The following is a 109664-nucleotide window of genomic DNA, read 5'->3' as shown; positions in this document are numbered from 1 at the left end:
TCGGACCCCAGTGAGATGCTTGATCTTCCTGCGCCGAATGACGGAGAAGAGGGAACCCTTGAAACCCCCACAATCCGCACGGGCGTTGCCCGCTGGTATGCGGTTCAGGTGGCATCAAGTTGCGAGAAAAAGGTGAAGGCTACGCTCGAGCAGCGGGCTGTGACGCTCGGTGTGAGTAATCGCATTCTTGAGATCGAAATTCCCGAAACGCCTGCGGTCAAAATCAAAAAAGACGGCAGCCGCCAGTCCACTGAGGAGAAAGTGTTCCCCGGTTATGTGCTTGTGCGCATGGTGCTGGATGAAGACACGATGATGGCCGTTCGCAGCACCCCAAACGTCATCAACTTTGTCGGGGCGGAAGATCGTCGTGCCACCGGTAAAGCACGTGGTCATATCAAGCCACGCCCCTTAAGTCGTCAGGAAGTCGACCGTATCTTCAAGCGTGCTGCCGAGAAGAAGACGGTTGTCAAAGTCGATCTCATTGAAGGTGATCAGATTTTGGTCACTGCCGGTCCGTTTAAGGATTTCCAGGGTGAGGTCATTGAGGTGTCGGGTGAGCGCAGCAAGCTCAAGGCACTCCTCTCCATCTTTGGCCGTGAGACACCAGTCGAACTTGAGTTTTCCCAGGTGAGCAAGCAGAACTGATATTGGCGGCGGCCGTCTCCCTGCGGAGGGCGGCCTGAGGGGTGGTTCTTCACCCCGCCGCACCTGCCCCGAGGGCCAGGTGATCCGCAGATGTTCAACTCCGTCCGCCGATGGCCAAGAAAGTCGTAGCTGTGATCAAGCTGGCCCTTCAGGCCGGCAAAGCCAACCCTGCACCGCCCGTGGGTCCTGCCCTCGGTCAGCACGGGGTCAATATCATGGCGTTCTGCAAGGAGTACAACGCCCGAACCCAGGACAAAGCCGGGTTCGTGATTCCGGTGGAAATTTCGGTCTTTGAAGACCGCAGTTTCACCTTCATCACCAAGACGCCCCCAGCGTCCGTGTTGATCACAAAGGCTGCTGGAATCGCTAAAGGTTCCGGAGAGTCCGCCAAGGGAAGCGTTGGCTCCATCAAGCGATCCCAGCTTGAGGAAATCGCCAAGACCAAGCTGCCCGACCTCAACTGCACCAGCGTTGAGTCGGCCATGCGCATCATCGAAGGCACTGCCCGCAACATGGGCGTCGCCATCAGCGACTGACGCTCCAGCGCCAGTCATTGCTCATTTCCAATTTCTTCAGGGGGAGACCTTGCGGTCGTCTGAACCCCATCTAAGCCATGCCAAAACTTTCAAAACGCCTGGCCAGCCTCGTCACCAAGGTTGAAGAGCGTGCTTACGAGCCGCTTGAAGCCATTCAGCTGGTCAAGGACAACGCCAACGCCAAGTTCGACGAGACCATGGAGGCGCATGTGCGTCTCGGGATCGATCCCAAATACACCGATCAGCAGCTGCGCACCACCGTGGCACTGCCTCACGGCACCGGTCAGACCGTCCGTATTGCTGTGGTCACCAGTGGTGAGAAGGTTGCAGCCGCCAAAGCAGCCGGCGCCGAGCTCGCAGGCGATGAGGATCTGGTCAACACCATCAGCAAGGGGGAAATGAACTTCGACCTGCTGATCGCCACCCCGGACATGATGCCCAAAGTGGCCAAGCTGGGTCGTGTGCTCGGCCCACGTGGTCTGATGCCCAACCCCAAAGCCGGTACCGTCACGACCGATTTGGCGGCTGCCATCAAGGAGTTCAAGGCTGGCAAGCTCGAATTCCGTGCTGACCGCACCGGCATTGTGCACGTGCGTTTTGGTAAGGCCAGTTTTGATGCTGCCAACCTGCTCGACAACCTGAAAATGCTTCAGGAGACCATTGATCGCAATAAGCCCAGCGGCGCCAAGGGTCGTTATTGGAAGAGCCTGTATGTGACCTCCACCATGGGTCCTTCAGTGGAAGTGGATATCTCAGCCCTTCAGGACATCAACAAAGAGGGTTGATCCAGCTCATCCAAGCCTGATGCCAGCCAGCCTCCACTTCGGTGGGGGCTTTGCTGTAAGTTTGACTGCTGGCGAAAGCCAGACAACGGGCACGCGCCCGGCCAAAGACAGCAGGTTGCTTCAAGCGGTTGTTATTAACCGTTCAAGATGCATTAAGTCCTGCCGAGGCAGACGCGACGATTTTTCTCCCTCATGGGATTGGATCGATACGCGGCCTCGTCTCCTTCGGGAGCACTGAACGGCCGTGTGTCCAGCTTGTTCCCCCGATCCGATCCAAATCCTATGGGCCGCACTCTGGAGAGCAAGCAACAGATCGTCGAAGAGCTCAAGCAGCTCCTCGGTGAGGCCGAAATGGCATTGGTCCTGGATTACCAGGGTCTCTCCATCAAGGAAATGTCTGATCTGAGGACTCGTCTTCGGGCCAGCAACGGCGTTTGCAAGGTGACCAAAAACACCTTGATGCGTCTCGCCATTGATGGTGATAGTGCCTGGTCCAACCTCGATCCCCTTCTGAGCGGTACCAACGCTTTCGTCCTGGTTAAGGGCGATGTCGGCGGTGCAGTCAAGGCCCTTCAGGCTTTTCAGAAGGACACCAAGAAGTCCGAAACCAAGGGCGGCCTTTTCGAAGGCAAGCTCCTGTCTCAGGACGAGATCAAGGCCATCGGTGACCTTCCCACCAAGGAAGTGCTCATGGCTCAGATCGCTGGTTCCATCAATGCCGTTGCCACCAAGGTGGCTGTGGGCATCAACGAGGTTCCCTCCGGTCTTGCTCGGGCGCTCAAGCAGCACGCCGATTCCGGCGAAAGCTGAACGTCTTCGACCCGACTGTTTTTTTGATCTGTTGCTGAATCCCAACCATGTCTGCAAAAACCGACGAAATCCTCGAATCGTTGAAGTCCCTTTCGCTGCTTGAAGCTTCCGAGCTTGTTAAGCAGATCGAAGAGGCCTTCGGTGTCTCCGCAGCCGCATCCGCGGGTGTGGTGATGGCTGCCCCCGGCGCTTCCGCTGGTGGTGGTGGCGAGGCCGCTGAAGAAAAGACCGAATTTGATGTTGTGCTGGAAAGCTTCGATGCTTCCGCCAAGATCAAGGTCCTCAAGGCTGTGCGCGAAGCCACAGGCCTTGGCCTGGGCGATGCCAAGGCCATGGTCGAGGCTGCTCCGAAGACCATCAAAGAGGGTGTCTCTAAGGACGACGCCGAAGCCCTCAAGAAAGCCATTGAAGAGGTGGGCGGCAAGGTCACTCTCAAGTGATTTTGTTGGATCGGCGGCTTCCGGTTGACGATCCTTTCCCTTCAATCGATACCGACCTTCGGGTCGGTTTTTTCTTGTCTAGACGATTGCAGCCAACTGGGTTTGGCTGTGCAAAAAAAAAGCTCTGCCTTAAGCAGAGCTCAGAAGTGAAACGCATGACCGGAGTCTGTCCTTGTTTCGACCCGGAAGAAGCGTTTTCCACTCCTCACACTGTGACAAAGTAAAAAATTGCTTTGGACATTGCGCGTTGTGCTGGGGCGCTCTGTCAACTGTCCTTCCGTGACGCCGCGGCTCAGGGTCGAAAGGGAATCACTGTCAGACGGACCGGTCCACTTGGCTGTGAAGGCGGCTTGGGCAGGCCGGCGGTGAAGGTCAGGCTTCGATCAAACGTTCTCGCTTTGCTAACGGCCATCAGCGTGTTCATCGGCTTCGTATTGGCGAAATACACGTGGCTCAGCGTGCGCCCCTTGTAGCTGCGGCGTTCGAGCGACCAGCCTGGCTCCAGCGTCAGTTTCACAAAGGCGTTTTTATCCCTGCGTACTTTGCTGGCTCTGGCCACTGTGATGCCTCCACCGCGCAGAGAGTCCATCGCCTGCAATGCAAGACCGTTTCTGTTCTGTTTTAGACGCAGGCGATAGCGCTTGTCGGCATCGTTGCCGGACGTGCGCAGCGAGTAGCCGTTGCTGTCCAGGTAGCGGCTGCAGATTCCCGTGAAATCGAAGTTGTTCAGAGAAGGGTTCATCAGTCCGTCCTGACGTTCCTCCCAGCAGAGCGGTCTGGCTTTGATCTGTTCCAGCACCAGAAGCTTCCAGCGATCTCGTCCCACTGCCTGGGCCAGGATTGCGAAACGTTCTTCTTGCAGTGGATTGCTGTCGAAAAGGGCCCGGGCCCATCCAGGCAGGCTCCCGGCCATCGCCGCCAGTCCCACGGCAGCAGCACTCAGCGCAGCTTTGCGGAAGTAGGTTCGGCCCATGGCCCAGTCCTCCTGGGTGTTCAAGAACCGTGTTGTACCGAAGAAGGCGTGGGGTGACCAATGGCTGAGGCTGATCACAGAGGTCGAGTTGTGGCCGCTGCCACCGACGGAGCCTGCAGTGGTAATCCTGGCCCTGGAGGCTGGGGGGCTTTGATCCGCTTTGAGGACGGCAGTGTGGAGGAGTTCGGGGGTGCCGACCCGGCCACCACTAACAACCGCATGGAGCTGCAGGCAGCTCTGTCCATGTTGGAGAGGCTGGCCGAGCTGCCTCGTCATCCCGATCTCACCCTGCGGACCGACAGCAAGTACCTGATCGATGGCCTTGGCTCGTGGATGGCGGGTTGGAAACGCAAGGGCTGGAAAACCGCAGCGGGCAAACCCGTGCTCAATCAGGACCTCTGGCAGTCCCTCGACGCTGCCCGCCTCTCCGATGTGCCGCTGACCTATGTGAAAGGTCACAGCGGTGACCCGGATAACGATCGGGTTGATCAGATCGCTGTGGCTTTCTCCAAGGGGACATCGCCAAGGCTTGGTCGTGCGTCTCAATCGGCCCCCTCCAAACTCGACAGAACAGCGGATGGGCCACAAACGCGGGAAGATGACTTGGCACCTGAATCCCTGCAACAGCTGCTCACCAGGCTGGAATTGGCCGATCGTTTGGCTGCTGGCGGATATGCCCTGTCCCTGGTGGAACTGGCCCAGCTGGTGGAGCAACCGCTGACGCGCCTGGCAGAACGACAACAGACCTGGAGCTGGCGTGATTGGTTGGTGGAACCGGCCGAGGGCGATTGCTGGCGGCTGCGCCGCGCCGAGGCAGGATCGAGATAGATCGAGGAACCCAGATGACCCAGCCGTCATCGTCCGGGGTGATGTCTACCGCAGGTTTCTATCGGCGCTGGTTGGGACCTGTGCTGGCCAAAGACGAAGGCGTGGATGCTGAACAGCTCAGCCGTGCTGCCCTTCAGGCGTTGGGTCAGTGCAGTCTTCGCCGCCAGTGGCCGGGTTTTTCTGGTGTTCTTGATGGTGTGGCGACTGAACTGACACGCCGTGACCTGCGCTTGGAGCAGGTGTTATTTGGATGCCGTTTCAGCAATCCCGTGGGGCTGGCGGCTGGTTTTGATAAAAACGGTGTTGCTGCTGGGGTCTGGGATCGTTTTGGGTTTGGGTTTGCCGAAGTCGGCACCGTCACCTGGCATGGCCAGCCCGGTAATCCGAGGCCTCGGCTGTTTCGTTTGGCCCAGGAGCGCGCGGCATTGAACCGCATGGGTTTCAACAACAAAGGTGCAGAGGAGCTGCGTCGCACCCTCGAGCGACAGGCTCTCCCACCGCGCGGTCAGAGACCTGCCGTGCTCGGGATCAATTTCGGTAAATCGAAGGTTACGCCGCTGGAGCTGGCGGCTGATGACTATGCATCGTCGCTGGAAATGTTGGCGCCACTGGCCGACTATGCAGTGATTAATGTCAGTTCGCCTAATACCCCTGGTCTTCGCGACCTGCAGGATGCCACTCAGTTGCGACGACTGGTGGAACGTTTGCGCAGGCTGCCGGGTTGTCCGCCACTGTTGGTGAAGATCGCACCAGATCTCGAAGATGACGCCATCGATGGCATCGCCCGCCTGGCCTATGAGGAGGGGCTCGCCGGTGTGATTGCCGTAAACACGAGTCTCGATCGGCTTGGGTTGGGGCAGCGGGTGCTCAGTCAAACCGGCCGCAGCCTGGCTGAGGAGGCGGGTGGCCTCAGCGGTGATCCGTTGCGCCAGAGGGCTTTGGAGGTGCTGCGGCGGCTGCGTGCCACCGCAGGTCCGGCACTACCGCTGGTGGGGGTCGGCGGGATCAGCACGCCCGAGGCCGCCTGGGAGCGGATCGCTGCTGGAGCGTCTCTGGTTCAGCTGTACACCGGTTGGATCTTTGAAGGTCCGGACCTGGTGCCTCGCGTGCTGGAGGGGCTTATGGAGCAGCTGGATCGTCACGGCATTCGTCACATCAGTGAAGCGGTGGGTAGCGGCGCCCCCTGGCACTAGCCGATAGCCTTCCAGCAGGGTCGCAGCACCCAACGGCTTGGAGTTGCATCGTGGTGCTTGCAGAACTGCGTGATCGCTTTCCGGCTCTGGACAGCTGGGTGATTCAGGTGCAGGGTCTGCTGGATCCACGAGGGTGCTGCTGGCACCGGAGGATGAAGCGCTCAATCTGGCCTGCTGGTCGCAGGATGACTGGGCCTTGTCAGGGATTTTGCAGTTCTTTAAAGGCATGGAACAGCTCGAGCTGTTGGTGCAACCGAGTGATTTCGAGCTCACTTCCATAGAGGCCCCCTCCAATGCATCGAATCAGCCTGAGGTCATCGGGCCGATCCTCACACGATTGAAGTTGAGGATTACCTTCTTTGATCAGGATTCAAAGGACGGCAAAGGTTTCGGAAGTGATTCGGAGGCCTCTGAATTGGGAAAAAAGGGAGAGCCACCGCCTGCCTAAGTTTTCTTCTGGACCGGGTCATTGCTGCAGTTGCTGAGGGCTGGCCCTCGCTGAATCCTGTCGATACCATCCGCCCATGTTCATGGGGTTCTGGCCCGGGTATGCCGTTCACCCCTTCCCGACTTACAGCACTGTTACTCGTCGCTGGACTCACCACTGCGGAGGCGGGATTGCTCGATTTCGCCGTCAGATCAGTCTCTCGAGCGGCTCATGCTCAGGGCGATATATCTCTTCGTATCCGGCGCAGCCAGAACGGTGTGGAGGTGGTGGTTGATGGTGTGGGCGAGCAACCGGTGTTGCAGCAACGGCTCAATGGGCAGGTATGGGAAGGGCGGTTGCAGACCCAGGGAGTTCGAGGTCTGCATGATGGCCTTCAGCAATTGTCCGATTCCACCGCAGGTTTGCGGCGTGTTGCTATTAGCGGGTCTGGTAATGATTTCGTCCTTCGAGTAATCCCTGAAGAAGGTCAGATTCTCCAAGAGCCTTTAGTGAGTGCAGATGGACGAAGTCTGATCTTGAGGTTCTCTGGTCTGGTTTCAGCACCAAGTGTTCAGACGGGCGAGTTGGACCTCACGATGCCTGGAGCAGTTTCTCAGACCCGTTATGCGCCTCCTCTGCGCCCCAGGGCTGTGGCGCCACCGCTCGGTGATATGGCTGTGGGCACGATGGTGTTGCAGAACCGCAGTTACGTAAATGTGAGCGGCCCTGCGGTCACGCTTTCCCTCAAAAACGCTTCGGCAAAGGACGCGATTCTTTCCATTGCAAAACTAGGTGGCTATGGGTTTGTTTATCTGAATGATTCCAATAGTAATGGGGGTGAATCAGGCGATGATCCACGATTGGTGACGATGACGTTTAGTGAGGAAACTTATCAACGAGCCCTGAATTCTTTGTTAATGGCTTCAGGCCTTCAAGCTAAACTTGAAGGCCGTACCCTGATGGTTGGCTTATCAGTTTCAGATAAAACTTTTGGACCTCAGATGTCAAAGGTTTATCGCTTAAATCAGGCCAGTGCTGCTTCTGCAGCAGACTATTTGGCAAGCCTTGGCGCCAGAATAAGTAAGATTAACCTGATTAGTATTACTAGTGGCGAGCCCACGCAGTCAGGAGGAACCGCTATTAATAATAAATTGACTCAAGAACAATCATCTCTTACGCAAGTGGAATCCTATGGAGCTTCTTCTGGCCCGCTTCGAGGGCTTAACGGAACCACGGATTCTCGCCTTCAGACCATCACTCTTGTGGGTGACTCTCGACTGGTCAATGTTGCAGAAGGTTATCTGAAGCAAATTGATCTGCGTCAAAGGCAGGTCGCCGTGAAGGTGCAGATTCTGAATATTGATCTGCTCAACGATAAGACAATCGATTCGAGCTTTTCTGCGAAAATTGGTAATACTTTCCTTGTCAGTGAAAGTGGAAAAGCATTTATTAATTTTGGTCAGTATCGGCCTGGAAATAGTCAAGGAACTGGGACGTTGGGGAATGGAACCCCTTACGCCGAGCCAGGTAATTATAATGCTGGTGTCCCCGCATTTGCATCACAGCGAGTTGTGGATCCTGTCGTAGCAGGGAATGATGTTGTAGGCGCTGTTGTGGCAAAAAATAAAGTCTTTAGTCCGCCATTTGTGGAAGCTCAAGAACAGGTGGCAGGTATAGATGGTTCGCAGCAATTAATTCCAAAAGTTGACTCAGAAGGGCGACCCGTTTATGTGGCTTCCACTGATCCAGCTGCAGCCCCTGCTTTAGTTCCGTCCTACGATAGCAATGGTCAGCCTGTTTATATACCTACAACTGATCCAACTGTGGCCTCAAAATTGGTGCCACGTTATGACAGTAATGGTCAGCCTATTTACGTTCCCTCTACCGATCCGGCTGCCTCTCAAACATTAGTTCCTCGATATGACAAGAATGGGCAGGTTGTGTATGTACCTGGTAAAGATCCGAAGCAATTCTCTTATCCAAATAATTCATTCTTTGGTTATTTAGAAGCTGTTATCCAAAGCTCGAGTACAAAGACCTTGGCTCAGCCCACACTTTTGGTTCAGGAGGGTCAAGAGGCAAAAGTTGAAACTGGTACAAGTGTGATTACTTCGGTGTCGACGACTGATACCAGTAACGGTTCGACGCAGTTTGAATACACGCGTCAAAATGCAGGGCTTAATTTGAAGATTAAAGTCAATAAAATCGATGATAATGGATTCGTTTCATTGAATCTTGATCCTGAGATTTCTGTTCCAATTCCTGCTGGACAAAGCAACGGTGTCGATATTTATAATATTTCTGGTCGCTCTCTTTCTTCAGGTTCAATACGGTTGCGTGATCGGCAAACGCTTGTGCTGACGGGTGTTATTCAGGATCAAGATAAAGAGCAGGTGACAAAGTGGCCAATTCTTGGTGATTTGCCTTTTATTGGTCAGTTATTCCGTCGCAGCGGGTCGAGTCGAACAAAAAATGAACTTGTGATATTGGTGACACCTATGATCATTGATGATGAAGATGGCGGTTCTTACGGATATGGTTACAGGCCATCTACTCGAGAAACGCGTCAGTTAATGCGTGGAAGTTAATTTAAAAACTCAGGCCTAAGGCTGGCATAAACAATTTCATCGCTATTGGGATAAGTGCTTTTGATGTTGAAATTAGTCCGCTAAGTAAAGCTGATCCTGCACCATTACCAGTTTCATTCTTATTTTCTTTGTCTTGTAGGGCGATCGCTGCTGCCTCTAGCTGTTGGGCGGGTAAAATCATTCCTTGAGCTTCAAAAAGTTCGCTGGCATAGTTGAAATCTTTGATGGCTAGTTTCCGTTTCCCCAACTTTTCTCTGGTGATTGCCCTAGCAACCCAGCTCTCAGCAATGTCTGGCTTTTTTTTAATCGCTTTGCTGAACAAATCTTCCGCTTGTCTCCAGCTTTCTCCTTTTGCTGCGCTGACTCCTGCGTTGTGTAATGCCGCATGGCTTTGCACTTGGGAAGTAATGCCCTTAGCACCTCTCCAGTGAGCTTCCTCCAGGGCATTGATATCAAGTTGTGCACCTGTGAGATCACTTTCGCGAAAATCTGTTCCGTAAAGTTTCGCTCCCTTTAGATTGGCGCCACGCAGAGATGCTCCTTTAAGGCTGGTGAAGCTCAGATCCGCTCCACTTAGATTTGCTCCGTCCATGTTGGCCCGACTGAGGTTTGCTCTCTGCAGCTGAGCCTTGTTCAGGTCTGCATCACGAAGATCGGCATGAACAAGATCTGTGTCTGCAAGTTTGCAGCCGTTGCAACTGCGCTCCTGAAGTAAGCGAAAGAGTGCTTCGTTCGCTTGTAGAGGCGTGGCGATGAGATTGCCGCTGATCAGCAGCAGCAAGATGGCCAATTTGCTTTTAGTCATGTCCAAGCCCATGGTGTCTGATTTGTATCGATCTTCCGGGTTGCTGTCGATGCCTGTCTAACCAGATCAGGCGACATCTCATTCACTATGCAGAGCGTCTGTCATCAGAGTCTGCTCTAGTAGTTCTTCGGCCACTGAATGCATCAGCTCCTTGCGGGCCTGTGCCCGTTGCTAGGTGATGCGCAGTGGAATGGTGCGCATTCGTAGTCTCAAGCCCTTCCATGTCAGACCAGCTTTTCAATCTTGTTGTAGTTGAAAGACATCCACAACTACAACCCAGGTCAATGTCTCATCAGTTGCGCGATGAAGCTTGGCCGGAACATGTGGGGCTCCCCGCCATGGTTTCTCACTGCTGAGAATTCGTCATCGCGCTGTCGGCGAAACCGCACGACTGCTGATGGATGCTTCTCAAACTAGAGACGGTCATTCAGCAGGATGTCTTTGCTCATTGTGTTTGTTTGTCTGGATGTTGAGCAACTCAGAATCAATGATGCGACAGAATTGTGGCCAAGGTAAACCGCCTTCCAAAAGAAATCCTCGATGTCGGTTCACTGCGACGGTTGGTCCGATCACAACGGTTGGTGTGGCTGTGATGTTCTCTAAGCCAGGTTCTGATTTGTTGGTTCGAATCAGTTCGGGAATTTTGGGGTAACGGAGGCAGCGGTCAAGCTCTCGGTCATTTAGGCCTGCAGAGATGGCGATTGCTCGTGGGCCTTTGCATTTCAGGCAATTCTGGTAGTCATACAGGGCCTGATGAACCACCCAGAAGGTATTTTGTCGTTTCGCACAGCGAGCGACAATTGCGCTCATTTCCGCCTGCTTATGGAAGGGTAAGGGGAGGTCTTTATGAGCTAATCGTATCAAAACTTTGTCGATAAAGACTTTTTTAGATTAGGAAAATTGTGTTCTGGAAGATCCTGCAATAGGGGCATTGGTAATCACTGAATTCTACGATCGTGAGAGGAGCAGTCTCCGATCCAAGAATGGGCTCTTGTTTAAGTAGAAGATCAAATGCAATCTCTTTTGGTATTTTCAGTCGATTCCGGGGCGGCGGCTCTTGCTGCGGATGTTGTCGGACAGTCATTGTCATTCCTGCTCCCAGGGCTGATCCCGGTGCAATTAAGCCCAAATGTCGCAGCCATTGAGCTTTAAAGATTGCTTTGATCGGCACTGGGACTTTCAAGGCTTTTTCTCCTACTGTTCGCCATGGTCAGATGGCGCTTAAATAGTGGCGATTGCCAGTTAAATCTGTGAGAGAGGGGGCAGGTGCTTGGCTAGAGCTCGATCTGCTGCGTCAGCGTCGTAAGGATTATGGGCAGGTTCGGCAGCAAGTTGTTCCCACTGGCAGCCTTCTCCGACGTGGAGCTGTGCTGGGCGCGGTTTTGCCCTTGCTGCTGTTGCTGATTGCTACTTGGTTGCTAATTCGAGATCGTTTACTCGCGAGCAATATCAAGGAACTTCAACCCGTAGCAGAGCAGCATCGCTTGCTCACCAGTTCTCTCGAGGCTGTTCAGGCTCAAATCCAAGAGGTGTCGACACAAAACACCGATGTTGCTAAGGCGCTTGCTGACGTTCGCTCGAGTTCTGCGGTTCTGACGGAGCTGCGCCGCGTGATTCCCAGGCAGCTGAAACTGGATTCGGTAGTTGTGAATGGTGCCTCCCTGACTCTGCGTGGAGAGGCAGTGGCGGCGTCTGGTTTCAAGGCCCTGAATGCCTTTTTACTCAAGCTTCAGGAATCTTCCTTCTTAGATGCAGGTTCTGTGAGGTTGGTGCAGGGCCTTCTCGATCAGAACGATGAGAACACGTCAGTTACCTACGAGATCACAGCGCGTTTTGCCGATGATGCCGCGCAGGCCACTGAACCACGACTTGCCGGTTTGGGGGCTCAGGGTATGGCGTTGCGTTTAGATGCAATGCGTGAACTCGGGGTGATGCCTTGACCAACTTTCAGGCCAACCCTGATTCGAGCCGATTGCGCTGGCTGACTCCTGAACGAGCGGTGTTGGTGTTGCCTGTTGTTGCTGGCCTTGTGGCCTCTGTAGCACTTGCCTCGCTGGTGCTGACGCCGCTGTCCTTGAGCGTTAAAGAAAAGCGGCAGCAAGTCGACGATCTGAGTCTTCTTCGTGATGCACTGCCTCTTGTGCAATCTCAGTTCAATGCGTCCAACCTTCAGCTGAAGCAACGACGTGCTCAGCAGCGTGATCTGCTGAATCTTGTGGCAGGTGTGAGTGAGTTGGACACCTTTCTTGCTGAGCTCAATGATCTGGCTGATCAGATTGGCGTCCAAATCACGAGGGCGGAGCCAGGCGACATTGAGCTCTATCAACCTCCAGCTCTGCCAGTGAGTGATGGGGCAGCTGCTCCTCCTGCGGCCGGTGGAGAAGGAACGGCATCATCGGATCCATTGTTGCGTGAGGGGCTTGAGCGCCGTTCAGCACAGCTTGGAGTTTCAGGCTCATTCAAACAGCTTCTCGCTTTCATGCGTGCTTTAGAACAACTTCAGGTGTTTGTTGAGATCAGTGATCTTTCTCTCGTCCAGACTTCCAGTTCTAGCGAGGATGGTCAATTGCCTAAGTTTTCACTGGAACTCGCACTCACACTTGGCGCCTATGGCCGCCAGGCAGATATCGCGAAGAACGGAGTTAACATTCAATGATGTGATGGGGCCCTTGCCTTGGCTTACATCTACGCAGGATTGGGCATCGCCATGATGGCGGGCATCATGGCGATCTTTGAGTTTGGTCTCTCGATCACTGGTCAGGAAGGTCAATTACTGCCACCGGTCGACTCTTACTTTGAGGTGGAAGGCTTGCCCCAGAGAAATGCTGATCGTGAATTTCTGGTGCTTCTCAATTCCCCTGATGTTTTGCTGGCAATGGGTGAGCAATCGTCCCAGCGCTTGTGCAATTGTCTAAAATGCCGTGTGAAACAATTGGGCCAAGACAACTCCGATACTAATCTCTGTGAAAGATCTGTTTTGACGAGTCCTCATTGTGAGGCCAATGAAGATATCGCTCAGGGATATTTATTTTTGGACGGGTATAAAGATTTGCCTATTTTAGGGGCTGCATCTGAGAGCAGTTTTTTTGCTGCAGCGTGTGCTTTGACCAGTATTTCATCTGATCACAGAGTTCTTGTAAGGCCAAATTATATTGACACCGTAGCTCCGTATGAGATTTATTCTTGCAGCGGTTCACGCTGTTCGTTTGAGTAATGCTAATGGGTTGGAATAATGATTGATGCTTTGCTCGGTGCGTTAATTGCAGTGACCGCAACCACTGCTTTGCTCGCTGCAATTCAGCTGTCTGAATCAGCGTTTGAAAAAGCGGGTGGCTCCTATTTTATTGAAGGCAATCAGCAGTCTGTTATTGATGATTTTGAAATCTTGAATGATGCTGGGTACGACTCAAGCCTCGGCTCAGCGGACCGAGAAACTCTTGAAAATGATTTATCGCTGTTACCTTCCCAATTGCCGCAATGATGCGAATTAGGCCGAGCTCGAAGTCATCCAGTGGAATGTCATTGTTGGAAATGGTCATTGCGATGCTGATGTTGATACTTTTTACCAGCGTGGTTGTGTCTGTTCTTGAGCTAACAGCCCGATTCCTTGGCGAGGTGGAGTCAGGAAATGATGTTGGACAACCAGTTCAAGATCAATCAGCTAATGGTGCCTTAATTGAGCTACAGGAAATTCAGGTTGTGTTCGATCAGATTGTAGAAGTTTTGGCTCAACCTGGAATCAGTAAAGGCAGGCTTCTAGGCGCAAGTAATCAACGGCGTATTGCCTACCCTCTTGGTGAAAATCCTTCAGTCGCTTGCACATCGCCGTTAGATCGAAAGGGTCTTCTTGACCTCAACACAGCTTGGAATTTGTCAGGTCCATCATTGCGATTTTCGGATTTTCCGGCTGGATATAGTATTTGTCTATGGCAGACTAGCCTTGCTGAAGCTTCCATCAAGGAATTGGCAACAAATGCTTGGCCAGCTAACAAGAAAAAAGCAGGACTTTATGTCTTGCAAGCCTTGCCTCAAAAGCTCGATGCTGCCACGCTTCCAACACGACGGTTGTTTTGTCGGCCCCGGCCCTACTGTGCTGGTTGAGCAATGACCTCCTCTAGTTCACTTGTTGGTACGTCTTTTTTTGGAATCGACCTTCGCAAGCTTTCTGAGCGTTTGCAAGGAATGCGCCGACAGGTGTCAAAACGAGTGTTGTTGTTGGAGTTTGATTCAGTTTCCTTGCGTCTGGCAGAAGCACGCTTTTCAGGCGGTGGTCTCCAGGTTGACCATCTAACCAAGTTTGATCTTCCTGAGGATGCACTGGAAAGGGGCGTTCCCAGTGATCCTGCGAAGATGGGTGGATTGATTAAGCAGCTATGCCGTGAAAAACAGATTTCTGTGCATCGTTGTGCGGTGGTCTTGCCAACTGAGACTGCATTTCAGCGCTTGATTCACTTGCCTCTTGGATTAGCTGTGGATGAAGCTCGTGATTATTTACTTGATCCTGGTAATCGTCTTCAGATTCCGATCGCTTTAAGTCAGGCTGATTTTGATCTGCAATCAACATCACTTCCTGTTCTTCATTCCGATGATCAGGAATTGCAAACATATTTGTTGACGGCAATTCCCAGTAATCTCGTTGATCGATTAGTCGAAACACTGCAGTTTGCTGAGCTTGAACTACAGTCTTTGGAAGTTGGAGCTAACAGTCAATTGAGGCTGATAGCAATGGATCTCTTTTCTCTGCAGCAGCAGGATGTGAGATTGGTTTTGGAGCTCAAAACACAATGCACTCATTTCTCTTTAGTTACTGCATCTGGCCCAATATGTTTTGAGCGACTTGCAGCGATTCGTGAGTTTCCTGATCCATTTCTGACTGATGAGCAGACTCTATCTGCTCTTGAGGAAGGTGTTCTGGCTGAGCAGATCAGCATCAATCAGGAAAATTATATTGCCATCGGCGAACTGGATCTCCGTTTACTACTTTCTGAGATCAGGGATGCTTTGAACCGCTTTTCTTCTGATTGGTCTGGTTTCCGTCTTGTGGATATTGTGCTAATGGGTCGCAATAGTGCTCACCCCTTTTTACCTGCCTTATTAAAGGAAGAGTTTGATTGTTCTGTTCATGCTGTGGAACCGATGCTTGTTCCAGGCATCGAAGGATTACAGTTCGACTCTATTCTGGTTCAGAAGAGTCTTAATCGTTTGTTAGGTTTAGGTCTGGGTCTACTTTCTTCAGATTATTTGCTCTCCAGCGATCTGCCAGGACAATCTAATCAGGATTTATCTACTCGATCGGTTCCTCTTATTGATGTTGTTTCAATCTCTGATACTGAGTCTGTAGAGCATGAAGTCATCGCTAACAGCAATACGGTAGATGAACAATCAGGATTGGGCTCTCTGAGTGCTCAGTTGATGCCTGATCAACAGAACTCAGCGGATCAGTTGTCCGATGAAAGTGGCCGTATTGATGCGCATAGTAAAGTGCAGCTATCCGGCCTCTTGAATGAGGCTGAATCGCCTTCCTTAGGAGCAACTGTATCCACCCTTCCGCAGGAGCATACTTTGGCAAGTCATGCTCATGATTCTGCCTCTGAAGTCTTGGAGGATTTCACAAGGGTCGATTCGGAGGAGGATCCGACAACCAGCTGGCCCTCGATCAATAGCACCACCGGCTTGAGTCAAGATGATCGTGATGGGGCCCAAGATCTCTCGGAACAGACACCATTGCCTAGCGAATCCGATACCAAGATCCGCTTGAATACATCCAGCGATCGCATTGATCTTGATGATGTCGAGTCGGCATCTCTGGATTTGATCGATACTCCCAGTGCTGTGCAACCCGAAGATCGCCAATTCTCTGATAATGCCGTTGATTCTCAATGGCCTTCGATTGCAGTGGCCGGAAGTAGTCAGAACCATATAGACGATGATTCGTTGCTTGCTATTTCTGCAGATTCATCGATTACTGAAGCTAAGGAAGCGGAGCAAGTTAAAGAATCAATTGAAAGTACAGACGACTCATTGCTTGGCGATCTGAAATTTAGCAGCGATGATTAATTCTTTAATTTATTTGCCAAAATTCTGAATCAAGCCAAACATTGGAAGATAGAGTGATATCACAATTGTTCCGACAATTGCTGCAACAACAAAGACAACTGCGGGCTCCATGGCTTTTGTTAGTGAGCTGACTGTTGATTCCACTTCCCGTTTGTAAAAAATGGCTAGTTTGTCCAGCATGAAACTCAGCTGGCCTGTTTCTTCTCCAATTTTGATCATAGAAATCACAAGTTTTGGAAAGACTTGGCTCTGGTCAAGAGAGTAATTCAGTTCCTGGCCTTGAATGACTAAATTAATACCTCGTCGAATTGTGGTTCTGATTCGTTCGTTGGAACTGGCTGAGACACATCTTTCCAATCCGTCTACTACCGGAATGCCTGAATTCACTAGTGTTGCAAGCGTATCGCACATCGCTGCCATTTCTGAGCGCAGGATCAGATCACCGAATAGGGGCACTTTGAAAATCAACGTGTCTAAACGTAATCGCCCCACTTTGCTCGAATAGATACTCCTAAATCCGTAAAGCAGTGCGATGATGAAGAGTGGTCCCCCGATCGCAAATTGCATCGATGTCACAAACCGGGACAGGGTGAGCATGAATGAGGTTAGTGCTGGTAAATCCGCACCCAAGCCCTCAAACATGCTTTCAAATCTTGGAACAATAAAAATTAGTAGAGCTAGGCTTACAGATATCGCTAGAAGAAAGACCAAGCCAGGATATACTAATGCTCCAATGATTTGGCCGCGTATTTTGGCTTGTTCTTCCATCAGTAGTGCAATTCTTTCAAGAACTTCATCCAGAATCCCACCTGCTTCGCCGGCCTCGATCAATCCAACTGTGATCGGTGCAAAGACTTTTGGATATTGTCGAAGGGATAAGGATAGTTCTTCACCAGCACTGAGTCTTGCTGCAATACGCATAACGCAATTGGCAAGCTTTTTGTTGGTCATATTCTCAGCAATCAGGATCAGCCCTTGTGCGAGTGACACACCACTTTGAAGAATGACGGCTAATTGTCTGAAGAAGACCAGTAGATCTTTTTGAGGAACCTTGAGATTTTTTGGTGCTGGTTGTCCGCCAAGTAGTTCTGACAGAAACCCTCCAGCTTCATTCTGACGTGCTTGTCTTGGTGTTGATTGCTCAGTATTTGTTGCTGTTGGCGTATTTCCGTATGAAGCCATCGATCAGTTCTCTGATGTCAATAGTGCCTTAGGGTTCGACGCCTTACTGAGTGCTTCTTGTTGTGTGATGGTTTCACTGTCGACTAGTTTTTGTAAGCATTGCTCCAAAGTGTTCATGCCTTCTCGGCTTCCTGTTTGGAGCTGAGAGTAAATCTGACTGACCTTGCGCTCTCGAATGAGATTGGCGATGGCAGGGGTGTTGATCAGCAATTCATAAGCTAGCGAACGCTTCCCTGATGTATTTTTACAGAGAGTCTGAGACATGATTCCAAGCAGTGAAGTCGATACCTGAAGTCTTGCTTGTTCTTGTTGTTCTCCAGGAAAGACATCGACAATTCGTTCGACAGTCTTGGCCGCTGATGCGGTGTGAAGCGTGCCAAGCACCAGATGACCTGTCTCAGCAGCCGTAATAGCAAGTTGGATGGTCTCCAGATCTCTCATTTCGCCGATGTAGATGACATCGGGGTCTTCTCGCAACGCCGCACGTAAAGCTGAGGCAAATGATTGTGTATCTCTTTTGACCTCACGTTGATGAATGATTGAATGCTTGGAATGAGTGAATTCAAATTCAATTGGGTCTTCAATTGTTAGAATATGACGTTTTTGTGTTTCAAGAATGCAGTTGATAAATGCCGCTAATGTCGTCGATTTTCCAGATCCCGTTGGACCGGTACAGAGCACTAAGCCTCTGTTTTTACCTGTTAAATTGATCAGTGGTTGAGGAAGGCCAAGAACTTCCCATTTCGGTAGATTGTCGGGAAGGATTCGTAGTGTCAGACAACGTTTGTTATTGGCAACGTAAGCATTGATGCGAATTCTTGAGAGTCCTTCAAGGCCGATTGAGGTGTCAAGGTCACCTGACTGTTTGTAGGCGTTTAGTTTTTCGTCTCCGAGTAGCTCGAGCAGAAGCTCATCCATTGCCTCTTTGCTCAGCACATTGTCGAGGATGCGAATATCTGAATTAACTCGGATTGCAATGGGGGATCCTTCTTCCAGGTGAATATCAGAGGAGTCTGCCTTGATGGCAAACTGAACAATTTTGCGAGCGAGTTGCATGGTGTGCCCTTCAGTCTCGATCAAAACTCAGTATTACAGATCTTTTTCAATTCGGAAATGGTGGTCAGTTGCTTTTTAATCAGGTCAACGCCGTAGTTCTTCAGTGTCATCATGCCATTCTCGGTGGCAATGCCCTCGATTTCGTGAGTTGATTTCTGCTGTTTAATGGCTTCTCGAATGTCTCGATTGATTTTCATCAGCTCGTAGGTTCCAATGCGTCCTTGATAGCCGCTCCCACTACATCGTGTGCAGAGAGTTCCCTCTTTTTTACGTTCTTCTTTGTCTTCGGCTTTCAGCGTTGTTGCTACGCGTATGGGCGTGCCTATAGGTATGCCTGTGAAGTCAGACTCCCTTTCATTGACGGGTCGTTCTGTGCTGCATTCAGGGCATACTTTTCGCAACAAGCGTTGTGCGAGTACACCGCGTAGTGAGGCGTTGAGCTTGTAACTGGGAACCTCCATATCCATCAGGCGTGTCAGAGAACTTGACGCGCTATTGGCGTGGAGAGTTGTAAAAACAAGGTGTCCCGTTTCTGCAGCATCCATAGATGATTCTGCTGTTTCTGGATCTCGGGTTTCGCCAATCAGGATTACATCGGGATCCTGACGTAGGAACGTGCGCAACAGGTTGGCAAATGTTTGGCCTTTTGCCCTAATTACCGGGAACTGTTGAATATTACCGCTCAGGTCATATTCAATTGGATCCTCCGCGGTCATGATGTTGAGTTCTCCGCTGTCTTTCTCTCTTAGCGCAGACGCAAGAGTAGTGGATTTTCCCGAGCCTGTTGGCCCCGAGACAATGATGATTCCGTTGGGTTCGTTGATGATGGAGCGGAATTGTTCACGTACTTGTTCGTTGGAAATTAGAATATCAAGGCTCAACATATCGCTGTTGCTGTTGAGGATTCTCATCACCATCTTTTCTCCATACTTGCCTGGCGCTGTGGCACAGCGGAATTCCATGACTTGGCCTTCAAAACGACGTTTGATTTTTCCGTCCTGAGATTGACGTCGTTCGGCAATGTCCATCTTTGCCATGTTTTTGAAGCATGCTGTGAGCTTCCTGCCCGCAGATCTAGGGATCTTCACGTAGGGCTGCATCACACCGTCGCGTCTGACACGAATGTTGTAATCGTCCTGCCGTGGTTCAACGTGTATATCTGAGACTCCCGAACGGCATGAATGGATGAGGATTTTGGCTGCTGCTCGTTGAATTTTGCTCCCGAGCATTTCCACTGACAGATCTTCTGCTTGCTCTTCAATGATTTCTTCTTCGCTGTCATCAAAGTCAAAGTCAAAGTTATTACGATTTTCTTCATCGGCTTCTTTGAGTGCGTCTAGAATCTCGTCATCACTGAAATCAGTGACCCCAATGCTTTCACCGCTGATTAAGCGTTCTTTGGCTGCTTCGTCGAGAATTGCCTGGATTTCATCTGCTGGTTTTTCAACAAACTGACATTCGAAACCATTTTCTGAAACACGGTTTTTGATGAATTCGCCTATTGTTACTAAATAGCTGAAGTTGCCAATGGCAACCGTCAGCCTGGTTCGATTTGGCGGCAGGCTTGGAAGCGTTTCTAGCGGTACAACCAAGTTTTCCCGGCACCATTGCAGAGAGAAGATCTGATCAACTAGTTTTCTTCTTTGTCCCGCTAACATATTTTTTTCTTATTCATACGCATTCGCACCAATAGCCCTCATAATTATTTTGTGCGCAGTATGTAGGACTTCTTTGTGCACACTGTCCGCAGCTTGTTGTTTTATAGTTTTCTTCACTGGTTAATATTTTTTGATTGCACATCCATACTGTTTCTCCGCACCGTCCAGGCCCTGCCACTCCATCGCGTTTGCCTTCAAAGTTATTTTGTCTTGCTTTCTCTCTGTCTGCCAAGCATTTTGCTTCTGCATTGTTTGCAACGCAGTTGTCCCACTTATCCTGTGAGAGTTGATCCTTGCTATTGCAGAAATAGTAGTTTTTACTCCCGCAGTAAGGCAGCGTGGTGATGAGCACTTTGTTGATATTTTTATTGATCTCGTCAGTGCACATTAGGCCACGCCATTCGGTCAGGTCTGCGGTTTGTGTTCCTTTGTGGAACCAGAATTCTTGTGGTCCGCATTCTGTGAACGTGACTGGTTCTTCCTGCGGATTCGTGAATGGTGGTGTTTGGTCCCTGAGTTTTTGAACATTCTCGCGGCAAATTCTTCCGTATTTCGCTTCTAGTGCTTTGTCGTAATCTTCTTTAGTGGTGCCTACGACGGTGCCGTCAAGTGCAAAGACTCTGCTGTTGCAGCCATTCGGCGTGCAGGTTGGGCTTTTGACGATTGGTGGTCTTGAGGCGCAGTCTTTTGTAGCGGCTGAGTTCCAGCGATTCACCGCTCCATTACCGTCTGATTTCAGCCAATCGCTGTAGTTCGTATCGCATGTCAGCTTTGCGGCTTGAATTTCTTTGTTGTAAGCGACGAGGGCCTTGAGCTGCTCATCTTGCTTACAATTTTCGCCAGCCCAGTTTTCGCAAGAGTTGATGCTGGCCTGATCGCTTGAAGTCGGGCTTCCTATTTTTGTGAGCTTCCCATCAACGATGGCGAATCCAATTGGGTAGCGGATTTCATCATTGCTGTTTGTCGGTGTTAATTCAAAGTAAGAGCATTTGTTGGCGTCTGGATTTATTATGTAGTTAAGTGATTTGAGTCTTTTATCGGAAATGATATCTGGATTAATTGTGTCTTTTGCTGTTTGATCGTTTAGTCGTATCTTCTGGAGGCAATCAGATGCAGTGGAATTCAGTAATGCTTTTGCTTCGTCGACATTGTTGAAGTCTAAAAGTCTTCCGACATTGTTAATTGTTAGGCTTGACAGAATGCCAAGCCCTGCTAACACAACAATGAGCTCAATGAGGGTGAAACCTTTATTATTGAACTCAAAATTGTTTTTCATTGCCTAAATATTGCCTATTGCTTATTGCCAATTGTTATTAGCATCGCACCCAATGTCGTAAGTGTTTGCATTTCCTGCTCCAAGCGTTCCGCGAGCGCAAGTCCTAATTCCATCTATTGAAACTTTGAAAACTGGAAATTTATTTCCATCAGTTGGAGCAGCAAATATTTCCCTAATCGCACCAGCTGCTGTGAAACATGCAAGGCTAGCTGCTGCTTGGCCGCCAGTTCCGATTGCTGCTCCAGCTCCAAGGCCAACCGAAGCATCGTTAGCTCCTATTGTGAAGTCGTTGATCGAAGGCAATTGAAATGTAGAGGCCACTACATTTTGACCACGAGCTTTAAATACTTGGCACTCCTTGAATGCAGTAATGGCACCTTGTTGCGCGGCTCTGGCAGCAGCGTCATCGCTCACTCCTAGAAAGTTGGGCAGTGCGATCGCGGTTAGTACCGCCAGCACGGCGATGACAACTACTAGCTCGATCAAGGAGAAGCCCTTCTCGCCGGGTCTGCGGTTCAGTGCGCGTTGAGTGCGGGGATTGAGCAGGTAGGCCTGGAGGAGGCTCATGATGGATTTGGTGTTTTCATCATCATTCTGAGCTCATGCCCCGATGTCAAGCAGTCAACCTGGCTTTTCTCCTGATGCTGCTTGACTAATGCAATCAGTGCATGGTGGCGAGGTTTGTCGAATCGCTGAGCGGTTAGGCGTTCCTCCATCTCAACTTTTAGATGTCAGTGCGTCGCTGGTGCCGTTCAAGCCACCACTTTTGTGGCGCAGTCTTCAACGGTGTGCGCGTGATTATCCTGATCGATCTCACTGCAGCCTTCGACAGGCTCTTGGCGCGATCCATCAGGTGGGTGCACAGTTTGTTTTGCCGGGTAACGGCGCAGCGGAGCTTTTTACGTGGGCTGCTCGTGATGCTTCCACTCTCGGCTTCAGCGTTGCTGCAATGCCTTGTTTTGCCGACTACCAGCGAGCGCTGGCCTGTTGGCTGTCTTCGCTGAATCTTTTCCCTTTGAGTCTCGATTGGGATGGTGTGTTTCCACAGCCTTTTCCAGTCCCACCAAACAGTTCTGTCCTCTGGATCTGTAACCCCCATAACCCCACAGGGCAGCTTTGGAGTCGCGAGTCGCTTGAACCTTTCCTGGACCGATTTGAGCTGGTGATCTGTGATGAGGCTTTCCTTTCGCTCGTGCCTGGTGGAGAGGTGCAGTCGTTAATTCCGCTCGTGGAGGCACACCCCAATTTGGTTGTCGTGCGCAGTCTTACCAAGCTTTATGCGATCGCAGGTCTTCGTCTGGGGTATGCAATCGCCCATCCCGACCGGCTGGCTCGCTGGTCTGCTTGGCGGGATCCCTGGCCTGTGAATGGTCTGGCGTTGGCGGCTGCTGATCAGCTTCTCAGCAGCCCAGAGCGTTACCAGCGCTGGTGCAGCCGTGTGCACCGTTGGGTTGATCGCGAAGGCACCTGGTTGCGGCAGCGCTTGTTGGCGCTGCCAGGGATCACGCCGATGCCATCGGCGGTCAATTTCTGTTTGATCAAAGGAGATCAGAGCCTGGTGGATCTGCGCGAGCGGCTGGAGCGTGCTCACGGCGTGCTTTTGCGTGACTGCCGTTCGTTTGAGGGTCTTGGCGAGAAATGGCTCCGCATTGGTTTGCAGGATCGCCGCGGCAACCGGCGCATTCTCAGAGCGCTGAAGCAGGAACTGCGCTGACACCTGGATCAAGGCATCAAGTCCTGCAGCAGCTTGGCGAGTTTGTGGTCGGCGTTGCGGGCTGCCAGCTGTTGCATGGCCTGCTTCATCGCCGGCAGTGGGTTTCTATCGGCTTCTTTGCCGCCAAGCCTGGGGCCGAGCAGACGCCAGAGCGTGTCCCGCAGGGTGGGATGGTTTGGTTCGTGCTGGTGCACGATCACAGCGGCACCCAGTGCTGCGGCACAGGCGGCATTGGCATCCTGATGCTGATCCGCGGCCTGCGGGAACGGCACGAGCACCGCAGGTGTGGCACTCACCGCCAGTTCGCTGAGGCTGCCTGCCCCCGCTCTGCTGATCGCCAGATCCGCGTGTTGCAGAAATCCGGGAATGTCGTCGCTGAAGGGCCGCTCCACAAGGGCGGCGTGCTCGATGCTGTTCACATCAGGGTCGTTGCTGCCGGTCAGGTGCACCACCCGGCAGCCTTTACTAAGCAGCTCCGGCAGCAGCACCCGCACCATGCGGTTGAGGCCAAGAGCTCCCTGGCTGCCGCCCATCACCACAAGCAAGGGTCCCTCACCTTTCGGGACCCAGTTCGGCAGCGGCTGAGGTTTCAGAAACGCATCCCTCACCGGTGTGCCGGTGACCACCGCTGTGCAACCCGGAATGCGGCTGACCGCTGCATCCAGGCCCACGGCCACGCGGGTGCAGAAGCGGCCCAGCAGCCGGGTGACCCGACCGGGGATGGCATTGGATTCGTGCAGCACAACAGGAACTCCGCACCAGCGAGCTCCGAGAATGGCCGGTGCGGCGATGTATCCCCCGGTGGTGAACACCGCATCGACCCTCTCCCGGCGGATCAGCCGGCGCACATCACGGCTGGCGGCCAGCAGACGCAGCAGCTGGATGAGCTTGCGCAGCCCTCGGCCCTGAAGGCCACCTGCTTTCACGGTCACCAGACCGTATTGCTCAGGAACCAGCTCGGTTTCCAGGCGGTCCGGAACGCCCAGCCAGCGCACGCTCCAGCCGACCGGCAGCGCCTCCGCCACCGACAGCGCTGGGAACAGATGGCCACCGGTGCCACTAGCGGCGATGAGAAGCCGGGGCATGGGAGCGGACTACGAAAACGCGGCCTAACTTAGATCGACTGCTGAGGCTGATTCATGGTTTCGCTCTTGCGAGCCTCTCTGGCGACTGTGCTTTCGAGCGCGGCGGTGATCAGCACGATGCCGGCACTGGCGGCCAGCGGCGATGCTGTTGATCTGAGCGCCCGTTTGCAACTGGCCCTCAATGCAGAGGATCGCGTGCAGGCCCTGTCCGCGTTGATGGCACCGGATCAGGCATCGACCCTGATCGAGCGCTTTCGTCGCTTCAGCATGCGTTTTCCTGAAACCCGCTGGGCCGTGAGGCCAGGTCAGGCTCTCGATGATGGTCGCCCGACGGTGCAGCTGGCTGTGAGCGGCACCCGCCAGCAGGATGGGCTCAGCTATTCCTTTAAAGCCAATCAGCGCCTGGCTTTTTCCACAGAAGCAGGCCTGATTACTGCTCAAGAGGTGCTCAGTGATCAGTCGGTGCTCACCAGTTCCAAAAAGCCCCTGCCGATCTCATTGCTGATTCCCGACACGGTGCTCACCGGCAGTCGTTACGACGTGGATGTGGTGGTGGATCACCCCCTGGGCAAGGCCATGCTGGCCGGAGGTCTCACCCCGGTGACTGCCCAGCAGGTTCTTGTGCAGGAGAGCCCCGATGTTCAGCTCGAACCGCTCGGTGGTGGCGGCTTGTTCAAGTCGGTTCAGGCTCCCTTTCAGCCTGGTATTCAGACCTGGGCAGCCCTGCTGGTGCACCCCGACGGGGTGATCACGGTGAGCAAACGTGTGCAGGTCGTCGACGACAAGAGCAAGCTCAATCCTTGAGCTGCTGAACTCGGTAGGGGTTCGCAGGAAGACTTCGGCGCAGTGCTGACACATCCGCATTCCCGAGTCCTGCGTCCATCAGGGCCTGCTCCTGATCATGCACAGCCTCGGTGATCGGCAGCTTCAGGCCCGTTTGAAGCGCTGCGTCGAGTGCAATGCCGAGATCCTTGTGATGCAGTGCCAGCTTGAAGCCGAGCGGGTAGTCGTCGTTGAGCATTGCCTGGGAGCGATGCTCCAGTGCCCAGGATCCAGCAGCACCCTGCCGCAGTGCATTCACCACTTGCTGCATCGGCAGCTGCAAGTGCTGTCCGAGGGTGATGGCTTCCGCTACTGCGGCGTAACTGCCAGCCACCAGCACTTGGTTGATCGCTTTGACCTGCTGTCCGCTGCCCACGTCGCCGAAATGGTGGATTGAGCTTCCGATCACCTCCAGCAGCTTTCGCGCCTTGTTCACTGCGGCAGTCTCTCCACCACAGAGCACGGTCAGTGTGCCGGCCTTTGCGCCTTCCGTGCCGCCGGTGACGGGAGCATCGATGTAGGCAATGTCTCGTTTGGCGAGACGTTCAGCCATGTCTTTGGCGGTGGATGGGCTGACGGTGGAGCAGTCGATCACGAAGCTGCCCTGTTCAAGGGCGGGCCCTGCACCATGTTCACCCCAGAGCACTGACTCCACAGCAGCATCGTCGCTGACGCAGAGCAGCAATGCAGAACAGCCACTCACTGCTGCTGCTGGGCTTGCTGCGGGCAAGGCTCCGGACAAGCCGGGATCAGTTTCCGCCACACGACTGCGGGTGTGAACCTGCAGTGGATAACCGGCGGCTTGAAGGTTCACCGCCATCGGTAATCCCAGGGCTCCCAGGCCGATGAAGGCCAGTCGGCTCTTGGGCGTGAGATCACATCCGGTCATGGTTGCAGGCCATTTGAGTCAGATCCTGGCCCAGCACTCGCAGCAACCTGAGTCCGTTCACTGTTGACGGTCTTCATGGCGTTCACCAACCGCTGGCGACAAGCACTCCTGATTCCCTGCTTTGCCCTCACAGCTGCTGCTCTGCAGCAGTCAGGCGGAATCGCGGAAGCGGCTCCAGGCCGGCGGATGCCGGAATCACAGCTCAAACAAAGTCAGAGGCAGCAACTGTTCCAGGTCCGCCGCAACTGGGGGCTTCGCAGCTACGACCAACAGCTTGCGCTGCTCAAGTCTGGCCAGAGCTGCCTTGAAAGGGCTCAGACTTCACAGGCCGGTCAGGACTGCATGAAGCAACAAAGGCAAGCTCGCCGGCGTCTGATGAAGCAGGGGCGTGAGGTCGTGAATGCCGAGCGTCGCCGCTTGGGGCTTACGCTTATGCCCGATTTTCGCTGGCAAGGCCGAGGGAGGAGGGGCTGAGGCTCCTCCCTTGGTCTGGCACTTGTGAATCAGGCGGCGTCGAGGGCGGAAACGCCCGGCAGCACCTTGCCTTCCAGCAGTTCCAGGCTGGCGCCTCCGCCGGTGGAGATGTGCGACATCTTCTCGGCCAGACCCGCCTTCTCCACTGCTGCAACCGAATCACCGCCGCCGATGATCGTGCAGCAGCCTTTGCCGCTGAGTTCAGCCAGCGTGGTGGCGATGGCGTTGGTGCCGGCTGCGAACTTGTCGAACTCGAACACGCCCATGGGGCCATTCCAGATCACTGTCTTGCAGTCTGCGAGTGCGTCTTGGAACACCTTGATGGAGTCAGGGCCGATATCCAGCCCCATCCAGCCATCGGGGATGGCGTTGATGTCAGCGATCTGACTGTTGGCGTCGGGAGCGAAGTTGTCGGCCAGCACAACATCGGTGGGCAGAAGCAGCTGCACACCCTTGGCCTTTGCTTTGGCCTCGAGCTCCTTGGCGAGTTCGAGCTTGTCTTCTTCCACCAGGCTCTTGCCCACTGACAGACCGCGCGCCTTGTAGAAGGTGAAGATCATGCCTCCGCCGATCAGCACCTTGTCGCACTTGTCGATCAGGGCTTCGAGCACGCCGATCTTGGAGCTCACCTTGGAGCCACCCACGATGGCGGCGAGAGGGCGCTTGGGGTCGTCAACAGCACCCTGCAAGTACTGAAGTTCCTTCTCCATCAGGAAGCCCGCCACGGAGGGCTTCAGGAACTTGGTCACGCCTTCGGTGGAAGCATGTGCACGGTGGGCGGCGCCGAAGGCGTCGTTCACGTACACCTCGGCCAGTCCGGCCAGCTTTTCGGCGAAATTAGCTTCGTTCTTCTCTTCTTCCGCGAAGAAACGCACGTTCTCCAGCAGAACCACGTCGCCGTCAGCCATGGCGTTCACCTTGGCTTCGGCGTCCGGTCCGATGCAGCTGTCGGTCTTGGAGACAGGCTTGCCGAGAAGTTCGCTCAGACGGGCAGCAACGGGTGTGAGACGCATGGCGTCATTCACCTGACCCTTGGGCCGTCCGAAGTGGGCGGACAGGATCACCTTGGCGCCCTTGTCGATAAGGTCCTTAATGGTGGGCAGTGCGGCACGGATGCGTGTGTCATCGGTGATCACACCGGCATCGTTCAGGGGTACGTTGAAATCGACCCGCACGAGAACACGTTTTCCGCTGAGGTCGGCGCCGGAGAGGCTGGCCAGGGAACGCTTCGCCATGAGGGTTGTGTGGTGCGGTAAGAAAACGGGGTGAGATTAACCCGAGTTCTGCAGGCCCAGCGCTAGGACTGGCTTAATGGGGGGGGAGGTCGTTTGAATGTTCGAGACCGTGCTGTTGCCGATCGATCCGAGCCGTGAGGCCCTGGAGCCTGAGGGCAAGGCTCTGGAGCTCGCGCGCCGTGATGGCAGTCGTCTGGTGCTGCTGTCGGTTCTGACGCCTGTGACTGGGAAGAAGCATGATCACGAAGTAGTTGAAGGGGTGCTCAGCCAGACCCGTAAACGCTGTGAACAGGCCGGCGTCATCTGTCAGGAGGTCGAGCGCAGTGGCAAGCCGGCTTCGGTGATCTGTGATGTGGTTGATGAGTTGAATGTGGATGTGATCGTGATGGGAACCAGGGGTGTGAATTTGGAATCCGACAGTGGCAGCACCGCCGCACAGGTGCTCCAGCTGGCTCCCTGCCCTGTGTTGGTGGTGCCGTGAGCTCACCACCGATTCAGTGGTATCCCGGCCACATCGCCAAGGCAGAGCAGCAGCTCCGTCGCAATCTCGACAAGGTTGATCTGGTGATTGAGGTGCGCGATGCACGCATCCCCTTGGCCACAGGTCATCCCCACCTCAGCCGTTGGATCAAGGGCAAGCAGCATCTGCTGGTGATCAACCGTCGAGACATGGTCACTGCTGAGGCACGAACCGCCTGGGAGGCATGGTTCAAGGGCCAGGGCCAGCGCACAGTTTGGTGTGATGCCAAGGCAGGCACCGGGGTCAAGCAGGTGCAGCAGGCGGCGATTCGTGCCGGCGATCAGCTGAACGAACGGCGGCGGAACAGGGGCATGCGCCCCAGGCCGGTACGGGCACTCACCTTGGGTTTTCCCAATGTGGGGAAGTCAGCGCTGATCAACAGGCTGGTGAAGCAGAAGGTGGTGGCCAGTGCCCGCCGGGCTGGCGTTACCCGCACCCTGCGTTGGGTGCGCCTTGGCCAGGACATCGACCTGCTGGATGCGCCGGGAGTATTGCCGCCCAGGCTTGATGATCAGCAGGCCGCGTTGCATCTGGCCCTCTGTGATGACATCGGCCAGGCTGCCTATGACGGCGAGCTGGTTGCTCAGGCGTTTTTGCGGTTGTTGATGGGTCTGCAGCAGCAGCCGTCTTCCGGTGTGGCGCTTGCTGTGTTGCAAGGGCGTTATGGCACGCCTTTGTCCGGTGAAACCGTAGACCCGGCCCTTTGGCTTCAGGCCGTGGCCCAGCGCCATACCTCTTCAGACACCGCGCGCATGGCCCAGCGCTTGCTGGACGATTTCCGTAAGTCGGCGTTGGGCAGCATCGCTTTGGAGTTGCCGGCATGAGCCCTGCCTGGAGCCGCCCTCCGCTGCCGGAAGAAACGTTCACCGATGGGTTCGGTGAGGGCGAAGGGGAGTTGCTGTCGCTCACCTATCCCAAGCCGCTGCCGATGCGGCTGGACCGTTGGCTGGTGAGTCAGCGCACCGAGCAGAGCCGCGCCCGCATTCAGAAGTTCATTGATGCTGGTTATGTGCGTGTGAACGGTAAGACCGGAAAGGCCAAGACGCCCTTGCGGCCTGGTGATGAGGTACAGCTTTGGATGCCGCCTCCTGAACCGCTCCCATATCTGAAGCCGCAGCCGATGGATCTTGATGTGCTCTTTGAGGATGAGCACCTGATCGTGATTAACAAACCGGCTGGTCTCACCGTGCATCCGGCGCCTGGCAACAAAGACGGCACGCTCGTGAATGGTTTGCTGCATCACTGCCCTGATTTGCCGGGCATCAGCGGCAAGCTGCGTCCAGGAATCGTGCACCGTCTCGACAAGGACACCACCGGTTGCATCGTGATTGCCAAGAGCCAGGAGGCTCTGGTTCGCCTCCAGAGCCAGATTCAGCAACGCATCGCTTCAAGGGAGTATCTGGCAGTGGTGCATGGTGTGCCCACAGGAGACAGTGGCACGATTGTGGGAGCGATCGGTCGTCATCCGGTCGACCGCAAGAAATATGCGGTTGTCAGTGGAGACAATGGCCGTCATGCCTGCACGCACTGGAACCTGGAGGAGCGCCTCGGTGATTATTCGCTGCTGCGTTTCAAACTTGATACTGGCCGCACCCACCAGATTCGGGTGCATTGCGCGCACATCAATCACCCAGTGGTGGGCGATCCCACCTACAGCCGCTGCCGCAAATTGCCGATTGAATTGCCGGGCCAGGCTCTGCATGCCTTCCAACTCGGCCTCGACCACCCGATTAGCAGTGAGCGGATGCTGTTTGAATCTCCACTTCCGCCGGTGATGGAGAAATTACTGATGGTGCTTAGACGGCGTTCATCGTTTCAGTCTTGACTTTCGAGTAGCTGCGAAAAACCTGAATCATCCGTAAAGCATTGCTTGGATGATTCAGGTTGATGTGTTGAGGCTTTTGGCCTGAGGTCGTTTGCTGCTGCTGACAAGTTGTTGATGCACATGTTGTTAAAGCGGTGTGGTTTCGCTACCCGCTGCCAACAGCATGGCTTCGCTCAGCGCTCCGCTAAGGCCCAGATCCGTCCCTGCGAGCACATTGAAGCCCACCGTCATGGATTGGCCAGCACCGGATCGATGAGCCCCAATCCGCGCCGGAGAGCTCGTAGCGATAGAGCTCTCCATCAAGTTGTTCAGTTGCTACGTCGACGCCCCAGGGTTCGCCATAAAACCTGTGGTTGTTGTTGAAGCTCACCGACCAGTTGTCAAGTTGCTGTTCGCTCTGATTCGTCACCGTTAGAGAGGAAGTGAATCCGCCCCACCAAATTTCCCTACCGATAGAGACCTGTAGTGACTCAGATGGCGTCATGGAATGAATGAGAGGTGCAGATCCTGTGCAGCGACGAGATGTGATTCAGATAGAACTCATGCTTTTCAGAGTGTGTCTGAATCTGACTTGGTTCGACTTCTTTTGATCCGTCGTTTTTCTATTCAGCCTTCAATGCTTGTTTCCTTCCATCCTTCAAATGAAGGCTTTGAGGCTCTTGAATCCAGGTCGAAATACTATTTATTGCCTTGCTGTTGCTTGTTTCGGCTTGTTCGGATGAGTTTTGGTTGGTTGCTGTGTGGTTTATCAGTCTTTGCATTGACGCACCATGTTCGAGCGATTGAGATTTATTTTATTTTCTGCAAATGCTGATTAGGGGTTTTGGTTGATGCCTAAAACTCTTGATTGAAAGGCTGGCGTAATTATCTGGCTGGTTTCACTGTGGCCAGGCGACTGTCAGTTGGGAAGGCGCGGACAGGCTTCGACGAGTGTTCGCGTGATCTCAGCTTGTGGTTGATGAAGCAGGCGGTCGCCAGGTCCCTCCTCCACGACATGCCCTTTGTTGAGCACGATCAGTCGATGGCAGAAGCCACTGGCCACTGAAAGGTCATGGGTGATGAAAATCATGGCCAGCCCGAGCTCCTGCTGCAGCTGGCGAAGCAGTGCCAGAACTTCAGCCTGGATTTCGGCATCCAGCATGCTCACGCTTTCATCACAGATCAACACCTTGGGTTTCAGGGCCAGGGCTCGGGCGATGGCCACCCGTTGCTGCTGGCCCCCGGAAAGCTGGCGGGGAAGGCGGTTCTGATAACGGTCTGCGGGTACAAGCCCCACGCGTTCCATCAGCTGACGGCCTTGTTCTCGAGCTTCCGCTGGTGAGGCCAGTTTGTGGATGCGCAGAGGATCGACGATGGCATCCAACACCGACATAGCTGGATTGAGGCAGGCCAGTGGGTCCTGGAACACCATCTGAAGGGTCCGCCGCGCCTGGCGGGCTTTACGTCCCCGCAGCCTCAGCAGATCCTTGCCAAGCAGCTGCACCCTGCCGCCACGAATCGGCGTGAGTCCCATCAGGGCGCGGCAGAGGGTGCTTTTGCCACAGCCAGAACCTCCCACTACTCCGAGGGTTTCGCCAGCTCGCAACTGGAAGCTGATGCCGTCTACCGCTTTCAGCCAGGTTGGATTCCAGGGTGGACCACCCAGGTTGTGCCAGCAGCGCAATTCCTGCACGGCCAGCACCGTGTCGGTGTCGGGTACTTCAGGGGTGCTGCCACCTTCTCGAGCGCGGGCAGCGGCCAGCAGCCGTTGTCCCACTCTGGAGCTGGGATAAGTCAGGACCACATCGCTGCGGTTGATCTCCACGACGCGACCACCGTCCAGCACTGCCATGCGTTCGCACCAGCGATTGGCCATGGCCAGATCGTGGGTGATTAGCAACAGAGCACTACCAAGTTCCTCGCACAGCGCTCTCAGGGCAGCCATCACCTGCCCTGCCACGGCCACATCCAGGCTTGTGGTGGGTTCGTCCGCAATCACTAGGGGTGGGCTCAGGGCGATGGCCAGGGCGATGGCCAGCCGCTGGCGCATGCCGCCGCTGAACTCATGCGGGTAAGCGCGGAAGCGAGTGGCGCCGATGCCTACTTGCTCCAGCAGCTCCTCGGCCCGCTGGAGACGTTCTGCATCGTTCATGCCTGGCCGATGCGCACCCAGGGTGTCCAGTAGGTGGCCACCCACAGTCATGAGTGGATTCAGGCGTGTCATCGGATCCTGAAACACCAGTCCCACCGACTCACCACGCAATCTCCTCAGATCAGTAAGGCTGAGATTGCGGGGATCGTGACCGTTCAGGCTCAGTTCTCCTTCGCAATTGCTGCCTGGTGGCAGCAATTGCAGTGCTGCCCTGGCCACCGTGCTCTTGCCGCAGCCGGAGGGACCGACGAGGGCAAGGCGTTCGCCGGGGTGGAGACGCAGGTCAAGCCCATAGAGTGTCCACGCCTGGCTTCCTGGGTAACGGAGCCGAAATTGTTCGAGCTCCAGGACAGTCCCTGGCGCGGTTGTCATGGCAATCGAAGCGCAGGTGCTCATGGCTACATACCATGGATTCACCTGTCGGGTCGGATGCTCAACGCCACCTCCGAGACGGTTGATGTGCAGATCCGAAACGGATCCGCTGCACCGGCTTGTGGTCTGGTGGCTCTGCGAGATCGGCCCATCCGTTCAGCCGACGATTACGGCATTGATCTGCCTGCCTGGTTACGTGAGTGCATCGATCACGTGCCGCCAGGGATTGGTCATAGCTGTCCCACCGATTCAGAGGCTCTGCTCGCAGCGGCCTTCGATTTTGCGTTTCAGCTGCATGAGGGCCAGTTCCGAGCCAGTGGAGACCCTTACATCGTTCATCCGGTCGCGGTGGCTGATCTGCTCAGGGATATCGGTGCCAGCGCCAGTGTGATTGCTGCAGGATTCCTCCACGATGTGGTGGAGGACACGGACGTCACCCCTGAGCAGTTAGAGAGTCACTTCGGACCGGAGGTCCGGGAATTGGTGGAAGGAGTCACCAAGCTTGGAGGTCTTCACTTCACCAATCGCACTGAGGCTCAAGCTGAAAATCTGCGCAAGATGTTTCTGGCCATGGCCAGCGATATCCGAGTTGTGCTGGTCAAGCTCGCAGACCGGTTACACAACATGCGCACGCTTGGGGCGTTGCGCGAGGAAAAGCGCCAGCGCATCGCCCGTGAAACGCGGGAGATTTATGCACCTCTGGCCAATCGGCTTGGCATCGGCCGATTCAAATGGGAGCTGGAGGATCTGTCCTTCAAGTTGCTCGAGCCGGATGCCTTCAGGGAGATTCAGCAGGAAGTTGCGACCAAGCGCAGCGAGCGCGAGGAACGTTTAGGAGTCACCGTTAAGTTGCTGAGTGATCGACTGGCAGCTGTCGGGCTGGAGAACTGTGAGGTGAGCGGCCGGCCCAAGCACCTCTTCGGCATCTGGACCAAGATGCAGCGGCAGCAAAAAGCCTTCCACGAGATCTACGACGTGGCGGCCCTGAGGATCCTCACCCCCAGTGTTGAGGCTTGTTATCGGGCTCTGGCGGTTGTTCACGACACCTTCCGTCCCATTCCCGGGCGCTTCAAGGACTACATCGGCTTGCCCAAGCCCAATGGCTATCAGTCGTTGCATACGGCTGTGATCGGACGTCACCGTCCCATCGAAGTGCAGATCCGAACATTGGACATGCACCGGGTGGCGGAGTTCGGCATCGCCGCGCACTGGAAATACAAAGAGGGTGGTTCACCAGCCGCTGGTGGAGACACGGAACGCTTCAACTGGTTGCGGCAGCTTGTTGACTGGCAGCAGGAGGGGGGAGCTGACGACCACAACGACTACCTCGCCTCGATTAAGGAAGATCTCTTCGATGAAGAGGTGTTCGTCTTTACTCCCAAAGGCGACGTGCTGGGTTTGCGCAAGGGATCGACGGCCGTGGATTTTGCCTATCGCATTCACTCGGAAGTGGGTAATCACTGCCATGGCGTGCGCATTAACGATCGACTCTCTCCACTGTCGACGCCGCTTCAGAACGGTGATTTTGTGAATGTGCTCACGAGCAAGACGGCCCATCCCAGCCTCGACTGGCTCAACTTCGTGGCGACGCCTACGGCGCGTAATCGCATCCGTCAGTGGTACAAGCGCAGCCATCGCGATGAAACGATCGAGCGCGGTAAGGATCTGCTCGAGCGGGAGCTTGGTCGCAGCGGATTTGACTCCCTGCTCAGCAGTGATGCGATGACGCGTGTGGCGGAGCGATGCAACCTTCTCAGTACTGAAGACCTGCTTGCTGCCCTCGGATTCGGAGCCGTCACCCTGCATCAGGTGCTCAATCGGCTGCGAGAGGAGATCCGCCTGCAGGCCACGATCGAGGAGCCTCCGCTCAGCAATGAGGATGTAGCTCGCCAGCTGGTGCAGCAGGCCGAAACTGCCACTCCCCGCTCGACTCATGAGCAACAGGACCCGATCCTCGGTGTCGAGGGGCTCGACTACCGTCTAGGTGGTTGTTGCAGTCCCCTTCCTGGCGAGCCGATTCTGGGCACGGTTGCTCTCGGCAACCATGGCATCACCGTGCATCGTCAGGACTGCTCCAATGTGGGGGCGATTCCGAGCGAACGGCGACTGCCTGTGCGCTGGAATCCTACTTTGGCGAGCAGAAGTCAGCGGTTTCCGGCCCAGTTGCGCATTGAGGTGATCGATCGTGTGGGCATCCTCAAGGACATCCTGATGCGCCTCTCCGATGGTCGTATCAACGTCAGTGATGCCCGCGTGAAGACCAGCTATGGAAAGCCCGCACGGATTGATCTGCGGTTGGAGCTGGCCAGTGCTGAGCAGCTGCAGCGCACCATGCATCAGATTCGTTCCATGGCGGATGTGATTGATATCGCCCGTAGCAGCGGCACCTGAAGTCGATCGCCCGTGACCTCAGTGTTTGTGTTGTTGCTGTAAGAGCCAACGCAGGCTGAGCCACCAGCCCAGCGCTGCGCAGACGGACCCTGTGATGCTGGAGCCCAGCAGCAAACGGCTGATCACACTCCAACCCAACTGGCTGAAGCCATCCTGCTGAAGGGCGTCGAAGCCTGGCCATGCGCGACCCGGGCCGAGCACCAGAGCCCCGATCTGGTAGTTGAACCAGTAGAGCGGCAGATAAGTGAAGGGATTGCTGATCCAGGTGCCAGCGGCTGCCAGCAGATGGTTCCCGCGCACCACACTGGCCAGGGCGACCCCCACCAGTGTTTGCAAGCCAAAAATTGGAAAGCAGCCGCAGAAGATGCCTGCAGCGAGTCCTCGGGCGCGCTGCCCTGGAGTGCCTTCCTGTTGCCAGATCCATTGCAGACTGCGCTGCAGGCGTCGATGTGCCTTTCTCAGCATCCGGCCCATGGGAGTGTCGGCGGTTCTCGCATGGCATTGAAGATGTGATCGTAGGGAGTGGGGTAGGGGCTGTTGCAGCACTGCGATGCAGGAGATCAACCTGGAGAGGCAAACGATTGCTGCCGTGGCCACAGCAGTGGCGCCCGGTCAGGGCGGCATCGCGGTGATTCGCCTGTCAGGCCCTGATGCTCAACGGGCGGTGAGCGAGATCACTCGCTTCCCCGGTGCACAGCTGTGGGAGAGCCATCGGGTGCTTTACGGCCACGTGATGGCAGCTGATCGAGTGGAGCGACTCGATGAGGTGCTGGTGCTGTTGATGCTGGCCCCGCGCAGTTTTACTGCTGAAGACGTGGTGGAAATCCATTGCCATGGCGGCGTGATGGCAGTTCAGCGGGTGATGGCCCGAGTGCTCGAGCAGTCTGGGATTCGTCGTGCATTGCCCGGTGAATTCAGTCAGAGAGCTGTCCTGAACGGGCGCCTCGATCTCACGCGTGCTGAGGCGATCGGTGATCTGGTGGCCGCCCGCAGTCAGCGTGCTGCGCAGTTGGCCATGGCAGGGGTGGATGGCGGCATTCATCGCAGGATCCAGCTGTTGCGCGAACGACTGCTGGATCAGCTCAGTGAGCTCGAGGCCCGCGTTGATTTTGAAGAGGATCTGCCAGCTCTCGATGGCCCGGCCTTGCTGAAGGCTCTGCAGTCGGTGCGCGACGAGCTGCTGCAACTTGTGGCGGATGGGGAGCGCAGTGTCGCCTTTCGTCAGGGGCTGCGGGTGGCGCTCGTCGGCAGGCCCAACGTCGGCAAGAGCTCACTGCTGAATCTGCTGAGTCGGCGGGAGCGAGCCATCGTGACCGATCTGCCTGGAACCACAAGGGACCTGCTGGAAAGCGAAATCGTGCTGGAGGGCGTTCCGATCACGCTGCTCGATACTGCCGGCATCCGCAGCACCAACGATGCGGTTGAGCAGCTGGGCATTGCCCGCAGCCACGACGCTTTGGCCAGTGCCGACCTTGTCGTGCTTCTGTTTGATCTCGTTGATGGCTGGACCGCTGAGGATCAGCTGTTGCGTGAGCAGATCCCAGCTGATGTGCCCCATCTGCTGGTGGGAAACAAGGCTGATCTCAGTGATCTTGCGACTCCGGCCGATGTGCATCTTTCTGCGGTGACAGGTGTTGGCGAAGCGCAGCTGGTGCAGGCTCTTCTGGAGCGTTGCGGTGCACTCAGCGACGGCTCTCTGCTGCTGGCGCTCAACCAACGACAGGCTGACCTGGCACGGGTGGCGGCCACTGCCCTTGATCGCAGTGAGCAGGTTGCCGCCGATGGACTGCCCTGGGATTTCTGGACCATTGACCTGCGTGAGGCCATTCACAGCCTTGGCGAGATCACAGGAGAAGAGCTCACGGAATCAGTGCTGGATCGTATTTTTTCCCGCTTTTGCATCGGCAAATGAAGTTGGCAAATAAAGCGCTGCAGGTCTGGCCCGAACCGTCGTGCCCGCATGATGGATCCAGGCCTGTAAGCGGGTGGTTCCGCAGTGATGAACGTTGAGCAGCCTTTAACGACACCCCGGCTTCAGGCGCAACTTCAGCACTGGCTGGCAGAAGATCTTGGCCGCGGCGATCTCACCGCGCCGGCCCTGAGCGGACGGCGGGCTCAGGCGAGCTGGATCGCGAAGCAGGAGGGTGTGTTCTGCGGTGGCAGCCTTGCTCTGCAGCTGTTTCGTCTGTTGGATCCCAAGCTCGAGGCTGAGTGCCTGGTGCCCGATGGTGCAGCGGTGCAGTCCGGCGACACGCTGCTCCGACTCGACGGTCAGGCCACTGCCTTGGTTGGGGCTGAACGGACGGCGCTGAATCTGGCGATGCGTCTTTCCGGCATTGCCACGGCTACAGCGGCCCTGGTGAGAGAACTGCAGGGAAGCGGTGTGCGCCTTGCCGACACGCGCAAGACGACACCGGGCCTGCGCGAACTTGAGAAGTACGCCGTGCGCATGGGTGGGGGTGTCAATCATCGACTGGGCCTGGATGACGCCGCCATGCTCAAGGAAAACCATCTGGCCTGGGCGGGCGGCGTTGAAGCGGCGATTGCCGCTGTGCGGGCATCAGCGCCATGGCCGGCGCGGGTGATTGTGGAAGCGGAAACCGAGCAGGAAGCTTCGAAGGCCGTGACTGCCGGAGCCGATGCTGTGCTGCTGGATGAGTTCACGCCTGAGCAGCTGATCAGCTTGGTGCCCAGGTTGCGCCAGCTGGCGGTGGAGCGGGCTGGCTCCGGGGCTGTGGTCCTCGAAGCCTCCGGGATTCAACCCGGTGATCTGCGTGCCTTTGCCGCCACAGGCATCGATCTGATTTCCACCAGTGCTCCGGTCACGCGCAGCCGCTGGCTTGATCTAAGTATGCGTTTCGCACCTGCCGGGAGATGATCAGGGCTTGCCAAGCCCGTTGATCCGTCCATGCTCCGCATCGCCAACGCCCTTGAAACACAGTTGCGCTGTGCGATGCAACGGGCGTTTCCCGAGGCCTGGGCTGAGGCGGGGGAAGCTGGCTTGGACCCTCAGCTGGCGCCAGCGAGCAAGCCCGAATTCGGGGATTTCCAGTCCAACTGTGCTCTGCCACTGGCCAAGCCGTTGAAGCAGGCACCTCGTCAGATCGCCACGGCCATGGTCGAGCAGCTGCAAGCGGATACGGCGTTCTCCGAGCTGTGCCTGGAGCCGCAGATCGCAGGCCCTGGGTTCATCAACCTCACGATCCGACCCGAGCGCCTGGCTGCGGAAGTGGCCTCCCGCCTGGGAGATGAGCGGCTTGGCGTTCCGCCCGTCCAGGGTGCTGCGCCGGTGGTTGTGGACTTCTCCAGTCCCAACATCGCCAAGGAGATGCATGTGGGGCATCTGCGTTCCACGATCATCGGCGACTCCTTGGCTCGGGTGCTGGAGTTTCGTGGGCACCCGGTGTTGCGGCTGAACCATGTGGGCGACTGGGGCACCCAGTTCGGGATGCTGATCACCCATCTCAAGCAGGTGGCTCCCGACGCTCTCGAGACCGCCGATGCCATCGACCTCGGTGACCTCGTGGCCTTCTACAGGGAGGCCAAAAAACGCTTTGATGACGACGAGGCGTTTCAGACCACATCCCGCGAGGAAGTGGTGAAGCTGCAGGGAGGGGATCCTCTGTCGCTCAAAGCCTGGGGTCTCCTGTGTGACCAGTCGCGGCGCGAGTTCCAGAAGATCTACGACCGGCTCGACATCCGCCTCAGCGAACGGGGTGAGTCGTTTTATAACCCCTTCCTGCCTGCGGTGATCGATGGGCTGAAGCAGGTCCATCTGCTGGTCACCGACGACGGGGCAGAGTGCGTCTTCCTGGAAGGGGTCAGCGGCAAGGACGGCAAGCCGCTGCCGGTGATCGTCCAAAAGAGTGATGGGGGCTTCAATTACGCCACAACCGATCTGGCGGCGATTCGTTACCGGTTCGCTGCAGCTCCCGATGGTGATGCAGCCCGCCGGGTGATCTACGTGACCGATTCCGGTCAGGCCAATCACTTTGCGGGAGTGTTCCAGGTGGCCGAACGGGCTGGCTGGATTCCCGATGGCTCTCGCCTGGAGCATGTGCCCTTCGGGTTGGTGCAGGGAGAAGACGGCAAGAAGCTCAAGACCCGGGCCGGTGACACCGTGCGTCTGCGCGATCTGCTCGATGAGGCGGTGGAGCGCGCTGAAGCTGACCTGCGTTCGCGCCTCCAGGACGAAGAGCGCAGTGAGCCTGAAGACTTCATCAATCATGTGGCCAGCACTGTTGGCCTGGCGGCGGTGAAATATGCCGACCTCAGTCAGAACCGGATCACCAACTACCAGTTTTCGTTTGATCGGATGCTGGCCCTCCAGGGCAATACGGCTCCCTACCTGCTCTATGCACTGGTGCGGATCGCCGGCATCGCTCGCAAGGGTGGTGATCTGGATGTCTCAACGGCTCAGCTGCAGTTCAGTGAGCCTCAGGAATGGGCTCTGGTGCGTGAACTCCTCAAGTTCGATGCCGTGATTGCCGAGGTGGAGGAGGAGCTGCTTCCCAATCGACTTTGCAGCTATCTGTTCGAGCTCAGCCAGGTGTTCAATCGCTTTTATGACCAGGTGCCGGTGCTCAAGGCTGACGCTGATGCACTGCCCTCGCGTCTTGCCCTCTGCCGTTTGACAGCCGACACGCTTAAGACCGGCCTCGGCCTGCTCGGGATTGCCACTCTGGAGCGGATGTGAGTGTTGACTCGGTGAGTGGTTCCTCTCTACCTCGGCTCCTCTTGTTGGCCACCGGTGGCACCATCGCCGGCCGAGCGAGCGACGTGACCTCCTTGAATCACTACTCAGCAGGCGTCATCACTGCTGAGGAGTTGCTGCAGTCCGTTCCGCAGCTGCGGGAGCTTGCGGAGATTGAGGTGGAGCAGATCGCCAATGTTGATAGTGCGGATCTGACCTTCGATCACTGGCGCCGATTGGTGGCGCGTATCCGCGAGGCATTGGCCGTCGATCCTGATCTGGCGGGGGTGGTGATCACCCATGGCACCAACACGCTGGAGGAAACCGCCTGGTTGCTGCAGTTGCTGATCGATGACCCGCGTCCGGTGGTGCTGGTGGGGGCGATGCGGCCGGCAACGGCACTGAGTGCTGATGGTCCGCTCAATCTGTTTCAGACCATGCAGGTGGCCATAGCGCCGGAGTCCCGTGGGCAGGGGGTGCTTGTGGTGATGGATGGCTGGATCCATGCAGCTCGCGAGGTCACCAAGGTCGCCACTCAGGGGGTTGGTGCCTTTGAAAGCCCTGGTGTCGGCCCCTTGGGTTGGGTGGATGATGCGGGGGTGCACCTGCCTCCAGCGCAGCCAGCACGTCCTGTTCCTTTCTCAGGCCTTCAGTTTGCCGAGCCCTGGCCCCAGGTGGCGATCCTGCATGGTTGCGTCGAGCCTCCATCGGCCCTGATTTCTGCCCTGCTTTCGGCCGGCGTCCGGGGTCTGGTGTTCACGGGCACTGGGGCTGGCCAGCTGTCGGCGCTTGAACGCTGCGCTCTTGAAGACTGGCCAGGGCCGCTGCCGCTCATGCTCAGGGCGAATCGCTGTGGTTCCGGGCCCGTGCATCGTGATGAGCAATTTGCCCGCCTTGGCCTTTTGCCCGCCGGGCGGCTCAGTCCCCAGAAAGCGCGAGTGCTGTTGCTGCTGGCTCTGATGGCAGGATTGGACAGGGCCCAACTCTCCGACTTGATCTGAACTCTGTATGCCTGGCTTGACCGTGGCTCATGAGGAACAGCTGTAGTGCGAGATGCCTCCGGCGTTGAAGAATTCCTCAGGTTTCATTTGGTCGTAGCGGGCTGCTAATTCCATAGGCAAGGATTCATAGGGCTTGGCGAAGACGTTCTGCAGCTCATGCACAAGGCTGTAGTCACCATGGGCTGCTTGTTCATAAGCCGGTGCAATCAGCCATTCACGCCATGTGATGGCGGGATTGGTGAGCTGCATAGATCTGGATGTCTCGCTCAGGTCGCTGTTGCGTTCCAGTTGATGTCGCCACCGTTGCAACCAATTCATCCAGCGTTGATCAATCTGGTGATCGCTGGGTCGATAAAAGCTCCGCTTCAGGGTTGCCACCTGTTCAGGGATGGCTGAGAGCTCTCGGAACACCATCGTGTAGTCCGCGGCTGAGTCGACGCATAACCGCAGGAGCTCTCCCACCAGTTCTGGGGAGTGCTCGGCAAGGCCAAGCTTGCGTTGCCACATGCTGTCGAGAGCCTCCTGCATCGCGGCTTTAAAACCCTCCTCAAGGCTCTCGAGGCGAGTCATGGCTTCCGGGTGATCCTGTAGTAATGGTTTCAGGGCTGACACAAACGTCTGATAGTTCTTGCCTGCCGCCGCCGGCTGATTGAAGAAGCTGAAATGCATGCCGCCACCGGTCCAGGGCTGAAAGCGTGGGTCGAACAGTTCGCAGAATCCGAAGGGTCCGTAATCAAGGGTGAACCCTCCGGCAGCGCAGTTGTCACTGTTGAAGTTGCCCTGGCAGTACCCCACACGGATCCAGTCAGCAACTAATGCCGTTAGGCGTCCGCGGAACAGCCTGGCCAACTCCACCACCTGCTCGTTGAATGGCAACGATGGCTCGATCTCCGCGTGGTAGTTCCGATCGATGAGGTGCTCCACGATCATCTGCAGCTCACTCAATGCTTTGGGGTGGCTGTTGTTGCGGGTGCGCCTGGCAAACAGCTCGAGTTGCCCCACGCGCAGAAATGATGGAGCCACGCGTGTGGTGATCGCTGCAGGGTTCTCCACCAGCACATCAGGATCCATGGATCGCGACTGATCCGAATACCAGGGCCGACGTACGGTCTCGGCATGGGAGACGTAGAGGGTCAGGGAGCGTGAGCTTGGAACCCCCAGTGCATGCATGAACTCCTGGGCCAGAAATTCGCGCACGCTGGAGCGCAGCACGGCACGACCGTCAGCGCCACGGCAATAGGGCGTTGGTCCACCGCCCTTCAGCTGCATTTCCCAGCGACGTTCCTGGAAGAGACCCTCGAAGATGGAAATGGCACGACCGTCGCCGTATCCGTTGCCATTGCCGAATGGACATTGCTGATCGTATTCAGTGCCGTAGATCGACAAGGCATAACCGGTGGCCCATCCATAGGGGAGCATCGGCTCGCGACTCACGCTGATGTCGCCGGAGAACAATCGCCGGAAGCCGTCATCTTCTGCTAACTGATCACTGAGTCCCAGTTCTTTGAACAGCTCGTTGCTGTGTGCCACGTACTGCGGTGCTGGCAGAGGTGTTGGTGTGACCGGTACGTAGTGCCCAGATCGCACCTGACGCACCTGGTGATCGTGTCCGTTGACGGTGGCTTCGGGATCCGGCGTGAGTTGGCTCAGCAAGGAGTAATCGACGTGTTCCGCGAACGCGGCGAAGCTGTCGGTTGAGGAGGATGCGCTCGAGCTGGCTGGCATCAGGCCGGTGACTGCAGTGTTCCCATCATCGGCATGATTGCCACGACTGTTGGGATGAGATGGAGGTCGATAGCTTGTTGGTTGACCTTCGTTGGCAAGGTTGATGGGTATGACCGCACCGATTCCTTCGCCTTCAGCACGCCCTGAGGTTGAGCGCCTCAAGGGTTACAGCGCTCCGCTGGAAGGGCGCCGTGGTTTGCTTCGGCTTGATTTCAACGAGAACACGATTGGCCCCAGCCCGGCGGTTGCTGAGGCGCTGCGGGCCTTTCCGGCTGATCAGATTGCGGTCTATCCGGAATACGACGGGTTGCGTGAGGCCGTGATCGCCAACCTGCAGGCGTCGTCGGCCGGGCTGGCCTATCCCCTGTCCATCGAACAGGTGGGGCTCTTCAACGGGGTGGATGCAGCGATTCATGCGGTGATTCACGCCTATGGGGCCCCTGGAGACACCCTGCTCACCACAAGTCCCACTTTTGGTTATTACGCCCCTTGCGCCGGGATGCAGGGGATGGTCGTCGAAGCAGTGCCCCATGTCCTGCCAGGTTTTCGCTTTCCGCTGCAGCAGATCCGCGACGCCCTTGAGCGACGACCACGGATTTTGATGCTTTGCAATCCCAACAACCCCACCGGTACGCGGTTGTCGGTGGAGCATGTGCTGGAGTTGGCGGCTTCCGCGCCCGACACGCTCGTGGTGGTGGATGAGCTCTATGAGGCCTTCACGGGAGACAGTGTGTTGCCGACGGTCGATTTCGGGCTGCATTCCAATCTGTTGGTGCTGCGTTCCCTCGCCAAGACGTCTGGACTCGCGGGCTTGCGCATCGGTTTCGCGTTCGGGCATGCCGATGTGGTCGATCGGGTCTGCCGCGTGACCGGTCCTTACGACGTGAACAGCCTTGCCGTGACGGCGGCTTTCGCTGCACTGTCTGACCAGGCCTACACCGATCACTATGTGGCCGAGGTGTTACGTGCTCGCGACTATCTCGTAACGCACTTAACGCAATCTGGTGCTTCCTTCCATTGCGACGGAGGTAACTACCTGCTGGTATGGCCGCGGCGATCGGCCGCAGAGGTGGAGCAGAAGCTGCGCAGCGCCGGCATCCTGGTGCGCTCCATGGCCGGCAAGCCGCAGCTCGATGGATCTCTGCGCGTGAGCATCGGCACTCAGGCGCAGATGCAGAGGTTCTGGGAGTGTTACCGAACGCTTGAGCGCTGAGCGGACACTCAGCGCATCACCTCGATCACTGTGTTGTCGTTCAGGCTGCTAGGCAGCGAGAGGCTGGGCCCTACCTGGCGAACCTGTGTCCCGCTCATCGCATCCAGAAAGGGCTGGACCCCACCCTGGTCGCAGCCGCTCGGAGCCTCTCCCTTCACGTATTGCACGGGGATGACCCGGCGTGGATTCAGCTGCCTCACCACCTCGGCGGCTTCTTCGCCGTCGTACACCTTTGCTCCGCCTCCAACGCCGATGATCAGCACATCAGGGCGACCCAGCAGCACCCTGTCTTCACCGCTGAGCGGGGCTGCTGTTCCTCCCAGATGGGCAAAGTTCAAGCCTCCCTGCTGCCAGCGCCAGATCGTGGCGTTGCCGAAACGACGTCCTCCCATGCGGTCATGCGGAGCGGAAAATCCCTCCAGGTCCATGCCGCCAACGCGATAGGAACCCGGCTTGGAGAGGTAGGTCCCACCACCAACGCGTGCGCCTTCATCCGGGAGTTCGGAGCTGGCAAGGGTCACCTTGGCGCTGACGCGCGGTTCGGCGAGTCCCGCGGCGCAGCCCACGGCACGGAAGGGGTTCACCAGCACCGACTGGCCGCCGCCACGAATCAGCAGAGCGCTGTGCCCATAGCTGGTGATTGAAACGCCTGCGGCCTGCACAGCGCTGCCGCTGATTCCGCTCACCATGGCGGATGCGGCCAGGAAGGCGATGGCCCGCCCAGGACCCTGTCTGTTCAGGAAAACGGTCATGGGGGAATGCCTGCTGGCTCAGGAAGCTAGCAGTGCTGAATGCGTCCTTCAGCCACGCGTAGGAAGTTGGCCAGCAGGTTGTGTCCTGCCTCCGTCAGCACGCTTTCCGGATGGAACTGCACGCCCTGGAGATGGTGATGCTCACGATGACGCAGTCCCATCACGGTCTCGTCCTCCAGCCATGCAGTGACTTCCAGGCAGTCCGGAAGACTGCTGCGATCAGCAATCAAGCTGTGATAGCGGGTGGCGGTGAGGGGCTGGGGCAGTCCCGCGAAGACGCCTTCGCCGCGATGGAGCACCGGAGAGGTTTTGCCATGCATCAGTTCTGCGGCCCGCACGACCTTGCCTCCGTAGGCCTGAGCCAGAGCCTGATGGCCCAGGCAGACACCCAAGGTGGGAATGTTGGGTGATAACTCCTTCAGCACATCGAGGCAGACCCCCGCTTGGTCAGGATCTCCGGGCCCAGGCGACAACAGGATGGCATCGGGACTGAGGTCGCGGATCTGGGCAACGCTGAGCGCGTCGTTGCGTTCCACACGCAGATCCTCGGCTAGAGGGTGTTGAGCCGCTAATTCCCCGAAGTACTGCACCAGGTTGAAGGTGAAGCTGTCGTAGTTGTCGATGACAAGCAGCATCGCTTAGAGGCCGAGGCGAAGAATTAGGGGCGGAAGCACCAGCAGCAGAGCAATCACCAGAGAACTGATGGCTGCCACCAGAACCGCCGCTGCAGCGCAGTCCTTGGCGACTTTGGCCAGAGGGTGGAAGCGCCGCCCGATGGCCAGATCCACCACAGATTCGATGGCTGTATTGAGCAGCTCAAGCACCAGCACGGCCGCCACAGTCAAGACCAGCACGGCCAACTGAATCGCTGGTAACTCAAGCCACAGCCCCAGGAAGAACACAACGCTGCCGATCCCCAGGTGGATGCGGAAGTTGCGTTGGCTGATGAAGCCATAACCCAGTCCCTGAGCCGCATAGCGGAAGCTGGACGGCAGGTCGCCAGCGATTTTCCAGGCTCCTCTGTGGGCAGCGTGGTGGGCACGTCGGGTACTGCGCTGGCTGATCTCCTCGCTCAACGGAGCTCCATCGTCAGGGGTCCGGAGTGATTTCATCTGCTGATTCACAGTTGATCTCACCGTGGGATTGAACGATACCGGCCATGGCAACCAGTTGCTCTTGGCATTGCAGCATCGCTTCCAGCCTCGAATCATCGGGATGATCCCATCCCAGCAGATGCAGAAGCCCGTGGCTCACCAGCCAGCAGAGCTCTCGTTCCAGACTGTGCTCCTGCTCGAGCGCCTGACGCTCTGCCGTTGGCACCGACACGATGATGTCTCCCAGCTCAACGCTGGGGCTGCCGTGAGGGGGCATGTCCGCTTCCAGGGCTGAGAAGGACAACACATCGGTGGCCCTGGGCTTGTCTCTCCAGCGTCCGTTTAAAGCGGTGATCTCGGCATCATCCACAAACTGCAGACCGAGACAAATTTCCTCGCAGTCCAGCAATTGTCTAGGAGTGGTGTCGCCACCGATGCTGATCAGGTGTTGCAGCCAGAGATCCAGGGTTGCTGCCCAGGTGTCTCCCTGGCTGAGACGCTGATGGGCCTCTGTTCCTTCTGCGGCCTGGATCAGCTGCTGTTCCGCTGGGGTGAAGGCCAGATCGATGGCAAAAGCCCGTGCGCTGCTCACTGGGGCAGCGTTGGACGCCCCAGCCAGGCGACCACAAGAATGAAGCCGATGAACCCTACGGCCGTGAGTCCGAGATGAAACAGGCTCTTACTGCCTTTGCGGACCATGTTGCGCATGGCCTGCTTCACGAAGCTGGGAGGTGGCGTGGTCGGAGTGCTGTCGGTCGAAGTCTCGATGCCGTCGCCCTTTGAGCTCATGGTCAGTTGTCCTCATCCTGTCCGGGGCTGTCGACACCTTGGCGCAGCAGCGCCTGGATGAAGGGGTCGAGATCGCCATTCATCACGCCCTGCACATCGTTGGTTTCCTCCTGGGTGCGCAGGTCTTTGACCATCTGATAGGGGTGAAAGACATAGTTGCGGATCTGATTGCCCCAGGCGGCCTCCACGATGTCGCCTCGAATGTCGGCGATCTCTGCGGCCCGTTGTTCTTGCGCGATCACCAGCAGCTTGGCCTTGAGCTGGGCCATGGCTTTCTCCTTGTTCTGCAGCTGCGAGCGCTCCTGGGTGCAGCGCACAGCTAGTCCAGTGGGCACGTGCAGGATGCGCACGGCGGTTTCCACCTTGTTGACGTTCTGTCCGCCGGCACCGCCCGAGCGGCTGGTGGTGACCTCCAGGTCTTTCTCGGGAATATCGAGCTCGACTTCCTCCTCGAGCTTCGGCATCACCTCGATGCCTGTGAAACTGGTCTGACGCTTGTCGTTGGCGTTGAAGGGAGAGATGCGCACCAGACGATGGGTGCCTTTCTCATTGCGCAGGTATCCGTAGGCGTAGCGCCCTTCGATTTCGATCGTGGCGCTCTTGATTCCTGCTTCCTCCCCCTCGCTGAGCTCATTCACCGTGACTTTCATGTCATGGTCTTCAGCCCAGCGGGTGTACATGCGCAGCAGCATTTGGGCCCAGTCCTGAGCATCTGTGCCGCCGGCTCCGGCATTGATCGAGAGCACGGCTCCTTCTTTGTCGTACTCACCGCTGAGCAGGCGCTCCAGCTCCCAGCGGTCGAGATCTTTGCGTAGTTGGTCCAGGCCCCCCTGGGCCTCGGCGAGCATGTCGTCATCGGGCTCAAGGTCATAGAGCTCAAGCGTGGCCTGGGCATCGGACACAGCTCCCTGCCAGGTCGTTAGCTGCAGCAACTGCGCCTTCACCTCATCGAGGCGACGCATTTGCTTCTGAGCGTTCTGTTGGTCATCCCAGAAGTCAGGCTGGGCAGCAAGTTGCTCAAGGTCTTGTTGTCTGGCGTTCAGTGCAGGAACGTCAAAGACAGTCCTGGGCATTGCCCAGGCGATCAGTGAGCTCGGAGAGGTCGCGCTTGAAGTCGGTGAGGTCGAGCAACGGAGTGCGTTGAACGGATTTCGCGACCTTATCAGTGCGGAATCTCGGTTCTTCCCGTTCGGGATGCTCAGGTCACCCGCCGTTTGCAGGCTGAGCGCCTGCATAGGATCGATGTCCCGTCATGAAGGCTCCATGCCGAGCGTCGAGATTTACACCTGGCAGACGTGCCCTTTCTGCATCAGAGCCAAACAGCTGTTGGATCGCAAGGGCGTCTCCTATTCCGAGTTTTCCGTTGATGGTGATGAGCCGGCTCGCGATGCCATGGCGGCCCGAGGTGATGGCCGCCGCAGCGTTCCTCAGATCTTCATCGACGACCGACACATTGGTGGTTGTGATGAACTGCATGCTCTGGAGCGTGCCGGTGAACTTGACGCGCTGCTCTCCTGAGTTCTCTGACCGGACCGCTGCTCATGCGTCACCTGTTTGTGCTGGATCCGCTGGATCGGATCAATCCCGCCAAGGATTCCACCGCTGCGCTGATGCAGGCCGCCGCCAGGTCTGAGCTGGAGGTCTGGGCTTGCACTCCGGCTGATCTGATCGCGCTTGGTGATGAACCTCTGGCGATGGCCATGCCGGTTCAGCCTGAGCCCTGGATCACTGTCGGCGAGCGAGAACGGCTGCCGCTGGCCACGTTCCAGGTGATCTGGATGCGTCAGGACCCTCCGGTTGATGAGGCCTATCTCTACGCCACCCATATTCTCGATGTCGCAGAACGGGCAGGGGTTCGTGTTCTCAACCGCCCCGACTCGCTGCGCACCTGGAATGAAAAGCTCGGCGCTTTGCGTTTCAGTCGTTGGATGGCCCCCACACTCGTGTCCGGCAGGGTGAGTGAGCTGAAGTCGTTTGCTCAAGCGCACAGCGAGATCGTGCTCAAACCCCTGGGAGGTCGTGCAGGTTTGGGAGTGATCCGGGTCTCTTCCCAGGCTCCTGGGCTCAAGGCTCTTCTGGAATTGGTCACAGAGCAGGAACGTTTGCCCGTGATGGCTCAGTGTTTTCTTCCTTCTGTGAGCGAGGGCGATAAGCGCATCTTGTTGGTGGATGGTGAGCCGCTGGGTGCCATCAATCGGCGGCCAGCCGCTGGAGAATTCCGCAGCAATCTGGCGGTTGGTGGTCAAGCGGAAGCGACGGAACTCAGTGAGCGGGAACGCCAGATCTGTGCAGCCCTGGCGCCTGCTCTGAGGGCCGAAGGGTTGTTTTTTGTGGGCATCGATGTGATCGGCGGGATGCTGAGCGAGATCAATGTCACCAGCCCCACAGGGATCCGAGAGGTCGAACGACTGATGAATCAGCCCCTGGCTGATCAGGTGATCTCTCGTCTGCGCGATCTGCTCTGATCACAGAATTGCGCTTGTTAACGGCCCCCTGATACCAGATCCAGCTGATCGGCGAGGACGGTCAGCTTGAGCCCCACTTCCTGAAGCTCACGTTCGGCCACTGAGCCGCGCACCAGTCCAGCTCCAGCTGTGAGGTCGAGCTGGGTGCCGCGTGCATGGCCGCAGCGGATGGCAACACGCAGTTCCGCATCCCCAGCGCTGTCGATCCAGCCGATCGGTGCTGCATAGCCATCGCGATCAAATGGCTCAAGGCTGCGCAACCAGCTCATGGCCTCGCGTCTGGGCAGGCCTGCCACAGCTGGAGTGGGATGGAGCACACCTGCCAGAGCAAGAGGCGATTGGCCCGGAGCCGGAGTCGTGATGGGGGTATGCAGATGGATCAGCTGGCCGTGTCTGGCCAGTTGTGGACTGCGCGGACGTCGTGGCTGCAGTCCTTGGGCGCTGAGATGCTCGGTGATGGCCTGCACCACCAGTTCATGCTCGCGCCGGTCTTTGTCGGAGTTGAGCAGTGAGGTGGCGTGGTCGTTGCGTCCTGCAGTGCCAGCAAGCGCATCGCAACGCAGCTGCCCATTGCGCAAGCTCAGCAGTCGCTCAGGTGAAGCCCCGAAGAAGCTGTCCTGCTGGTTGCGTTGCCAGAGGAACCGGCAGCTGCCTGCTTGCTGGTAGCGCAGGCGTTTCAGCAACAGCAAGGGGTCCAGAGGTGAGGTCAGGCTCACCGAGTGGCGCACGGCGAGAACCAGCTTGTGCAGTTCACCACCGTTCACCAGTTCCAGGCCTCGCTGAAGTGCCGTGGTGTAGCGCCGTTCCCAGTCGCCTGGTGTGATCCTTCCGCTCAGATTGCCTGAGCTCTGGCCTGGCCAGCTCCTCCAAGACTGCAGCTTCTCTGCCATCAGCCAGAGCGACTCCGCCAGTGAGCGCACATCACTCATCTGTTGCGCAATGCCATGCAGACGCAGCCAGCCGTGACGTCCATGACGACTGAGTTGCCAGCGAGGCAGAACGGCCTGAACCGAGGGCATGCTGCCCTGGGGCTGGAGTTCTCCGCTCTGCTCGAAGAAGGAGAAGGCCAGCAGGATGCGCGAGCGGGCCTGAGCCGGTGCTTCAGGCGTTCCCTCGAGGATGCGTCCGAGCGTGATGTCACTGAAACGCTGAGCCAGTTCGAATCGACGGGGACCTGACATCTCCAGGTGATGGCAGCGGCCGGCTGCAGCAAGACAAAGGCCTGGTGCACCATCCCAGAGGAAACGGAACGGGTCGGCATCCTCGAGATCAGCAAGCTGCAGCAGTGGATCCAGCCCCTGCAGCGGCACTGCCAAGCCAAAGACTCCGTCGTCCATCTGGCGCTGATCCCACACGCGCATCGCACCCTCCAGCAGGTCGCTGAAGTGCACCGCAGGTGAACTGTCGTGGGGCGCGGCCGACATCTTGACGGCAGGACGATGGATTACTGCTCAAATGTATGAGTCTTGAAGAGGGCTCCACGAGTCCAGTCCATGCCAGATCAACAGGCTGTTGCAACCCTTCACTCCCGCGGCGACGATCGCCGGCGTCTCTGGAAGGCAGCGATCAAGTGGCCGATGTACTCCGTTGCGGTGATGCCCGTGCTGCTTGCGGCCGGATGGCGACTGGGTTCAGGCTTTCCGGTGCGCTGGCTCCAGGGCTTCGTTTTTTTGTTGGCAGCGGTGCTGCTGCTGATCTGGGAGAACCTCAGCAACGACCTCTTTGATGCCGAGACCGGCGTCGATGACCAGGGCAAGCCCCATTCGGTCGTGGCGCTGGTCGGTCGCTCACGTCCTGTTCAGCAGCTTGCCACCCTCGCTCTGCTGATGGGACTGATGCTGATGCTGTGGATTGCGCTCAGGAGCAGTCTTGCAGTGCTGGTGCTGGTGCTGGTGAGCTGTGGTCTCGGGTATCTCTATCAGGGACCTCCCTTCCGTCTCGGCTACAAGGGCCTAGGTGAACCGCTGTGTTGGCTTGCTTTTGGTCCTTTCGCCACTGCAGCTGCGTTGTTGGTCATCGCCCCTTCAACGGATGTCGTGCCCTGGGACACCGCTTTGGTCCTCGGCTCCGGCCCTGCTCTGGCGACAACGCTGGTGTTGTTCTGCTCGCATTTTCATCAGGTTGAGCAGGATGCGGCGCATGGCAAGCAGTCTCCAGTCGTGCGCCTGGGTACTGCGCGGGCAGCATCCTTGGTGCCGTGGTTCGTTGCAGGCACCCTCGCTCTGGAATGGGCCCCTGTGCTGCATGGCGACTGGCCACTCACCGCTCTGTTGGGAGCCTTGGGGTTACCGGCGGCCTCCTCATTGATCCGCTTGCTTCGCACGCATCATCACGAGCCTGAACGGATCACAGGCAGCAAGTTTCTGGCCTTGCGATTTCAGGCTCTCAATGGCCTCGGCCTGAGCATCGGTCTAAGCCTGGGTCCATGGTTTGGCTCCCCTGTTCTGCTGCCGGGTTAAGTCCATGAAGCTGCGGCTGGCGGTTCGTTCCTATGCCTATTCCCTGTTGCGTCCACTGCGGACCGCTTCAGGTGCTTGGCAGCAGCGTGAGGGTTGGTTACTTCGTCTGACCTGTGCGATCTCCGGCCGGGTGGGCTGGGGCGAGGTCGCTCCGCTGGATCCAGAACACCGTCCTGTCTGTGCAAGGGCTCTAACGCGATGGCAGAACTCCGGGGATGTGGAGTGCGAGCGAGATCAGCTCGAATCACTGCTGCCGACGCTGCCGGCTGAAGTTGGCTTTGCGCTCGGTGCCTCCTTGGCGGAGCTTGATGGCGTTGTTCAGGCCTGGCTTCCTGCCCCGAGTTCGGCCTGTCTGCTGCCCGCTGGACCGTCCATGCTGCCGATGCTGGACCAATTGCTGGCGACGCATTCAGTGGATGAGCCCCTCACTGTGAAGTGGAAGGTGGCAGCGACGGACTGGGACCATGAATGGTCGTTGTTCTCCAGGCTTCTGGACCGGCTGCCGCCCGAGGCTCATCTGCGTCTGGATGCCAATGCCGGCTGGGATCGGACTGAGGCGGATCGATGGGCTGGAGTTCTGGAGGGAGATCCCCGTCTGGACTGGCTGGAGCAGCCACTGGCAGTGGACGATCTGCAAGGCCTGCAGGATTTGGCGAAGCGGGTTCCTGTCGCCCTGGATGAGTCGCTGCTGAAGCATCCTGCTCTGCGGGAGCAGTGGCAGGGCTGGCAGGTGCGGCGCCCCCTATTGGAAGGAGATCCCAGACTCCTGCTGCGCCAGTTGCAGGAGGGCCGGCCGCGGCTCATGCTCAGCACCGTCTTCGAAACGGGGATCGGCTTTCGCTGGCTGGCGTTGATGGCAGGGCTTCAGCAGCGAGGCCCCACGCCCGTGGCTCCAGGGCTGGCTCCAGGTTGGTGCCCTGAAGGTCGCCTGTTCAGCGCTGATCCTGAGCAGGTGTGGGCCGCGGCTGCGCTGGGCTGCTGATGAGCCGTTTGAGGGATCTGCGTTGTGACCCTGCCCAGCCTGGTCAGGCTGCTGCGACTCTCGATGCAGACCTGGCCGACGGTGCTTGGGTACGACTGCTCCCTTCCGACGTTCAGCCGGAGCGGCAAGTCCTGGATGTTGATGGCCTGGATTGGCCTCCTGGACCAGGAGTGGTGTTGTCGACCGGAGGCAGCAGCGGTGGACGACAGCTCTGCCTGCATCCCTTGTCGAATCTGGATCGCTCGGCCCAGGTCTGCGGGTCGTGGCTGGAGACGATCGGCTTGGAGCCAGCCTCAACTCTGGTTTGGAATCCTCTGCCGTTTCAGCACGTGAGCGGTCTGATGCCTTGGTGGCGTGCCCGTCAGTGGGGCGCAGATCACGCCTGGATCTCCCCTGCTTTGATCAAACAGCCGGCTCTGCTTCTCAAGCAAAGCCTTCAGCATCCATTCTGGCAGCGGCGTCCAATGCTGCTTTCGCTGGTGCCCACCCAACTGCGGCGGCTGCTGGCTGATCCCTGTGGACGCTCCTGGTTGGCTGAGATGGCGGTGATTTGGGTTGGTGGTGCAGCCTTGCCAACCGATCTGGCCGATCAATCGCGCGACTTGGGTATCAGGCTTGCCCCCTGTTACGGCGCGACGGAGACAGCCGCGATGGTGACGGCCCAGGCGCCGCTTGATTTTTTGGCCGGCACGGGTGGTTGTGGGCGCCCCCTTGACGGTGTGCGTCTGCGACTGAATCAGCAGGGAGCTCTGGCCGTGCACTGCGACCGCTTGGCTCTAGCCAGGCTTGATGGCACAGGCAGCCTCTATGCGCTGTCGGACGCGAATGGTTGGTGGCATTCCGCTGATTTGGCGGAACTTGAAGGCTCACCAACGAATCCCCAGCTGCATCTTTTGGGACGCATCGATGACGCCATCCATTCAGGCGGGGTCACGGTGTTTCCTTCACAACTGGAGCAGAGGCTTCTGCGCGAGGCCCGCAAGCAAGGGCTACCGCTCGATGCTGTGCTGTTTCTGGGGTTGGTCAATCGTGAGTGGGGTGAACGACTGGTGGCTCTTGTTCGCTGGTCGTCTGCTGATGTGTCGTCGGACGCTTTCGACTGTTTACGCAGATTGGTGTCCGAATGGCCCGCACCGGAACGCCCTCAGCATTGGATCCAATGCCAGGGACTGGAATGCTCTGCCGCTGGAAAGTGGGAGCGTGCGCGTTGGCAGAACTGGTTGAGCGCACATCAATCAGCTCAGTCATCAGCTCAGAAAATCTGAATGTGTAGCTCGATGATGTATTTATTTGCTCAATCATTGCCTTGTGAATATCACTTTTGAGTCAGATCTGTTTCATTTCATTCACGAGAAACTGCCGCATGGCTGATGGTCTTGAACTGGCGAGCTCGCTCGCATGACTGACGGATTTGCCTGTTGAGCGATTGGAGCTTGTGGTGGCAATGGCCCATGTCTGACCTATGACCAGGGCATCCAGCATGCGCTGATGCCTCTCTCTGCGAATGGCTCGAGCAAAAAATCACAAAAGGAACACGTTCTCTTTGCCACAGATGGGCGTATCAAATTTATTCCGACCCCCTGAATCGGCACATGAATTGTGAATTAGTTTGCGCTTTGTCCTCTTGGTATATCAACCAACTCTTAGGGTAATTTTCTGAGTTTTACTGGGTTTCTTCGTTGCCAGTTCCCCTTCGGCCTTTTCGGCCTACCTCTCAAAACATACGTGTGAGCACAATTGATGCTCCCTCGATTGAAGGGGATGTTGTTGATAATGCTGGTGATGTGATTAATCGCTGTTATCGCCAGATTTATTTTCATGCAATGAGTAGCGATAGGGATCGCTATCTTGAGTCTCAACTTAGAAACGGTTCAATTACGGTTAGAGACTTCATCCGCGGTCTGTTGCTATCAGACCGTTTCATGCGTGGTTATGTTGCTTGCAGCAATAACTATCGCCTTGTCGAGCAGGTCATCGGCAGGGCTTTGGGTCGCAAGGTGCGAGACAACACCGAGAAATTAACCTATTCCATTGTTATTGCTGAGAAAGGATTCGAGTCTTTTGTTGATCTAGTCCTCAATAGTGAGGAGTATATGCAGAGGTTTGGTTACGACACTGTGCCGCTGGAGATTTCAAGAGTTTTGCCAGGTCGGGCTGTGGGTGAAGCGCCTGTGTATCAGGAGTTCCCTCGATACTCTTATGACTGGCAAGAGAAGTTGATTTCAAACGACATGATGATGTCGATTGAAGATCACCTGAACTTCGGACCGACGAAGTCGTTCGCAGAGAAAGTGCTGTATGAGCGTCCTTCTGACAAGGCATTCCGCTATATCATTCCGTCCTTTGTGATCCTTTCGGGATTGATTGTTGTTGGGGTGGTGAAAGTCTTCACAAGTATCTTTGTGGTGGGCTGAGTTGCCTAATAAGCAGCTCTTACCATTGCTTCCTTTTTCTTTTCAATCAATTCCTCGAAGCTGATCCAGTGAATGCAGTCCACGGGGCAGGTGTCGATTGCTTCGTTGATCACCATGGTTGAATCACCGTCTTGGCGAATTGCTCGGCACTTTCCAGTTTCTTGGTCCATTAAAAATGTGTTCGTCGCCACGTGGGCGCAATAGCGACATCCAACGCAGACTTTTTCGTCGACCCAGATGGCTTGCAATCTCAGCTCGCCTCCCAGGCAAGGCTCTAGGCCTGATGGTGAGGTGATGTGATGAGACGGTGCAGTAAAGGCGGCCGAGCTTTCAAAGGCTGTTTCAAACCTCGTTTCAACGTCTGAAGGTGCTGTAAAGGCCGCAGAGGTGTCGAACATTCTGGTCAGCTTCTATGACTTACGAATCGCGAAGCTGCGCAATCTCTGCCCAATTTTGAGACTTGCGATTTTCAAAATGCTGCAGGAAAACTCCACTGATTGAAGAGGTGATGAATGGTTTGCTCTGATATAGGGATTAAAATCTTTTTAGGAGGTTTGGTTGGTTTTGTATTGCTTGATCGCAATCTGAAGCTGACCGATCGCAGCTCTGCCAATGTTGTAACCGGCCCAGCTCAGGGCTAGAAGAATCGGTAATGCCACGATCAGAATTCTCAAATCCATCGGCATTTAGAAAATGACCCATAAATTAGCTTTGGCGCATTTTTTTTCAGTGTTCTTTGACGGCAGGTCACGTTGCAGATGGTTGATTTCTGCGCAGATTCTTGAACCTGTCGATGTCACAATTGTGTCGCCATCGGCCTTGGTGGCTGGCTCAGAGTTCTTTGATTTGCCCAATCTCTGCAGCCTCGATCCAGCGTGAGATTGCGTCTGGTAATGGGCAGCGTCGGCGCGTTTGTGTATTGATGGCCAGTTGTCTGATCAAGCCATTGGCAACATCCTGGTCGCTCAGCAGAAATTGACTGCGAACCTCAAAACATCCCTGATCAATCCGTTGTGGAGTCAGTCGAACCAGCAGTTGATCGCCTCCATGCACTGCTTTGTTGAAGCTTGCGCTGCACTGCACGACAGGTAGTGCAGTGTTGGGCCAGCGTTCCTGGTCACGACATCCAGGGAACACCGTTTTGGCTTCAATGCCATAGAGCTCCAGGCTCTCTTCCCATGCCTCATGGCACCAGCGCAACAGCTGATGGAAATGCATGACGCCAGCGGCGTCCGTATCACCGAAGCGCACCGTTCTGCTGAGGTTGAGCCAAGGGGGCCTTGCCATCAGCTCACGTTCTGGTCGCTTTGGCTGGACTGGTCACCTTGGGATCAGTGAGAGGTTGGAGTTGATCAGGGGATTGGTGCATTTCTTCTTGGCCGATACGGGCGTGTGGACACTGCTTTTGGCGTTGTTGTTGGGCGGCTTGCAGACGCGGCAGCAATGGACTCTCAGCCGTTGGTCGGAAGCCTCTTTGCTTTGAATCGCGTTCTGGGTTCTAGGCGTGGGTGGTGTCTATGGATTCATCATGCATCTTGTCTTCGGGTCGTTACGAAGTGGCTTACGCCAATCTCACGATCGGCATCCTCGGTTTCAGCAGCTTCCTGTATGGCAAACGTGATGACCTTCTGGCCAGCATGGTTGCTTTCGCCAGATGGTTCTTCGCTGACGGGATCGGTCATGTGGTCTCGCTTGTGGTGGATCAGAACAACGCTCCTTCCAATGCCGGCAGCGTGCTGTACACCGATCTCCAGACGCTTGCTGGTCCTTCTCCTGCTCTGGATCAGTCGAGGTGAACGACGTCGGCTGAGCTGATCAACGATCGACGGATCCCATGATCACGTCGATAGAGCCAAGGATCGCCATGATGTCGGCAACCTTGTGTCCCTTCAGGATGTGAGGAAGGATCTGCAGATTGTTGCTGTCTGCGGCACGAATCTTGAAGCGCCAGGGTGTGACGTCGTTGTTGCCCTGAATGAACACGCCAATCTCGCCCTTCCCAGACTCCAGTCGGGTGTAGAGCTCGCCATTGGGGATCTTGAAGGTGGGTGCCACCTTTTTGGCCACGTACTGGTAGTCAAAGCCGGCGAAATTGCTGTCTTTGCCCTCGGCCATGCGTTTGGCCTCCAGGTTTTCCGTCGGACCACCAGGAATCATGTCGCAGGCCTGGCGAAGAATCTTGAGGGATTGGCGCATTTCTTCGACACGAACCCTGTAACGGGCGAAGCAGTCGCCCTCTTTCTCCCAGACCACATCCCAGTCGAAGTCGTCGTAGCACTCGTAATGGTCAACCTTGCGCAGGTCCCACGGCACTCCAGAAGCCCTCAGCATCGGGCCGGAAAGGCTCCAGTTGATGGCTTCTTCCCTGCCGATCACGCCTAGCCCCTCAATGCGCCGGCGGAAGATCGGATTGTTGGTGATCAGCTTTTCGTATTCATCGATCTTGGGGCCGAACCAGTCACAGAAGTCGCGACATTTTTCCAGCCAGCCCCAAGGCAGATCGGCTGCAACACCACCGATGCGGAAGTAGTTGTTGTTGATCAGGCGTTGACCGGTGGCTGCCTCCCAGAGGTCGTAGATCATCTCCCGCTCTCGGAAAATGTAGAAAAACGGCGTCTGGGCGCCGACATCAGCAAGGAAGGGACCCAGCCAGAGCAGATGATTGGCGATGCGGTTCAGTTCCAACATCAGCACTCGGATGTAACTGGCCCGCTTCGGAACAGGAATATTCGCCAGCCTTTCAGGGGCGTTCACGACGATCGCTTCGTAAAACATGCCCGCCGCATAATCCATCCGGCTCACGTAGGGCACGAACATCACGTTCGTTCGGTTTTCGGCGATCTTCTCCATGCCGCGATGGAGGTAGCCGATTACCGGCTCGCAATCGAGGACATCCTCTCCATCGAGAGTCACCACAAGGCGCAACACCCCGTGCATTGAGGGGTGGTGGGGGCCGAAGTTGACCACCATCGGCTCCGTGCGCGTTTCCATCTGCGTCATGGGGCCGTGGCAGAGCAAGTGCGTTGGATCTTAGGAAGGACCCATGCCCGATCTGCCATCCAGCCCCGCCCAGGGCTTCATGCATGTGCCGGTTCTGGCCGAACCGTTGATGCAAACGCTGGCTGCAGAGCTCAGTGAACAGCGCCAATCAGGCGTGTTCATTGATGCGACGCTGGGTGGTGGTGGCCACAGCGGGTTGTTGCTGGATCGCTATCCACAGCTGCGTCTGCTGGGGCTCGATCACGATGAAACTGCCCGTTTGGCCGCGGCCGAGCGGCTGGAGCAGCATGGGGATCGCGTCACGATCGTGGCGACCAATTTCGCTGATTACACCCCTCCCCACCCGGTTGCATTGGTCCTGGCCGACCTTGGGGTGAGCAGCCCTCAGCTGGATGTGGCGCAGCGGGGATTCAGCTTTCGGCTGGATGGTCCCCTCGACATGCGGATGGATCAAGTTGGGGGAGGGGAAACCGCGGCTGAACTGATTGCAAGGCTGGACGAATCAGATCTGGCGGATTTGATCTACGCCTATGGAGAGGAGCGCTTGTCGAGGAGGATTGCCCGCAGGATCAAGGCTGATCTGGACGCCAGCGGTGCCTATGCCGGCACGGCGGCACTGGCCTATGCGGTGGCTGGCTGTTATCCACCCAAGGCCCGCCGTGGTCGGATTCATCCGGCCACACGCACGTTTCAGGCCCTGCGGGTTGCGGTCAATGATGAGCTGGCGGTGCTGGACCGCTTGTTGCAACAAGCCCCCGACTGGCTCCAGCCTGATGGCCTGCTGGCAATCATCAGTTTCCATTCCCTTGAGGACCGGCGTGTGAAGACGGCCTTTCTCAGTGACGATCGCCTGCAACGCGTCACTCGGAAGCCATTGAGAGCAGACGAGTCAGAGCAGCAGCTCAATCCGCGCAGTCGCAGCGCAAAGTTGCGCATTGCCCGCCGCCGACCCCCAGAGCCAAGGTCTGAAGCATGACCTGGGCTTGGACGAGTGATGGGGTTTGGTGGATTGCACTGCTGGTTCAGCTTCTGTCGATTCCAGGCTCGTTTTTGCCCCTGCTTCCAGGCTTGATTTGGTTGCCGGTGGGATCCCTTGTCTGGATGGCGGCTGTGGGTTGGGCTCAGGCCTGGCCTGAGTTTGTTCTGGCGCTGGTGTTGTTCGGCTTGGGTCTCATCGCTGATCTCCTTGCTCTTGGATTGGCATCTGCACGTCTGAAGGCCAGTCGCTGGTCTGCGGCGGGAGCCGGTGTGGGGTTGCTTGTGGGAGTGCTGGGTTTGCTGCCGGCTCTGCCGTTCGGCGGGCCACTGCTGGGGGCCTTGTTGGGGCCATGGCTCGGAGCAACGCTGGTGGAAACCTGGGTCACAACAAAGCCACCCCGGAATCTGGGGTGGCTTGAAGCGTTGCGTCAGGGATCGGTAGTGGGTCTGGCTGTTGTGGCAGGGCTTCTGATTAGTCGCCTTGCTCAGCTGCTACTGGCACTGCTGGGTGTCGCAGCGTTTGTTGCTCTGAGCTCTTTTTAACTGTTGAGAAAACCAGTTTGATCATCAGTGCCAAATAGCTGGCGATAAGCAGCCAGCGAGATACAAATCACCGCGGGACTTGCGACGAGCAGGCCAACACCATTGAGAATAATTCCGAAGGTCAAAATAATCGTGTTGACGATCAACAGCAAAAGCATCCACCACCATGTGGCGTCAATAATCTTTTGGCCTTTCTGAATGTTTTCAACCGGATTGCCTGTTTGTAGAAGTGCAATAGCAGGTAAAAGTTTTTGGTTGACTGAGAGATAGATAAAAATCACCACCCCTGCAATCAGGGGGATGAAGCCGGCGAATGTGCTTGCTGCAAAAAATTCATTGGTGAGCCACCGAAGCACCAAAACAATGATGGAAACGATGATGGCAAGAACGATCTGATTGATGAATAAACGTCCGGCTGCATTGCCGTCCCAGCGCACCAAGTCAGAGAATGAAGGCTTGTCTCCATTGAGCGACTTCCAGGCTCCGCGGATCAGACCGGTGATTCCCCAGAGGCTGATGATTGTGCTGCCAATGGCAACAACGAGAAAATAAGCAATGGGTACGCTGTCGTTCGCTAAGGCGTGTGCTCCACGCACGATGATCTGAAACAGAATCCAGATGCTGCCAGCCAATAGGGTGAACAGCACCAAAGGCCATGGGGCTCTGGCGAACGCATTCCATCCGTCTTCAATGGCTTGAAGCACGTGTAGCCGCTGCTTGGCCGGTGTCTCAGTCATGAATCACTGGGGAACTTGCGCGGAAGGTAGCTTCTCTGACACTTTTTTCCAGAGGTTGTGTTACTCGTCTTCTCGTTTCAGCGCTTGGTCAATGTCTGAATCGCGGTTGTGATCACCTCGATCGCCCCGTCAATGTCCGCTGCTGTGGTGTCACGTCCCAGGCTCAGTCGCAAGGATCCTTCCGCCTCGAGATGGCTTCGGCCAATGGATCGCAGCACGTGAGAGGGTTCACCGCGACTGCAAGCAGAACCGCTGCTGCAGGCCAGTCGGGATCGCAGTGCCCGATGCAGGCGACTACCTGAGATGTCGGGCACTGTGAGATTGAGGTTATGGGCCAGCCGAGGTTGCAGCGCCCCGTTGATCTGGATTGTTGGATTGCGATTTTTGAGCCCTTCCCACAGCTGATCTCTCAAAGCCTGGAGTCGAGCCTGGCGGTCCTCCAGGTCTTGCATGGACAGCTCGGCTGCAGCCGCCATGCCCATGATCAGGGGCACCGGTAAGGTGCCCGCCCGCAGCCCCTGCTCTTGTCCTCCACCCCACTGAAGCGGTTGTAGCTGCGTGCCAGATCTCACCACCAGGGCGCCGATGCCTTTCGGTCCATTGAATTTGTGTGCACTGAGACTGATCAACGCACAACCCAGTGCTTCGGCATCCAGGGGGAGATGCCCGTAGGCCTGGGCCGCATCGGTGTGCATCGTGATGCCGTGGCTGCTGCAGACGGCACTCAGGGCCTGGATCGGTTGGATCACGCCGATCTCGTTGTTGGCCACCATCACGCTGACCAGCTGGGTGTTGGGCTGAATGGCTTGTTCCAGCTGTTGTTCCTTGATCAGGCCGTTCTTTTGTGGAGTCAACAACGTGATCTCAAATCCCTCCTGCTTCAGCTGCAGAAGGGGGTCGAGCACCGCGTGATGCTCACTGGCCACACTGACCAGATGGCCTGGTCCACCGTCGGACAGCGCGCGAGCCCTGGCGTGGCCCAGCAGCGCCAGGTTGTTGGCTTCGGTGGCGCCACTAGTGAAGATCAGTTCCTCGGATCTGATCCCCAGGCTGCTCGCAAGGCGTTCTCTGGCTGAGCCAATTGCAGCGGCGGCTGTCAAACCAAGACGATGTTGCCGGCTCGATGGATTGCCCCACTGCTCTCGCCACCAGGGCTCCATCGCCTGGATCACTGAGGGATGACAGGGTGTGGTGGCCTGGTGATCGAGGTTGATCACAACTTCACTGCGCTCAAGTTGGGTTTGTGGTCAGCATGGTGTGACTCTCAGATTGTCGCGATGCACTCCATTCGTTGGGTCTTCAGTTTGGGTCTGCTGGCGTCGGCCGCTTTTCAGCCCGCCTTCGCTGAGGGGTTCGATCGGGAGCAGATCCTGGAGCAAATGAAGGCATCGCGCCCGCTCGATCTGGTGGTGATTGATCAACGTGATGGAGCTCAGCAATACACGCTTGGGATCTTTGCGGTTGAGAGAGACTCAGTGGATCCTGAAATGCGCAGGTTCAAGCTTTGGCACGAATCTTCCGACAATTTGTTGATACCAACTGAGTCGGTGAACTGCGGTCTTGAGCAACCGTTGCGGGTGACCCGGGATACATCATCCGTCTATGTACGCAAACTCAATCCAGGGGGGCCTTGGCATGCGTCCACGCGCGAAGACCATCTGGTGTGGTGGGCGGCCTGTCATCCCGACCTTGCTGGCCAAGATCCTGCCGGTCTCGCGGACAAGGCCAGAGAGCTCGGTTATTCCACTGAGTTGATCGAATCCCAGGAAGTGTTGCGGTTGCCAGCGCCCTAACGCCCCTAGATTCCGGCCAGATGAGGTCAGGCCTTGACAACCTCCCAGTCCGAACAACCCTCCCAGGCCTCTCAGCCTGAACAGTCAACCCCGTCTGAACAGCCCAAACCGTCCGAACAGCCAACGGTGCGACTGCTGCTGGTGGACGATGAACCTGGGCTGCGTTCAGCAGTACAGGCCTACCTCGAGGATGAGGGATTTGATGTCACCACGGCTGTGGATGGTGAGGATGGTTTCGCCAAGGCGCAGCAGATGCTGCCAGACGTGGTGATTAGCGACGTGATGATGCCCCGGCTCGATGGTTATGGGCTGCTCAACAAGCTCAGGTCTGATGAGCGTCTGGGCGGTACACCCGTGATCTTCCTCACCGCCAAGGGCATGACGGCGGATCGCACCCAGGGCTATCTGGCGGGTGTTGACGATTACATTCCCAAACCCTTTGACCCGGATGAGCTGGTCGCGCGCGTGACCAACGTGGCTCAGCGTCAGCAGCGACTGTTGCAGGAAGCAGCCCGCTTCGCGGATGCCGACATGGGTCAGATGGCCAAACAGATCACGGAGATTCGCTCTCTGCTCGCTCAGGCGGAGGCACTGCCATCCAGCGACCCTGTGCAGCACAATTTCACGCCCAGGGAATCCAGTGTTCTGCAACTGGTGGCGGAAGGATTGATGAACAAGGAAATCGCTCGCCAGCTGGAGACATCAATCCGAAATGTCGAGAAGTATGTGAGCAGATTGTTTATCAAAACCGGCACGTCCAGCCGAACGGAGCTGGTGCGTTACGCCTTGCAGCATCGTTTGGTGGAGTGACAGGCCAACAGGCAGAGCCTTTGCCTGAAGGTTGGCGTCCAGCCGCACTCAATCAGGGATGGACGTACAGGGACATCACGGGCTCTGACGATCAAGGCACGCTGATCAGCGTGCTGATGGCTCAGCGTTACGGCCACTCCTGCGAAGACGTCTGGCTTCGCCGAATCGCTGCTGGTGAACTCCGACTCAACGGAAAGCTTCTGCTCAAGGATCAACCGCTGCCGGATCAGGCAGAACTGCTCTGGTGCCGTCCTCCATGGATCGAGCCGGCCTTCCCCGACATCTGGTCGGTTGTGCATGACGACGGGGATCTGCTGGTAATCAACAAACCGTCCGGACTGCCGGTGATGCCCGGTGGCGGCTTTCTGCAGCACACGCTCTCCACTCTTTTGGATCAGCGCAGTCGCCAGCTGGGTGAGCCCCTGGTTGCCAAACCCGTGCATCGCCTCGGTCGCTTCACCTCCGGATTGCAGGTGTGTGCACGCCAGCCCGCCACCAGAGCCGCTCTTTCGCGAGCTTTTAAGCCGTCCTCAGGAACCCGAAAGCTCTATCAGGCCTGGTCCCAGCGTGTCGCAGGGCTTGAGTTCGGGAGGCCTCTTGCGGTGAATACGGATGTGGTCGAGCGGCCCCATCCCTTGCTGGGCTGGGTCTGGGGACCGTTGCCCCCAGCGGATGGGTTAATCCGGCGACGTCTGAAAGCCCACAGCGAATTGACGCTGCTGGAACGCTGTCCCCAGGGAGATCGTCTGCAGGTGGCGATCACAACGGGTCGCCCTCATCAGATCCGCATTCATCTCGCGCAACTGGGGTTTCCCCTGCTTGGTGATCCGCTCTACCTGAACGATCAGCGCATCAGTGATGTCGCCACTCCGGGAGACGGGGGCTATCGGCTCCATGCCTGGCGTCTGCAGCTGGATGATCTGCATGTCAGCTGTGAGCCGCCATCGACGTTCTGATGCTGCTCAAACTCGCCAAGACTTGTCAGCATCGAGTGAGTTCAGAGGTTGATGCCATGCCCAGGTCGGTCTCCGCGGTTGTTGTTGGCTCGCTGCTGTGTCTGCTCGCGGGCTGTTCCATCGGCGGTTCCGGGGGCGATCAGCGGCAGGCCATCAAGCTCAAGGTGCTGTTCTGCAATGTGGAATCAGGCACCTTCATTGATGCCAATCGTGATTCGGTCCTGTCGGTGGGTGATTCGGTCAGCTACCGACTTGCCGTGGCACGGCTGGGCGGAGCAGTGCAGGGGTGTGAACAGGCGAATGGTTCCTTCTATGGGCTTGAACAGGTGGTTGAACGACGAGTCCTCAAAGGCGAAACCGTGTTCCTCACCCATGTCCAGGGAACCCTCACCTTCAAGGACGGCAATATCCAGACCCGTTCTCTTGGCTCGCTTCAGTCCAGCGCCGCTGTGACACCAAGCCTGGAATCAGGGACATTGACTCTCTCGCTCGGAGATTTGTTCCCTAGCAATCACGGGGCGACCCTGATCGGTCAGGGCGGCGCTTTCAGCGGCACTGTGGGGTCTGCTGACTTTGTCAGTGATACCCCTCCCTACGCGCTGCTCAAGTTGCACAGTCAGTTCGGGTCCTGACGGATCCTGAGCCCTGGTCTTTTCGAGGTGCTGTTCAGGCCTTCTGAAATTCGATCAGCCTGGAGAAGTAGAACGGCGCTTTGTTGAGGCTGCGTCGTACGGGTTTGAAGCCGCAGGCTTCCGCGGCCGCCACAATCCCTTTCTCCTTGAGGGTGTAGGCGCGGGTGGTTTTGCTGGGGCCTGGGAATAACTGGCCGATACCTTTTAGTGCTGCCAGGAGCGGCGTGTAGGGCGCGAAGCTCACGATCAGGCGTTGTTCGCTGAGAGAGCAGAGGTGCCGCACCATCTCTTCAGCAGCCTCCTGGGGGTAGTGAATGAACACATCCAGGCAGCACACGGTGTGGAATGAGCCGCTGAGACTTTCCAGATCACTGGCTGCGAAATTGAGCTTGGCCATGTCTAGGCCCGCATCACGCGCCCGGCGCTCAGCTTCCTTGGTCATGGCTTCAGAGATGTCGCTGGCATTGATGAAGCCTGCTCCCATGCGCGCCAGGGGGAGGCTCAAACTGCCGACGCCGCAACCGGCATCGCAGAAACTCACGTTATTGAACTGCCCACTCTCCTCGATCCAGGACAGCACTTCATCAACGGTTTTCTGGTGTCCGATCCTGATATTCCGCTGGACCTTATTGACGTCATCGCTATCGCTGTAGATACGGTTCCAACGATCGAATCCCGTCGTCTCGAAATAGCCCTTCACTTCCTGTTTCTCGGCCTGCTTGTCATTCAGCAGTTGCTCGGGGGCCATCAATTCACTCGCAGCGGCGGAATCTTAAGCAGCCTGCCGCCAGGCCAGCTTTCGTTCTGATTCGTTCCATTCCCAGCGCAGCAGATCGTCCAGTCCATCTCCAATCAACAAGGGGTCTTCAAGGCGTTCCGCCAGCACTTCTCTGGGAGCCATGGTGGAGGCCCAGATCGCACCATCCGCATCACCGCTCCAGCTGGCTAGACGGCAGGTGCCTTCGAGCAAAGGCAGGGTCACACCGGCCAAGGTGCCGTCCTCCAGTCGGCAGGTTCCGTTGTTCACCAAGAGCACTCGCTCATCCCAGCGATGTTCACCCTCCGCCAGCCCGTAGGGCGCCAGAGCATCACTCACCAGCACCAGCTGATCCCCCGCCATCTTCTGCAACAACACCGCAGTGGTGGGATGCACATGCACTCCATCGGCAATCAGTCCAAGCGCAATGTCGCCCCGACGGCAGGCTTCTCCCAAGGGCCCAGGAGCGCGGTGGTGCAGTCCCGGCATGGCATTGAAAGCGTGCGTGATCATCTCGACGCCCTGTCTGAACGCCAGGGCTGCCTGATCGGCATCTGCGGTGCTGTGACCCAGAGCCAAATGGATGCCGAGCCCTTTGAGTTCGTTGATCAACGCCGGAGCACCCGGTTGCTCCGGCGCCAAGGTGATCAGGCTGATGTCGTTTTCAAATCCTGCGATCCGTGCCTTTAGGGCCGCGACGCTGGGGGCAGCGATGTGCTCCAACGGGTGTGCACCCCGCCGTGCTTCCGCAAGGAACGGGCCCTCAAGGTGTGCTCCCAGCAGCTGGCAGCGGCCCGCTTGATGCCGTTCACGGGCCTGCCGGAGCACGGATAGGGATTGGCGTAGCGGGGCCACAGCACAGGTGACCAGGGTTGGAGCGATCGCCTCGACCCCATCGCGCCAAAGCAGCTCCAGCAACTCCAGGAGTTTCGGCAAATCCTGTTGCGTGAGCTCCGTGAAGGCCAGGCCCAACCCCCCATTGATCTGCAGATCGATCCCCCGACGACTAAGCCTGTCTCCATGCCAGCTTTCCCCGGCCATCGCCCCACCGGCCGGCATCGGACCAGCGGCAATGATCAGATTGCGATCATCCAGGCTGAGCCAGGACAGACCTGCAGGGTCGTGGTTTCCGGGGCGCTTGGGCAGACGCACATCGGTGATCCGACGCATGCGGTTGGGCCGGCTCAGGCCGGTGCGGGACGATGGCAGTCTCGCTGTCCTTCCGGTTCTTGCCTGTGGCCGAGTTGCCATCCCCCCCCATTAATCCAGGTTCGGCGCCCAGGGTTGCCGTCATCATGGGCAGTGATTCCGACCTTCCCAGCCTCCACCCTGCCGTCGAGGTGCTGGAACAGCTGGGGGTGGCGGTGGAGGTCCGCGTGCTCTCGGCGCACCGCACGCCTTTGGAGATGGTCAGCTTCGCCCAGCAGGCCCGCCAGCGTGGGCTGGCCGTGATTGTGGCCGGTGCCGGTGGCGCAGCTCATTTGCCTGGAATGGTGGCCGCACTGACCACCTTGCCTGTGATTGGCGTACCGGTGCAGAGCAAAGCACTGTCAGGCGTCGACTCATTGCATTCGATCGTGCAGATGCCCGGTGGTATTCCCGTGGCCACGGTGGCGATCGGCGGAGGTCTGAATGCAGGCTTGCTGGCTGCACAGATCCTTGCCGTCGAGGGTGGTGCGCTGGCGGAACGTCTGGAGGCCTACCGCCAGCAGCTTCATGACACGGTTGTTGAGAAGGATGTCCGTCTGAAGGATCTGGGCAGTCGTGACTATCTCGAGCGAATGACTTGATCCCCGGCCATTGCCGACCTTCGCTGTTGCCGCCAGCCGGCATTTTTGGTGCCATGAGGTGAGTGCCGTTTTCAAGCTGAGCTCCTTTTGATCTGCACCTCCTTCAAGCCATGACGTCCTGGCCAGCCTGGATTCGCTGGGGATTGGTGCTGCCGTTGCTGACCCTCAACCTGTTTGTGATCCGTCAGCTCCTCCTGCCACTGGCTCCCTTCCCAGGACTGTTTCTCACCGCCGCGCTGATTGCGTTTCTGCTGGATATTCCCTGCCGCTGGCTCACCGGTCGAGGGATGCGCCGCTGGGTGGCGATCGTGCTTGTCACTCTCGCCACGATCGGGGCATTGGTCTTCGCTGCGCTGACCCTGGTGCCGCTGCTGATTGAGCAGCTTGGCCAGTTGATCAATGCTCTGCCTGGACTGCTCTTGGCGGCCCAGGAGTGGGTGAACCGTCTCCAGGAGTGGGCCGCAATCCGTGGTCTGCCCACCGAGTTTGGTGATCTCAGCAGTGATCTGCTCTCCCGTGCAAGCTCCGTGGCCAGCCAGCTCAGCCAGAGCTTGCTCAGTATTCTCGGGGCCACACTCGGCACCACGATCAACACGGTGATCGTGCTGGTGTTGGCTGTGTTCTTCCTGATCGGAGGTGAATCGATCACGAAGGGTCTGGCCCGCTGGCTTCCGGATGCCTGGCGTTCGTTGGTGACCAGTACCCTGGCTCGCACTTTTCGTGGCTACTTCGGCGGGCAGGTGCTGCTGGCGCTGATCCTGGCCTTGGGTCAGATCGTGGTGTTCACCCTTCTCAAGATCCCCTATGGCGTGCTGTTCGCCGTGCTGATCGGATTCACAACCCTGATCCCCTACGCCAGTGCTTTGACAATCGTCGCCGTGAGCGGGTTGCTCGCTTTTCAGGATCCCAGTGCAGGCCTAGAGACTCTGGTGGCTGCGATCGTGGTCGGTCAGATCGTTGACCAGGTCATTCAGCCGCGTTTGATGGGTAGCATCGTGGGGTTGCAGCCGGCCTGGCTGCTGATTGCCCTGCCCCTGGGAGCGAAGGCTGGAGACCTCTACGGCCTTGGAGAGTTGTTGGGTCTGCTGCTGGCGGTGCCTGTCGCCAGCTGCCTCAAGACGTTCGTGGATGCCTGGGCAGAGCGTCAGGGCATCCACGCGGTCGTCAGCAATGCGGTCGTTAGCGAGGTCAGCGCTGGGCAGGAATGATGTTCCGGGAGATCAGCTCGTTCACCACCTGATTCACGCAGTGCGCCAGGTCTGCTGCCCCGGTGTCGACGCATAGTTCCGGAGTGTCTGGTGCTTCATAAGGGCTGGAGATTCCCGTGAACTCCTTGATGTCCCCGGCACGTGCCTTCGCATACAGGCCTTTGGTGTCGCGCTGTTCGCACACATTCAGATCAGCGGCACAGAAGATCTCGATGAAATCTCCGTCGCTCACCAAGTTGCGCGCTTTGTCGCGGTCAGCACGGAACGGCGAGACGAATGCCGTCAAAACGATGGCGCCGGAATCCAAAAACAGTTTGGAGACCTCACCGATGCGCCGGATGTTCTCTTCACGGTCGGCATCGGAAAATCCCAGGTCCTTGCAGAGGCCATGGCGAATGTTGTCGCCGTCGAGCACATAGGTGCTCAGTCCTCGTTCGAACAGGGCCTGATTGACCGCGTTGGCAAGCGTGCTTTTGCCCGCACCGCTCAGGCCTGTGAACCAGAGAATGGCGCTTCGGTGTCCCCGTTGTTCAGCGCGGGCTGCTCGATCAACCGATGCCTGATGCCAGGCGATGTTGGTGGAAGCACCCTGGTTGGTCAGCTGGCCGTGGCTGGACGAAGCGTTCATTGGGATCCGGCGGTCTGGGGCCGCCATTGTCCCTCAACTTGTCCTTCAGCTTGAATCTCTTTGAGCCTCGGTCAGCTTCAGCCCCCAGCGCGCTTGGGACGGTAGCCCTCCTTGTTGAGCAGTTCCAGCGCGAGCTCCACCTGATCGCCTTGAAGTTCGATCAGGCCGTCTTTTGCGGTGCCACCGCTGCCGATGCGTGTCTTGAGTTTCTTCAGCAGTGCTTTGAGTCCTTCTTGGTTGAGCTCCAGACCGCGGATCACCGTCACGGTCTTGCCGCCCTTCCCCCCACGGGTCGGCTGCACCCGAACGATTTGCTGGGCTTTCGCAGTGGGTTGCTTCTCGGGGCTGCTCGGCCGCTGCAGACTGTCTGTGTTGCTGAATTCCTGCCACCCGCCTTTCGGCATCGCTTCTGCGCATCCGACACCATCCTGCCGTTCTCGTGATGACCGACTCAGCGTCCACGCCTCGATGGGCTGACTCAAGCCAGGGCCTTGGTCGCTGGATCGAACACTTGATCGGTATTGCTCTGCTGAGGCGTCCCCTGTTTTTCCAGGCACGTCAGCTGATTATCCGAACGGCGGAACGCAACGGCATTCCCTGGAGAGTCCGTCGCCGTGAACTCAAGAAGGCTGCAGCACCATTGTTGTCGAGCAGCATCACTCCAGGCCTGGTGCCGCCCGCCTACTACGTGGCGCGTTTTCACGCCTATGAACAGGGCAATCTCTGCTGGCAGGCTGCTGCTGAAGCGGAGCAAGCCACCGATGCGATGGCCCTGCGCATCTGGCCGGACGAGGCGCTGGCACCGTCTGTGGCCCAGGCCCGTCTGCGGGATGAGATCCACCGCGCTTTGGCGCCGCTCCTGAACGGATCCATTGATCAGGTGCTCGATCTTGGCTGTTCAGTGGGAGTGAGCACGTTGTATCTCGCAAGCTGGTTGGCTGAGCGGGCAGAGCAGCGCCAAGAGCCCGCACCTCGGATTCAGGGCCTGGATCTTTCCCCCGACATGCTCGCAGTGGCTCGTGTGCGGGATCGGGAGGGACTCGTGGATGGCTGGTTGCATGCAGCGGCGGAGGACACGGGTCTGGTGGATGCGTCCTTTGACCTGATCAGTCTTCAGTTCGTTTGCCATGAGCTGCCTCAGGATGCGACCCACGCCGTGCTGGGGGAGGCTGCTCGGTTGTTGCGGCCAGGAGGTGCTCTGGTGATGGTGGATCAGGATCCCGCCTCCTCCGTGCTTCAGCGCCTTCCGGCGGCAGTCGCCACATTGCTCAAAAGCACCGAGCCCTATATCGAGCAGTACTTCAGCCTCGATATGGCTGCGGCCCTGCGGACGGCAGGGTTCTGGAATCTTCAAATCAGTGCCTGTGATCCACGGCATCGCGTGATTGCCTGCTTACGCTGAGCAAACGCTTCAAAGGCCGCGCGCGCGGTCAGCTGCACCTTGACCAGCACCCTGCCACCCAAGCCAACCGCTCAGGATCTGGCCGTCAGCTCCAGGCCTGCCTCCTCCGGTCGTTTCGGCCGTTTCGGTGGTCAGTACGTGCCTGAAACGCTCATGCCTGCCCTGGCTGAGCTGGAGACGGCCGCGGCTGAGGCCTGGAAAGATCCGGCTTTCACCTCAGAGCTCAACCGCCTGCTGCGCAACTACGTGGGCAGGGCCACACCTCTCTATGAAGCTGAGCGGCTCACAGCCCATTACCGCCGCAGTGACGGCGGACCCAGGATCTGGTTGAAGCGTGAGGACCTCAATCACACTGGCGCCCACAAAATCAACAATGCGCTCGGGCAGGCCTTGCTGGCCCTGCGAATGGGCAAAAAGCGAATCATTGCCGAAACAGGAGCTGGTCAGCACGGGGTTGCGACGGCCACGGTCTGCGCTCGCTTCGGCTTGGAGTGTGTGGTGTACATGGGTGCTGAAGACATGCGCCGTCAGGCTCTGAATGTATTCCGCATGCGTCTTCTTGGTGCCAGCGTTCAGCCTGTGACCGCCGGCACCGCCACGCTCAAGGACGCCACCAGCGAGGCCATCCGTGACTGGGTCACGAATGTGGAGACCACGCATTACATCCTCGGGTCAGTGGCAGGCCCCCACCCCTATCCGATGTTGGTTCGCGACTTTCATGCAGTGATCGGAGAGGAAGCCAGGGACCAATGCCAGCAAGCGTTCGGTCGTTTGCCGGACGTGTTGATGGCTTGCGTTGGTGGGGGTTCCAACGCCATGGGTCTTTTTCATCCCTTTGTGGAGTGCAGCGATGTGCGTCTGATCGGAGTTGAGGCCGCCGGTGATGGCGTCGCCACAGGCCGTCATGCCGCCACAATGACTGAAGGCAGGGTCGGTGTGCTTCACGGTGCCATGAGCCTTTTGCTGCAGGATCAGGACGGGCAGGTGCAGGAAGCTCATTCGATCAGTGCCGGCCTGGATTACCCCGGAGTTGGGCCAGAACACAGCTACCTGCGCGAGATCGGCCGGGCCGAATACGGCGCCGTGACAGACGCTGAAGCGCTCCAGGCCCTTCAACTGGTGAGCCGACTGGAGGGCATCATTCCTGCCCTCGAGACAGCGCATGCATTCGCCTGGCTTGAGACCCTCTGTCCAACGCTGCCGGATGGCACTGAAGTGGTTTTGAACTGCTCTGGTCGTGGTGACAAGGATGTGAACACGGTCGCCGAGCAGCTTGGCGACGCACTCTGAAGATTCAGAGCATGTATCAGCTGAGTAAGCGCTCCAGGGTGACAGCAACGGAGTTGACGGCTGCACGAGCGGTCGCGTAGGCCATCCGCATGGGGCCGATCAGGGCAACCTGGCCCACGCCTCCGTCACCGCTGCGATAGCTGGCCTGAACGACTGAGCAGCGGCTCAATGCTGTCTCAGGATGCTCCTGGCCGATCCAGACGCGTCCGTCGGACCAGTCAGGTGCGGGAACAAACGCTGCCGGGTCACTGTCCATCAGGTCGAGAAGAGGCCTCACCCTGGCGCTGTCACTGAATTCGGGTTCAGCCACGAGCCGCGACACCCCATGCACTAACGGTGCCTGCTCGATCGGGCGTTGGAAGGGATTGCCGTTCTCCAGCGCGTCCTTAAGTGCCCTTCCGCAGGATTGCAGCTGCTGTGGCAGACAGCTCCAGTCCAGCTTTCCGGCCTGCACCAGTTGGTCTGAGGTCCAGCGTTCTAAGGCTTCTACCTGACCGGCACTGCCGTGGGGCAGCCGCAGATTGAGGTGATGGGCCTGGCTGGAATCGCCAACGAGCATCACCAGCAGGCGGTCTTCACTGCGCACAAGGCGAATGGTTCTGAGATTGCTCTGGGATCGTTGCGGCGGGCTGATCAGGCTCATCAGACCTGTGAAATCCGTCAGCCGGCGTGCCAGCTGCAGCAGCAGGTCATCCAGTGCCGCCCAGCGCAGGCTCAGCTGGGTCAATTCCCGCTCCAGGTGATGGGCACCCGCACCGGGTTCGGGCAGAAGGCAGTCCACATAGTGGCGGTAGCCCTGGGGGCTGGGCACGCGACCCGCTGACGTGTGTGGCTGGGTCAGGAGTCCACGCTGTTCCAGAGCTCCCATGGCCGAACGCACCGTGGCCGAACTCGCTTTGATTCCGAATCTTTGCACTAAAGCGCGACTGCCCACCGGTTCGATGGTGTCGACATAGTGGTGGACCGTGGCCTGAAGAACCTCCTGCTGTCGTCGGGGCAGCGGCTTCACGGAGATCACCTTTCGGATAGAGATCTTACGAAGAATCAGTCAGGGAGATTGGTCCCTGTCATGAATGCATGCCGTTCGCCTGACTGGCGCGCTGATCAGTGGCAGGGCGTTCAGTAGCGCGGCACTGCGGGATCCACCACAACGCTCCAGGCATCAATGCCACCCTCGAGGTTCCAGACGTCCAGGGATGGTCGATTCTCGAGCAGCCAGCAACCGAAATTCCAGCTGCGCACACCGGCATGGCACAGCACAACGATCGAACCACCGTTTGGCAGCACGTCATCAATGCTCTCCATCCAGTTTTCAGCATCACTGAGGGGCAGATGCTTCACCGGGTGCGGAAATGGAGCGATCACCAGTTCCTGCTGCTCCCGCACATCCACAACGGTCAGATCGGTGTTGTCGTTGAGCCAGTCGTTCAGTTCGCTGGCCTTGAGGGGTTTGGGGGTGGGTCCATTCATCGCTTCAGTCTGGCTTTGGGCTGGCACAGCACCATGGATGGATAGAAGATGAGCACCATGTGCTTCACCGCCTGTTCATGAAAGGGCGCTCGTTCCTGTTGGCTCTGGTCGCTGTGGCGATGGTGCTGCTCACCCTGGCGCTGGGTATTTGGTGGGCGATGGCTCGTCAGAGCCCGCTGCGGATCATGGACCGGCCACTTGAGCTGCCCCGCGCAGCACGGTTTATGCCAAGTGATGCAGCCCTGACGCTGCACTGGCTGGTCGACTCGCGTCAGGTGCCTGCTTACGCCCAGGCCGTTGCGCCCGTTCGCCAGCGCCAACTGGTGAATGACAGCACCCGTCAGCTCAGAGATGGTGCCTTTGCTCTGGCCGGCCTTGACTTCAGCACTGAGCTGGCAGGCTGGATTGGGCCCGAGGTCAGCTTCGCAGTGCTTGACGCTCCTGTACAGCAGTCCGGGGAACAACCCAAGCAGGGTTGGGTCCTGGCACTGTCCAGCCGTGATGAAGATGGGGCCAAGCGCTTTCTGCAGCGTTTCTGGCAGACCCGAAGCCTGGCAGGCACCGATCTGCAGATCTCCCGCTACCGCGGTATGGGACTGATCAGCGGTCGCGGTGCCCTGCTGGGAAGAGATCCCCAACCGATCGCCACGGCCTTGATCGACGACGATCTGCTGTTGCTGGCTTCAGGGCGAGGTGTGCTTGAACAGGCGCTGGATGTCTCTCAACTGGACAGTCAGCATCAGCTCGGAGACCCTTTTCTGGCGGCTGATCTGCAGAGCTTCGGTCGTGGTGCTGCCGTTCTGATTGCCACCCCTGGTGCGATGAACCGCTGGCTGGGGGTCCCCTCAGCGATCACTGCCCGTGAAGACCTGCAAGGGCTGGTGGCATCGCTGACACCGCAGGGCGCTGATCTGGCGCTTGATGCCGTGGTCCACTTCCGTGAGCCTCTGATTCCCAGGATGTCTCAGCTGGCGGACAGCGATGTGTTGCTTAGAGATGCCGGTGGTGATGCAGAGACAGTCGCCCTGCTGACGAATCCTGCGGATCTTCTGGCTGCCGATGCCAATGAGCCTCTGGCTCAGTGGATCTCTCCCCTTCTGCGGCAGTCGATCGAATCTTTGTCGACCGGGGCCGCGGCTGTGGTCGCCGGTCTCGATGAGGGGCCCATGCTTTGGCAGCAAGGGCCGCAGGGCTGGGTGTTAGGTACCCGGCCGAATCGTCCCGATCCCGAAGTGGTGGATCAGCGACTTCAGGGGCTTGGGTTGACAGGCTCCACTCTCGACAGCGAAGACCAACCTGTTCAGGTCTGGACCCGTCTGGCTCGTCAACGACGTCGAGGAGAGGAGTCGCTACAAGCTGAACTTGCTGTCGCTCTGGAGCGGCATACCGGTGTGAACTGGTGGGCAGAGACCCTCGATGGTTTGCGCCGTCGCGGTGAGAGTGGTGACCTGATGCAGCGACAGCAGCAGCTGCAGGAGCTGCAGTCCGCGAGTCAGTCAGCGCTGTCTCAGCAACTGGCACTCGCTGCGGCGCCAAGTCGTTTGCACCTGGGTCAGTGGCGACCCTGGGAGCTGGTACAGGGTGTGGCAGGCCGATCACTGTTGCCAGCTGTGAAAGGTTTGGCTGTCTCTGCTGGGGCTGACCCGAACGCCACCTCTGTTCAGGATGAACGTGTGAGCAGCTTGCGTCTGCGTGCGCGACTCCAGCTCGGTTGATCTTCTTCTCCTGCGCCATGGCATTGCCGCAGAACGGGTCTGCGGCCGTGATCATCCCGATCGCCCCCTAACCGATCGCGGCATGCGGCGAACTCTGGAGGTTGTCCGACAACTGCGGAGGCTGGATGTTCAGGCGGACACACTGATCAGCAGTTCTTACCGGCGATGCAGGCAGACCGCTGAGTTGGCGGTCCAGGCTGGGTTGGCGAAATCTATCCGTCTGGATTCAGCCCTGGAGCCAGGCGGTGACCCGTGGCCGTTGGTCTCTCGAGCGTCCGGCCGTTGCCTGTTGGTTGGCCATGAGCCAGATCTGAGCACTCTTGCGGCGACGCTGATCGGAGCACCCGCCAGCAGCCTGCGCTTGCACAAGGCGGGATACTGCCATCTCAGTTGGCAGGAAGACCTGAGCGATCCTCGGGGTCAGGCTGAACTGCAGGCATTACTCAGGCCTCGTCTTTTGCTCCCGCGCTCCGTTTAAGTTGCCCTTGCGCTGAAGCGGAGGTTGGTGAGTCAGAACGATGGTGCCGAGATCCGTCATGAGCGAACGGGTCTGGTGTTCCGCCCCGGACTTGAGGGGGTGCCTGCCACCCAGTCGTCCATCTGTGACATTGATGGCCATGCAGGCTGCTTGTCCTATCGCGGCTACCCCGTCGACGATCTGGCCACCCACTGCAGCTTTCTGGAGACCACCTACCTGCTGATCTGGGGGCAATTGCCCACTCCTCAGCAGTTACGCGACTTTGAGCACGAGGTGCAGATGCACCGACGCGTGAGTTTCCGCGTCAGGGACATGATGAAGTGCTTCCCCTCCGATGGGCATCCGATGGATGCTCTGCAGTCCAGCGCAGCGTCTTTGGGTCTGTTTTATTCCCGTCGTGCTATCGACGACCCTCAGTACATCTATGACGCGGTGGTTCGGCTGATCGCCAAGATCCCGACCATGGTCGCCGCCTTTCAGCTGATCCGTAAAGGCCAAGATCCCATTCAGCCCAGGGACGATCTGGCGTATTCCGCCAATTTTCTCTACATGCTCATGGAGCGTGAGCCGGACCCCATGGCCTCAAGGATTTTTGATCAGTGCCTGATCCTGCATGCGGAGCACAGTCTCAATGCGAGCACTTTCAGTGCCCGCGTCACCGCCAGCACACTCACCGATCCTTATGCGGTCGTCGCCTCTGCCGTCGGCACGCTGGCTGGTCCCCTTCATGGCGGTGCCAATGAAGATGTCCTCGCGATGCTCGAGGAGATCGGCACACCAGATCAGGCCGCGGGCTATCTCGACGAGGCCATGGCCAGCAAGCGCAAGATCATGGGATTCGGTCACCGTGAATACCGCGTCAAAGATCCTCGTGCGGTGATTCTTCAGGCTCTCGCTGAAGAGATGTTCAAACGCTTTGGTCACGATGAGATGTACGACGTGGCCAGAGCTCTGGAGACAGCGGCGGAAACCCGACTCGGCCCAAAAGGGATTTATCCCAATGTGGATTTCTATTCCGGACTTGTTTACCGCAAGCTGGGTATTCCCAGAGATCTGTTCACCCCGGTCTTTGCCATCGCAAGAGTGGCCGGATGGCTTGCCCACTGGCGTGAGCAGCTTGGTGCCAATCGGATCTTTCGGCCATCTCAGATCTACACAGGCAGTGATCTGCGCCATTGGACGCCACTGGAGGCCCGAGTTCCAACCATCACCACTTAAGTTACATTCATCACACCTTTGCTCATGGTGACTTTCCTCGCCACCAGCGCACCGGCTCTGGTCAGTCCAGGCCTGGATCTGGAACGAAGTTTCAGTCAAGCTCTCGCGGGCTTTGGACTGTCTGAGCAGGCAGCTCGCTTGATCTGGCTGCCACTACCCATGCTGTTGGTGCTTGTTGCAGCAGTGGTGGGGGTTCTCGTCACCGTTTGGCTCGAACGCAAGATCTCAGCAGCGGTTCAGCAGCGCATCGGACCTGAATATGCCGGGGCACTCGGTGTTCTTCAGCCCTTGGCTGATGGTCTCAAATTGCTGGTGAAGGAAGACATCATTCCCGCCAGGGCCGACAGTCTGTTGTTCACGCTCGGCCCTGTTCTGGTCGTTGTTCCAGTGATTCTGTCCTGGTTGATCGTTCCCTTCGGTCAGAACCTTTTGATCAGCAATGTGGGTGTGGGCATTTTTCTGTGGATCTCTCTCAGCAGCGTTCAGCCGATCGGCCTGCTGATGAGCGGATACGCCTCGAACAATAAATATTCCCTGCTCGGAGGTCTCAGGGCAGCTGCACAGTCGATCAGCTACGAGATTCCCCTCGCTCTCGCTGTGCTTGCGGTGGTGATGATGAGCAATTCCCTCAGCACCGTCGATATCGTCGATCAGCAAACTGGAGCGGGAATCCTCAGCTGGAATATCTGGCGCCAACCTGTCGGCTTTTTGATTTTCTGGATCTGCGCCCTGGCGGAATGTGAACGCCTTCCGTTCGACCTCCCCGAAGCGGAAGAGGAGCTGGTTGCCGGCTATCAGACCGAATACGCCGGCATGAAGTTCGCGCTCTTCTACCTCGGCAGCTACATCAATCTGGTGCTCTCAGCTCTGCTGGTTTCGGTGCTCTATCTCGGTGGCTGGGGCTTCCCATTGCCGGTGGAATGGCTGGCTGGCTGGCTGGGGCAATCGGTCGATGCTCCTCTCGTCCAGGTGATCACAGGCACAACAGGCATTGTGATGACCGTGCTGAAGGCCTATCTGCTCGTTTTCATTGCCATCCTGCTGCGCTGGTCGACGCCGCGGGTGCGCATTGACCAGCTGCTTGATCTTGGTTGGAAGTTCCTGCTGCCACTGGCTTTGGTCAATTTGCTCGTGACCGCAGCGCTGAAGCTTGCCTTCCCGGTCGCCTTCGGGGGTTAGGTTTAATTACCTAGGCTCCTGCTCAACGGTCACTCCGTCTCCCTTCCCTCAGGCCATGTTCGGTTTTCTCAAACAGGTTGGTGACTACACCAGAGATGCCGTTGACGCGGCGCGCAATCTCACTCAGGGTCTGGCCGTCACCTTCGACCACATGAAGCGCCGTCCCGTCACGGTGCAGTATCCCTACGAGAAGCTGATTCCCTCGGAGAGGTATCGCGGCCGCATCCATTACGAGTTCGATAAATGCATTGCCTGTGAGGTGTGCGTGCGCGTCTGCCCGATCAATCTGCCCGTGGTGGATTGGGTGATGAATAAGGCCACCAAAAAAAAAGAACTGAGGAATTACTCGATTGATTTCGGGGTGTGCATTTTTTGTGGAAATTGCGTGGAGTACTGCCCCACCAATTGCCTTTCGATGACGGAGGAGTACGAGCTGGCGGCATTTGATCGTCACAGCCTCAACTACGACAACGTCGCACTGGGGCGTCTCCCTACCAGCGTGACCACCGACCCATCAGTTCTGCCTCTGCGGGAATTTGCTTACCTTCCGGCCGGCGAAATCGATCCCCATGTTGTGGATCCCGATCGCCCACGGGCCGGGCAGCGACCCGATCAGCTGCTGGCTGCCATGAAGTCAGCCGCAGCTGTTTCAACAGTGGATGCGGGAGAATCGACCACGGTGTCCACGGATCGCAAGGAGAGTGCTGAATGACGATCGCAGCGTCAACGCAACTGATCTGCTTTCTGGTGCTCAGCTCTGTGGTTGTGCTGGGAGCTCTCGGGGTGGTGTTGCTCAGCAACATCGTTTATTCGGCCTTTCTGCTTGGGGGCGTGTTCCTGGCAGTGGCTGGTTTGTATCTGTTGCTCAATGCCAGTTTCGTTGCTGCAGCTCAGGTGCTGGTCTACGTCGGTGCTGTGAACGTGCTGATCTTGTTTGCGATCATGCTCGTCAACAAAAAGGAAGACCTTGCTCCAATTCCAGGGTTGACCGTGCGTCGCTTGCTTTCTGGTGGCGTCTGTGCCGGCCTCTTCGCCTTGTTAACAAGGGTCGTCCTCACAACTCCGTGGGCGGAAGGGCCAGAGCCGATTGGCGAAGACGCCACGGTTCGAATCGGTGAGCACCTCTTCACGGACTATCTGCTTCCCTTCGAGCTGGCCTCGGTTCTTCTGCTGATGGCCATGATTGGGGCCATTGTGCTGGCTCGACGCGATGTTCAGGCCGTCGATCCAGGCACTGGTGAACTTGCGGATCAAGGCCTGATTGAAAAGGCCCGGACTCCCCTGCTGGTTGATCAACCACCTTCCTGACCTTTCCCTGCCTTCTTGTCATGCTCTCCGAGCTGCTGTCCGGTTCCGTTCCTCTCGAGGCCTATCTGCTTGTCGCCGCAGTGCTGTTTTGCACGGGCGTCTGGGGACTGATCAACAGTCGTAATGCTGTGAGGGTGCTGATGAGCATCGAGCTGATGCTCAATGGTGTGAACATCAATCTGATGGCGTTCTCCTCCTATGTGGATGGCCAGCTGATCCGTGGTCAGATTTTCTCAGTGTTCGTGATCACCGTGGCTGCTGCTGAAGCGGCGGTTGGCCTGGCCATTCTTTTGTCGCTTTATCGCAATCGCGTCACAGTGGACATGGAACGCTTCAACCTTCTGCGCTGGTAGGGCCAGCGCCCTCATCATGCGTCTGCATCGGGTCTGGTTGATCTATAGGGCTGAAAGCCCTCTGGCTCTGAAAGAGGCCAAGGCCTGTGCCAAGACGCTCGAGTCTCTTGGCGTGACAGTGTCTGTGGCCATGAGCGGTCTCAGCGCGGATCCCTTCCCAGGCCTGCTCGCGTCGGAACCGGAACTCCCTGACCTGGCGGTGGTGCTTGGAGGCGACGGCACGGTTCTTGGTGCTGCAAGGCATCTGGCTGTTTATGACGTGCCGATTCTCTGTTTCAATGTCGGCGGTCATCTGGGCTTCCTCACCCATGAACCAGGGCTGATTCGGCGTGATGGTCTGTGGCGACGCCTGCAGGACGACCATTTCGCGATGGAACGTCGCATGATGCTGCAGGCTGTGGTGAATCGAGCCGATGATCTCAACTGTTCCGTGTCTGGAGAAGGGGGGCAGGCCGCGGATGGCATTGAGCGTCATTGGGCTCTGAATGATCTGTATCTGCGTCCCTGTCAGGAGGATCTTGCGCCCACCTGCACCCTTGAACTGGAGATTGACGGAGAAGTGGTTGACCAGGTCCGCGGAGATGGTTTGATCCTGGCGACTCCAACCGGTTCAACCGGCTACGCCATGGCCGCCGGAGGACCCATCCTCCACCCAGGAATTGACGCCATCATCGTGAGCCCCATCTGTCCGATGAGTCTGTCCAGTCGTCCGGTGGTGCTTCCACCCAGGTCGAGATTGGTGATCTGGCCACTGGGAGACGGATATCGGCCGGTGAAGCTCTGGAAGGACGGTGCCAGTGGGCCGGTGCTGTGCCCTGGTGAATGCTGCGTGATTCAAAGGGCTCCCCATCATGCGCTGATGGTTCAGCTCGAGCAGTCGCCCTCTTACTACCGCACCCTTTCACGCAAGTTGCACTGGGCCGGGAGCCTGGTGGACACGATGCCCTCGCCCAACTGAAAGCTCAGCGATGCCCCTTGAGATCGAACGCCGTTTCCTTGTGACCGGGTCTGGCTGGCGTGCCCATGCAGGAGAGCCACAGCACCTCAGACAGGGCTATCTGGTCTCGAGTGAGGAGGGTTTCACCGTCCGGGTGCGGCTTCGGGCGGATGGAAAAGCTTGGCTCACACTCAAGGCGCCCGCGGAGGGAATCGCGCGTCATGAATTTGAATACGAACTGCCGTCTGCTGATTCCGAAGCCCTCTGGACGCTTGCTCCCCATCGGTTAATCAAGACCCGGTTTGCCTTGTCGCTTCCCGGTGGCGAGTGGGTGGTGGATTGCTTTGAAGGAGACAATGCACCGCTGGTGCTGGCGGAGGTAGAGCTCAGTGACGCCTCAGATCTCGTTAACCAACCCGAGTGGTGTGGTCGGGAGGTCACCGGCGAAGGGCTCTGGAGCAATGCAGCACTGGCTTATCAGCCAATTTCAAGCTGGCCTCTGGAGATGAGACAGCGTCAAGGTCTGGAGTCGACTTAAGACAATTACCCCACGATCCTTGAAAGAGTCTTTGGTTTTCCTTTAGATTTGGATTGGGAATCGTGAAGTGACTCGTGCACGGCCTCTACGACCACGACGGAATTCTGCGATTCATCGGACTGGATCGGGAGGCCTGTGTCGCGTATGCCGAGCTCTTCGACCTTTCTCTGGCCAGTTGCTCCTTAATGGATCTGCCTGTGCCTCTGCCGCTGGCAGTCAGGACGCGTCAACGGATGATTCCGGGAGTAAGCAACAGTTGAAGCCATCACGGCAGATTTTTCCGTGATCCATGGCCCAATTGAGCAGGGCAACTCTGTTCTTGGAGCCAGTCTTGGTGAAGACGTTGCTGACGTGATTGTCGACCGTCCTTTTGCTGATGGTGAGCCTCTCTGCAATCTCCTGGTTGGTCAATCCCTCTGCGACCAGTTCGATGATTTCGACCTCCCGTGTCGAGAGTGAGATGTTCGAGGACCCATGTCCATCGCCATTCACCATGCTGGACACCGACGATTCTTCCGCCTCCATCCTAGGCATTCATTCCTGACTGGCGATCTTCCATAGTGGCCATCAGAAGCATTTGAAGGGTTTGGGTTCAGCGCTGCAGCGCAGTCTTGAGGCTGGTGCCGTCACCGTCACGGCTGAGGTGATGCCACCCCGTGGGGGAGATCCCAGTCATACCTTGGCCATGGCCAATCTCCTGCGCGACTGGGTTCAGGCCATCAATGTCACTGACGGCAGCCGCGCAGTAATGCGCATGAGCAGTCTTGCGGTGTGCCGCTTGCTGTTGGACGCCGGGCTTGAGCCTGTGCTGCAAATGGCAGGGCGTGATCGCAACCGCATTGGGATTCAGGCGGATCTGCTCGGTGCCCATGCGCTCGGTATCCGTAATTTGCTGTGTCTCACTGGGGATTCAGTGAAGGCTGGTGATCAACCCTCCGTTCGCCCGGTGCATGAACTGGAGTCGGTGCGGCTGCTGCAGCAAGTCAGCGCTTTCAACCGGGGTGAGGACCCTGTGAAGGAGAGCCTGCCTGATGGCCCAACAGCCTTATTTGCAGGAGCTGCCGCTGATCCGCACTGTGCCAGCTGGTCGGGGCTCAAGCGCAGGCTGGAGCGTAAACGCGAAGCAGGTGCTCGTTTCGTTCAGACCCAAATGGTGATGGATCCGCAGGTGCTGGAGCGTTTCTGCCGTGACATGGCGGCTCCGATGGAGCTGCCTGTTCTGGCAGGGGTGTTTCTGCTCAAGTCAGCGAGGAATGCCAGTTTCATCAATCAGAAGGTCCCTGGAGCCAACATTCCAGACAGCCTGATCGCGCGACTGGAGGCCGCCTCAGATCCAGCGGCCGAAGGCATCGCCATCGCGGCTGAGCAGGTCCGGCAATTTGCCGGGATTGCTCAGGGCGTCCACGTGATGGCCGTGAGAGCGGAAGAGCGGATTCCTGAGGTGCTGGAGCGAGCTGGTCTCAGCTCGCAGCAGTGGTGAGGTCAGTCCCGAGCAGTTCGGCCATCGCTTTCTGCTGAGGGGAGGGCTCAACCAGATCCTGGCGCCTGGCATCGGTGATCAACCAGTCGAGGGCAGCTTCCTGAAGATCGAAATGGTCGCCATTTTTGCCAACGCAGTAACGGCCGAACACCAGTTTTTCGACGAGCTGGACGCCTGCACCGATGCGTGAGTAGTCGAAGATGATCGAATTGTCGATTGTGGCGCCTTCGCAGATGTGGCAGCTGGGCCCGATCATCGTGGGGCCGATCAGCGTTGCTCCGTCTTCGATCTTGGTCATGCCACCGACATAGACGGGGCCTTGAACGTCGATCCGGTCCCAGTTAGCCGCCACATTCAGGCCGGTGTAGACCCCAGGACGAACCTCTTTGCCAGGAATGCCCACCTGGCGAACATCACCCTGAAGCACACTTCGGATCGCCCGCCAGTAATCGGGAACCTTGCCGATGTCGACCCATTCGAACTCCATGGGTAAGGCATAGAACGGTGCACCGACCTCCACAAGCCTGGGGAAGAGATCCGAGCCGATGTCGAAGGACTCACCCGAAGGGATGTGCTCAAAAATCTCTGGTTCGAAGAGATAGATGCCTGTGTTGATGGTGTCGCTCAGGGCTTCGTCCACCTTCGGCTTTTCCTGGAAGGCCTGAATGCGTCCCTCTGCATCACTCACGACAACGCCATAGCTGCTGACCTGTTCCTTCGGAACACGTTTGGTGATCAGGCTGGCGAGGGCACCTTTTTCCCGGTGACGTCTCACCGCTTCGGTGAGATCAAGGTCGATGAGTGCATCGCCACACAACACCACAAAGGTGTCGTCGAAGAACGTTTGGAAATCCTGGATTTTCTTCAGCCCGCCAGCGGAGCCCAGAGCGTCACCGATCAGTTCGCCATCTTCGATACGGCCTTCGAAGCTATAAGCGATTTCCACGCCAAATCGCTGGCCATCTCGGAAGTAGTTCTCGATCTCCTCGGCCAAGTGGGACACATTGACCATCACCTCCGCGAAACCATGCTCTTTGAGCAGTTCCAGCAGGAATTCCATCACTGGCTTCTGCAGGATTGGAATCATCGGTTTGGGGATCACATGTGTGATCGGCTGAACCCTTGTTCCCTTGCCCGCGGCCAGGATCATCGCCTTCATCGGCGTTACAGGCTTACAACGGATAAGCCAACATAAGGGTGTGGTTAAGCCGCCACGGCCCCCTCGGCCGGCATGACAGCTGGCACGTCCAGGCTGGTCAGAGGCATCTGGGCCATGGTGCCTGGAGCAAGTAGCCGTTTGAGTCGGATCGGACCGTGTAGCGAGTCCATCTGCTCCAGCTCAACCTGGCCTTGTGAAGACAGGAACAGAAGTGCCCAGAACACCCCTACGCGGTCCTTATCCAGGTCGTCGTCGGCAATGTCGTTCCATTGAGTCACCAGGTGTTCGAAATTGACCCATTGCAGGGCTGCTTCCCAGCCGTTCAGAAAGACTCCCATGGCTGCTGTGGTTTCTGGCAGTTTCTCTCGGTGAGCGAGGGCGGCCACCTGAGCGATCGCTTCCTTGTTGGAATAGCGCTTCTGACGCTGGCGTCGGCGCATTTCCAGTTCGTCTGATTCGAGCTGCTCTGCAATCGATTCCAGTTGTTCAATCAGCTCCCCCAGCGTGACCGGGCGCCGCAGCGGTGGTGGAGCCACCGGTCGGCGTTGCAGGTGTCGCTCGGGGTGGCGAGGGATGTCGAAGCTTGGATCTAGCCATCCCTGGTCAGCAAAATCCGCCTCAAACATCTCCTCAACCTCTGGTTGCGGAGGAAACGTGCTGGCTTCAAGCACTTCCGCTTTGAGTCCCACCAGCACTGACGCTGCCAGGAAGGCTTCACTGCTGTCGGCCAGGTCACGTTCATAGCTTCCGCCGCGTCGCTTCAACGCTTCCTCAACTTGGCGGGGAACTTCGATCCGTTGTTTCAGCTGATCCAGAAAGCCATCGACCACAGCGATGACATCCACATCCCATGGATCAAGGTCACCCTGCTGAGCAGCGTCCTGAAGCAGGCGAATCGCGAGCCTTGCACCGGCATCGGCTCTCTGATTCAGCCCGGCATCCATCTCAGCCTGTGGCCGTCTTCAGGAAAAATACCGGTGATGGATCGACCGGGCCAGCCCCTAGCAGCGTGATTGATCAGGATCCGTTGCCAGACATCAGCCGAGGCGCTTTGAGCATGGCTGGCGCCAGGCTGCCACTACGAATTAAAGGTGCTGTCGGTCGGCTGATCACCTCCATAGCGGCCACATCTCGGTCAACCAGTGCTTCGATCGCTGTGCGGTAGCTGTCCGTCATCAGTCGCGGATAGAGACCAATCCCGATGATCGGCACCAGCAGACAGCCGATGATGTAGATCTCGCGGGGCTCCGCATCCACCAGGTTGGTGTTGGTGGTGAGCTGTGCGTTTTCCTTGCCAAAGAAAATTTCTCTCAACATCGATAGCAGATAGATCGGCGTCAGGATCACACCGATTGCAGCGAGTCCGTCGATCACGATCCTGAAGCTGAGTGTGTAGGCCTCGTCGGTTGCGAAGCCTGTGAACACCATCAATTCACTGACAAACCCACTCATGCCCGGGAGTGCGAGGGACGCCAGGCAGCAGACGGTCCACAGAGCAAACATGACCCGCATCTTCTGGCCCACCCCACCCATCTCATCGAGCTGCAGGGTGTGGGTGCGGTCATAGGTGGCGCCCACCAGGAAAAATAGGCTGGCCCCAATCAGGCCGTGGCTGATCATCTGCAACATCGCGCCACTCGTTCCTAGAGCGCTGAAACTGCCGATGCCAATCAGCACAAACCCCATATGGCTGATAGAGCTGTAGGCAATTTTTCGTTTGAGGTTGCGCTGAGCGAAGGAGGTGAGGGCTGCGTAAATGATGTTGACAACACCCAGCACGACCAGAAGTGGTGCGAACTGGGCATGTGCTTCAGGCAGCATTTCGGCGTTGAAGCGCATCAGGGCATAGCCACCCATTTTCAGAAGGATGCCCGCCAGCAGCATGTGCACTGGAGCTGTCGCCTCACCGTGAGCATCCGGCAGCCAGGTGTGCAGTGGAACGATCGGTAATTTGACTCCGAAGGCGATCAGTAGACCGGCGTAACAGAGCAACTGAAATCCTGTGCTGAACCCTTTCTGTGCCAGCACGGTGTACTCGAAGTTGGGTGTACCGCCTCCCATAAAGCCCATGGCCAGAGCCGCAAGCAGGATGAACAGCGAGCTGCCAGCCGTGTAGAGGATGAACTTGGTGGCGGCGTACTGACGCCTCTTGCCCCCCCAGATGGCCAGCAACAAATAAACAGGCAGTAGTTCCAGTTCCCAGGCCAGGAAAAACAACAGCATGTCCTGCACTGCGAACACTGCGATCTGGCCGCCATCCATGGCCAGAATCAGAAAGAAGAACAGCTTGGGTTTGAAGGTGACCGGCCATGCGGCCAGGACCGCCAGCGCGGTGATGAAGCTGGTGAGCAGGATCAGAGGCATGGACAACCCATCGGCTCCCACGGCCCATGTAAGTCCCAGATCTGGTAGCCAGCTGACCCGTTCTGAGAGCTGAAGGCCGCTGAAGCTGGGGTCATAACCGCTCAGATAGGCCCCCACCGTGATCAGAAAGGTGACGAGCGCGATGCCCAGAGCGAACCAGCGGACTTGTCGCCCTTCTCCCTGATCAGGGATGAAGGGGACGATCAACGCGCCCACGATCGGGAAAAGGATGGAAAGACTCAGCCAGGGGAACTGAGCTGGAATGATTCCTGCTGCGATATCCGCTGCAGGGTCAAAGGGAGCACTGACGGCAAACTCCAGCAACGAAAAGGCCTTTCACCACTGTTCGGAGTGTAGAAATCCTGGCTGTACTGGCACTGACTCGATAGGCGTTGACACACATAAGCCGGTTTGATGTGCTGATCTGCTGATCAGATCTCTCCAGAACCCTGAAGATCGGGAAAACTTTGACCATGTCAACAACCTCACACGTTGTGGTTGTTGACATGGTTAGTGCATTCATCTCCATTTCCGTGTAGATCCCGCCTTGTCACCTTGCTGGATTCAGCACGACAAGATCGTTGTTTGAGAGATAAAGAACTTGTCGGTTCAGCAACAAAAAAGCTCCCTTGTTGAGGAAGCTTTACGAGTTCGAGCAATCAATCGAGATCTGCAGACTTCAGATCAGAAACGGAAGGAGGTTTTCATTATGCCGCCCAAACTGATTGAAGCTTTCTTCCTGAGTTGCAGCTCCCAGAGGGCTGCTCAGCTTGATGATGAATGAGGCACTGTGCACTTGATGAGGTCAATTAATCGGGCCACCAAGAACACCAAAGAGCACCACCAGGCCAATGACACCACCAAACACGATCAGGGCGTAGAACTGGGCGCGGCCGGTTTCGAAGTATTTGAGACCTTCTCCGCTGCCAAGCGTAAGCAGGCCGGTGAGGTTCACGACACCATCAACCACTTTCGCGTCAACTTCAAGCACCTCTCGTGCAATTTTGCGGCTGCTGCGGACGAACAGCTTGTCGTTGATGTCATCCAAATACCACTTGTTGGCAAGAAAGGCATTAACGGCTGGGAAGCGAGCTGCTACCAGCACACCTAGATCGATGCGACGCAGGGCATAGGCGAGCACAGCCACGCTGATTCCGATCACGGAGATGGCAACGGAGGCTCCTGCCAGAGGCAGGAATTCTCCCCAACTGAAATGCTCCGCCATCTCAAGGGCTTCTTCGGGGTCAAGAAGTCCGGCAAAGCGGCTGTTCCAGGGAGTGCCGAGCAGACCGATCAGGACGGAGGGGACCGCGAGCACCACCAGCGGCAGGGTCATCGGCCATGGCGATTCATGCAGGCTGCCCGCATGGTGGGCATGTTCCTCATCCACAGTCTTGCCGGCGGCAGCCATCAGCTGAGCCTGCATGGCCTCATCGTTGCCGCGAAAGTCTCCCTCGAAGGTGAGGAAGTAGAGCCGGAACATGTAAAACGCGGTCATGCCGGCGGTGAGAAAGCCCACCACCCAGAGGATGGGAAATGTGCCAAAGGCCTGGCCAAGAATTTCGTCTTTGCTCCAGAAACCTGCCAGCGGAGGGATGCCACTGATGGCGATGCAGCCAATCAGGAAGGTAATCGCTGTGATCGGCATCTTTTTGCGCAGACCGCCCATCAGTCGCATGTCCTGGGCGAGCACAGGTTCATGTCCCACCACGTCCTCCATGGCGTGAATCACTGATCCCGACCCCAGGAAGAGCATCGCCTTGAAGAAGGCATGGGTCACCAGGTGGAACATGCCGGCAACGGGGGCTCCACAGCCCATGGCCAGCATCATGTAGCCCAGCTGGGACACGGTGCTGTAGGCCAGTCCCTTTTTGAGGTCCATCTGGGTAAGGGCGATCGAGGCTCCCAGAAAGCAGGTGATCGTGCCGGTGACGGCGATGAACACGCCCACGCTCGGAAACTGGCTGTAAAGCGGTTCGAGACGTGCCACCAAAAACACGCCGGCAGCCACCATCGTGGCGGCGTGGATCAGTGCCGAGATCGGTGTTGGACCTTCCATCGCATCCGGCAGCCAGACGTGAAGAGGGAACTGGGCCGATTTCGCCATCGGACCCATGAACACAAACAGACAGAGAAGGAGAGCTGCCCAGCCCGGCACGATGCCGCTGCTCACTCCCGCTGAAAGCCCATCGGCGATTCCCTGGAAGTCGAAACTGCCTGTAGCCCAGAACAGACCGAGGATGCCGAGCAAGAGGCCGAAGTCACCAACCCTGTTGACCACAAAAGCCTTCTGAGCGGCATGTGCTGCGCCGTCTCGGTCGTACCAGAAGCCCACCAGCAGATAGGACGACATGCCCACCAACTCCCAGAACACGTAGATCTCGAGCAGGTTGGGGCTCACCACCAGTCCAAGCATCGAACTGCTGAAGATGGCCAGGTAGGTGAAAAAGCGCACGTAGCTCTTGTCATGCGCCATGTAGCCATGTGAGTAGATCATCACCAGCAAGGCCACAGTGGTGACCAGAGCCAGCATCACTGCGGCAAGAGGGTCGACCACATAGCCCATCGGCAGGATGAAATCCCCTGCGCTTGCCCATATAAACAGGTGTTCAACCGGTGGTGCGCCTCCCAGTTGCTCCAAAAGCACCGCATAACTGATCACTGCGGCAGCACCAATGCAGCTGATCAGCAGCACGGCCACCGGTTTTCGCAATCGGTTGATTGTGCGGTTGAAGCTGATCAGACCCAGACCAGTAATCAGGGCCCCGAACAAGGGCAGCACTGGAATCAACCAGGCGGAGTCGGCAGCCGAGGGCATCCAGACAAAACAGCTTGTAGCGAGTGTAGGCAGCTCAGTTCAACAATTCTCCGAGACGCGAGTGCAGAAAGGCCATGCCCCCTCTGGGGATGTAGCGGTGCGCCCACCAGAACACCCCGACTGCGATGGCGATGCCCAGCTGAGCCGGTCGGACCAGCTCGCTCAACACCAGCTGTTGGCGCCCATCGATCACGGCGGCGAACGGAACCACGGATGTTTCGGTCTGAAGACTGTCGAAAGCTTCTCCGAAGCGGGCTTTGAGTCGTCGGTCGCCATGCCAGACGGCAAAGAGATGATGCGCAATCAGACCTGCACAGGTCACCAACATGAAGCTGCTTCCAATCCAGAGTGCATGGCTCATGCACCAGAGAATCTGACCGACAGCCTGAGGATGTCGGCTGATCCGGATGATTCCTGTGGCATAGAGACGCACCTGAGGCTTAAGCACCGCAGGGATCTCCAGCAGGTTGTAGGTGGCTGGGTAGAGGAACAGGAAACTGATCGCCGTCACAACCCAGATGGCAGGTACCATCCCTGGGAGACCCTGAAGATTCCAGATCCGGATGCCGTCATAGCGGTGAGCCAGGAAGTAGGCGATCACCACAACGGCTGAGGGAATGCTCAGGGCTGCAAACACCAGACGCCAGGCTCGCGCGCCGATCTTGGCCTCAGCCCGTGATCGCAAGGCTGCGCCACCGCTGTGAATCACTGCGAAAACAACGAGCAACCCCAGCATCACCAGGCTGCTGTGATGGATGCCTGCTGTTGCGTCAGCCAACGAGATGCTGCGAGAGCCGTGATTCTGGCGTTCGGCAGGGAAGGGGACCCCTACAGTTTTTGGGCATCTGCTGTTTTTCGGGCAGCTTTCCATGGCCGATCTGCCCTTCACCCTGGATCAGCTGCGCATCCTGCGGGCCATCGTCAGTGAGGGCAGTTTCAAAAAGGCAGCCGACAGTCTTTATGTGACCCAGCCGGCGGTGAGCTTGCAGATTCAGAATCTGGAGAAGCAGCTGGAGGTTGCTCTTTTCGACCGTGGCGGTCGCAAGGCTCAGCTCACAGAAGCGGGCCACCTTCTGCTCAGCTACTGCGATCGAATTCTCAGTCAGTGTCATGAGGCGTGCAGGGCGCTAGATGATCTTCACGACCTCAAGGGGGGCTCTTTGCTGGTTGGCGCCAGCCAGACCACCGGGACTTATCTCATGCCTCGCATGATCGGTTTGTTCCGCCAGAAATTCCCGGATGTGGCCGTGCAGCTGCATGTTCACAGCACCCGGCGTACCGGCTGGAGTGTCGCTAATGGACAGATCGATCTGGCGATCATCGGTGGTGAATTACCAGCTGAATTAAATGAACTGCTGCAGGTTGTGCCCTATGCCAGTGACGAGTTGGCTCTGGTGCTGCCTGTGAAGCACCCCCTCGCGCGTCTGGTGGAGCTCAGCAAGGATGACCTTTATCGGCTTGGTTTTGTGAGCTTGGATGCGCAGTCGACCACTCGCAAGATGGTTGATCAGTTGCTCGGCCGCTCCGGATTGGATGTTCAGCGGCTGCGGATTGAGATGGAACTGAACTCATTCGAAGCGATCAAAAATGCCGTTCAGGCAGGTCTGGGCGCGGCTTTCCTTCCAGTGGTCTCGATCGAGCGTGAGCTCACTGCCGGGACCTTGTTACGCCCAACCGTCGTCGACCTGCAGGTGCGTCGTCAGCTCAAGTTGATCACGAACCCATCTCGCTATTGCTCCCGAGCAGCCGAAGCCTTCCGGCGAGATGTATTGCCGGTCTTTGCAAGTGCTGACAGTCCCTTGCGTCAGGGAAGGGCTGCCGCAGTGCCTCAGGACATCAGCTCTGAGCAAACCGGGGAGATCGATCAGAACTGATCGGCTTCCGGAGTGATTCCGACAGTGTCATCCGCCACGCCTCGGGTCAGGAACTTGTTCTGAGTGATGTCGGTCTGGTAAACGCAACGCACAACAGGTTTGTCACGCACTGAGCCGATGTAGGCGAAGGTGTTCATACGCTGTTTGCATTCCCTCTCCTGCGCTGAGGTGATAGCCCCTTCCTTGCGCAGCACCGCCCAGTTTTCTCTTCGAATCACGCATCCAGGCTGCAGGGTCGGCTGAGTGACAAAACTGCTGGATGGATTCAGCGTCGTATACATCTCGATATCCATCACAAAGGCACTGGCACCCCACTGCCTGCAGAACTCTGGGTCTGGCACTGCCATGTCCAGCTGTTGTGAGCTGGCGATGTTGCCTTGGTCGCCTTGAGTGGTGCTGGTGACGGCACTGCCAATGCCGATTCCCACAATCAGAACCCCAGCCAGCACAGCAATGGTGGCCGTGTTCAAGCTCATGCCGTTGCCACCATTCTTCGGAGGTGGTGGCCCTCCGTATCCTCTGCCGTCCCGGCGGTCATCCCTGCGCGGCTCATCACGGCGGCGGTCACCGCTTCTCCGGTCGTAGCCGGAGCCGGAACGGTCGTAGGGGGATCGACTCACAGCAGTTCAGGCGTTCTGGGAAGACCCATCGAATAGTTGAGGACTCGGCAGTCGGGGTTGTAACTCAGCTTTCCGGCCTGCAGCAGCTCGCGGATGCATCCTTCGAGTTCCGTGCCGATGCGACGCAGGTTGTAGTCATTCAGCGCTTGACCGTCATGGCTCTTGACCAGTTCGCGGAAGCGTTGCTGGACAGTCTCGACGGTGCTGTCAGACCAGACGAATTCGTTGTCGGGATCCAAGTCGAGGGTGAGTTGACTCGGGTCGGCGACCAGATCACCATTCTCGACCCGCGCCGTGAACAGGCGCACGTGACGGGTGGTGCTCTTCAGCAGGGTCTCGGCCATGAATCAAGCGAAGCGATGCGAACACCGCGCAGGCGTATTGCAGGTGACTTTAGGAAGCGGAGAGGAGACCTCTCCTTTTAAGGTTGTTTTCATCTTGTGTTCAGAAGCATGCGTGTCGCCATTGCGGGTGCCGGTTTGGCAGGTCTTTCCTGCGCCAAGTATCTGGCCGATGCTGGCCATATGCCCGTTGTGGTCGAGGCTCGCGACGTGCTCGGTGGCAAGGTTGCAGCCTGGAAAGACGAGGACGGTGACTGGTATGAGACCGGGCTCCACATCTTTTTCGGGGCCTACCCGAACATGCTTCAGATCTTCAAAGAGTTGAATATCGAAGACCGGCTGCAGTGGAAGAGTCATTCGATGATCTTCAATCAGCAGGAGGAACCAGGCACTTACAGCCGCTTCGATTTTCCTGATCTGCCAGCCCCTGTGAATGGTGTGGCCGCGATCCTGGGAAATAACGACATGCTGAGCTGGCCTGAGAAAATCAGCTTCGGCCTAGGCCTCGTGCCTGCGATGCTTCGGGGGCAGGGGTATGTCGAAGAGTGCGACAAGTATTCCTGGACCGAGTGGCTGCGGGTCCACAACATTCCCGAACGGGTGAACGATGAAGTGTTCTTAGCGATGAGCAAGGCGCTGAATTTCATCGACCCCGATGAAATCTCCGCCACGGTTGTGCTCACAGCCCTCAATCGTTTCCTGCAGGAGAAGAACGGCTCCAAGATGGCTTTCCTCGATGGAGCACCGCCGGAGAGGCTCTGCCAGCCGATGGTGGAGCACATCGAATCGCTTGGCGGTGAGGTTCACCTCGAGTGCCCGCTGCGTGAAATCAAGCTCAATGACGATGGTTCTGTGGCTGCCTTCCATATCGGTGGCATCAAGGGCAAGGAGAGCTTCGACCTCACCGCCGATGCCTACGTCAGTGCTCTACCGGTGGACCCTTTCAAGTTGCTGCTCCCGCAGCCTTGGAAGCAGATGGACGTTTTCAAAAAGCTCGACGGCCTGCGTGGAGTCCCTGTGATCAACCTGCATCTCTGGTTCGATCGCAAGCTCACCGATATTGATCACCTGCTGTTCAGCCGCTCGCCACTGCTCAGCGTCTACGCCGACATGAGCATCACCTGCAAGGAGTACGAAGACCCTGATAAGTCGATGCTGGAGCTCGTGTTCGCTCCCGCCAAAGACTGGATCGGACGTTCAGATGAAGAGATCATCGAGGCCACGATGGGTGAACTCAACAAGTTGTTCCCTACTCACTTCGGTGGAGATAACCCCGCCACGCTGCGGAAATTCAAGGTGGTGAAGACACCTCTTTCGGTGTACAAAACTACTCCTGGTTGCCAGCAGCTTCGTCCGGATCAGACCACGCCGATCAAAAACTTTTTCCTGGCGGGCGATTACACAATGCAGCGCTATCTCGCATCCATGGAAGGTGCAGTTCTCAGCGGAAAACTCTGTGCAGGGGCGGTGGACCGTGAGAGCGATCAGCTGGCATCATCGTCTCCAGCCATCGAGCCGGTTTCGGCCTGAGTCATGCCTCTCGCAGCTCCGGACCTCGACGCAGCCTTCGAGGCCTGTCGTCGGGAGACCGCTGAGTGGGCCAAAACGTTCTATCTCGGAACGCTGCTGCTCCCCCATGAGAAGCGTCGGGCAATCTGGGCGATCTACGTCTGGTGCAGACGTACCGATGAGCTCATGGATAGTCCTGAGGCTCAGGCTCGTCCTGTGGAGGAGCTGGCCGATCGTCTAAATCGCTGGGAGTTGAAAACCCGCGACCTGTTCAAAGGACAGGTCGAGGATGAGCTCGATGCGGTGATGGTCGACACGCTCGAGCGGTTTCCTCAGAGCATTCAGCCTTATCTCGACATGATCGAGGGACAGCGCATGGATCTCACCTGGACTCGCTACCCCCGTTTCGACGATCTCAGGTTGTACTGCTACAGGGTTGCAGGAACAGTTGGCCTGATGACTCAGGGGGTCATGGGTTTGGATCAGGCTTACAGCTCTGCGCCTTGGAGCGATCGTCCTGATACGTCAGATGCCGCAGTTGCGCTTGGAATCGCCAACCAGCTCACCAATATTCTTCGTGATGTGGGAGAAGATCGAGGTCGTGGTCGGATCTATCTGCCGTTGGAAGATCTTGAGCACTTCGGATATTCCGAAGATGACCTGATGGCAGGTCGCATCAATCAAGCCTGGAAGGATCTCATGGCGTTTCAGCTGAGCCGCGCTCGTGCGTGGTTTGATCGCTCTGAGGCTGGAGTGCGCTGGTTGTCCCGCGATGCACGATGGCCAGTGTGGACGTCCCTTCGCCTCTACAGGGGGATTTTGGATGTGATCGAGCGCCACGATTACGACGTCTTCAACAAGCGCGCCTACGTGGGAAAGCTCAATAAGTTCCTTGACCTTCCTCGCTCTTTTGTCCTCGCTCAGTCACGCTAATCGTCTTAGGTCAAAAAAACCGGTCATCTCAGATGACCGGTGATGCTGATTAGATCAAACGACTGTTCAGACAGCCGTTTTCTGATTTCCAAGAAGCTCCTTGAGCTTTGAAAGTTCACCTGCCCAGCGGGGATCGGGTGCCTCTTCGGCTTTGGCATCACTGTGAACAACCTTGTTGACAGCTTTGCGAGCTGAGCCCGGTGCATGGCCACTGGCCTGTCCGCGTCGCCCACCACCGCTGGCATTGCTGTCGCGTCGCTCCGAGCGTTCGACACGGAGTGAATTCCCTCCGAGTTCCTTGCCGTTGAACTGTTCAATCACGGCATCAGCGACTTTTTCGTCGTCGACGTTCGCGAAGCCAAAGCCTCGGCAGGCACCTGTTTCACGGTCGAGAACGGCCTTGAAGCGAATTCCCTCCCCAACGCTGGTGAGCTGAGCTTCAAGCTCTTTGCTCTCAAAATTCTGCGGCAAATTGCCGATGTAAAGACGCACGCTCATGAAACGGGGAAGGGAAACGGAAGACTGCGTGTCAGGCCGATCGTTGTCGTCACTGCAAGGGCAGTTAATCACAGGACCCATCCGGGACTGTCTGAACCTCTTGGTGGAACAACCAGGATCGGGCTGCGTTCAGCGCCTGCTCACGAGTTGAAACCCGACCATACGCACGCTCAAGGCTCAAGTGTTGAATCAGAGCGCCCAAAGTGGGTCCAGGCGAAATCTGGAGGGTTTCCTGCAGATCTGTGCCATTAAGTGGTGGCCGTGGATGGAAGAGGGGGTCCTGGGGGTCTCTCCAGCGCTCCAGCCATGACTGCTGTAGTGCTGCGGGCCAAGTGAGGATGAGCGCAGGTAAATCCTGTTCAAGATCCATGTGGAGCCGTAATCGTTCTGGCTCCTTCAAAGCATCCGGACAAGGACATCCCCCGCTGTCTGTTGAACGCTGGATCCAGTAACGCAGCCGTTCACATCGCTGCAGCTGTCGGCGACTGAAACGAAGCTCTTTCAGTCCGGTTTCCGGCAGTAGCCTGGTGAGCCTTGCGAGCGGTAGGGCTTGATGGCGTTCGCTGTCTGTGAGCAGTTCGCTTGTCTTTGCCGCCCCTAGCGGTTGTTGATCACCAGTGGCTGAGCTCTGCCTCGTCCAGGGCTTCAATAGCTCCAGTTCCAGAAGAGTCGCCATGGCGCGGTCGGCAGCAGGTGCTGCGACAAGCCGCAGCAGTTCAGCCTGGATCCGTTCCGGCGCTGCACGGGGAAGCAGGGAACGGTTGCGGTGCAGCATCTTCAGCGTCTGAGCGTCCAGGCGCATATTCAGTTCCGCGATCAGGCGCAGGCCTCGTAACAAACGCAGGGGATCCACCTGAAGATTGGTTTCGTTAACAGCGACCACCCGGGCGTCCTGCAGATCCTCAAGACCACCTGTGGGATCGAGCAGCCTTGGGGTGCCGTCAAAGCTGAGGGCAATGGCATTCAGCCGGTAATCGCGACGGTTCAGATCGTCCTCCAGCATCTCCCCGTCCTGTCGGGCTAGATCGATCGTCCATCCCCCCAGCACGAGGCGGGCCATGTCCCGTTGCTCATCGAGGACAACGCAGGCCCCGCCAAGCTTTTGAGCCAGCTGTCGTGTGTTCTTGAGGGCGTTGTCCGGCACTACCAGGTCCAGGTCAGGAGCATCAGAAAGCCTGTCTAGGAGTGCATCACGAACGGCCCCTCCCACCAGCACTGATCCGATCGGGAGCTCTGTGGGCCGCACCGGCCAGCTGTCTGGTTTCAAACGCTGCCAGACGATTTCAGCCAGCCTGCCCCGATCTCCAGTCAGAATGGATGAAGAACTGGAGCGGGGGGGCATGTGCATCTGTGTGGACTGCCGCTGGGTGGACCGCTGTCAGGCCTATCACGCTGTGGAGCGTCAGCATGGTGCCCCCCATCTCGCTGAGACACCTGATCTGAAGCCTGCGGATCCTCGAATCCATATCAGCGTGATGGACTTGCCGGCAGGGCAGGTCGGTGTCGAATGGGATGTGCGTGGCTGTGGATCGTTTCAACTGGATCAAGGGCGTTGGAGTCGACTCAGGCCGGGTGAGGAGGTGCCTACATGAGCGACTGGCTGCTCGCTCTGCACAGCTCCACAGAAACTCTTGGGATCGCACTGGTGGCTGCAGAGGCCCCCATCGAGGAAGCCCGCGTGATGTGTCGTTCGCTTGGACGCGCGCTCACTAATGAGCTGGTGATCTCGATGCAGCAGCTGTTGCCCGCTGATCAGTGGGCAGATATCAGAAGGCTTGCCGTGGCCACAGGACCGGGCGGATTTACGGGCACCCGTCTCACTGTTGTTGTGGCCAGGACCCTGGCTCAGCAGTTGGGGACACCACTGCACGGTGTAAGCAGTTTCGCCTTAATGGCTCCAAGGCTTCATCAACAGCTGCCCGAGCTGCAGCGCGACCAGCCGTTTTCGATTGTGCAGACCCTGCCCCGCAGGGGACAGGTCGCCGGCCGCTACAGGATTGTGAAGGCCGAGGTGGAGGAACTAGAATCCCCTCGCTTGCTCAGCGAGCGCGATCAGCCTGCTCCAGCTGTTGAGATGGCTGTTGATGTTCCTGCAGATGTGCGGCAACTACTGCGCTACTGCCGTGAGTGTCATGACCGAGACCTTCCAGGTCCATGGGACCCGGTCCTGCCGATCTATCCCACTTCCCCTGTGGGGCCAGTCTGATGGGGTTTGGTGGTCGCTCGCTGCTTTTCTGTGCAGCCGTTCTGGCCGGAGCCGCTGTAGCTGGTCCCCTGCGCCCCTTCGCGGAAGCTGCTCTCACGAATCATCAGCCCCAGCGCATTCTGGTGCTCGGTGGCGATGCTGATCGTGAGCGGATGGGTCTGCATCTGGCGCGCCGGATGAACCTGCCTTTGGTCGTGAGCGGTGGGACCAACCCTGAATATGCCCAGTCTCTGGTTCGTGATGCCGGTCTCACGCAGGACCGGGTTCGATTGGATTACAGGGCGAAGGACACGCTCGGAAATTTCACGTCGCTGGTGGACGAACTGCAAAGAGATGGGGTTCATCATCTGCTTTTGGTCACTAGCGAAGACCATCTGCCACGGGCGATGGCTGTTGGTGGCATCATCGCTGGCAGCCGTGGCATTCGACTGACAGGTGTTCCAGTCAGCTGTAGGCCTCAATGCCGTGATGAAAGCCTGAGCAAACGTGTTGGAGATGGATTACGCGCGGCTGCCTGGGTGATCACAGGTCGGGATTTCAAGCCATGGGCTCGCAGACACTGGCCTCAGCTGTTCAGCGCTCAATAATCGAGCGGGGCATGATCGAGCAGGGCGTTGATCCGTCGTTGCAGTTCGCGTGTCGTCGCCTCCAAGTCGGGTTTTCGCCTGCTGGTTGGTGCGGGAATGGGCGTGCCAATTCGCATCTCAAGCTTCACCAAGCGCGGCAGATTGCGACCTGTACCCAGGGCTCTGTGGCTGTTGAGGATGGCGACTGGCAGAAGCGGAGCTCCTGACCTCGCCGCCAGCAGAGCTGCGCCTGGCATTGGCTGGTTCACGCGACCATCCGACTGTCGGGTTCCATCGAGAAAGACGCCGATGGCCCAGCCATCATTGAGTCTGGCGGTGGCTGTGCGAATGGCTTCACGATCGCTCGCTCCACGCTTGACCGGGTAGGCGCCGCAGGCTCGGATCAGATGGCCAAGGATCGGGATTCGGAACAGCTCGGCTTTGGCCATGAACGACACCGGTCGTCCCAGAGCATGGCCAAGCAAGGGTGGATCGAGATGCGACCCATGGTTCGCCACAACAACCAGGGGGCCATCCATCGGCACGTTGCCGTTGCCGCGGGTGCGTCCGCGGAACAGCATCCTGAACACTGGAAACACCAGCAGCCCACTGACCAGCCTGTAGGTGAGGCTTGGACGCGGCGCCTTCAGTGGCTGAAGGTCGCTGGTGTTGGTTGCAAGGTTGCTGCTCACATTCACAGACCCAGGTCGCCAACGCTTGCCAGCTGCGACGTGGTGACCCCTTTCATGGCACGTTTGGCCAGACCGCTAAGTACGTTGCCAGGACCGATTTCAACAAGGGTTTCCACGCCCGATAAGGTCATTCCCGCCATTGTTTCCCGCCAACGCACGCCAGTGGTCATCTGGCGACGCAGTCGTTGCTTCAGCTCACCGGCATCGCGGCTGGGGGTGGGGTCGGTGTTGCTGAACACCGGGAAGCGCGCATCTGCGAAGGCCACATTGTCGAGATGGGACGCGAAGGCATCTGCCGCCTTCGCCATAAAAGGGGAATGAAAGGCTCCGGAGACGGCGAGGGGAATGGCTCGTTTGCAGGTGAGTGCTTCACTCAGCGAGTTCACCGCCTCTGGGCTGCCTGACAGCACGACCTGGGCATCACTGTTGTCATTGGCAATCACCACGCCTTCAGTGGCATCCACAAGGCTCTCCAGTTGGCTGCGGTCAAAACCGATCACTGCCGTCATTGCGCCTCCTCCTGCACTCGCCATCAGCTCCGATCGGCGTTGCATCAGCTCCAGGCCGGTGGCGGCATCGAACACACCAGCCGCGTAAAGCGCCACCAGCTCGCCAAGGCTGTGTCCGGCCACCAGGTCGGGTTGCCTGCCCTGGCGCAGCAACTCATCCACAATCAGCGATTCCACCGCAAACAGAGCCGGCTGGGTGTTGCGGGTGTCGTTCAAATCGGAGGGGCTGTCAGCATCTGAGCCTTCACCCCGGCAGATCTTGAGAAGGTCCCTGCCAAGCAGGTTCGATGCCAGAGCGAAGCGTTCCTCCGCGCCAGGCAGGCTGAGGACTGGGTCGGCCATGCCGGTTTTCTGAGACCCCTGACCGGGGAACACCCAGGCGATCGACATTCACAGTGACGCAACGGTGTTGGGAGCCTAGGCGGGACCCTGCCAGCGCAATAGGGCTGCTCCCCAACTCAGACCAGCTCCAAAACCACTGCTTGCCAGGAGGTGTCCAGGCTGGATTTTGCCTTCCCGCACGGCTTCATCAAGAACCAGAGGGATGGTTGCCGCTGAGGTGTTGCCGTAGTGCGCCAGGTTGCTTAGCACTTTGGCCCTGGGAATCGCAAAGCGATCGGCGACGGCATCGAGGATGCGCTGATTGGCTTGATGCAGGAGCAGCCAGTCGATTGTTTCAGGGCTAACCGCACAGCGTTCAAGCAGGCATTGCAAGACCGCCGGCACTTCGCGCACGGCGAATTTGTAGACCTCCTGACCATTCATCTCGATCGGTCGGTAGCCACCCAGGCGATGGCGAGCATCGTCTGCCAAGGGTGCATCGCTGTCGAGAGCAGGCAGGTTCAGCACCCCACCGCGGGCCCCATCACTGCGCAGCAGAAACCCCAGGAGTCCGTCGTCATCGCTGGCTTCAAGGGCGACAGCACCGGCACCATCGCCGAAAAGCACACAGCTGCGGCGGTCATCCCAGTCCACGAAACGGCTCAACTGATCAGCACCGATCACAAGAGCCCGTCGCATGGCGCCTGTGCGCACATACTGAGCGGCCGTCACCAGCGAAAACAGAAAACCGCTGCAGGCGGACGTGAGATCAAAAGCCACGGCATTCGAAGCGCCCAGTGCGGCCTGAACTGCCGGGGCTGAGCCAAACAGATCATCTGGCGTTGAGGTCGCCAGCAACACCAAGTCGAGGCTGTTAGCGGACCAACCGGCCATCTCCAGAGCCGATCGACCGGCCTCAGCTGCAAGGTCGCTGAGGCGTTGATCTGGACTGCTCACTCGTCGCGTGGAGATGCCTGTGCGGCTGCGGATCCATTCATCGCTGGTTTCCACACGCTGACCCAGCTGATGGTTGGTGATCACCTGGGCTGCCTGGGCGCTGCCGCTGCCGATCAGAGCGACGCCTCGAGAGTGCGGTGATGCTCCAGCCAAAAGAAGGTCCAAGCAGTGGCGTCAGTCAATCACAGTCCGCCAGAACGCCTGTCAGGCAAGAGGGTTGATCATGCTCGCGAGGTGGCTTTAGCTCCCAGCTGGGCGAGATGATCCATCACGCCATGACTGGCGGCGGAATGGGCCAGTCGCAAGGCGCTGACCACTGACAAGGCTTTGCTGCTGCCGTGGCCGATCACGCAGATGCCGTTCACGCCCAGCAGCAGTGCTCCGCCATGTTCGGCATGGTCCAACCGCTTTTTGATGCGCTTGAGGTTGCTGCGCAGGAAGGCGGACCCCACCTTGCCTCGACGTCCACGTGGCAGTTCGGCTCTGAGCACACCAAGCAGCACGCTGCCAACCGATTCAAGGAACTTGAGCAGAACATTGCCGGTAAATCCGTCACAGACCACCACATCGAACTCTCCCGACAGCACATCCCGCCCTTCACAGTTGCCGGCGAAGTGCAGACGTGATTCTTCGATGAGCAGCTCATGGGTGCGCACGGAAAGATCGTTGCCCTTGCATTCCTCCTCGCCGATGTTGAGCAGTCCGATCCTGGGTTGGTTCACCTGCAGCACATCTCTGCAGTAGATGTCTCCCAGCAGAGCGAACTGGTGCAGGTAGGAGGGCTTGCAATCCATGTTGGCTCCCACGTCGAGCACCAGCACTGGCTGGCCGGGATCTTTGGTGGGAAACAGGGCCCCGATGGCGGGTCGGTCGATGCCGGCCAGTCGTCCCAGCCGGAAGATGGCTGAAGCCATCACAGCCCCGGAGTTGCCTGCGGAGTAAACGGCTTGGGCCTCGCCTCGCTTCACGAGATCCATTGCCAAGTTGATGCTGGCGTCGCGTTTGCGGCGCACCACCGTGGCCTCCTCATGCATTTCCACGGAGGGGCCGCTGGTGATCAGTTCCAGCCGGCCAGCATCAAGCGCCGCATTCAACGCGTCATCCAGGCCTGCAGCGGTGGCAGCTTCCAGCACCCGGTCCGTTTCGCCGACGAAGCGGATTTTCACGGCAAGCCGTTCGATGGCCTGGAGGCATCCCTCCAAAATCGGCACAGGAGCGTTGTCACCCCCCATTCCGTCCACGGCAACCCACACACGGTCGCGGTCGTCGATCTCGAGGTCTTCGCCTGGGACCCCGCCCTGAAGGCGTCGGAGGGGATCCATCACGGGTTGCAGCACGGAGCCGGCCATGCTGCCGGCGCTGTTCACCACAGTTCCCGCCATGGAGGTGACTGAACCTGCCACATTCCCGGCGGCATTCGCTGACGTGGCTGCAGTGTCCACCAGGGTGGTCACTGCAGCATTGCGCCGATACCAAATCACAAGGCGTCGAACAGCCTTAGATCGGCGGGCTTTGATCCTCGGCGCAGCGTCCGGGGTGAGGTCAGGATCCTTCGGAGGCAACAGAATCGACGATGCGCTGGAACAAGTAGCCGGTGCCGCGAGCCGTGAGGATTAGCTCGGGGTTGGCTGGGTCGTCTTCCAATTTGGAACGAAGACGTGAGATATGAACATCCACGACCCGGGTGTCGACGTGGCGTTCAGGGGTGTAACCCCATACCTCCTTTAGGATCTCACCGCGGCTGAACGGTTCGCCTGATCGGCTGACGAGCAGTTCAAGCAGACTGAATTCCATCCCGGTGAGACGGATGCGCTCATCGTTGCGGAACACCTGCCGCTTGTTGGTGTCGATCTTCAGGTCTGAGACCTGGATCACTCCGGAGTTGGGGATGCCGGCAGCGTGCTCTTTTTCCACGCGGCGCAAAACGCAGCGGATCCGAGCCTCAAGCTCCTTCGGACTGAAGGGTTTGATCACATAGTCGTCCGCCCCGAGCTCAAGGCCCGTGATCCGGTCAGCGACATCGCCGAGAGCTGTGAGCATCACGATCGGAACATCCGACTCCTTGCGCAGTTCCTGACAGACCCCGTAGCCATCGAGCTTGGGCATCATCACGTCGAGTACGACCAGATCCGGGTTGCATTCCTGGAAGCTTTCCAGGGCCTCGGTTCCGTCGCAGGCCGTGACGACGTTGTACCCGATCATCGAGAGCCGGGTTTCGAGGATCCTGCGGATACTGGCCTCGTCATCCACTACGAGGATGGTTTCCTTAGAGGTGGAGGGTGCTGAGGCCGTCATATCGCCGGCAAGGAGCGAAGATAGTGCTCACAAATAGGTGATTAGCGGGTTCAGTCGTTCACGTAGCGCCAACTTTCTTCATCATTCGACGTGCCCCGATCGGCCAATCTCTACGTCTGTCAGAGCTGTGGTGCCCAGACACGGCAGTTCTTTGGGCGGTGCAGCAGCTGCGGTAGTTGGAATTCTTTGGTGGAGCAATCGGCGCCCAAGGACGACGGCCGCCGCCGTCGCTCCGGGGCCGATCCCGCCGCTGCACCGAAGGCGCGTCGTTCCACGTCAATGGCATCCCTCGGCGATCAGCCCCTTCAGCGCATCGGCAGTGGTTACGGGGAGCTCAATCGCGTTCTTGGCGGCGGACTGGTCCCTGGATCACTGGTGCTGGTGGGGGGGGATCCTGGGATCGGCAAGAGCACACTGCTGTTGCAGAGCGCATCAGCCATTGCACGGGATCGTGTGGTGCTCTATGTGAGTGCCGAAGAATCTGCACAGCAGGTGAAGCTGCGCTGGCAGAGGCTCACTGCTGACAGCAGTGATCTGCAATTGCTGGCGGAGACGGATCTGGAGCTGGTGCTGCAGGAACTCGAAGCTCTCAGGCCAGATGTGGCCGTCATTGACAGCATCCAGGCCTTGCACGATGCCGAACTCTCCAGTGCACCTGGGTCCGTCGCTCAGGTAAGGGAATGTGCGGCTGCCTTGCAGAGACTGGCGAAGCGTCAGAACACCGCGTTGCTGCTTGTGGGCCATGTCACGAAGGAAGGCGCGCTGGCCGGTCCAAAGGTGCTGGAACACCTGGTGGATGCGGTGCTCACCTTCGAGGGAGATCGTTTCGCTAGCCATCGCCTGCTTCGGGCTGTCAAGAACCGGTTCGGTGCCACCCATGAGCTGGGGGTGTTTGAGATGCGTGGTCAGGGCCTGGAGGAGGTTGGCAATCCCAGTGAGCTATTCCTCAGTGGTGAGCGGGCCAATGGTGTGGCAACGATCGTTGCCTGTGAAGGCACCCGGCCGCTGGTGGTCGATCTGCAAGCGCTAGTCAGTGCCACCAGCTATGCCAGTCCCCGAAGGACTGCCACTGGGATCGCCGTCAACCGTCTGCATCAGATCCTGGCCGTGCTCGAAAAGCACATGGGCCTTCCACTCTCAAGGTTCGATTGCTATTTGGCCGTGGCTGGTGGCCTGGATGTGGAGGAGCCCGCGGCAGACCTGGGAGTGGCCGCGGCGGTGGTGGCCAGTTTCAGAGATCTGACTCTGCCGGCCGGCACCGTTCTGCTCGGGGAACTTGGCCTGGGAGGTCAGCTGCGACCGGTGGGCCAGCTGGAGTTGCGCCTGCAGGAGGCTGTTCGTCTGGGCTTCAGACGAGCCGTCGTGCCTCGTGGGAGTGGCCTGGGTCCGGTCGCTTCCGGTCTGGATCTAGACCTGCTGGAGGCGGGGTCCATCACAGAAGCCCTCGTGTTGGGCCTCGGGGTGAACCCTGAGGAGGAGGCCTGAGCCCCTTCGAAGGCTCAGAAGTAAACGTCGACATTGCTGCGGCCACTGGATTTGAGCCAGTTCTCGATGTCGAGATAGCCCCCTGGATTCAGACGCACTGCCTGCGTCCAGGCTTCAGCGGCTTTGTCGAGCCAGACGTCTGCTTCATCGCGGCGACCTTCTTCTTCGGCAATTCGTCCGCGTTTTTCGTAGATCAGCCCCATGTTTTTGAGACACGACGGCTGTTTGGGATTTTCATCAAGAGCCTGTTGATAGGTCTCGATGGCTCTGTCTTCTTCGCCGTTGCTCATATAGATGATCGCCATGTTCTTGAGGGTTTCTCCACGATCGATCGGGTTCTCCTCGAGCTTGAGGCTCTCCTCATAGTTCTCGAGGGCTTCGGCGTAATCACCGTCGTTCTGTGCAGACAGTCCGTCGCGGTAGTACACATAGGCCTCCTTGGCCCGGGCATTGATCGGCAGCAGCTTCACAATCAGGTCGGCCATGACCGTGAAGCTCTTGTCGATGAAGTTGTCGTTGCGGTTGCTGCGTGGCACGGAAAGCCGGACGGATGAAACCATCCTGAACCCAACAGGTGCTGCCTAGCGTGGAGTGGTGTGAACCGTTGAAGTGTCAGCAGCGTCTTCCCGTCCACTTGACCCGACCGCGCACTCCCATGCGGTTCTCCTAGATGTCGAGGGAATGAAATGTGGGGCGTGTGTTCGTGCGGTGGAGCGCACGCTGCTCGCTCAGCCAGGTGTGCAGGAGGCCAGTGTCAACCTTGTGACCCGCAGTGCCTGGCTTCGACTCGATGGCGAGTCGACATCGTCGTCGCAGCCGTTGCTTGATGACGTGCTGGCGGCTCTGCAGGGTCGTGGTTTTCCAGCACAGCCCCGTCAGAGCGGTTTGTTTGCCAAGGGAACTGAGCCCGATCGGACCAGGGGATGGTGGCGGCAGTGGCGACAGCTGATGGTCGCTCTTGTGCTGCTGCTGCTGTCGGTGCTTGGTCACCTTGCCGAAGCTGGAACGCTCTCATTGCCGGTGATCGGCACGCTCGGCTTCCATGCTGTCCTGGCCACGGTGGCTCTACTCGGGCCTGGTCGCCCGATCCTGATCAGTGGCTGGTCTGCGGTCCGCAGCGGTGTGCCCAGCATGGACACCCTGGTCAGTCTTGGGGTCGGCAGTGCCTACCTCGCGAGTCTGGTGGCACTGATCTGGCCTTCGGTGGGGTGGCCTTGTTTTTTCAATGAGCCTGTGATGCTTCTCGGGTTCGTGCTGCTGGGGCGTTTTCTTGAGGAGCGAGCCCGCCGGCGGACGGGCAGAGCCCTGCAGGAGCTCGCTGCACTCCAGCCCGATAGCGCTCGCCTGTTGATGGCGGACAACACGGTTCGCGAGGTTCCCGTGGCTGTGCTCCGGCCAGGCGAATGCATCCAGCTGCTCGCTGGAGACAGGATTCCTGTGGATGGTGTGGTGCGGAACGGTTGTTCTGCTGTGGATTTGTCGAGCCTCACCGGTGAACCGCTGCCGCTCGAGGCCAAGCCAGGGACGGAGCTCAGTTCCGGTTGCCTCAATCTCGAGGCCAATCTGGAGATGGAGGTTCAGCGCGTTGGCGGCGACACGGCCCTGGCCCGGATCATTGCCCTGGTTGAGGAGGCTCAGGCCAGGCGAGCTCCCATTCAGGGGCTGGCCGACAGGGTTGCGGGCCGTTTTTGCTACGGCGTCGTCAGCCTGGCGCTCATCACCTTCCTGTTTTGGTGGCAGCTGGGTAGTCGTCTCTGGCCGCAGGTCCTGGAGGTTCCTGTGGTGCTCATGGATCATGGCCATGATGCTGCGCTTCATGGCGCCCTTGGCGTCGGAGTTCAGACACCGTTCGGTCTTGGACTTCAGCTGGCGATTGCCGTGCTCGTGGTGGCCTGCCCCTGTGCCCTTGGCCTGGCAACGCCCACGGTGATCACGGTCTCTTCAGGACTTGCCGCACGCCAGGGCTGGCTGTTCAGAGGCGGCGATGTGATCGAGCAGTCCGCGTCCATTCAGCGGATGGTCTTTGACAAGACCGGAACCCTCACCCTTGGTCGCCCGCTTGTGGATTCGGTGATGGCCAGTGACGATCCCTCCCGCACCATCCAACTGGCAGCGAGTCTGGAACAAACCAGCCGTCATCCTCTGGCCCATGCCCTCCTGCAGGAGGCTCAGAGGCTCAATCTCACCCTTTTGCCGGTCACAGCCAGTCGGACCCTGCCAGGTTTCGGCATGGAGGGCACACTCGAGTCTCTGAAGGGACAACTGCGTGTTGGCTCTCCCGAATGGCTGCAGCAGGAAGGTGTGGTGTGGTCTGAAACGCAACGACAGGCGGTTGAGCAAGCTCTCAAGCGTGGTCAGACGATCGTGGCAGTTGGTCTCGATGCCCAGCCGCTGGGGGTGGTGGCGATTGATGACCGCCTCAGGCCCGACGCCCCCGTTGCAGTGAAGCGTCTCAGGGATCAAGGGCTGGCCATTGGGATGCTCAGTGGTGATCGCCGTCAAGCCGTCGAAAAAATCGGTCAGATGCTTGGCTTTTCAGCTGACGAACTGGCATGGCAACTTCTCCCGAATCAGAAGCTGGAGCGCCTCGAACACTGGCGCACCAACGAGACTGTGGGAATGGTCGGGGACGGCATCAATGATGCTCCCGCCTTGGCTGCGGCGGATCTGGGAATCGCCGTGGGAACCGGAACGCAGATTGCTCAGGACACCGCAGATCTGGTGCTGCTTGGTGATCGGCTCGAGGCTTTGCCGGAAGCCCTGACTCTGGCTAGACGCACAATGGCCAAGATTCGCCAGAACCTGTTCTGGGCGTTCGGCTACAACATGATCGCGTTGCCGGTTGCTGCAGGCGTTCTGTTGCCAGGCTTCAATCTGCTCTTGTCTCCGCCGCTTGCGGCACTGCTCATGGCCCTCAGCTCCGTGTCGGTGGTTCTCAATGCCCTCAGCCTGCGTATCCGCTGATCATGGCTGGACGTTTTCTGGTGCTTGAGGGCATCGATGGCTGTGGCAAAACCACGCAGCTTCGTCAGCTCGCCGACTGGCTTCCAGAAAGTGGTCTGATGCCCTCCGGAGCGACGCTCCATCTCACGCGTGAACCTGGCGGCACACCCCTGGGTCGTTCGTTGCGCGAGCTGCTGCTCAATCCACCTGACGAGTCGACTCCGAGTCCCACCGCCGAATTGCTGCTTTATGCCGCAGATCGCGCTCAGCATGTGGAACGTTTGATTCGCCCTGCTCTGAATCGGGGGGACTGGGTTCTTAGCGATCGTTTCAGCGGCTCCACCATCGCCTACCAGGGTGATGGTCGTGGACTGGATCTGCAGACCATCCTGGATCTGGAGCGGATCGCCACGGCTGGTGTCAGTCCGGATCTCACCTTCTGGCTTGATCTGCCACTGCAGGAGAGCCTCAAACGTCGCGGTGCCTGCATCGATGATCGGATCGAAGCGGAAGGAGAGGCTTTCCTAGCCAGGGTGGCTGAGGGATTCCAGCGGCTGTCAGCTGAGCGAAACTGGACTGCGGTGGCGGCGGATCAGAGCGCTGATCAAGTCCAGCAGGTCATTCGCACACGGCTGAGGGATTGGCTTGGAAAAGCACTGTTATGACTGAGATGTTGTTCGGCGAGTTACAGGGGCAGCCGCTGGCGCAAAGGCTCCTTGTTGCGGCTCTGGAGAACCGCCGACTGGCTCCCGCCTATTTGTTCAGTGGCCCTGATGGGGTGGGACGACGTCTTGCAGCGCTCCGTTTCTTGGAAGGTTTGTTGGGCGGAGGTCACTCCACTCCGCGCGAACGCCGGCGTCTTGAAGAACGCAACCATCCCGACTTGCTTTGGGTGGAGCCCACCTACAACCATCAGGGTCGTCTGATCCCACGATCGGAAGCTGAGTCAATGGGCGTGAGCAAGCGGACTCCTCCGCAGGTGCGCTTGGAGCAGATCCGTGAGCTAAGCAGATTTCTGGCCCGCCAGCCTTTGCAGTCACCGAGAGGTTTGGTGATTCTTGAACAACCTGAGGCCATGGCGGAGGGAGCCGCCAACGCACTGCTGAAGACCCTTGAAGAGCCAGGGCATGGGCTGTTGATCCTGTTATCTGCTGCACCAGAACGACTCCTGACCACCATCCGATCGCGATGTCAGCAGATCCGTTTCACACGACTTAGCGAGGAGTGCATGCGTTCAGTGCTGGCGCAATTGCCTGAAGGACAAGGGGAGCAAGCACTCGGCCTGGCGGCCAGTCATCCAGAGCTCCTGGCCCTGGCTGCTGGATCGCCTGGGGCTTTGCTGGACCACGTGCGGATGTGGGACAGCATTCCTGAAGAGCTCAGACAAAGACTCCGGATCCTTCCCACAACGCCTTTGCAAGCTCTGGGCTTGGCGCGAGATGTCTCAGAGCAGCTGGAAGGAGATCAGCAGCTCTGGATGATCAACTGGTGGCAGCACCATCTCTGGAATGCATCCAGTCAGCCTGAGCGTTTGAAGAGGCTGGATCGTCTGCGCCAGCATCTTTTGTCGTTTGTTCAACCCAGGCTGGCCTGGGAGGTCGCGCTACTCAATTTGATTGAAACTTGATCAATGTCTGATCAAGCGCTTGCGCGACTCTCCTGATCTTTTTGTTCACGTTCTTGGCGCGCTTGAGCCAAAACGTCTTGCAGACCTTCAAGCTGAGCTCCAGTGGGAAGCTCGAGGCAATAGCCGGCTCCGTAAACCGTTTTGATAAAGCGCGGTTTGCGCGGATCAGGCTCCAACTTGGTGCGCAAGTGGCGCACATGCACTCGGATCGTTTCGATGTCGTCGTCAGGCTCGTATCCCCAGACTTCCTTGAGAATGAGAGAGGGCGCAACAGTCTGACCATGACGCTGCAATAAGCAGTGAAGCAGTTCAAATTCGAGGTGCGTGAGGCGTACAGGTCGGTCAAACCAGATCGCTTCAAACCGTTCCGGTACCAAGGTGAGTGGACCGTAACTGAGGATTTCGTGATGGTTGCTGCTTGTTCCAACCGGTGCTCGATCGCTGCGGCGCAACAACGCCTTGACCCTGACTTGCAGCTCCTCCAGGTCGAAGGGCTTGGTTAAGTAATCATCGGCTCCGGAATTGAAACCACTGACTTTGTCTTTAGTTCCACCGAGTGCTGTGAGCATCAGGATCGGGATGGCCGCTGTTCGCTCATCGCGTCTAAGCCGTTGACAGAGTGTGAGCCCATCAACTTTGGGCAACATCAGGTCCAGCAGGATCAAATCCGGGCTGTATTGAAGCGCCAGTGCCTGACCTTTAATTCCATCGTCGGCGCTTTGCACGTCGAAGCCACTGTGCTCAAGGTGACCACTCACCAGTTCACGCATGTCCCGGTCGTCTTCGATTAGCAGGATGCAGGGCTTCATCGACAGAGCAGCGGAGGAAAAGGTGGACGAGGGTATGCCGCGTCATTGCTTGACAGATTCTCTCAAGGTTCTTTGTGGCTTGCATTGATGTCCTTGAAGAGAGTGAAGTGGATCTCTTGGCTCAGAACTGCTGCTGCTACAAAGGTTTTGGCCTGCTTCGACTCGACTTGGCGGTGCGGCCTCTAAAGAAAGTCTTCGGTTTCGGAGCCCTACTGTTAAGGAAATTCCGTTTTTCAAGGCATTTTCCAGGGCGGCGATTCAGCTGCCGCGATGTTCAGCTGTTCAAGTTGGCGATTGTCCCTGTGATGTATTCAAAAAAATCACCACAACTCGCCGAGTTGTGGTGATGAAGTTGATCAAAACTCCCCGGGCGGGATTCGAACCTGCGACCAATCGATTAACAGTCGACCGCTCTACCGCTGAGCTACCGAGGAATGTGACGAGGAGAACCTACCCCTCAGCCATGCCGTCCCGCAAGGGGTTCAAGTCGTCTTCGTAGCGCTGGACCGTTCTGCCATCCGCCGACTCGTCCTCGCTCCATCCGGGCAGCTCCATCAGCATGATCCAGCTCGCCTAGTCGGTGGGTGATCCAGAGAGCTGTTAACGGAGAGCTGGAACGGTGGCAGAGCTGTTGGACCGTGCTCAAGATGGCTGACTGACTGGTGGTATCCAGCAGAGCTGTGGGCTCGTCGAGAAGCAGAAGCGTTGCTTCACTGGCCAGCGCGCCGGCGATGGCCAGGCGTTGCTTCTGCCCTCCGCTCAGGGTGTGAATTGGACGGCCCGCCATCCCTGCAAGCCCGACCTGCTCCATCAGTCGATGGATTCTGTGTCGTTGTTCATGACGGCTTAAGCCGAGAGGCAGATTGAGCAGAAGCTCGCTGCCGCAGCTGGGTAATAACAGCTGATGGTCTGGATTCTGGAAGACCAGGGCTGGTCTCAGATCATGGCAAACAAGGCCCGACTGAGGACTGATCAGGCCGCTGATAATTCTGAAAAGGGTGCTTTTGCCGCTGCCATTGCTGCCAACGAGCATCCAAAGTCCAGGCCCCGGTACCTCGAAACTGCAGCGGTCAAGAGCTTTTTTGCCGCAAGGCCAGCTGTAGCTCACTCTTTCGAACCTCAGCCCTGCCCGCGCGGTCTGTTGATCCGAGCTCATGCAGGTTCAGCCATCCAGAGAGAAGCCAGGGCGCTTGCTACCACCCGCTGCTGCCGTTTTTTCGTAAATCTGCACCGCAAGCAAATCGCTGGTCAGCACACTGAGCCGTTTTCCTTCAACCTTCTCGCAGGTGAGTTCGAGCAATCGTGGCTGCCCCTGCTCGAGGGCCGTCCGCACCTGTTGATAGAGCCCTTCTGCAGCGTCATGCTCCTTGCGCTGCACGGACACGGGCATGGGGCTCATGCGCAGAGCCAGCTCAATCACGTACACGGTTGGATCTCTTCACTGCACTCATCTTCGCGAATGAAATGCAGCGGTGTAGTAATGGGCATTTCTACTTATGTCGCGCTCATTTTCTGAATCAGTGCCCACAGAATCGCTGACTCCAACTAGGCTCGTCACGTAACGCTTCATGAAGCTCCCCTCATGACGATCGCTGTAGGACGCGCGCCACAGCGGGGATGGTTTGACGTCCTCG

The 109664-nt window shown here is 57.8% G+C and carries 119 protein-coding genes and 1 tRNA gene; 64 read left to right on the top strand and 56 right to left on the bottom strand.

What is annotated here, in order from left to right:
- The first annotated feature begins 15 nt into the window (after positions 1-15).
- The 5 genes from nusG to rplL all read left to right on the top strand — a co-directional run bounded on the left by nusG (position 16) and on the right by rplL (position 3216).
- Complete coding sequence (gene nusG / locus DXY37_RS05600; protein WP_371637966.1) at positions 16-645, top strand: transcription termination/antitermination protein NusG; 630 nt, start codon at positions 16-18, stop codon at positions 643-645.
- Between the two features lie 110 nt (positions 646-755).
- Positions 756-1181, top strand: coding sequence for a 50S ribosomal protein L11 (rplK, locus tag DXY37_RS05595; RefSeq protein ID WP_067096075.1), 426 nt, complete (start codon positions 756-758; stop codon positions 1179-1181).
- 77 nt (positions 1182-1258) lie between these two features.
- Positions 1259-1966 (top strand): 50S ribosomal protein L1, encoded by a 708-nt coding sequence (rplA, locus tag DXY37_RS05590; RefSeq protein ID WP_067096078.1) that lies wholly within the window; start codon positions 1259-1261, stop codon positions 1964-1966.
- Between the two features lie 282 nt (positions 1967-2248).
- Positions 2249-2776 (top strand): 50S ribosomal protein L10, encoded by a 528-nt coding sequence (gene rplJ, locus DXY37_RS05585; protein ID WP_115125739.1) that lies wholly within the window; start codon positions 2249-2251, stop codon positions 2774-2776.
- Positions 2777-2823: 47 nt separating this feature from the next.
- On the top strand, positions 2824-3216 hold the full coding sequence (gene rplL, locus DXY37_RS05580) for a 50S ribosomal protein L7/L12 (RefSeq protein WP_115125738.1): 393 nt from the start codon (positions 2824-2826) through the stop codon (positions 3214-3216).
- 292 nt (positions 3217-3508) lie between these two features.
- Here the strand turns inward: rplL and DXY37_RS05575 are convergent, their stop codons facing one another.
- On the bottom strand, positions 3509-4189 hold the full coding sequence (locus DXY37_RS05575) for a DUF3747 domain-containing protein (protein ID WP_115125737.1): 681 nt from the start codon (positions 4187-4189) through the stop codon (positions 3509-3511).
- Positions 4190-4249: 60 nt separating this feature from the next.
- Here DXY37_RS05575 and DXY37_RS05570 point away from each other — a divergent pair, with 60 nt between their 5' ends.
- The 4 genes from DXY37_RS05570 to DXY37_RS05555 all read left to right on the top strand — a co-directional run bounded on the left by DXY37_RS05570 (position 4250) and on the right by DXY37_RS05555 (position 9225).
- Positions 4250-5017 (top strand): ribonuclease H, encoded by a 768-nt coding sequence (locus DXY37_RS05570; RefSeq protein WP_115125736.1) that lies wholly within the window; start codon positions 4250-4252, stop codon positions 5015-5017.
- A 14-nt stretch (positions 5018-5031) separates the two neighbouring features.
- Positions 5032-6210, top strand: coding sequence for a quinone-dependent dihydroorotate dehydrogenase (locus tag DXY37_RS05565; protein ID WP_115125988.1), 1179 nt, complete (start codon positions 5032-5034; stop codon positions 6208-6210).
- Between the two features lie 133 nt (positions 6211-6343).
- Positions 6344-6658, top strand: a complete 315-nt coding sequence (locus DXY37_RS05560; RefSeq protein WP_115125735.1) for a hypothetical protein — start codon at positions 6344-6346, stop codon at positions 6656-6658.
- A 170-nt stretch (positions 6659-6828) separates the two neighbouring features.
- A complete protein-coding gene (locus tag DXY37_RS05555; RefSeq protein ID WP_371637901.1) occupies positions 6829-9225 on the top strand; it encodes a type II secretion system protein GspD in 2397 nt (798 codons plus the stop codon).
- Between the two features lies 1 nt (position 9226).
- Here DXY37_RS05555 and DXY37_RS05550 read toward each other — a convergent pair whose 3' ends face one another.
- From DXY37_RS05550 to DXY37_RS13735, 3 genes are all read right to left on the bottom strand, one after another.
- Positions 9227-10030: a pentapeptide repeat-containing protein gene (locus DXY37_RS05550; protein WP_115125987.1), complete on the bottom strand. Its 804-nt coding sequence runs from the start codon at positions 10028-10030 to the stop codon at positions 9227-9229.
- Between the two features lie 423 nt (positions 10031-10453).
- Positions 10454-10894, bottom strand: coding sequence for a thioredoxin domain-containing protein (locus tag DXY37_RS13740; RefSeq protein ID WP_170951797.1), 441 nt, complete (start codon positions 10892-10894; stop codon positions 10454-10456).
- Positions 10895-10916: 22 nt separating this feature from the next.
- Complete coding sequence (locus DXY37_RS13735; protein ID WP_371637965.1) at positions 10917-11114, bottom strand: thioredoxin domain-containing protein; 198 nt, start codon at positions 11112-11114, stop codon at positions 10917-10919.
- Positions 11115-11280: 166 nt separating this feature from the next.
- On the opposite strand from DXY37_RS13735, the gene DXY37_RS05535 reads away from it, so the two are divergent.
- The 6 genes from DXY37_RS05535 to pilM are packed head-to-tail and all read left to right on the top strand — an operon-like array spanning position 11281 to position 16087.
- Complete coding sequence (locus tag DXY37_RS05535) at positions 11281-11970, top strand: PilN domain-containing protein (protein WP_170951796.1); 690 nt, start codon at positions 11281-11283, stop codon at positions 11968-11970.
- Positions 11967-12686 carry a hypothetical protein gene (locus DXY37_RS05530; RefSeq protein ID WP_115125730.1) on the top strand — a complete coding sequence of 240 codons (720 nt, stop codon included), beginning with the start codon at positions 11967-11969 and terminating at the stop codon, positions 12684-12686. Before DXY37_RS05535 ends, DXY37_RS05530 begins: the two co-directional genes overlap by 4 nt.
- Before the next feature lie 18 nt (positions 12687-12704).
- Entirely contained in the window at positions 12705-13244 is a 540-nt protein-coding gene (locus tag DXY37_RS05525; protein WP_115125729.1) for a hypothetical protein, read from the top strand.
- Between the two features lie 18 nt (positions 13245-13262).
- Positions 13263-13511 (top strand): hypothetical protein, encoded by a 249-nt coding sequence (locus DXY37_RS05520; protein WP_115125728.1) that lies wholly within the window; start codon positions 13263-13265, stop codon positions 13509-13511.
- A gap of 35 nt (positions 13512-13546) precedes the next feature.
- Positions 13547-14131, top strand: a complete 585-nt coding sequence (locus DXY37_RS05515) for a hypothetical protein (protein WP_115125727.1) — start codon at positions 13547-13549, stop codon at positions 14129-14131.
- A 3-nt stretch (positions 14132-14134) separates the two neighbouring features.
- Positions 14135-16087 carry a pilus assembly protein PilM gene (pilM, locus tag DXY37_RS05510; protein ID WP_115125726.1) on the top strand — a complete coding sequence of 651 codons (1953 nt, stop codon included), beginning with the start codon at positions 14135-14137 and terminating at the stop codon, positions 16085-16087.
- 9 nt (positions 16088-16096) lie between these two features.
- On the opposite strand, the gene DXY37_RS05505 is transcribed toward pilM, so the two are convergent.
- Genes DXY37_RS05505 through DXY37_RS05485 form a run of 5 tightly spaced genes read right to left on the bottom strand, consistent with a single transcriptional unit; the run spans position 16097 to position 21826 of the window.
- Complete coding sequence (locus DXY37_RS05505; protein ID WP_115125725.1) at positions 16097-17269, bottom strand: type II secretion system F family protein; 1173 nt, start codon at positions 17267-17269, stop codon at positions 16097-16099.
- Between the two features lie 3 nt (positions 17270-17272).
- The gene (locus DXY37_RS05500; RefSeq protein WP_115125986.1) at positions 17273-18325 is read right to left on the bottom strand and encodes a type IV pilus twitching motility protein PilT; all 1053 of its coding nucleotides are present in this window, start codon (positions 18323-18325) and stop codon (positions 17273-17275) included.
- A gap of 20 nt (positions 18326-18345) precedes the next feature.
- Entirely contained in the window at positions 18346-19983 is a 1638-nt protein-coding gene (locus tag DXY37_RS05495; RefSeq protein WP_115125724.1) for a GspE/PulE family protein, read from the bottom strand.
- Positions 19984-19996: 13 nt separating this feature from the next.
- On the bottom strand, positions 19997-21259 hold the full coding sequence (locus tag DXY37_RS05490; RefSeq protein ID WP_115125723.1) for a type II secretion system protein: 1263 nt from the start codon (positions 21257-21259) through the stop codon (positions 19997-19999).
- Between the two features lie 21 nt (positions 21260-21280).
- Positions 21281-21826, bottom strand: coding sequence for a prepilin-type N-terminal cleavage/methylation domain-containing protein (locus tag DXY37_RS05485; protein ID WP_115125722.1), 546 nt, complete (start codon positions 21824-21826; stop codon positions 21281-21283).
- A gap of 286 nt (positions 21827-22112) precedes the next feature.
- Here DXY37_RS05485 and DXY37_RS05480 point away from each other — a divergent pair, with 286 nt between their 5' ends.
- Entirely contained in the window at positions 22113-22973 is an 861-nt protein-coding gene (locus DXY37_RS05480) for a histidinol-phosphate transaminase (protein ID WP_371637897.1), read from the top strand.
- Positions 22974-22981: 8 nt separating this feature from the next.
- Here the strand turns inward: DXY37_RS05480 and DXY37_RS05475 are convergent, their stop codons facing one another.
- Positions 22982-24058, bottom strand: coding sequence for a glycosyltransferase (locus DXY37_RS05475; protein WP_115125720.1), 1077 nt, complete (start codon positions 24056-24058; stop codon positions 22982-22984).
- A 54-nt stretch (positions 24059-24112) separates the two neighbouring features.
- Between DXY37_RS05475 and DXY37_RS05470 the strand changes: the two genes are divergently transcribed.
- Positions 24113-24862, top strand: coding sequence for a hypothetical protein (locus tag DXY37_RS05470; protein WP_115125719.1), 750 nt, complete (start codon positions 24113-24115; stop codon positions 24860-24862).
- Here the strand turns inward: DXY37_RS05470 and DXY37_RS05465 are convergent.
- On the bottom strand, positions 24852-25769 hold the full coding sequence (locus tag DXY37_RS05465) for an NAD(P)-dependent oxidoreductase (protein WP_115125718.1): 918 nt from the start codon (positions 25767-25769) through the stop codon (positions 24852-24854). The genes DXY37_RS05470 and DXY37_RS05465 overlap by 11 nt on opposite strands.
- 75 nt (positions 25770-25844) lie before the next feature.
- Here DXY37_RS05465 and DXY37_RS05460 point away from each other — a divergent pair, with 75 nt between their 5' ends.
- Complete coding sequence (locus DXY37_RS05460; protein WP_115125717.1) at positions 25845-26243, top strand: hypothetical protein; 399 nt, start codon at positions 25845-25847, stop codon at positions 26241-26243.
- A 29-nt stretch (positions 26244-26272) separates the two neighbouring features.
- Here the strand turns inward: DXY37_RS05460 and pgk are convergent, their stop codons facing one another.
- Positions 26273-27478, bottom strand: coding sequence for a phosphoglycerate kinase (pgk, locus tag DXY37_RS05455; RefSeq protein WP_115125716.1), 1206 nt, complete (start codon positions 27476-27478; stop codon positions 26273-26275).
- Between the two features lie 97 nt (positions 27479-27575).
- Here pgk and DXY37_RS05450 point away from each other — a divergent pair, with 97 nt between their 5' ends.
- Genes DXY37_RS05450 through DXY37_RS05440 form a run of 3 tightly spaced genes read left to right on the top strand, consistent with a single transcriptional unit; the run spans position 27576 to position 29823 of the window.
- Positions 27576-27959, top strand: a complete 384-nt coding sequence (locus DXY37_RS05450) for a universal stress protein (RefSeq protein WP_115125715.1) — start codon at positions 27576-27578, stop codon at positions 27957-27959.
- Positions 27956-28822: a ribosome biogenesis GTPase YlqF gene (gene ylqF, locus DXY37_RS05445; protein WP_115125714.1), complete on the top strand. Its 867-nt coding sequence runs from the start codon at positions 27956-27958 to the stop codon at positions 28820-28822. Before DXY37_RS05450 ends, ylqF begins: the two co-directional genes overlap by 4 nt.
- Positions 28819-29823, top strand: coding sequence for an RluA family pseudouridine synthase (locus DXY37_RS05440; protein WP_115125713.1), 1005 nt, complete (start codon positions 28819-28821; stop codon positions 29821-29823). The genes ylqF and DXY37_RS05440 overlap by 4 nt, the downstream gene beginning before the upstream one ends.
- 184 nt (positions 29824-30007) lie before the next feature.
- Here the strand turns inward: DXY37_RS05440 and DXY37_RS13730 are convergent, their stop codons facing one another.
- The gene (locus DXY37_RS13730) at positions 30008-30307 is read right to left on the bottom strand and encodes a cellulose binding domain-containing protein (protein ID WP_115125712.1); all 300 of its coding nucleotides are present in this window, start codon (positions 30305-30307) and stop codon (positions 30008-30010) included.
- A gap of 414 nt (positions 30308-30721) precedes the next feature.
- A complete protein-coding gene (locus DXY37_RS05430) occupies positions 30722-32326 on the bottom strand; it encodes an ABC transporter ATP-binding protein (RefSeq protein ID WP_115125985.1) in 1605 nt (534 codons plus the stop codon).
- A 57-nt stretch (positions 32327-32383) separates the two neighbouring features.
- Between DXY37_RS05430 and DXY37_RS05425 the strand changes: the two genes are divergently transcribed.
- A complete protein-coding gene (locus DXY37_RS05425; RefSeq protein ID WP_115125711.1) occupies positions 32384-34717 on the top strand; it encodes a bifunctional (p)ppGpp synthetase/guanosine-3',5'-bis(diphosphate) 3'-pyrophosphohydrolase in 2334 nt (777 codons plus the stop codon).
- Positions 34718-34735: 18 nt separating this feature from the next.
- Here DXY37_RS05425 and DXY37_RS05420 read toward each other — a convergent pair whose 3' ends face one another.
- Positions 34736-35191, bottom strand: coding sequence for a DUF2062 domain-containing protein (locus tag DXY37_RS05420; RefSeq protein WP_115125710.1), 456 nt, complete (start codon positions 35189-35191; stop codon positions 34736-34738).
- Between the two features lie 76 nt (positions 35192-35267).
- Here DXY37_RS05420 and mnmE point away from each other — a divergent pair, with 76 nt between their 5' ends.
- The 4 genes from mnmE (at position 35268) to DXY37_RS05400 (ending at position 40411) form a co-directional block, all read left to right on the top strand.
- Positions 35268-36629 (top strand): tRNA uridine-5-carboxymethylaminomethyl(34) synthesis GTPase MnmE, encoded by a 1362-nt coding sequence (gene mnmE / locus DXY37_RS05415; protein WP_115125709.1) that lies wholly within the window; start codon positions 35268-35270, stop codon positions 36627-36629.
- 87 nt (positions 36630-36716) lie between these two features.
- The gene (gene nadC, locus DXY37_RS05410; protein WP_115125708.1) at positions 36717-37595 is read left to right on the top strand and encodes a carboxylating nicotinate-nucleotide diphosphorylase; all 879 of its coding nucleotides are present in this window, start codon (positions 36717-36719) and stop codon (positions 37593-37595) included.
- Between the two features lie 30 nt (positions 37596-37625).
- Entirely contained in the window at positions 37626-39413 is a 1788-nt protein-coding gene (gene argS / locus DXY37_RS05405) for an arginine--tRNA ligase (protein WP_115125707.1), read from the top strand.
- An 11-nt stretch (positions 39414-39424) separates the two neighbouring features.
- Positions 39425-40411, top strand: a complete 987-nt coding sequence (locus DXY37_RS05400) for an asparaginase (RefSeq protein ID WP_115125984.1) — start codon at positions 39425-39427, stop codon at positions 40409-40411.
- 27 nt (positions 40412-40438) lie between these two features.
- Here DXY37_RS05400 and DXY37_RS05395 read toward each other — a convergent pair whose 3' ends face one another.
- The gene (locus DXY37_RS05395; RefSeq protein ID WP_115125706.1) at positions 40439-42136 is read right to left on the bottom strand and encodes a protein adenylyltransferase SelO family protein; all 1698 of its coding nucleotides are present in this window, start codon (positions 42134-42136) and stop codon (positions 40439-40441) included.
- A 109-nt stretch (positions 42137-42245) separates the two neighbouring features.
- Between DXY37_RS05395 and DXY37_RS05390 the strand changes: the two genes are divergently transcribed.
- Positions 42246-43349, top strand: coding sequence for a histidinol-phosphate transaminase (locus tag DXY37_RS05390; protein ID WP_115125705.1), 1104 nt, complete (start codon positions 42246-42248; stop codon positions 43347-43349).
- 8 nt (positions 43350-43357) lie between these two features.
- Here the strand turns inward: DXY37_RS05390 and DXY37_RS05385 are convergent, their stop codons facing one another.
- The 6 genes from DXY37_RS05385 to prfB all read right to left on the bottom strand — a co-directional run bounded on the left by DXY37_RS05385 (position 43358) and on the right by prfB (position 47115).
- Positions 43358-44038: an MBL fold metallo-hydrolase gene (locus DXY37_RS05385; RefSeq protein WP_371637962.1), complete on the bottom strand. Its 681-nt coding sequence runs from the start codon at positions 44036-44038 to the stop codon at positions 43358-43360.
- An 89-nt stretch (positions 44039-44127) separates the two neighbouring features.
- Positions 44128-44736: an aminodeoxychorismate/anthranilate synthase component II gene (locus DXY37_RS05380; protein WP_115125703.1), complete on the bottom strand. Its 609-nt coding sequence runs from the start codon at positions 44734-44736 to the stop codon at positions 44128-44130.
- Positions 44737-44739: 3 nt separating this feature from the next.
- Positions 44740-45213, bottom strand: coding sequence for a diacylglycerol kinase family protein (locus tag DXY37_RS05375; protein WP_067096161.1), 474 nt, complete (start codon positions 45211-45213; stop codon positions 44740-44742).
- Positions 45191-45787 carry an rRNA maturation RNase YbeY gene (ybeY, locus tag DXY37_RS05370; RefSeq protein WP_115125702.1) on the bottom strand — a complete coding sequence of 199 codons (597 nt, stop codon included), beginning with the start codon at positions 45785-45787 and terminating at the stop codon, positions 45191-45193. The genes DXY37_RS05375 and ybeY overlap by 23 nt, the downstream gene beginning before the upstream one ends.
- Entirely contained in the window at positions 45784-45984 is a 201-nt protein-coding gene (locus DXY37_RS05365; RefSeq protein WP_115125701.1) for a DUF3285 domain-containing protein, read from the bottom strand. The genes ybeY and DXY37_RS05365 overlap by 4 nt, the downstream gene beginning before the upstream one ends.
- Positions 45985-45986: 2 nt before the next feature.
- Positions 45987-47115, bottom strand: a protein-coding gene (prfB, locus tag DXY37_RS05360) for a peptide chain release factor 2 (protein ID WP_115125700.1) whose coding sequence is annotated in 2 segments (ribosomal slippage) — positions 45987-47039 and positions 47041-47115 — 1128 coding nt in all. Because the reading frame shifts where the segments join, the coding sequence is not laid out codon by codon here.
- A gap of 132 nt (positions 47116-47247) precedes the next feature.
- On the opposite strand from prfB, the gene grxC reads away from it, so the two are divergent.
- Positions 47248-47502, top strand: coding sequence for a glutaredoxin 3 (grxC, locus tag DXY37_RS05355; protein ID WP_115125983.1), 255 nt, complete (start codon positions 47248-47250; stop codon positions 47500-47502).
- 23 nt (positions 47503-47525) lie between these two features.
- The gene (gene gshB, locus DXY37_RS05350) at positions 47526-48449 is read left to right on the top strand and encodes a glutathione synthase (RefSeq protein ID WP_115125699.1); all 924 of its coding nucleotides are present in this window, start codon (positions 47526-47528) and stop codon (positions 48447-48449) included.
- 17 nt (positions 48450-48466) lie between these two features.
- Here gshB and DXY37_RS05345 read toward each other — a convergent pair whose 3' ends face one another.
- Positions 48467-49873: an isochorismate synthase MenF gene (locus tag DXY37_RS05345; protein ID WP_115125698.1), complete on the bottom strand. Its 1407-nt coding sequence runs from the start codon at positions 49871-49873 to the stop codon at positions 48467-48469.
- Positions 49874-49942: 69 nt separating this feature from the next.
- On the opposite strand from DXY37_RS05345, the gene menA reads away from it, so the two are divergent.
- The 4 genes from menA to DXY37_RS05325 all read left to right on the top strand — a co-directional run bounded on the left by menA (position 49943) and on the right by DXY37_RS05325 (position 54304).
- Positions 49943-50908, top strand: coding sequence for a 2-carboxy-1,4-naphthoquinone phytyltransferase (menA, locus tag DXY37_RS05340; RefSeq protein ID WP_115125697.1), 966 nt, complete (start codon positions 49943-49945; stop codon positions 50906-50908).
- 4 nt (positions 50909-50912) lie between these two features.
- Positions 50913-51890, top strand: coding sequence for an o-succinylbenzoate synthase (locus DXY37_RS05335; RefSeq protein ID WP_115125696.1), 978 nt, complete (start codon positions 50913-50915; stop codon positions 51888-51890).
- On the top strand, positions 51890-53155 hold the full coding sequence (locus DXY37_RS05330) for an AMP-binding protein (protein WP_115125982.1): 1266 nt from the start codon (positions 51890-51892) through the stop codon (positions 53153-53155). The genes DXY37_RS05335 and DXY37_RS05330 overlap by 1 nt, the downstream gene beginning before the upstream one ends.
- Before the next feature lie 462 nt (positions 53156-53617).
- Positions 53618-54304, top strand: coding sequence for a phycobilisome rod-core linker polypeptide (locus tag DXY37_RS05325; RefSeq protein WP_231856438.1), 687 nt, complete (start codon positions 53618-53620; stop codon positions 54302-54304).
- Between the two features lie 5 nt (positions 54305-54309).
- Here DXY37_RS05325 and DXY37_RS05320 read toward each other — a convergent pair whose 3' ends face one another.
- The 3 genes from DXY37_RS05320 to DXY37_RS05310 form a co-directional block, all read right to left on the bottom strand.
- On the bottom strand, positions 54310-54702 hold the full coding sequence (locus DXY37_RS05320; protein ID WP_082825063.1) for a ferredoxin: 393 nt from the start codon (positions 54700-54702) through the stop codon (positions 54310-54312).
- Between the two features lie 147 nt (positions 54703-54849).
- The gene (locus tag DXY37_RS05315; protein ID WP_115125981.1) at positions 54850-54984 is read right to left on the bottom strand and encodes a photosystem II protein Y; all 135 of its coding nucleotides are present in this window, start codon (positions 54982-54984) and stop codon (positions 54850-54852) included.
- A 151-nt stretch (positions 54985-55135) separates the two neighbouring features.
- The gene (locus tag DXY37_RS05310; protein ID WP_115125695.1) at positions 55136-55591 is read right to left on the bottom strand and encodes a thioesterase family protein; all 456 of its coding nucleotides are present in this window, start codon (positions 55589-55591) and stop codon (positions 55136-55138) included.
- Between the two features lie 248 nt (positions 55592-55839).
- Here DXY37_RS05310 and DXY37_RS05300 point away from each other — a divergent pair, with 248 nt between their 5' ends.
- Entirely contained in the window at positions 55840-56100 is a 261-nt protein-coding gene (locus tag DXY37_RS05300; protein WP_136975558.1) for a DUF6790 family protein, read from the top strand.
- Between the two features lie 19 nt (positions 56101-56119).
- Here the strand turns inward: DXY37_RS05300 and DXY37_RS05295 are convergent, their stop codons facing one another.
- Complete coding sequence (locus DXY37_RS05295; protein WP_115125692.1) at positions 56120-57304, bottom strand: NAD(P)H-quinone oxidoreductase subunit H; 1185 nt, start codon at positions 57302-57304, stop codon at positions 56120-56122.
- A 43-nt stretch (positions 57305-57347) separates the two neighbouring features.
- On the opposite strand from DXY37_RS05295, the gene rsmH reads away from it, so the two are divergent.
- Both rsmH and DXY37_RS05285 read left to right on the top strand, forming a co-directional pair.
- Positions 57348-58280 carry a 16S rRNA (cytosine(1402)-N(4))-methyltransferase RsmH gene (gene rsmH, locus DXY37_RS05290; protein ID WP_115125691.1) on the top strand — a complete coding sequence of 311 codons (933 nt, stop codon included), beginning with the start codon at positions 57348-57350 and terminating at the stop codon, positions 58278-58280.
- Entirely contained in the window at positions 58277-58825 is a 549-nt protein-coding gene (locus tag DXY37_RS05285) for a DUF456 family protein (protein WP_115125690.1), read from the top strand. The genes rsmH and DXY37_RS05285 overlap by 4 nt, the downstream gene beginning before the upstream one ends.
- Here DXY37_RS05285 and DXY37_RS05280 read toward each other — a convergent pair.
- Together DXY37_RS05280 and DXY37_RS05275 are read right to left on the bottom strand one after the other, a co-directional pair.
- On the bottom strand, positions 58822-59529 hold the full coding sequence (locus DXY37_RS05280) for a hypothetical protein (protein ID WP_244276893.1): 708 nt from the start codon (positions 59527-59529) through the stop codon (positions 58822-58824). The genes DXY37_RS05285 and DXY37_RS05280 overlap by 4 nt on opposite strands.
- Before the next feature lie 110 nt (positions 59530-59639).
- The gene (locus tag DXY37_RS05275) at positions 59640-60779 is read right to left on the bottom strand and encodes a cysteine desulfurase family protein (RefSeq protein ID WP_115125688.1); all 1140 of its coding nucleotides are present in this window, start codon (positions 60777-60779) and stop codon (positions 59640-59642) included.
- 60 nt (positions 60780-60839) lie between these two features.
- Between DXY37_RS05275 and DXY37_RS05270 the strand changes: the two genes are divergently transcribed.
- From DXY37_RS05270 to DXY37_RS05255, 4 genes are all read left to right on the top strand, one after another.
- The gene (locus tag DXY37_RS05270) at positions 60840-61355 is read left to right on the top strand and encodes a hypothetical protein (protein WP_115125687.1); all 516 of its coding nucleotides are present in this window, start codon (positions 60840-60842) and stop codon (positions 61353-61355) included.
- Positions 61356-61481: 126 nt separating this feature from the next.
- The gene (locus DXY37_RS05265; protein ID WP_115125980.1) at positions 61482-62165 is read left to right on the top strand and encodes a response regulator transcription factor; all 684 of its coding nucleotides are present in this window, start codon (positions 61482-61484) and stop codon (positions 62163-62165) included.
- Complete coding sequence (locus DXY37_RS05260; protein WP_244276892.1) at positions 62162-63121, top strand: RNA pseudouridine synthase; 960 nt, start codon at positions 62162-62164, stop codon at positions 63119-63121. The genes DXY37_RS05265 and DXY37_RS05260 overlap by 4 nt, the downstream gene beginning before the upstream one ends.
- On the top strand, positions 63121-63753 hold the full coding sequence (locus DXY37_RS05255) for a hypothetical protein (protein ID WP_115125686.1): 633 nt from the start codon (positions 63121-63123) through the stop codon (positions 63751-63753). The genes DXY37_RS05260 and DXY37_RS05255 overlap by 1 nt, the downstream gene beginning before the upstream one ends.
- A gap of 34 nt (positions 63754-63787) precedes the next feature.
- On the opposite strand, the gene bchM is transcribed toward DXY37_RS05255, so the two are convergent.
- A complete protein-coding gene (bchM, locus tag DXY37_RS05250) occupies positions 63788-64501 on the bottom strand; it encodes a magnesium protoporphyrin IX methyltransferase (RefSeq protein WP_115125685.1) in 714 nt (237 codons plus the stop codon).
- A gap of 24 nt (positions 64502-64525) precedes the next feature.
- Complete coding sequence (locus DXY37_RS05245; RefSeq protein WP_115125684.1) at positions 64526-65680, bottom strand: N-acetylglucosamine-6-phosphate deacetylase; 1155 nt, start codon at positions 65678-65680, stop codon at positions 64526-64528.
- 32 nt (positions 65681-65712) lie between these two features.
- On the opposite strand from DXY37_RS05245, the gene purE reads away from it, so the two are divergent.
- A complete protein-coding gene (gene purE / locus DXY37_RS05240) occupies positions 65713-66300 on the top strand; it encodes a 5-(carboxyamino)imidazole ribonucleotide mutase (protein ID WP_115125683.1) in 588 nt (195 codons plus the stop codon).
- Between the two features lie 110 nt (positions 66301-66410).
- Positions 66411-67508 carry an AI-2E family transporter gene (locus DXY37_RS05235; RefSeq protein WP_115125682.1) on the top strand — a complete coding sequence of 366 codons (1098 nt, stop codon included), beginning with the start codon at positions 66411-66413 and terminating at the stop codon, positions 67506-67508.
- Here the strand turns inward: DXY37_RS05235 and cysC are convergent.
- Both cysC and DXY37_RS05225 read right to left on the bottom strand, forming a co-directional pair.
- Positions 67489-68136, bottom strand: coding sequence for an adenylyl-sulfate kinase (cysC, locus tag DXY37_RS05230; RefSeq protein WP_115125978.1), 648 nt, complete (start codon positions 68134-68136; stop codon positions 67489-67491). The genes DXY37_RS05235 and cysC overlap by 20 nt on opposite strands.
- Positions 68137-68213: 77 nt before the next feature.
- Positions 68214-68540 (bottom strand): translation initiation factor, encoded by a 327-nt coding sequence (locus DXY37_RS05225; protein WP_067096222.1) that lies wholly within the window; start codon positions 68538-68540, stop codon positions 68214-68216.
- 38 nt (positions 68541-68578) lie between these two features.
- On the opposite strand from DXY37_RS05225, the gene DXY37_RS05220 reads away from it, so the two are divergent.
- Together DXY37_RS05220 and trpB are read left to right on the top strand one after the other, a co-directional pair.
- Positions 68579-69538, top strand: a complete 960-nt coding sequence (locus DXY37_RS05220; protein ID WP_115125681.1) for a class I SAM-dependent methyltransferase — start codon at positions 68579-68581, stop codon at positions 69536-69538.
- Between the two features lie 39 nt (positions 69539-69577).
- A complete protein-coding gene (gene trpB / locus DXY37_RS05215; RefSeq protein WP_115125680.1) occupies positions 69578-70828 on the top strand; it encodes a tryptophan synthase subunit beta in 1251 nt (416 codons plus the stop codon).
- A gap of 16 nt (positions 70829-70844) precedes the next feature.
- Here the strand turns inward: trpB and DXY37_RS05210 are convergent, their stop codons facing one another.
- Positions 70845-71837, bottom strand: coding sequence for a heat-inducible transcriptional repressor HrcA (locus tag DXY37_RS05210; protein WP_115125977.1), 993 nt, complete (start codon positions 71835-71837; stop codon positions 70845-70847).
- Positions 71838-71947: 110 nt separating this feature from the next.
- A complete protein-coding gene (locus DXY37_RS05205) occupies positions 71948-72298 on the bottom strand; it encodes a rhodanese-like domain-containing protein (RefSeq protein ID WP_115125975.1) in 351 nt (116 codons plus the stop codon).
- A 77-nt stretch (positions 72299-72375) separates the two neighbouring features.
- Here DXY37_RS05205 and DXY37_RS05200 point away from each other — a divergent pair, with 77 nt between their 5' ends.
- The 9 genes from DXY37_RS05200 to DXY37_RS05160 are packed head-to-tail and all read left to right on the top strand — an operon-like array spanning position 72376 to position 80024.
- Complete coding sequence (locus DXY37_RS05200; protein WP_115125976.1) at positions 72376-74013, top strand: DUF3352 domain-containing protein; 1638 nt, start codon at positions 72376-72378, stop codon at positions 74011-74013.
- Complete coding sequence (locus DXY37_RS05195; RefSeq protein ID WP_115125679.1) at positions 73991-74491, top strand: histidine phosphatase family protein; 501 nt, start codon at positions 73991-73993, stop codon at positions 74489-74491. Before DXY37_RS05200 ends, DXY37_RS05195 begins: the two co-directional genes overlap by 23 nt.
- 27 nt (positions 74492-74518) lie before the next feature.
- Positions 74519-75709 (top strand): citrate synthase, encoded by a 1191-nt coding sequence (locus DXY37_RS05190; RefSeq protein WP_115125974.1) that lies wholly within the window; start codon positions 74519-74521, stop codon positions 75707-75709.
- 24 nt (positions 75710-75733) lie between these two features.
- Positions 75734-76888, top strand: a complete 1155-nt coding sequence (gene nuoH, locus DXY37_RS05185) for an NADH-quinone oxidoreductase subunit NuoH (RefSeq protein WP_115125678.1) — start codon at positions 75734-75736, stop codon at positions 76886-76888.
- 55 nt (positions 76889-76943) lie between these two features.
- Complete coding sequence (gene ndhI, locus DXY37_RS05180) at positions 76944-77600, top strand: NAD(P)H-quinone oxidoreductase subunit I (protein ID WP_115125677.1); 657 nt, start codon at positions 76944-76946, stop codon at positions 77598-77600.
- Complete coding sequence (locus tag DXY37_RS05175; protein WP_115125676.1) at positions 77597-78196, top strand: NADH-quinone oxidoreductase subunit J; 600 nt, start codon at positions 77597-77599, stop codon at positions 78194-78196. The genes ndhI and DXY37_RS05175 overlap by 4 nt, the downstream gene beginning before the upstream one ends.
- 20 nt (positions 78197-78216) lie before the next feature.
- Entirely contained in the window at positions 78217-78549 is a 333-nt protein-coding gene (nuoK, locus tag DXY37_RS05170; protein ID WP_066909066.1) for an NADH-quinone oxidoreductase subunit NuoK, read from the top strand.
- A 16-nt stretch (positions 78550-78565) separates the two neighbouring features.
- Positions 78566-79507, top strand: coding sequence for an NAD(+) kinase (locus tag DXY37_RS05165; protein WP_115125675.1), 942 nt, complete (start codon positions 78566-78568; stop codon positions 79505-79507).
- Between the two features lie 10 nt (positions 79508-79517).
- Complete coding sequence (locus tag DXY37_RS05160; RefSeq protein ID WP_115125674.1) at positions 79518-80024, top strand: CYTH domain-containing protein; 507 nt, start codon at positions 79518-79520, stop codon at positions 80022-80024.
- A 216-nt stretch (positions 80025-80240) separates the two neighbouring features.
- Here the strand turns inward: DXY37_RS05160 and DXY37_RS05150 are convergent, their stop codons facing one another.
- Complete coding sequence (locus DXY37_RS05150) at positions 80241-80519, bottom strand: LuxR C-terminal-related transcriptional regulator (RefSeq protein ID WP_066909057.1); 279 nt, start codon at positions 80517-80519, stop codon at positions 80241-80243.
- A gap of 91 nt (positions 80520-80610) precedes the next feature.
- Here DXY37_RS05150 and DXY37_RS05145 point away from each other — a divergent pair, with 91 nt between their 5' ends.
- The gene (locus DXY37_RS05145; protein WP_115125973.1) at positions 80611-81504 is read left to right on the top strand and encodes a methylenetetrahydrofolate reductase; all 894 of its coding nucleotides are present in this window, start codon (positions 80611-80613) and stop codon (positions 81502-81504) included.
- Here the strand turns inward: DXY37_RS05145 and DXY37_RS05140 are convergent.
- From DXY37_RS05140 to DXY37_RS05115, 5 genes are all read right to left on the bottom strand, one after another.
- Positions 81485-82663 carry an NDP-sugar synthase gene (locus DXY37_RS05140; RefSeq protein ID WP_115125672.1) on the bottom strand — a complete coding sequence of 393 codons (1179 nt, stop codon included), beginning with the start codon at positions 82661-82663 and terminating at the stop codon, positions 81485-81487. The genes DXY37_RS05145 and DXY37_RS05140 overlap by 20 nt on opposite strands.
- A gap of 44 nt (positions 82664-82707) precedes the next feature.
- Complete coding sequence (locus tag DXY37_RS05135; RefSeq protein ID WP_115125671.1) at positions 82708-83607, bottom strand: segregation/condensation protein A; 900 nt, start codon at positions 83605-83607, stop codon at positions 82708-82710.
- A gap of 73 nt (positions 83608-83680) precedes the next feature.
- The gene (locus DXY37_RS05130) at positions 83681-85351 is read right to left on the bottom strand and encodes an NAD(P)H-quinone oxidoreductase subunit 4 (protein ID WP_115125670.1); all 1671 of its coding nucleotides are present in this window, start codon (positions 85349-85351) and stop codon (positions 83681-83683) included.
- A 481-nt stretch (positions 85352-85832) separates the two neighbouring features.
- Positions 85833-87845, bottom strand: a complete 2013-nt coding sequence (locus DXY37_RS05120) for an NAD(P)H-quinone oxidoreductase subunit 5 (protein ID WP_115125668.1) — start codon at positions 87843-87845, stop codon at positions 85833-85835.
- 34 nt (positions 87846-87879) lie between these two features.
- Positions 87880-88581, bottom strand: coding sequence for an NnrU family protein (locus DXY37_RS05115; RefSeq protein WP_115125972.1), 702 nt, complete (start codon positions 88579-88581; stop codon positions 87880-87882).
- Between the two features lie 133 nt (positions 88582-88714).
- On the opposite strand from DXY37_RS05115, the gene DXY37_RS05110 reads away from it, so the two are divergent.
- Positions 88715-89719, top strand: coding sequence for a LysR family transcriptional regulator (locus DXY37_RS05110; RefSeq protein ID WP_067096258.1), 1005 nt, complete (start codon positions 88715-88717; stop codon positions 89717-89719).
- On the opposite strand, the gene DXY37_RS05105 is transcribed toward DXY37_RS05110, so the two are convergent.
- Positions 89710-90339: a DUF3172 domain-containing protein gene (locus tag DXY37_RS05105; protein WP_115125667.1), complete on the bottom strand. Its 630-nt coding sequence runs from the start codon at positions 90337-90339 to the stop codon at positions 89710-89712. The two genes, DXY37_RS05110 and DXY37_RS05105, sit on opposite strands and share 10 nt — an antisense overlap.
- Complete coding sequence (ndhM, locus tag DXY37_RS05100; protein ID WP_067096263.1) at positions 90336-90683, bottom strand: NAD(P)H-quinone oxidoreductase subunit M; 348 nt, start codon at positions 90681-90683, stop codon at positions 90336-90338. Before ndhM ends, DXY37_RS05105 begins: the two co-directional genes overlap by 4 nt.
- Positions 90684-90791: 108 nt before the next feature.
- Between ndhM and pds the strand changes: the two genes are divergently transcribed.
- The gene (gene pds, locus DXY37_RS05095) at positions 90792-92210 is read left to right on the top strand and encodes a 15-cis-phytoene desaturase (protein ID WP_115125666.1); all 1419 of its coding nucleotides are present in this window, start codon (positions 90792-90794) and stop codon (positions 92208-92210) included.
- Between the two features lie 3 nt (positions 92211-92213).
- Positions 92214-93122, top strand: coding sequence for a phytoene synthase (locus tag DXY37_RS05090; protein ID WP_115125665.1), 909 nt, complete (start codon positions 92214-92216; stop codon positions 93120-93122).
- A gap of 66 nt (positions 93123-93188) precedes the next feature.
- Here DXY37_RS05090 and DXY37_RS05085 read toward each other — a convergent pair whose 3' ends face one another.
- Complete coding sequence (locus tag DXY37_RS05085) at positions 93189-93620, bottom strand: RNA-binding protein (protein WP_115125971.1); 432 nt, start codon at positions 93618-93620, stop codon at positions 93189-93191.
- 64 nt (positions 93621-93684) lie between these two features.
- Positions 93685-94962: a CCA tRNA nucleotidyltransferase gene (locus DXY37_RS05080; RefSeq protein ID WP_115125664.1), complete on the bottom strand. Its 1278-nt coding sequence runs from the start codon at positions 94960-94962 to the stop codon at positions 93685-93687.
- Between DXY37_RS05080 and DXY37_RS05075 the strand changes: the two genes are divergently transcribed.
- From DXY37_RS05075 to DXY37_RS05065, 3 genes are read left to right on the top strand one after another with little or no spacing between them, the layout of a single operon-like run.
- The gene (locus tag DXY37_RS05075) at positions 94961-95212 is read left to right on the top strand and encodes a Ycf34 family protein (RefSeq protein WP_067096375.1); all 252 of its coding nucleotides are present in this window, start codon (positions 94961-94963) and stop codon (positions 95210-95212) included. The two genes, DXY37_RS05080 and DXY37_RS05075, sit on opposite strands and share 2 nt — an antisense overlap.
- Positions 95209-95826, top strand: coding sequence for a tRNA (adenosine(37)-N6)-threonylcarbamoyltransferase complex dimerization subunit type 1 TsaB (tsaB, locus tag DXY37_RS05070; protein ID WP_115125663.1), 618 nt, complete (start codon positions 95209-95211; stop codon positions 95824-95826). The genes DXY37_RS05075 and tsaB overlap by 4 nt, the downstream gene beginning before the upstream one ends.
- The gene (locus tag DXY37_RS05065) at positions 95826-96413 is read left to right on the top strand and encodes a YdcF family protein (RefSeq protein WP_115125662.1); all 588 of its coding nucleotides are present in this window, start codon (positions 95826-95828) and stop codon (positions 96411-96413) included. Before tsaB ends, DXY37_RS05065 begins: the two co-directional genes overlap by 1 nt.
- On the opposite strand, the gene DXY37_RS05060 is transcribed toward DXY37_RS05065, so the two are convergent.
- From DXY37_RS05060 to rpaB, 5 genes are all read right to left on the bottom strand, one after another.
- The gene (locus DXY37_RS05060) at positions 96407-97084 is read right to left on the bottom strand and encodes a 1-acyl-sn-glycerol-3-phosphate acyltransferase (protein ID WP_244276890.1); all 678 of its coding nucleotides are present in this window, start codon (positions 97082-97084) and stop codon (positions 96407-96409) included. The genes DXY37_RS05065 and DXY37_RS05060 overlap by 7 nt on opposite strands.
- A gap of 2 nt (positions 97085-97086) precedes the next feature.
- The gene (gene fabD / locus DXY37_RS05055; RefSeq protein WP_115125661.1) at positions 97087-97983 is read right to left on the bottom strand and encodes an ACP S-malonyltransferase; all 897 of its coding nucleotides are present in this window, start codon (positions 97981-97983) and stop codon (positions 97087-97089) included.
- Positions 97984-98010: 27 nt separating this feature from the next.
- Positions 98011-99024, bottom strand: a complete 1014-nt coding sequence (locus DXY37_RS05050) for a beta-ketoacyl-ACP synthase III (RefSeq protein WP_115125969.1) — start codon at positions 99022-99024, stop codon at positions 98011-98013.
- Between the two features lie 68 nt (positions 99025-99092).
- The gene (gene plsX / locus DXY37_RS05045; RefSeq protein WP_115125660.1) at positions 99093-100433 is read right to left on the bottom strand and encodes a phosphate acyltransferase PlsX; all 1341 of its coding nucleotides are present in this window, start codon (positions 100431-100433) and stop codon (positions 99093-99095) included.
- The gene (gene rpaB, locus DXY37_RS05040; protein ID WP_066909001.1) at positions 100414-101166 is read right to left on the bottom strand and encodes a response regulator transcription factor RpaB; all 753 of its coding nucleotides are present in this window, start codon (positions 101164-101166) and stop codon (positions 100414-100416) included. The genes plsX and rpaB overlap by 20 nt, the downstream gene beginning before the upstream one ends.
- A gap of 90 nt (positions 101167-101256) precedes the next feature.
- Here rpaB and radA point away from each other — a divergent pair, with 90 nt between their 5' ends.
- Positions 101257-102651, top strand: a complete 1395-nt coding sequence (gene radA / locus DXY37_RS05035) for a DNA repair protein RadA (protein WP_115125659.1) — start codon at positions 101257-101259, stop codon at positions 102649-102651.
- 14 nt (positions 102652-102665) lie between these two features.
- On the opposite strand, the gene DXY37_RS05030 is transcribed toward radA, so the two are convergent.
- A complete protein-coding gene (locus DXY37_RS05030) occupies positions 102666-103211 on the bottom strand; it encodes a photosystem I assembly protein Ycf3 (protein ID WP_369818455.1) in 546 nt (181 codons plus the stop codon).
- Between the two features lie 49 nt (positions 103212-103260).
- Between DXY37_RS05030 and DXY37_RS05025 the strand changes: the two genes are divergently transcribed.
- Genes DXY37_RS05025 through DXY37_RS05015 form a run of 3 tightly spaced genes read left to right on the top strand, consistent with a single transcriptional unit; the run spans position 103261 to position 107221 of the window.
- The gene (locus DXY37_RS05025) at positions 103261-105615 is read left to right on the top strand and encodes a cation-translocating P-type ATPase (RefSeq protein WP_256377363.1); all 2355 of its coding nucleotides are present in this window, start codon (positions 103261-103263) and stop codon (positions 105613-105615) included.
- Between the two features lie 2 nt (positions 105616-105617).
- On the top strand, positions 105618-106259 hold the full coding sequence (gene tmk, locus DXY37_RS05020; protein ID WP_115125657.1) for a dTMP kinase: 642 nt from the start codon (positions 105618-105620) through the stop codon (positions 106257-106259).
- Positions 106256-107221: a DNA polymerase III subunit delta' gene (locus DXY37_RS05015; RefSeq protein ID WP_115125656.1), complete on the top strand. Its 966-nt coding sequence runs from the start codon at positions 106256-106258 to the stop codon at positions 107219-107221. Before tmk ends, DXY37_RS05015 begins: the two co-directional genes overlap by 4 nt.
- 11 nt (positions 107222-107232) lie before the next feature.
- Here the strand turns inward: DXY37_RS05015 and DXY37_RS05010 are convergent, their stop codons facing one another.
- The 5 genes from DXY37_RS05010 to DXY37_RS13545 form a co-directional block, all read right to left on the bottom strand.
- Positions 107233-108030, bottom strand: a complete 798-nt coding sequence (locus DXY37_RS05010; RefSeq protein ID WP_115125655.1) for a response regulator transcription factor — start codon at positions 108028-108030, stop codon at positions 107233-107235.
- A 362-nt stretch (positions 108031-108392) separates the two neighbouring features.
- Positions 108393-108464, bottom strand: a tRNA-Asn gene (locus DXY37_RS05000).
- Positions 108465-108487: 23 nt separating this feature from the next.
- Positions 108488-109186: an ABC transporter ATP-binding protein gene (locus DXY37_RS04995; RefSeq protein ID WP_115125653.1), complete on the bottom strand. Its 699-nt coding sequence runs from the start codon at positions 109184-109186 to the stop codon at positions 108488-108490.
- 6 nt (positions 109187-109192) lie between these two features.
- Positions 109193-109456, bottom strand: coding sequence for a hypothetical protein (locus DXY37_RS04990; protein WP_067096303.1), 264 nt, complete (start codon positions 109454-109456; stop codon positions 109193-109195).
- A 21-nt stretch (positions 109457-109477) separates the two neighbouring features.
- Positions 109478-109664 (bottom strand): hypothetical protein (locus tag DXY37_RS13545; protein ID WP_206749757.1); only part of this gene is annotated, 187 nt, incomplete at its 5' end.

The sequence above is a fragment of the Synechococcus sp. GEYO genome (assembly GCF_900473955.1).
Classification (GTDB): domain Bacteria; phylum Cyanobacteriota; class Cyanobacteriia; order PCC-6307; family Cyanobiaceae; genus Synechococcus_C.
This window is presented reverse-complemented; position numbering and strand designations above follow the sequence as displayed.

What these genes read in the sequence shown, in the direction of transcription:
- nusG (WP_371637966.1), top strand. Translation starts at nt 16, where the DNA reads ATGCTTGATCTTCCTGCGCCGAATGACGGAGAAGAGGGAACCCTTGAA.
- rplK (WP_067096075.1), top strand. Translation starts at nt 756, where the DNA reads ATGGCCAAGAAAGTCGTAGCTGTGATCAAGCTGGCCCTTCAGGCCGGC.
- rplA (WP_067096078.1), top strand. Translation starts at nt 1,259, where the DNA reads ATGCCAAAACTTTCAAAACGCCTGGCCAGCCTCGTCACCAAGGTTGAA.
- rplJ (WP_115125739.1), top strand. Translation starts at nt 2,249, where the DNA reads ATGGGCCGCACTCTGGAGAGCAAGCAACAGATCGTCGAAGAGCTCAAG.
- rplL (WP_115125738.1), top strand. Translation starts at nt 2,824, where the DNA reads ATGTCTGCAAAAACCGACGAAATCCTCGAATCGTTGAAGTCCCTTTCG.
- DXY37_RS05575 (WP_115125737.1), bottom strand. Translation starts at nt 4,189, where the DNA reads ATGGGCCGAACCTACTTCCGCAAAGCTGCGCTGAGTGCTGCTGCCGTG.
- DXY37_RS05570 (WP_115125736.1), top strand. Translation starts at nt 4,250, where the DNA reads ATGGCTGAGGCTGATCACAGAGGTCGAGTTGTGGCCGCTGCCACCGAC.
- DXY37_RS05565 (WP_115125988.1), top strand. Translation starts at nt 5,032, where the DNA reads ATGACCCAGCCGTCATCGTCCGGGGTGATGTCTACCGCAGGTTTCTAT.
- DXY37_RS05550 (WP_115125987.1), bottom strand. Translation starts at nt 10,030, where the DNA reads ATGACTAAAAGCAAATTGGCCATCTTGCTGCTGCTGATCAGCGGCAAT.
- DXY37_RS13735 (WP_371637965.1), bottom strand. Translation starts at nt 11,114, where the DNA reads ATGACTGTCCGACAACATCCGCAGCAAGAGCCGCCGCCCCGGAATCGA.
- DXY37_RS05520 (WP_115125728.1), top strand. Translation starts at nt 13,263, where the DNA reads ATGATTGATGCTTTGCTCGGTGCGTTAATTGCAGTGACCGCAACCACT.
- DXY37_RS05515 (WP_115125727.1), top strand. Translation starts at nt 13,547, where the DNA reads ATGTCATTGTTGGAAATGGTCATTGCGATGCTGATGTTGATACTTTTT.
- pilM (WP_115125726.1), top strand. Translation starts at nt 14,135, where the DNA reads ATGACCTCCTCTAGTTCACTTGTTGGTACGTCTTTTTTTGGAATCGAC.
- DXY37_RS05505 (WP_115125725.1), bottom strand. Translation starts at nt 17,269, where the DNA reads ATGGCTTCATACGGAAATACGCCAACAGCAACAAATACTGAGCAATCA.
- DXY37_RS05500 (WP_115125986.1), bottom strand. Translation starts at nt 18,325, where the DNA reads ATGCAACTCGCTCGCAAAATTGTTCAGTTTGCCATCAAGGCAGACTCC.
- DXY37_RS05495 (WP_115125724.1), bottom strand. Translation starts at nt 19,983, where the DNA reads ATGTTAGCGGGACAAAGAAGAAAACTAGTTGATCAGATCTTCTCTCTG.
- DXY37_RS05490 (WP_115125723.1), bottom strand. Translation starts at nt 21,259, where the DNA reads ATGAAAAACAATTTTGAGTTCAATAATAAAGGTTTCACCCTCATTGAG.
- DXY37_RS05485 (WP_115125722.1), bottom strand. Translation starts at nt 21,826, where the DNA reads ATGAGCCTCCTCCAGGCCTACCTGCTCAATCCCCGCACTCAACGCGCA.
- DXY37_RS05475 (WP_115125720.1), bottom strand. Translation starts at nt 24,058, where the DNA reads ATGCCCCGGCTTCTCATCGCCGCTAGTGGCACCGGTGGCCATCTGTTC.
- DXY37_RS05470 (WP_115125719.1), top strand. Translation starts at nt 24,113, where the DNA reads ATGGTTTCGCTCTTGCGAGCCTCTCTGGCGACTGTGCTTTCGAGCGCG.
- DXY37_RS05465 (WP_115125718.1), bottom strand. Translation starts at nt 25,769, where the DNA reads ATGACCGGATGTGATCTCACGCCCAAGAGCCGACTGGCCTTCATCGGC.
- DXY37_RS05460 (WP_115125717.1), top strand. Translation starts at nt 25,845, where the DNA reads ATGGCGTTCACCAACCGCTGGCGACAAGCACTCCTGATTCCCTGCTTT.
- pgk (WP_115125716.1), bottom strand. Translation starts at nt 27,478, where the DNA reads ATGGCGAAGCGTTCCCTGGCCAGCCTCTCCGGCGCCGACCTCAGCGGA.
- DXY37_RS05450 (WP_115125715.1), top strand. Translation starts at nt 27,576, where the DNA reads ATGTTCGAGACCGTGCTGTTGCCGATCGATCCGAGCCGTGAGGCCCTG.
- DXY37_RS05440 (WP_115125713.1), top strand. Translation starts at nt 28,819, where the DNA reads ATGAGCCCTGCCTGGAGCCGCCCTCCGCTGCCGGAAGAAACGTTCACC.
- DXY37_RS13730 (WP_115125712.1), bottom strand. Translation starts at nt 30,307, where the DNA reads ATGACGCCATCTGAGTCACTACAGGTCTCTATCGGTAGGGAAATTTGG.
- DXY37_RS05430 (WP_115125985.1), bottom strand. Translation starts at nt 32,326, where the DNA reads ATGACAACCGCGCCAGGGACTGTCCTGGAGCTCGAACAATTTCGGCTC.
- DXY37_RS05425 (WP_115125711.1), top strand. Translation starts at nt 32,384, where the DNA reads ATGCTCAACGCCACCTCCGAGACGGTTGATGTGCAGATCCGAAACGGA.
- DXY37_RS05420 (WP_115125710.1), bottom strand. Translation starts at nt 35,191, where the DNA reads ATGGGCCGGATGCTGAGAAAGGCACATCGACGCCTGCAGCGCAGTCTG.
- mnmE (WP_115125709.1), top strand. Translation starts at nt 35,268, where the DNA reads ATGCAGGAGATCAACCTGGAGAGGCAAACGATTGCTGCCGTGGCCACA.
- nadC (WP_115125708.1), top strand. Translation starts at nt 36,717, where the DNA reads ATGAACGTTGAGCAGCCTTTAACGACACCCCGGCTTCAGGCGCAACTT.
- argS (WP_115125707.1), top strand. Translation starts at nt 37,626, where the DNA reads ATGCTCCGCATCGCCAACGCCCTTGAAACACAGTTGCGCTGTGCGATG.
- DXY37_RS05395 (WP_115125706.1), bottom strand. Translation starts at nt 42,136, where the DNA reads ATGCCAGCCAGCTCGAGCGCATCCTCCTCAACCGACAGCTTCGCCGCG.
- DXY37_RS05390 (WP_115125705.1), top strand. Translation starts at nt 42,246, where the DNA reads ATGACCGCACCGATTCCTTCGCCTTCAGCACGCCCTGAGGTTGAGCGC.
- DXY37_RS05385 (WP_371637962.1), bottom strand. Translation starts at nt 44,038, where the DNA reads ATGGTGAGCGGAATCAGCGGCAGCGCTGTGCAGGCCGCAGGCGTTTCA.
- DXY37_RS05380 (WP_115125703.1), bottom strand. Translation starts at nt 44,736, where the DNA reads ATGCTGCTTGTCATCGACAACTACGACAGCTTCACCTTCAACCTGGTG.
- DXY37_RS05375 (WP_067096161.1), bottom strand. Translation starts at nt 45,213, where the DNA reads ATGAAATCACTCCGGACCCCTGACGATGGAGCTCCGTTGAGCGAGGAG.
- DXY37_RS05365 (WP_115125701.1), bottom strand. Translation starts at nt 45,984, where the DNA reads ATGAGCTCAAAGGGCGACGGCATCGAGACTTCGACCGACAGCACTCCG.
- grxC (WP_115125983.1), top strand. Translation starts at nt 47,248, where the DNA reads ATGCCGAGCGTCGAGATTTACACCTGGCAGACGTGCCCTTTCTGCATC.
- gshB (WP_115125699.1), top strand. Translation starts at nt 47,526, where the DNA reads ATGCGTCACCTGTTTGTGCTGGATCCGCTGGATCGGATCAATCCCGCC.
- DXY37_RS05345 (WP_115125698.1), bottom strand. Translation starts at nt 49,873, where the DNA reads ATGTCGGCCGCGCCCCACGACAGTTCACCTGCGGTGCACTTCAGCGAC.
- menA (WP_115125697.1), top strand. Translation starts at nt 49,943, where the DNA reads ATGCCAGATCAACAGGCTGTTGCAACCCTTCACTCCCGCGGCGACGAT.
- DXY37_RS05335 (WP_115125696.1), top strand. Translation starts at nt 50,913, where the DNA reads ATGAAGCTGCGGCTGGCGGTTCGTTCCTATGCCTATTCCCTGTTGCGT.
- DXY37_RS05330 (WP_115125982.1), top strand. Translation starts at nt 51,890, where the DNA reads ATGAGCCGTTTGAGGGATCTGCGTTGTGACCCTGCCCAGCCTGGTCAG.
- DXY37_RS05320 (WP_082825063.1), bottom strand. Translation starts at nt 54,702, where the DNA reads ATGTTCGACACCTCTGCGGCCTTTACAGCACCTTCAGACGTTGAAACG.
- DXY37_RS05315 (WP_115125981.1), bottom strand. Translation starts at nt 54,984, where the DNA reads ATGGATTTGAGAATTCTGATCGTGGCATTACCGATTCTTCTAGCCCTG.
- DXY37_RS05310 (WP_115125695.1), bottom strand. Translation starts at nt 55,591, where the DNA reads ATGGCAAGGCCCCCTTGGCTCAACCTCAGCAGAACGGTGCGCTTCGGT.
- DXY37_RS05295 (WP_115125692.1), bottom strand. Translation starts at nt 57,304, where the DNA reads ATGACGCAGATGGAAACGCGCACGGAGCCGATGGTGGTCAACTTCGGC.
- rsmH (WP_115125691.1), top strand. Translation starts at nt 57,348, where the DNA reads ATGCCCGATCTGCCATCCAGCCCCGCCCAGGGCTTCATGCATGTGCCG.
- DXY37_RS05285 (WP_115125690.1), top strand. Translation starts at nt 58,277, where the DNA reads ATGACCTGGGCTTGGACGAGTGATGGGGTTTGGTGGATTGCACTGCTG.
- DXY37_RS05270 (WP_115125687.1), top strand. Translation starts at nt 60,840, where the DNA reads ATGCACTCCATTCGTTGGGTCTTCAGTTTGGGTCTGCTGGCGTCGGCC.
- DXY37_RS05255 (WP_115125686.1), top strand. Translation starts at nt 63,121, where the DNA reads ATGCTGCTCAAACTCGCCAAGACTTGTCAGCATCGAGTGAGTTCAGAG.
- bchM (WP_115125685.1), bottom strand. Translation starts at nt 64,501, where the DNA reads ATGGCCCCCGAGCAACTGCTGAATGACAAGCAGGCCGAGAAACAGGAA.
- DXY37_RS05245 (WP_115125684.1), bottom strand. Translation starts at nt 65,680, where the DNA reads ATGCGTCGGATCACCGATGTGCGTCTGCCCAAGCGCCCCGGAAACCAC.
- purE (WP_115125683.1), top strand. Translation starts at nt 65,713, where the DNA reads ATGGCAGTCTCGCTGTCCTTCCGGTTCTTGCCTGTGGCCGAGTTGCCA.
- DXY37_RS05235 (WP_115125682.1), top strand. Translation starts at nt 66,411, where the DNA reads ATGACGTCCTGGCCAGCCTGGATTCGCTGGGGATTGGTGCTGCCGTTG.
- cysC (WP_115125978.1), bottom strand. Translation starts at nt 68,136, where the DNA reads ATGAACGCTTCGTCCAGCCACGGCCAGCTGACCAACCAGGGTGCTTCC.
- DXY37_RS05225 (WP_067096222.1), bottom strand. Translation starts at nt 68,540, where the DNA reads ATGCCGAAAGGCGGGTGGCAGGAATTCAGCAACACAGACAGTCTGCAG.
- DXY37_RS05220 (WP_115125681.1), top strand. Translation starts at nt 68,579, where the DNA reads ATGACCGACTCAGCGTCCACGCCTCGATGGGCTGACTCAAGCCAGGGC.
- DXY37_RS05205 (WP_115125975.1), bottom strand. Translation starts at nt 72,298, where the DNA reads ATGAATGGACCCACCCCCAAACCCCTCAAGGCCAGCGAACTGAACGAC.
- DXY37_RS05200 (WP_115125976.1), top strand. Translation starts at nt 72,376, where the DNA reads ATGAAAGGGCGCTCGTTCCTGTTGGCTCTGGTCGCTGTGGCGATGGTG.
- nuoH (WP_115125678.1), top strand. Translation starts at nt 75,734, where the DNA reads ATGGTGACTTTCCTCGCCACCAGCGCACCGGCTCTGGTCAGTCCAGGC.
- ndhI (WP_115125677.1), top strand. Translation starts at nt 76,944, where the DNA reads ATGTTCGGTTTTCTCAAACAGGTTGGTGACTACACCAGAGATGCCGTT.
- DXY37_RS05175 (WP_115125676.1), top strand. Translation starts at nt 77,597, where the DNA reads ATGACGATCGCAGCGTCAACGCAACTGATCTGCTTTCTGGTGCTCAGC.
- nuoK (WP_066909066.1), top strand. Translation starts at nt 78,217, where the DNA reads ATGCTCTCCGAGCTGCTGTCCGGTTCCGTTCCTCTCGAGGCCTATCTG.
- DXY37_RS05165 (WP_115125675.1), top strand. Translation starts at nt 78,566, where the DNA reads ATGCGTCTGCATCGGGTCTGGTTGATCTATAGGGCTGAAAGCCCTCTG.
- DXY37_RS05160 (WP_115125674.1), top strand. Translation starts at nt 79,518, where the DNA reads ATGCCCCTTGAGATCGAACGCCGTTTCCTTGTGACCGGGTCTGGCTGG.
- DXY37_RS05150 (WP_066909057.1), bottom strand. Translation starts at nt 80,519, where the DNA reads ATGGTGAATGGCGATGGACATGGGTCCTCGAACATCTCACTCTCGACA.
- DXY37_RS05140 (WP_115125672.1), bottom strand. Translation starts at nt 82,663, where the DNA reads ATGAAGGCGATGATCCTGGCCGCGGGCAAGGGAACAAGGGTTCAGCCG.
- DXY37_RS05135 (WP_115125671.1), bottom strand. Translation starts at nt 83,607, where the DNA reads ATGGATGCCGGGCTGAATCAGAGAGCCGATGCCGGTGCAAGGCTCGCG.
- DXY37_RS05120 (WP_115125668.1), bottom strand. Translation starts at nt 87,845, where the DNA reads ATGCCCTCGGCTGCCGACTCCGCCTGGTTGATTCCAGTGCTGCCCTTG.
- DXY37_RS05115 (WP_115125972.1), bottom strand. Translation starts at nt 88,581, where the DNA reads ATGCTGGGGTTGCTCGTTGTTTTCGCAGTGATTCACAGCGGTGGCGCA.
- DXY37_RS05110 (WP_067096258.1), top strand. Translation starts at nt 88,715, where the DNA reads ATGGCCGATCTGCCCTTCACCCTGGATCAGCTGCGCATCCTGCGGGCC.
- ndhM (WP_067096263.1), bottom strand. Translation starts at nt 90,683, where the DNA reads ATGGCCGAGACCCTGCTGAAGAGCACCACCCGTCACGTGCGCCTGTTC.
- pds (WP_115125666.1), top strand. Translation starts at nt 90,792, where the DNA reads ATGCGTGTCGCCATTGCGGGTGCCGGTTTGGCAGGTCTTTCCTGCGCC.
- DXY37_RS05090 (WP_115125665.1), top strand. Translation starts at nt 92,214, where the DNA reads ATGCCTCTCGCAGCTCCGGACCTCGACGCAGCCTTCGAGGCCTGTCGT.
- DXY37_RS05085 (WP_115125971.1), bottom strand. Translation starts at nt 93,620, where the DNA reads ATGAGCGTGCGTCTTTACATCGGCAATTTGCCGCAGAATTTTGAGAGC.
- DXY37_RS05075 (WP_067096375.1), top strand. Translation starts at nt 94,961, where the DNA reads ATGTGCATCTGTGTGGACTGCCGCTGGGTGGACCGCTGTCAGGCCTAT.
- DXY37_RS05080 (WP_115125664.1), bottom strand. Translation starts at nt 94,962, where the DNA reads ATGCCCCCCCGCTCCAGTTCTTCATCCATTCTGACTGGAGATCGGGGC.
- tsaB (WP_115125663.1), top strand. Translation starts at nt 95,209, where the DNA reads ATGAGCGACTGGCTGCTCGCTCTGCACAGCTCCACAGAAACTCTTGGG.
- DXY37_RS05065 (WP_115125662.1), top strand. Translation starts at nt 95,826, where the DNA reads ATGGGGTTTGGTGGTCGCTCGCTGCTTTTCTGTGCAGCCGTTCTGGCC.
- fabD (WP_115125661.1), bottom strand. Translation starts at nt 97,983, where the DNA reads ATGTCGATCGCCTGGGTGTTCCCCGGTCAGGGGTCTCAGAAAACCGGC.
- rpaB (WP_066909001.1), bottom strand. Translation starts at nt 101,166, where the DNA reads ATGACGGCCTCAGCACCCTCCACCTCTAAGGAAACCATCCTCGTAGTG.
- DXY37_RS05030 (WP_369818455.1), bottom strand. Translation starts at nt 103,211, where the DNA reads ATGGTTTCATCCGTCCGGCTTTCCGTGCCACGCAGCAACCGCAACGAC.
- tmk (WP_115125657.1), top strand. Translation starts at nt 105,618, where the DNA reads ATGGCTGGACGTTTTCTGGTGCTTGAGGGCATCGATGGCTGTGGCAAA.
- DXY37_RS05015 (WP_115125656.1), top strand. Translation starts at nt 106,256, where the DNA reads ATGACTGAGATGTTGTTCGGCGAGTTACAGGGGCAGCCGCTGGCGCAA.
- DXY37_RS05010 (WP_115125655.1), bottom strand. Translation starts at nt 108,030, where the DNA reads ATGAAGCCCTGCATCCTGCTAATCGAAGACGACCGGGACATGCGTGAA.
- DXY37_RS04995 (WP_115125653.1), bottom strand. Translation starts at nt 109,186, where the DNA reads ATGAGCTCGGATCAACAGACCGCGCGGGCAGGGCTGAGGTTCGAAAGA.